The following is a 113,067-nucleotide window of genomic DNA, read 5'->3' as shown; positions in this document are numbered from 1 at the left end:
GCGGCCAGGGCGGCTTCCTTCTGCACGCCGAGGATGCCCTGAATCAGCACGTTGCCCTTGCGGTCGGCCTTCTGCGCGTGGATCACAGTCACGTCCGGGCGCACGCTGGGTACGGCGGCCAGCACTTCACCGGTGAACGGGCAGGTGACGGTCTTGATCAGCGGGTTGACCTTGGGCAGGTCCGAGCCGGCGTAGGCGCGCAGCACGGCGAACGGCAGGCCCGAGGCGCCGGCGACGTAGGCGTTGGCCAGGTCGGCGTGGCTGTGTTCCTCGATTTCCAGCGGCTTGGGCCACTGTTTTTCGACGGCATCACGCATGCGGTGCAGGGAGCCGACGCCGGGGTTGCCACCCCAGGAGAAAATCAGTTTTTTCGCGCAACCAGAGCCGATCAACAGGTCATACACCAGGTCGGGCGTCATGCGGATCAGGGTCAGATCCTGCTTGCCCTGACGAATGATTTCATGAGAGGCCGCAGTCGGGATCAGGTGGGTGAAGCCTTCGAGGGCGATGCTGTCGCCGTCATTGACGAAGCGCTGGATCGCTTCGCTCAGGGGGATGATTTCAGCCATGTCGGTATCTCGTGTTGAGTCAGGGATGCAGGGCATCCGATGGACCAAACAGTACGCCGCCCGGCGGGCCAGAACAATTCGATTACCGCCTCAGCGTTCGATAATCGAACACAATTGTAACTTTTCCCCGGGCCTGCACCTTAAAGTCTCGCAGGCCTGCCGGCTAACGCGCGGCAGGCCGTACGGCGGTTACAGCAGCGTCCAGGTGTAATTGAAGATCAGGCGGTTCTCGTTGATGTCGGTGCGGTAATTGGAGCGCGCGACGGCATTGCGCACGCGCACGCCGAGCCCCCTGAGCGCGCCATTCTGCACCTCGTAGCCCAGGTCCAGGTCGCGCTCCCACTCCTTGCCCTCATAACGCGGGCCGCCGCGATTGGTGGCCTGCGCGTCAACGTTGTCGCCCTGGATATAGCGCACCCCGGCCACCAGGCCCGGCACGCCGAGCCCGGCGAAGTTGTAGTCATAACGCAGCTGCCAGGAACGCTCGTCGGCGCTGGCGAACTCGAACGTCGGCACCTCGTTGCCCAGTGGCGTGACGTTGTTGAACACGCGCGGGAAGGCATCGTCGCCAAACATCGCCTGGTAGCCGACGTACAGAGTGTGCCCACCATGGCGAACGGAGAGCAGCGCAAACGCCGCCTGGTTGTCGATGTCGCCCAGCAGTTGTTTCCCATCCTCCTTCGAATCGTAGAAGCCGAGGCTGGCGCCCAGTACCCAGTTGCCCACCGGCTCGCTGTGCTTGAGGCTGTAAAAGCGCTGATTGTAGATATCCTCCAGCTGCGCATACCAGGCACCCAGCGAGGTGCGCGTGTCGTTGAAGGCGTAGTCGGCACCGGCATAGTTGAAGCGGTCGGTCTCGGCATTGCCGCCCAGCCGCGGCACATGGCCGAGCTTGGCGCGCATCGGCCCGTCGCCAGCCTCGTTGAGCAGACTGCCGGAGCGGAACTGGCCGGCCTGCAGGATCAGCCCGGGTATCTCCTGGGAAACGAGGCTGGCGCCCTGGTAGGTCGGCGGCAGCAGCCGAATGTCGCTGAAGGTCAGCACCGGCAGGTTGGGCGTCAGTTCGCCGACCTTCAATTCGGTTTCCGACAGGCGCATTTTCAGCGCCGCGCCGATCCGGCCATAGTCATCCGCAGCCCTGCCATCGCCGTGGGTGGGAAGCAAGCCGGTGTTGACGCGATCGGGACTGCTGTCGAGCTTGATGCCCAACTGGCCGAGCACATCGACACCAAAGCCGACCGGCCCCGGGGTATAGCCCGAGTTCACCTTGAGGATAAAGCCCTGCGCCCACTCCTCGGCCTTCGACTGCCGGCTCGCGCCAACGATGTCGGAAAAATCCCGGCTGAAATAATAATTGCGCGCCTGCAGGGTCGCCGTGGTGTCTTCGACGAGCCCGCCTTGCCGAGCCTGGGCGATGCCCGCGACCCCCGCCGCTACCGTGGCCACGGCCAGCCCTGTCACTGTTTTCAGATTCTTGTTGTGCTTCATGGGTCCGCTCATTGTTTTTATTGGAAAGCTTGTCCGTCTCGGCCCGTCCTGGAACCGGCCGCCTCACGTGCTGCTGCAGCGCTACCCGCGCGCCCATCCCTACCTCTTGTCGAGCCGTGTGTCGTTCAGGCGGGAGTATTTGCCCGGCACTCCCCGCTCGCCTTGGCAACCTGTGGCGCAACCGTAACCGGCAGCGCGGAGCGCCGGGCCGTCAGCAGCAGATGTGCGCCGATGCCAAACACCAGCCCCCAGAACGCGGCGGACAGGCCGAGAAACGACATGCCCGACGCGGTGACCAGGAAGGTGATCAAAGCGGCCTCGCGATCAGCCGCTGCCGACATCGCGCCGGCCAGCGCGCCACCGATCGCCGCCAGCAGGGCCAGACCGGCCAGTGCGGCGATCAGCGCGGCGGGAAATGCGGTAAAGAACGACACCAGAGTCGCGCCGAAAATACCCAACACCAGGTAAAACACACCGCCCACCACACCGGCGACATAACGCCGGGCCGGGTCTTCGTGGGCTTCCTTACCGGTACAGATGGCGGCGGTGATGGCGGCCAGGTTCAGCCCGTGACAGAAGAACGGCGCCAGCAGCAGCGAGCCCAGGGCACTGCTGCTGATCAACGGGCTGACCGGCGTCGGGTAGCCCGCGCTGCGCAGCACGACCATGCCCGGCACGAACTGCCCGGTCAGCGCCACCACCACCAGCGGCAAAGCCACGTTGAGGATCACCTGCCAACTGAATTCGGGGCTGATCCATACCGGCGTGGTCAGACCGATCATCAGCGCCTCGCTGCGCAATTCGCCGGCGCCCAATGTGCTCAGCACGCCCACCACCAGTACGGCGAGGACCGTATAACGTGGCGACAGCCGCTTGAAGATCAGGTAGGTCGCCAGCATGGTCAGCACCAGCCAGGGCTGTTCTTGCATCGACACGAACAGATCGGTGCCGAAGCGAAACAGAATGCCGGCCAGCATCGCGGCGGAGATCGCCGCCGGCAGCTTGCCGATCAGCCGGTCGAAGGCGCCGGACAAGCCGACCAGCAGAATGATCAGGCTGGACACCAGATAGGCGCCTACCACTTCATTGAGGCTGATACCCGGCAACAGGGTAACCAGCAGCGCCGAACCGGGCGCCGACCAGGCAATCACGATCGGCACCTTGTAGCGCAGGCTCAGCACGATGCCGAGCACCCCGCTACCGATGGAAATGGTCCATACCCAGGACGACAGCACGTCATGGGGTAGGTCAGCAGCCTTGGCTGCCTGGAAAATGATCACCAGAGGACCGGCGTAGGAAATCACCGTCGCAATGAAACCGGCAACCACAGCGGAGACCGAGCAGTCCTTCAGTAGCGCTTTCATAGTGCCTCGCAAGTCAGGCCTGGCCATCCGTGGCGGTGCCCGGATCGCTCTTGTTGTAGAGGTGACGCGGTGGAACGGTGGAACGGAGCCGGTGAAGGTGGTGGATGAAAAGAGCGTCATCCACCCTACGAAGCCTGGCGCTTGTGTAGGGTGGATGGCGCTTTACCATCCTCCTTGTTGATCAGCGAAAATCGCCTGGGGATCAGGCCTCCTGCAGGGCGCGCGGACGGTTGCTGCGCTGTTCCGCCGACGGCGCCACTGCTGTTTGCAGCTGGAAGTCAAAGTCCACCTCGGCGAAACGCCCCTGCACACCGCGCGCACGGGCGGCCTCGGCATCCTCGATGAAACGAATGTCGCCGACCAGACCATCACGGGTCGCGTAGGCAAAGTCGTCCCACAGGTACTGGTCACCGGCCAGGTTGATCTGCGTGGTCAGGTGACGATGGCCCGGCGCGGAAATGAAGAAGTGGATATGCGCCGGACGCTGGCCATGGCGACCGAGCAGGTCGAGGCATTCCTGGGTCGGGCCCTGCGGGTCGCAACCGTAGCCGGACGGCACGATGCTGCGGGCGCGATAGCGACCTTCGGCGTCGGTGATAATGCGGCGGCGCAGGTTGTACTCAGACTGGCTCTTGTCGAAGTAGGAATAGTTGCCCTGGGTGTTGGCGTGCCAGAGATCGACAGTGGCCCCCGCAACCGGCTTGCCATCGGCGTCGGTGACCTGGCCCTGCAGGAACATCACCGTGGCGACGCCGTCTTCGCTGCCGTCATCCATGCGCGCCTCGCCCTCGGTGATCGGTGCGCCGGCGACATACAGCGGGCCTTCGATGGTGCGCGGAGTGCCGCCAACCAGGCCGTCCCGTTCGTCCTTGGCGTCCTGCAGCAGGTCGAGGTAATGCTCCAGTCCCAGGCCAGCCACCAGCAGGCCCGCCTCGTTACGGCCACCGAGACGATTGAGGTAATCCACCGCCTTCCAGAATTCGTCCTGGGTGATTTCCAGGTCTTCGATAAGCTTTGCGCTGTCCACCAGAATGCGGTTGATCACCGTCTTCAGACGGCTGCTGCCGTTGTCATTCTTGAAACCGCTGGCTTCCTTGAAGAAGTTTTGGATGTGCTCGGAGTGGGAGATTTTTACAGTCATGGCTCAGGCCTCATTGTTGTAATTGTTGTCGCGGGGTTAATTGGCCGGGCATGCCCGGCCTGGAACACACATCAACTGTCGTCATCGCGAATCGAGGACGGATGGCGGCACAGCGGGTTGACTTCGATGTCCATGTAGGGAAACAGCGGCAGCCGCATCAGGGTGTCGTGTAGCGCCTGCACGCTGGGCACATCGAACACGCTGTAGTTGGCGTACTGGCCGGCGATGCGCCACAGGTGACGCCAAGTGCCTTCGCGCATCAGGCCCTGGGCCAGTTCCTTCTCATCGGCCTTGAGCCTGGCGGCCTTGGCCGGGTCCATGTCCACCGGCAGTTTTACGGTCATCTTTACGTGGAACAGCATGTGCGAAACCTCCTGTCAGCTGCGGCGGAAGAACGCCAGGCGCTCTTCATCGAGGGTCAGACCAAGGCCCGGCGTGCGCGGCACTTCCAGCTGGAAGTCGCGGTAGACCGGCGCCTCGGTGACGATTTCTTCGGTGAGCAGCAGCGGGCCGAACAGCTCAGTGCCCCAGGTCAGCGCGTTCAGGGTGACGAAGGCATGGGCCGAGGCCAGGGTGCCGATGGCGCCTTCCAGCATGGTGCCGCCATACAGCGCGATGCCGGCCGCCTCGGCGATCTGCGCAGTGCGCAGCACGGCGCGCGGACCACCGTTCTTGGCGATCTTCAGGGCGAAGACACTGGCAGCACCGTCCGCCGCGAGGCTGAAGGCGTCTGCCACGCTCTCGATGGATTCATCGGCCATGATCGGCACCGGACTGCGCTGATTCAGGCGCACCTGGCCGGCGCGGTTGATGCGCGCGATGGGCTGTTCGATCAGGTCGATGCCGTTGTCGCCCAGCACCTGACAGGCGCGGATCGCCTGGGATTCATCCCAGTACTGATTGACATCGACGCGCACGCTGGCGCGATCCCCCAGGGCTTTCTTGATGGCGATGACGTGCTTGAGGTCCGCGCTCACCTCGTTGGCACCGATCTTCAGCTTGAAGATGCGGTGGCGGCGGATATCGAGCATCTGCTCGGCTTCGGCGATGTCCTTGGCGGTGTCGCCTGAGGCCAGGGTCCAAGCCACTTCCAGGCTGTCGCGCACACGTCCGCCAAGCAGCTCGCTGGCCGGCAGCCCGAGGCGCTTGCCCTGGGCATCGAGCAGCGCGCTTTCCAGGCCGGACTTGGCGAAGGTGTTGCCCTTGGCGGCCTGGTCCAGGCGCAGCATGGCGGCGTTGATATTGCTCGCCTCCTGGCCAATCAACAGGGGCGCAAGATGGCTGTCGATGTTGGTCTTGATGCTCTCCGGGCTTTCATTGCCGTAGGCCAGGCCACCAATGGTGGTGGATTCGCCGATACCTTCAATGTCATCGCTGCAACGCACGCGGATGATCACCAGCGTCTGCTTCTGCATCGTGTGCATGGCCAGCTTGTGCGGGCGGATGGTCGGCAGATCGACGATGACGGCTTCGATGCTTTCGATCAGGGTGTGGCGCATATCGGTTCCCCGAGTTCTGGTTCAGTGATCAGGCTTTCGCCGCCGACAGACCGGCTGGTGCGAGGGTGCTGCTGCGCTGGCCGGAGACGGCGAAGATGGCCATGGCCAGCGCGGCGATCACGCCCGGAATGGCAAAGGCCATGAAGTTCAGTTGCAGCGGCAGGTTGATGCCCATCAGCGCCCCGCCCAGCAGCGGACCGACGATGGCGCCGTTGCGGCCGATGCCGGACGCCCAGCCAAGGCCGGTGGAGCGGATCGACAGGCCGTAGAACTGCGCGGCGCTGGCGTAGAGCAGAATCTGCGTACCGATGGTGGTCGCCCCGGCGATGGTGATCAGCGCATAGAGCACCGGCATCGGCGTCTTGATGCCCAGCAAGGCGATGGACACCGCCGCCAGGGCGAAGAACACCACCACCACCTTGGCTAGATTGAAGCGATCACCCAGCCAGCCGCCGAGAATCGCGCCAAACATGCCGCCGAAATTCAGCGCCAGCAGGAAGGACAGGCTCGATCCCAGGCTGTAGCCGGCGTTGGCCATCAGCTTCGGCAGCCAGGAACCCAGCGCGTAAACCATCAGCAGACAGCAGAAGAACGCCACCCAGATCGACAGGGTGCGAACCCCGCGGCCCTGGCGAAACAGCTCCAGCACCGACGCGCTCTTGCCCTTCACTTCGGTCATCACCAGTTCGTCGCCGGCGTTGAGCTCACGGCTCGGATCGATACGCTTGAGGAGCGTGCGAGCCTGTTCGGTACGGCCTTGGCGCACCAGAAAACCCACCGACTCCGGCAACTTCCAGAGGACCACCGGCAGCAACAACAACGGTACGGCGGCGGCGAAGAACATCGCTTCCCAGCCAAAGCGCGGCAACATGTAGATGCCCAGCCCGGCGGAGAACATGCCGCCCAGCGAATAACCGCTGAACATGATCGCCACCAGGGTGCTGCGCAGTTTTTTCGGCGCGTATTCGTTCATCAGCGCAACGACGTTAGGCATCAGGCCACCGCAGCCGAGACCGGCAAGGAAACGGAAGATGCCGAATTCCGTCGGTGAACTGGCAAAGCCGTTGAGCACGGTCGCCACGCTGAACAGCAGGAAGCAGATGGCGATGCCTTTCTTGCGGCCGATGCGGTCGGCCAAGGTGCCGAAGACCAGGGCGCCGAACATCATGCCGAACAGCGCGTAACTGCCCAGCGCGCCGGCTTGCAGCGGGGTCAGGCCCCACTCCTGCATGATGACCGGCAGGACCACGCCGTAGATGAACAGGTCATAGCCGTCGAAAATCAGCAGCAGTGCACAGAGGCACATGACCAGCCAGTGGAACTGGCTGAAGCGGGCGTTATCGATGATGTCGTGAACATCTACTTTTCGCATGGCAAGAATCTCTATTGTTTTTGTAGTCAGGATTCGCCGCAGCAAGCCATTCAGCGCGCGGCGGTTTCTTGCGTAGTGCTTGTCCGGTCGGGGCCGGCGTTGGCGGTTAGCCGAGATCACCGCCCCCCACTGGCAAAGTCACGCCGGTGATGTAACTGGCCTCGTCGGACGCCAGGAACAGGATCGCGCCAGCCTGCTCGTCGATGGTTCCGTAGCGTTTCATCAGCGTTGAATCCACGGTCTGCTCGACGATCTGCTGGTACCACAACTTCTCTTGCTCGCTCTGCTCGGCACCGTTGCGCGGAATGCGCCGCGGCGGTGCTTCGGTGCCGCCGGGTGCCGTGGCGTTGACGCGAATGCCGCGCTGGGCGTTCTCGAACGCGAGGCAGGCGGTCAGCGCATTCACTCCGCCTTTGGCCGCGCCGTAGGGCACGCGATTGACACTGCGGGTCGCAATCGAGGAAACGTTGACGATGGCACCCGCGCCCTGAACCAGCATGTGCGGCAACGCGGCATGACAGCACCACAGCGTGGGAAACAGCGAGCGGCGCACTTCGGCTTCGATCTCATGTTCCAGGTAATGCTCGAACGGCTTGGCCCAGATGGTGCCGCCGACGTTATTGACGAGGATGTCGAGGCGACCGAAACGCTCCTTCGCCATAGCCATCACGCGGTGGCAGTCGGCAAACTGCTCCAGATCGGCGGTCAGGGTGAGCACCTCGACACCCTTGGCCCCCAGCTCATCCGCCAGTTCGTGGACCAGCTCGGAGCGATCGACCAGCACCAGGCGGCCGCCCTCTTCCCCCATGCGCTCGGCAACGCGACGGCCGATGCCCTGGGCAGCCCCGGTGATCACCGCGACCTTGTTTTCGAAACGCTTGTTCATCTACCTGTCCTCAATGTGGTCGAAGCGGCGCACAAACCCCAAGATCGGGCTGTGTCCGCCCTTAGGCACTGGCGGCAAATTTTTCGTAGTAGAAATTCGCCGGCTGCAGACCTTGTTCACGGATGAACTGGCTGACCGCCTCGACCATCGGCGGCGGACCGCACAGGTAGACGTCCACCTCGCCATCGTTGAGGTGCCTGGGTTCGATGTGCTGGGTGACATAGCCCTTGAGTGGGTACTGGCTATCGGGGCTGGCCACGCAGGCGCTGTAGGTGAAATTGGGAATACGTGCGGCAAACGCCTCGAGTTTGTCCAGTTCCACCAGGTCGTGATCGTGGGTCACCCCGTAGATCAGGTGCAGAGGATGCGCGCTGCCCTGCTCGGCAATCTTTTCCAGCATGGCGGTAAAAGGCGCCAGACCCGTGCCACCGGCCAGCAACAGCAACGGGCGCTTGATGTCGCGCAGGTAGAAACTGCCCAACGGGCCAACCAGGGTCAGGCTGTCGCCGCATTTCGCCAGGCCGGTAAGAAAGCTGCTCATCAGCCCACCCGGCACGTTGCGAATCAGAAAGCTCACTTCGCCATCGCGGGGCATCGAGCTGAACGAGTAGGCGCGGGTCTGGTCGCTGCCCGGCACCTTGAGGTTGACGTACTGTCCGGGAAGGAAGGCCAGCCGGGTCAGCGAATCGCCCTTGATCGACAGCGCGATGGTGCTTGCCGACAGCTGGCGCACCTGGCTGATGGCCGCCTCGTAGCAGGCCTGCTCGGTTTTACATACTTGGGATGAGGCCGGCACGCGAACCACACAGTCGCTCTCGGCACGCATCTGGCAGGTCAGCACGTAGCCCTGTTCGGCCTCGTCTTCGCTTAGCGCGTCCTCAATATACTCATCGCCCAGGTCATACCTGCCCGCTTCGGCAAAGCACTTGCAGGCCCCGCATGCGCCGTCGCGGCAATCCAGCGGGATGTTGATGCCTTGGCGATAGGCGGCATCGGCGACAGTTTCGCCAGGATTCGCTTCGATGAAGCGGGTGATTCCGTCTTCGAAATTCAATGCAATCTGGTGAGTCATGGTCGGGCCTTCACACGTGGTACACATCGATCAAATGGCGGATGTAGTCGTTCTTCAGCACCACCTTCTTGGCCTTGATCAGTGGGCTTTCGCCGCGCACATCGAGGGTGTAGAAACTGGTGCCGTAGTAGTGATCGACCGTCTTGTAGCGGAAACTCATGGTGTGCCAGTTGAAGCGCAGCGTGCAGAAGCCCTCTCCCTGCTCGATCATCTCCAGGTTGCTGATGTTGTGCGAGGTGCGGGTATCGGGAATGGTCGCGCTGGAGCGTTCGGTACGGATGCGGAAGACCCGGTCTTCAAGGCCGCTGCGATTGCCGTACCAGATCAGCGAGATTTCCTGCTGCGGGTCTTCGGTGAGCTGGTCGCGGTCATCCCAGGCCGGCATCCAGAAGGTGGCATCGCTCGCATACAACTCCAGCCAGCTGTCCCAGTCCTTGTCATCCAGGTAGCGTGCTTCGCGGTAGAGAAAATCACGCGCGGCTTCGTAGGACATGCTCATTGCGCACCCTCCACGTGAATCAGTTGATCCTGTTCACCTTGGGCGGCTTTCATCATTTCCTGCTGCCAGTAGTGATGCTGCAGCACGAACAGGCCTTCATCCTCGGTGCGTGCGCCGCTCATCAGCGGGTGCAGGCCGATGCCCCTGGCGCTCTCGTCAGCACCGTCGATCCAGTGCTTGGCACCACGGGACATGTCGTTCCACTCCATCGCCTGGGCGGCGAAGCCCTGCTGGCAGGCGCGGAATTCTTCCAGGTCATCCGGCGTGGCCATGCCGCTGGCATTGAAGAAATCTTCGTATTGACGGATGCGGCGGGCGCGCGCTTCGGCGCATTCGCCCTTGGGCGCGATGCAGTAGATGGTCACTTCGGTCTTGTCCACCGAAAGCGGCTTGGCGATGCGCAGCTGCGAGCCAAACTGGTCCATCAGGTACAGGTTCGGGTACAGGCAAAGGTTGCGTGAATGTTCGATCATCCAATCGGCACGGGCCTGACCGTGCTCGGCGATCAGCTCGTTGCGACGGGCATAGAGCGGGCGATCTTCTGGGTTGTCCCAGCGGGTCCAGAGCAGCAAATGGCCGTTCTCGAAGGAATAGAAGCCGCCGCCTTTCTTGCCCCAGCCACCGGCGCTCATGGCGCGGATGTCGTCGCCCGCGTCCTTGAGCTTGCGCTGTTGCTGGGTAGCCGCGTAGTTCCAGTGAACGGCGGTGACGTGATAGCCGTCGGCGCCGTTTTCGGCCTGCAGTTTCCAGTTGCCTTCGTAGACGTAGGTCGAGGAGCCGCGCAAGACTTCGATCCCATCAGGCGACTGATCGACCACCATGTCGATGATCTTTCTCGACTCTCCCAGGAACTCTTCCAGCGGGGCGACATCTTCACGCAGGCTGCCGAACAGAAAGCCGCGATAGGACTCGAAGCGGGCGACCTTCTTCAGGTCGTGGGAGCCGTCGCAGTCAAAGCTGTCCGGGTAGCCGGCTTCCTTGGGGTCCTTGACCTTGAGCAGCTTGCCGGAGTTGTTGAAGGTCCAGCCATGGAAGGGGCAGGTATAGGTGGCCTTGTTGCCACTCTTGAAGCGGCACAGCGTGGCGCCGCGATGGCTGCAGGCATTGATGAAGGCATTCAGCTCGCCGTCTTTATTGCGCGCAATGAAGATCGGCTGACGACCCATCTGGGTGGTGTAGTAGTCGTTCTTCTCAGGAATCTGGCTCTCATGGGCAAGATAAATCCAGTTGCCCTCGAAGATGTGCTTCATCTCCAGATCGAACAGCTGGGGATTCGTGAACATCTCGCGCTTGCAGCGAAAGATGCCCTTCTCTTTGTCTTCTTCAAGCAGCGAACCAAGGTAGTCGATTCCCAGGGACATGGCCGGGGCCTCCATTGTTATTGTTCAAGGCAGGACCAAGGCTATCTCCGTGACTCCGGCTCCAATATCCACTTTGCGCAGCATCGCTATCCATTTTTTGCAAATGCGCCCGTGGGCTAAACCGCGCGGAAATAACACGGAAAAAAGCCCGCCGGGGCCGAAACGAACGGCAGCAGGCGGGCTTCATGCTGGAATGAAAAATTGGCTAAGCCGGATCTAGCCGCGAGTTAGCGGCCGTGGAAAACCCTAGTGGCTTTGACGCCGGAAAGTCTCGGAAGGCAGCTCGCCAAAGCGAGCCTTGTAGTTCTCGGAAAATCTGCTCAGGTGCATGAAGCCGTAATCCAGCGCGATCTCCGTCACGCTGCGCACATGGCAGGACGGGTCGCTCAGGCAGGCATGCACGCGGTCCAGCTTGCGATCACGCACATACTGTTTGGGCGTGCAGTTCAGGTGGCGCTCGAACAGCGCATACAGCGAACGCTGGCTGACCTGCGCCAGGGCGGCCAGCTGCTCGATGCTGGGCTCGTTCTTGAGATGCTCGTCGATGTACTGGATCAGCAGCTCGAACGGCACGGCATGCTGGGGCGGCGCATCGCGGCGGATATTGTTGGGCACCTTGGTCAGCAGCTTGTTGGCCACGATGCGCGTGTAGTGATGCTGGGTTTGCAGCCCGCTTTCATCCGACTCGGATTCCAGGCAAATCAGGTCCACCAGCCGCATGAAATCCTGGAGATGCTCCAGCCGCTGCAGCGTGCGGGTGAAGCGCACACCTTCCTTGGGCAGGCTCCAGCGCTGCTCCTCGCAGCAGGCTTCCAGCAGGCGGGTGGGCAGTTTGATGATCAGTTTTTCACAATCGTCGGCATAGGTCAGATCGACGGGATCGTCCGGGTTGATCATCAGTAGATCGCCGGGCTGCAATTGCTGCTCAACGCCACGGTCAAACCACAGGCTACGGCCCTTGAGCTGAACCTGCAGGTGATAGACGCTTTGCAATGCTGGGGAGGTAATCTGCGCCTGGCCGCCATAGCGGATCCGGCACAGGTCCAGGCTGGCAAACTTGCGATGACTAAGACTGGCTGCGGAGTGCCGATTCTTAGGCATGTGTATGCAATGAATGCCGAGATGCTGATTGACATAATCCGAGACGGCATAAGGGTCTGCACGCTCGAACACGGCGCTTTTTTCATGCAGGAGCATTGTGTATACCTGTTTCTTATAGTTGTTTTGAAGGTCTTACGGCCCTCTATATCGCTAGATAGCGACATACCGAGTCTAGGCAGGCAGGCGCTCGGGATCACGCAGGGCATACTAAAGAACGAGCCCTGCTTGAACAGCATGTATCGCTCAGGAAAACAAGCAACTGTCTCCAGGCGAAAATGGGCGATTACCGCCCGAAAGACTCAACCCAAGGTCGCGAAAAGCTGCTCGCTCAACTCCCGGCTGGTGGTCAACATGATTGGCAGGTATCGCTGCTCAAGCTCGGCAAGAGGTACGCGCCCGGCGTGCGTACTGACGTTCATGGCCGCCAGTACGTGACCGCTGGAATCGCGCACGGGCACAGCCAAAGAGCGCAGGCCTTGCTCCAATTCCTGATCGACAATGCACCAGCCCTGAGCACGGATCTGCTGCAAGCATTCCCAGAGCTGTTCGGGTGTGTGCAACGTGCGACTGGTCTTGGGCTGAAGTTCGGCGGTGGCCAGATAATCCTGCAGGCTGGCGTCATCCATGGCCGCCAACATGATCCGCCCCATCGACGTGCAATAGGCCGGCAAACGGCTGCCCACACTCAAGTCGATGGAAATCAACCGCTGAGGCACCGCCGAGCGTGCGATATACAACACCTGTTCGCCCTCCAGCGTGGCCAGGCTGCAGGCCTCGTGCAATTGCTCGGTCAGGCGATCCAGGTAAGGCTGGGCGGAAACGGCCAACGGCGTGGATGACAAATAGGCATGGCCCAGGGTCAGCACCTTCGGCAGCAGTGAGTAGGTACGCCCATCCGAGCTCGCATAGCCCAGTTGGATGAGGGTGTACAGGCAGCGACGTACCGCAGCACGCGGAATACCGGTGCGATGACTGATCTGGGCAATGGTCAGATGACGCTTGCGCTCCTGGAACGCCGTGATCACTGCCAGCCCCCGGGCGAGCGAACTCATGAAGTTAGGGTCGCCCGCAAACTCTTCAATACGTTTTGCCGGGGACACATAAGGCGGAGGTGCCAGGAACGTGGTGGTCTGACGTTCTTCAGTCATCGATGACTCCGTTTTAGACGGCACGATTGCGGCCGATTATCGAAATGATGCCCGATAATCGCAACAAACACACCGGACGGCCAAGAAGATCTCGTCCGACGGACAATTCACGCGGTGACGCAGTAAAAGGAAAAACAGTGAGGAAACCCCGCCAAAATTCTAGCGAGGGTTTTTTCAGAACAAAAAAAGGGTATTCGGGAAATCCTGTTGTTAGAGGACTTCCCGAACACCGCTAGCTGAAATGGGTGGTCGTGTTGATGGACGCCCTACTGGGCGCCCTGGATGGCCTTGAGAACGGCCTCGATGGAAACGCCGTGGTCGTAGATCGGGATGCTGTACATGACCCGCTCCATGGGGCGTGCGTAGCCAACGAAAGGTGACTCCCGCTTCGGCTTGGGCATGCTCACCTTGTGCTCCAGGCTGAACAGCGTCTTGGCCCGGAACATCTCGAACGACATGCCCCTGGCGTCCCTGTTCAGGTCGCGCATCTGCCGGTTGATCGACTCGGTGAAGGCGTTGGTGTTGCGCTGGGCTGGGCCGAAGTACGAGAAGATCTCCCGCTCCCAGTTCGTCATCGAGGTAATCAGCGGCTTCCAGTGGGACTTGTGCCCCTCTGGAATCGCGTTCAGCCACTCCTGGTAGCGCGCCCTTGCCTCAGCCTCGGTTGTGGCCTCCCAGATGTCGAAGAACGCCTCCTTGAGCTTGTAGGCCATGCCCAGCTCGGGGAACTGATCCAACCAGGTATGGATGATCAGCTCCTGCATCGGGTTCAGGTCACGGCGCCGCATCAGCATCATCTTCCGGTCGCCCTTGAGCTGTCGGCGCTGGTGCTGGGTCAGCTCCTTCTTGAGCCCCTTGCGCAGCGTCTCCATCGCCTCGTTGGCCATGCGCTGGATGTGGAACCGATCCACCACGATGGCGGCCTTGGGGAACAACTGCGAGGCCACGTCGCGGTAGGGCTTCCACATGTCCTGGCAGACGATCTGGACGTTCTCCCGGCCTTGCATGTTGGCCAGGTAGTTGTAAAGCACCGGATACTGCCGCGACTCCAGAATGTCGAGGATGGTGCCCCGCTCGATGTCGGTCAGCACACAGCGGAACTGCCGGTTCAGGTACAGCTCGTCGATGCCGAGAACGCGCGGTAGGGTTGGCCTGTAGCCGATGGCCTTCATGTCGCAGTGCGACTTGATCACAGCCCGCACTACCGACTCATCGAACCCGATGTCCTGGGCAACCTTGGCGTTGGTGCCGCTCAGCGAGCGCTTGATGATGTAGTCGTAGCATCGCCGGGTCATCCGGTGATCCTCCGCCATCTCGTAGATGGGCGGTGTGAACGTGCTGTTGCATGACTTGCACTGGAACCGGCGCCGGATCACCCACAGCGACACGCGCTTGCCGTGCATCGGCACGTCGCGGAACTTCACCTGCTTCTTGCCGAAGCGCACCAGCTGGCCGACCGTACCGCAGGTGTGGCAGGCGTCGGGGTCTGGGTACTCCACCTGGAAGTGGTAGTCGTGCTCATCCTCTTGAAAGCCCAGGACTTGGGCCTTCAAGGGGTGCAGTAGGCTGTTTGGGGGAGTCATGCGACGATTCCTTTTGCTGCGCACTGCTCCGGGAGCAGGCCGCCATTCTTCTGGCGGAAGTAGCCAATCAACTCCGGCATCAGGCGCTCGATCCTGCGCGCGGAGCGGCTCGCCTCCTGGAAGTGCTCGAAGGCGCTGAGCCAGACGGGGTAGTTCATCGCCTTCACGCCGGCGGCGATACCGCTGTCCCAGCGGTAGACACACCAGATGGCGTGATGCACCAGGTGGCAGACCTCCTGAGCTTCGTAGAAGCCGAGCACGAACTCGTCCTCTTTCGCCTTCGGCAGCCACTCGCCCTCCAGCTCGATGCGCGCCACCAGGCCGACAGCCTCTGCGAACTGGTCGGACTCGATCTTCTTGTACGAGCAGCCGAACTTGGACTTGAGGGCGCTCCAGCAGGTCACTGCGGCCTTGGCCTGCTTCTCCTTCGGCAGCGCCTCGACGCGGGCTTTCACCAGCGCCTTGATGGCGTCCTGCTGGTCGATGGAGAGGCCGTTGGGCAGGGCCTTGGGGGCGCGCTTCTCTTTGGCGGGGGAAGGAACCTCAGCCACACCTTCCAGGACATCGAGCACCCAGTGACGGAACTCTTTGGCAACCTTGGTACGGGCGAACATAGCCAGCAGATGCGCGCCGCGCAGGGAGAAGATGCGAACCTGCTGGACGCCGCCTTTGGTGGGCATCTCGATCAGGGCGGTCATCTTGTCGCTGAACTCTTCGGCGTTGCTGCGGTAGAGCTTGGCAATCGACAGCTCTGGGTTCTTGTACTCCAAGGCCAAACCGATCTGGTTTGCCCTTACCCACGGATTGCCGTTGCGATCAACGATGTCGAATTGGGTGTTGTTGAAGGTGAGCGATTGCATGGCAGTTTCCCTCTGAAGGCTTGACCTCCGCGCCCAAACGCCAATTTGGGTGAGCGGAACCGTGCGGGTTGGCGTACCGGTCAGAGGGCCGGCGGGTCTTTCGACCCCCACGCACGGCCCGCCCATAACGGGTGCAGCCATGCCGCGGGCACAAAAAAACCGCTCGAAAACGGCGGTTGTGTCCGCCTCTGAATCCGGGACGCCAATCCCAGGCCGCTGGACTTACAGCGACGGGAGGAAGGTATCCCGACCAAGGCGGTGTGTCAACAAGATTTCCCGTATGCAAAAACGATTTGTAGCCCCCTACGGGTGAGGCTCAATCAACAACCTTTCCCGAATACCCGGTTAATGTAGGCGATGTTGGTTTCTGCGATGTAGTAGTACGCCACGATGGTGGTGAAGGCGAAGAAGAACAGGGCGACGGCAACGAAGATGTTACCGAAGCCGGGCATGATGTTTTCCATCGCGGTCTGTACGTAGCCCGGACCTGCAGCCACCCCGGCGATACCGGTGAACATCGCGCTGCCATCAGGCGCCTGGACGTTGTACTGACCGGTGATCAGCAGCATGAAGGCGGTGGCGGAGCAGACGAACAGGGTGTCGATATAGACCGAGAAACCCTGCACCAGGCCTTGCTTGACCGGGTGGCTGACCGCAGCAGCAGACGAAGCGTGCGGGCCAGTACCCTGACCGGCTTCGTTGGAGTAAACGCCGCGTTTGACCCCCCACATGATCGCCATACCGATGATGGCGCCGAAACCGGCATCCAGACCGAAGGCGCTGCGCAGAATCAGTGATATCACTTCCGGCAGTTTCTCTATGTTCAGCAGAACGATGACGCAGGCCACCAGGATGTAGCCCAGTGCCATAAACGGCACCACGAACTCGGCGAAGCGGGCAATGCGCTTCACACCACCGAAAATGATCAGGCCCAGCATGATGGCCAGAATGGCGGCGGTGGTGTTCGGGTGGATACCCAGTGCGGTTTCTACGCTGGAGGCGATGGAGTTGGCCTGTACGCCTGGCAGCAACAGGCCGCAGGCGAACACGGTAACGATTGCGAACAGCCAGGCGTACCACTTCAGACCCAGGCCGCGCTCGATGTAGAAGGCCGGGCCGCCGCGGTATTCACCGTTGAGCTTTTCCTTGTACACCTGACCGAGGGTGGACTCGACGAATGCCGAGCTGGCGCCGAGGAAGGCGACCATCCACATCCAGAACACGGCACCCGGACCACCGAAGGTGATCGCAGTGGCCACACCAGCAATGTTGCCGGTACCGACGCGACCGGCGAGGGTCATGGTCAGGGCCTGGAAGGAGGTGATGCCATGCTCATCGGTCTTGCCGGTGAACATCAGGCGAATCATTTCTTTGAAGTGGCGAACCTGGAGGAAGCGGCCGCGCAGGGAGAAGTAGAGACCAACGCCGAGACATAGAAAGATCAGCGCCGGGCTCCAGATCAGACCGTTTAGGGTCGAGACCAGTTCGTTCATGCAATGCTCCTGGGCATGCGGCCGCTTTTTGGGCGGTGCCGAGGCCCGTTGTTTGTTATTGGAAGAGAACCGACGCTAACGGGCGTCGGCCTCGGCCGTGCGCAGTTCGCTGGTGAGCGGCCCGCGCATGCGGCGCGAAGAGCATGACAAAGACTGTCGAACTTGCAATCTCTTGAAATCACATTTTGTTACGCTCAGGCGACATTTTACGCCTGCAGGTCGCCCCAGAGTTGTTGGGCAACGCTCAAGGCCACCACGGGGGCCGTTTCCGTGCGCAGGACGCGTGGGCCCAGACGGGCGGAGTGGAAGCCTGCGGCCTTGGCCTGGTCGACTTCGGCATCGCTCAAACCGCCTTCAGGGCCGATGAGAAAGGCCAGGCTATTCGGTTTGTCGTGGCTTTGCAGGGGGGCTGCAACCGGGTGCAGCACCAGCTTCAGATCGGCTTCGATCTGCTGCAACCAGGTGTCCAGCTCCTGCGGCGGGTTGATCACCGGCAATACCGAGCGGCCACACTGCTCGCAGGCGCTGATCGCCACCTGACGCCAATGGGTCATGCGCTTGTCGGCGCGCTCGTCCTTCAGGCGTACCTCGCAGCGCGCGGAGACGATCGGGGTGATTTCGCTGGCGCCCAGCTCGGTGGCTTTCTGGATCGCCCAGTCCATGCGCTCGCCACGCGACAGGCCCTGGCCCAGATGGATGCGCAGCGGCGATTCGCTCAGCCCGGCGATAGACTCGCGCAGCTCGACACGCACACTTTTCTTGCCCACCTCGATCAGCTCACCGAGGTATTCGTGGCCGCTGCCGTCGAACAGCTGCACGGCATCGCCCACCGCATGGCGCAGCACGCGGCCAATGTAATGGGCCTGCGCTTCGGGCAAGTCGTGTTGACCGAGGGAGAGCGGGGCATCGATAAAGAAGCGGGACAGGCGCATGACGTATCAACCTTGAGCAGAGGCGCGAATTCTAGCTGTAGGGTGCGCTGTGCGCACCGCTCCTGAGTCAGCCCGGATCGCGATGATCGGGGTAACGGTTGTCCACTGCCACGCTGATTGACTCTCGGGTGGCGATATCGATGCCCTCGCTGGCCACCTCGGCGAGGAAATCGATCTCCTCGGGTGTGATGACATAGGGCGGCAGGAAATACACCACGCTACCCAGTGGGCGCAGCAGCGCGCCGCGCTCCAGTGCGTGCTGGTAGACGTGCAGGCCGCGCCGCTCCTGCCAGGGGTAGGCTGCCTTGCTGGCCTTGTCCTGCACCATCTCGATGGCCAGAGCCATGCCGGTCTGGCGCACTTCGGCGACATGCGGGTGATCGGCCAGGTGCGCAGTGGCGCTGGCCATACGCGCCGCCAGGGCCTTGTTGCGTTCGATCACATCGTCGTCACGGAAGATGTCCAGCGTCGCCAGCGCGGCGGCGCAGGCCAGCGGGTTGCCGGTGTAGGTGTGCGAGTGGAGAAAGGCGCGCAGCGTGGCGTAGTCGTCGTAGAAGGCGCTGTACACCTGATCGGTGGTCAGCACCGCAGCCATCGGCAGGTAACCACCGGTCAGTGCCTTGGATAGCACCAGAAAGTCCGGGGTGATGCCGGCCTGTTCGCAGGCGAACATCGTGCCGGTGCGGCCGAAGCCGACAGCAATCTCGTCATGGATCAGGTGCACGCCATAGCGGTCGCAGGCCTCGCGCAAAAGCTTGAGGTAGATCGGGTGGTACATGCGCATGCCGCCGGCCCCCTGGATCAGCGGCTCGACGATCACTGCTGCGACCTCATGATGATGCTCGGCCAGGGTCTGTTGCATATGGGCGAACATGAGGCGCGAGTGTTCCTCCCAGCTCACGCCTTCGGGACGCAGGTAGCAGTCCGGGCTGGGCACCTTGATAGTGTCGAGCAGCAGGGGCTTGTAGGTGTCGGTGAACAGCGACACGTCGCCCACCGACATCGCTGCGACCGTTTCGCCGTGATAGCTGTTGCTCAGGGTGATGAAGCGCTTCTTGCTTGCCTGGCCGCTGTTGAGCCAGTAGTGAAAGCTCATCTTCAGCGCCACTTCGATGCCTGAGGAACCGTTGTCGGCGTAGAACACCTTGGTCAGGCCGGCCGGGGTGATCTGCACCAGGCGCTCGGACAGCTCGATGACCGGTTGGTGGGTAAAACCGGCGAGCATCACGTGCTCGAGACTATCCAACTGATCGCGAATGCGCGCGTTGATGCGCGGGTTGGCGTGGCCGAAGACATTGACCCACCAGGAGCTGACCGCGTCCAGGTAGCGCTTGCCGTCGAAGTCCTCCAGCCATACGCCTGAGGCCTTGCGAATCGCCACCAGTGGCAGGCGCTCGTGATCCTTCATCTGGGTGCAGGGGTGCCACAACACGTCGAGGTCGCGTTGCATCCAGTGGTCGTTCAGGCTCATGCGAAATCTCCCAGGGTTCGGCGGCACAGCCTACCAGAAGCCACCAGTGAGGCGTGCTCGCTGCCGCTGGTCTGGTGCCATGCACCGTCCGTTCTGCTGCCGATGAACTCTGCAACGAGCGCGTTGAACTAAACTGGTCAGCGCAAGGAAGTCGAAATGAAACATCGCATTTCTCGATATTTCATAGCGAAATTTTCCGCTTTAAATCAATATATTTGTCGTTAGTCTTGCTCGGATCTGGATTAGGGAAGCCACCATGCAATGGCGCAATACCTCTGCTCGTTATGGCCTGGTCAGCGTGCTGCTGCACTGGTCGGTCGCGCTGGTCGTCTTTGGCCTGTTTGGCCTCGGCTTCTGGATGGTGGGGCTCAGCTACTACGACCCGTGGCGCCAGAGTGCACCTGACCTGCACAAGAGCATCGGCATCCTGTTGTTCGCCGTCATGCTTCTGCGCGTGCTGTGGCGTTTGCTCAACCCGGCGCCCGCGCCGCTTGCCAGCCATGGCCGGCTCACGCGCCTGGCTTCCAAGCTGGGTCATGGCGTCCTCTATCTTGGCCTTTTCGGTGTGATGATTTCCGGTTACCTGATTTCCACCGCCGATGGCCGTGGCATCGAGGTGTTTGGCCTGTTCAGTGTGCCGGCCACCCTGACCGGTATCACGCAACAGGAAGACATTGCCGGAGCCATTCACGAATACCTGGCCTGGGGCCTGGTGATTTTCGCTGGCCTGCATGGCATGGCTGCACTCAAGCATCATTTCATCGACCGCGACAGCACCCTGCTGCGGATGTTCGGGCGCTGAAGCATTCAAATCGGGCCAAGGCCCATCTAGATCGACAACCTCGCAAGGAGAACACCCCATGTTGAAGAACGCTCTCGCTGCACTGGTTCTGGGCTCGGCCCTGATGGGCGGCCAGGCCATGGCCGCCGACTACGCCATCGACAAGCAAGGCCAGCATGCCTTCGTCAACTTCAAGATCAGCCACCTGGGCTACAGCTGGCTGTACGGCACCTTCAAGGATTTCGACGGTACGTTCAGCTATGACGCTGCCAACCCCGAGGCGAGCAAGGTCAACGTGACCCTGAAGACCGCCAGCGTCGACACCAACCATGCCGAACGTGACAAGCACATCCGCAGCGCCGACTTCCTCAATGCGAGCAAGCACGCTACTGCCACCTTCGAATCCACTTCGGTCAAGTCCACTGGCGAAGGCACTGCCGACGTGACCGGCAACCTGACCCTGAACGGCGTGACCAAGCCGGTGGTGATCGCTGCCAAGTTCATTGGCGAAGGCAAGGATCCGTGGGGTGGCTACCGCGCTGGCTTCGAAGGCAGCACTACCCTGACGCTGAAGGACTTCGACATTTCCATGGATCTCGGCCCGGCTTCGCAAACCGTCGAGCTGATCATTTCCGTAGAAGGCATTCGTCAGTAAAGAAGACGGCCGCTTGCGGCCAGCTGATTCGCCCGTAGGGCGGGAGAGGGCTATTTAGCCGTTTATCCTAACTCTGTCGGCAGCAACAAAAACGCCACCCCATGGGGTGGCGTTTTCGTTAGCGCGGCAGCTTACTCTTCGCGGTTACGCGTCAGCAGCGCCGGCTTCTCGCTGCGTGGACGAGTGCTGTTGCTCAACTCGTCGAGCTGCTCGGCGCTGGGGAAACGATCCAGGCGAGAGCCCTTGTGCACGATGATCGGCTGCTTTTCGCGCGGGTTGCGCACGGCCGCTTCGGCGCGTGGCAGCTCGTCGCGATCCAGCGAGGTGATGCGACCGTCCGCCGGTCGGCCGCGGCCACCGCCACCGCCGTTACGGCCCTGACCACCCTGGCCACGATTCTTAGCGGGGGGGGCGCCAGCGTTGCTGCGGGGCTGCCTGTTGTTGCTGTTGGCTCTCTGGCCTTGGCCCTGAGCAGCGCCATTGCCAGCCGACCCACCGCCTGAACGACGGCCGCGACCTTGCGGCTTGTTCTGCACCGGTACGTAATCGGCACGGTTGCCAAAATTATCGATTTCGTCGTCGAGGAACTCTTCCGGGTCGCGGTCCGGAGGCAAGGGTGGAATGGCCGGGGCGGCGCCACGGCTCTGGTTGCGCGGTTGCTGACCACGGCGATTCTGACCCTGACCCTGACCCTGACCCTGCTGCTGCGGCTTGGCTTTCTGCTCCTTGCCGCTGTCCTTGCCCTTGTCTCGACGACCACCGTTGTTGCGCTCGCGCTGGGGCTTGTCGGCGCCTTCGGCTTTGGCCTTTTTCGGCCCGGCATTGCGCGGCTGACGTGGTTCGCGCACTTCCGGACGTTCCGCTTCCACGGTGCTGGCATCGAATCCCAGCAGATCGCCATCGGGGATCTTTTGCTTGGTCATCCGCTCGATGCTCTTGAGCAGCTTCTCTTCGTCCGGCGCCACCAGCGAGATCGCCTCGCCGCTACGCCCGGCGCGGCCGGTGCGGCCGATGCGGTGCACGTAATCTTCCTCGACGTTGGGCAACTCGAAGTTGACCACGTGCGGCAGTTGGTCGATATCCAGGCCGCGGGCGGCGATATCGGTGGCCACCAGGATGCGCACCTGGTTCGCCTTGAAGTCGGCCAGGGCCTTGGTGCGCGCGTTCTGGCTCTTGTTGCCGTGGATCGCGACGGCCGGCAGGCCGTGCTTATCGAGGTATTCGGCGAGGCGGTTGGCGCCGTGCTTGGTGCGAGTGAACACCAGCACCTGTTCCCAGGCGCCCTGGGTGATCAGGTGGGCGAGCAGGGCGCGCTTGTGGCTGGAGGCCAGGTGGAACACGCGCTGTTCGATGCGCTCGACCGTGGTGTTCGGCGGCGTCACCTCGATGCGCTCGGGGTTGCGCAGCAGCTTGCCGGCCAGGTCGGTGATGTCCTTGGAGAAGGTCGCCGAGAACAGCAGGTTCTGGCGCTGCGCCGGCAGCTTGGCCAGCACCTTCTTCACGTCGTGGATGAAGCCCATGTCGAGCATGCGGTCGGCTTCGTCGAGGACGAGAATTTCCACGTGCGACAGGTCGATGGCCTTCTGGTTGGCCAGGTCGAGCAGGCGCCCGGGGCAGGCCACGAGCACGTCCACGCCCTTGGCCAGGGCCTGGACCTGCGGGTTCATGCCAACGCCGCCGAAGATGCAGGCGCTGACAAATTTCAAATCGCGGGCATAGACCTTGAAGCTGTCATGCACCTGGGCGGCCAGTTCGCGGGTGGGTGTCAGCACCAGCACGCGCGGTTGTTTCGGGCCGTGACGTTGTTCGCGATCCGGATGACCGCCCGGAAACAGGCGTTCGAGGATCGGCAGGGCGAAACCGCCCGTCTTACCTGTACCCGTCTGGGCCGCCACCATGAGATCGCGACCTTGCAACACGGCGGGAATGGCCCGCTGTTGCACCGGAGTGGGCTGGGTGTAGCCGGCGGCTTCGACCGCACGGACTAAAGCCTCGGAGAGACCGAGGGAGGCAAAGGACATGAGCAATCCTGTACTAAGTGAGGGCGTGGCCCTGGGGGTGTAGAGCCTGGCTTGAATCACACGTGGGGGGCGTGATCCCGTCCGGTACTGCTGGCTTCTGGGAGCTAGCATCCGGGCGCAAGCCTGGCGGGAAGCCCCGAGTATAACAGAGCTGAGGCCTTGCGCAGCTACCAGCCTGTCGGTTGGTTCACGGCCTGAGTCGATCGGGGTTGGCGTAGCGCTGCTGCAGCTGGGCATAGGCAGGTTCGCGCTTGAAGCGGCGCAGTTCGTCAGCGAAGTCCCTGGCCAGGCTAGCCAGGGCAGGGTCGTGACGCAGCGCGAGGTATAGACGGTCGTGGCCGACCGCCTTGCGGTTGTAGTCGACCTGCTGTTGCAAGCCCATCTGGGTGGTCAGATAGAGGCCGGCGCGACGGTCATTGATGACCAGATCGACGCGGTGGCGGATCAGCTTGCCCAGATTGGCCTCGTGAGTCGGAGCCTCTTCGCGACTGAACAAGGGTGAGTTGCGGAAGGTTTCGTCGTTGTACCAGTAGCCTGGCGAGATGCCGATCACCAGGTCGCGCAGGTCTTTCAGGCTCTCATAGGGGTAGGGGCGGTTACGTGCGTAGAACAGCACGAGTTCGACGTCACTCAGCGGCTCTTCGACGAAGAGCATGCTCGTTTCGCGCTCGGGCAGATGGAAAATATCCAGAATGCCGTCTGCATTGCCTAGTTCCAGCTCCAGCAGGCAGCGCTTCCACGGCAGGAACTGCAGGTCCAGCTTTACCCCCAGGCGCTGCAGCACCTCGCGGGTGATCTCGTAGTCGAGGCCAGCGGCCTGGCCGTCTTCCTCGTAGACGTAGGGCGCCCAGGCATCCGTGACCAGGCGCAGCGTTTCGCCGCGGGCGGCGAAGGCGCAACAGCACAGTAAAAGAGTGGCGATAATCTGGCGCTGGAATAATGGCATCGCGCCAGATTAGCGATTTTGCGGGTGCCGTGAAAGTGCGTCTTGCGCAGCTTCAGTCGACTACCCGATAGCAGGGCTCATAGGCACTGCCGCCCGGCAGCTTCATGCGGTGCTGCTCGACGAAGGCCTGCAGCAGGCGATCCAGCGGGCGCATGATGGTGGTTTCACCGCGAATCTCGTAGGGGCCGTGCTCCTCGATCAGGCGGATGCCGTTCTCCTTGACGTTGCCCGCGACGATGCCGGAGAACGCACGGCGCAGGTTGGCGGCCAGGTGATGCAACGGCTGCTCGCGGGTGAGGTTGAGGCTGGCCATGGCTTCGTGGGTCGGCTCGAACGGGTGCTGGAAGCTTTCGTCGATCTTCAGCAGCCAGTTGAAGTGGAAGGCGTCGTTGCGCTCGCGGCGGAACTGGCGCACGGCCTTGATGCCGACGGCCATCTCGCGGGCGACTTCGGCCGGGTCGTTGACGATCATGCGGTAGCGCTGCTGTGCGGCCTCACCGAGGGTCGCTCCAATGAAGTCATGCAGCTGCTGCAGATACGGCCCGGCGCTCTTCGGGCCGGTAAGGATGACCGGGAAGGGCAGGTCCTGGTTGTCCGGGTGGGTGAGGATACCCAGCAGGTAGAGGAACTCTTCGGCAGTGCCGGCGCCGCCCGGGAAGATGATGATGCCGTGGCCGACGCGGACGAAGGCTTCCAGGCGCTTCTCGATGTCCGGCAGGATCACCAGCTCGTTGACGATCGGATTCGGCGCTTCGGCGGCAATGATGCCGGGTTCGGTCAGGCCCAGGTAGCGGCCTTTGAGGTTGCGCTGCTTGGCGTGGCTGATGGTGGCACCCTTCATCGGCCCCTTCATCACACCCGGGCCGCAGCCGGTGCAGATGTCCAGGCCGCGTAGACCGAGCTCGTGGCCGACCTTCTTGGTGTACTTGTATTCCTCGGTGCTGATCGAGTGGCCGCCCCAGCACACCACCATCTTCGGCTCCACGCCGCTGCGCAGGGTCTGGGCGTTGCGCAGCAGGTGGAAAACGTAATCGGTGATGCCTTCGGAGCTGTCCAGGTCGATGCGTTTGTTCTCCAGCTCACTCTGCGTGTAGACGATGTCGCGCAGGGCGCTGAACAGCATCTCGCGGGTGCTGGCGATCATCTCGCCATCGACGAAGGCGTCGGCCGGCGCGTTGATCAGCTCCAGGCGGATGCCGCGATCCTGCTGGTGAATCTTCACTTCGAAGTCCGGGTAGGCCTCGAGGATGGTCTTGGCGTTGTCGCTGTGCGAGCCGGTGTTGAGGATCGCCAGTGCGCACTGGCGAAACAGGCGATAAACGCTACCGGAGCCGGTTTCGCGCAGTTGCTGAACTTCGCGCTGCGAGAGGGTTTCCAGGCTGCCCTTGGGGCTGACTGAGGCGTTGATCTTGGTGCGTTTGAGCATGAGGGGCGATCCTTCGGCGGCAAGGCGGGAGGGAGGGCGAAGCGAGCAGGCTGCCCAGGGTGGGCAGCCTGTGAGTAAGCGGCCTGCTAACGCGGCAGCTTGAGATTGTTCCAGATGGCCAGGCTGGGGCCAGCCAGGTTCATGCTGTAGAAGTGCAGACCGGGCGCGCCGCCTTGCAGCAGGCGTTCGCACATCTCGGTGATGACCTGTTCGCCGAAGACGCGAATGCTGTCGGCGTCGTCGCCGTAGGCTTCCAGTTGCTTGCGTACCCAGCGTGGGATTTCCGCACCGCAGGCGTCGGAGAAGCGCGCCAGCTTGCTGTAGTTGGTGATCGGCATGATGCCCGGCACCACCGGAATGTCCACGCCCAGTTTCTGCACGCGCTCGACGAAGTAGAAGTAGCTGTCGGCGTTGAAGAAGTATTGGGTGATGGCGCTGTCTGCGCCGGCCTTGGCCTTGCGCACGAAGTTGGCGATGTCGTCCTCGAAGTTGCGCGCTTGCGGATGCATCTCCGGGTAGGCGGCGATTTCGATATGGAAGTGGTCACCGGTTTCAGTGCGAATGAACTCGACCAGTTCATTGGCGTAGCGCAGCTCGCCGCTGGCCATGCCCATGCCGGATGGCAGGTCACCACGCAGGGCAACGATGCGCTTGATGCCGGCATTCTTGTACAGGTTCAGCAGCTCGCGCAGTTCGGCCTTGCTGTCACCGACGCAGGACAGGTGCGGGGCGGTGGGCACCTTGATCTCGCCATCGAGCTGCAGCACGGTGTTGAGGGTGCGGTCGCGGGTCGAACCGCCGGCGCCGTAAGTGCAGGAGAAGAAATCGGGGTTGTAGGTCGCCAGCTGGCGCGCCACGTCCATCAGTTTTTCATGCCCGGCTTCGGTCTTGGTGGGGAAGAACTCGAAGCTGTAGCGGCGTTCTTGGCTCATAGGGTTTCTAGCCTTGGAGACGTAGGGTGGATGGCGTTTTTCCATCCACCTTGCGGGAAGTCGGCGGTGGATAAGCCAGGGGCTTACCCACCCTACGCATTAGTAGCGGTAAGCGTCCGGCTTGAACGGGCCTTCCACGGTCACGCCGATGTACTCGGCCTGCTGCTTGGTTAGCTGGGTGACCACGCCGCCGAAGCCCTTGACCATTTCCAGCGCCACTTCTTCGTCGAGCTTCTTCGGCAGTACTTCGACGGTCAGGCGCTCGGCCTTCTTCTCGGCGGAGAGATCGGCGAACTTCTGCTCGAACAGGAAGATCTGGGCCAGCACCTGGTTGGCGAACGAGCCGTCCATGATCCGGCTCGGGTGACCAGTGGCGTTGCCCAGGTTCACCAGACGGCCTTCGGCCAGCAGGATCAGGTAGTCGTCGTTGGTCGGATCGAAGGTACCGGCACCGGTGCGGTGGATCTTGTGCACCTGCGGCTTGACCTCTTCCCACGCCCAGTTCTTGCGCATGAAGGCGGTGTCGATCTCGTTGTCGAAGTGACCGATGTTGCACACCACGGCGCGCTTCTTCAGGGCCTTGAGCATGCCGGCGTCGCACACATTGACGTTGCCGGTGGTGGTGACGATCAGGTCGATCTTGCCCAGCAGAGCAGCGTCGACGCTGGCCTCGGTGCCGTCGTTGATGCCGTTCTTGTACGGCGAAACCAGCTCGAAGCCGTCCATGCAGGCCTGCATCGCGCAGATCGGATCGATCTCGGAAACCTTGACGATCATGCCTTCCTGACGCAGCGACTGCGCCGAACCCTTGCCCACGTCACCGTAGCCGATGACCAGCGCCTGCTTGCCCGACAGCAGGTGGTCGGTGCCGCGCTTGATCGCGTCGTTCAAGCTGTGGCGGCAGCCGTATTTGTTGTCATTCTTGCTCTTGGTCACCGCGTCGTTGACGTTGATCGCTGGGACTTTCAGGGTGCCGGCCTTGAGCATGTCGAGCAGACGGTGCACACCGGTGGTGGTCTCTTCGGTGACGCCGTGGATGCGCTCGAGCATCTGCGGGTATTTCTTGTGCAGGATCTCGGTCAGGTCACCGCCGTCGTCGAGCACCATGTTGGCGTCCCACGGCTTGCCGTCCTTGAGGATGGTCTGCTCGATGCACCACTCGTACTCTTCTTCGGTTTCACCTTTCCAGGCGAACACCGGAATGCCGGCAGCGGCGATGGCGGCAGCGGCCTGATCCTGGGTGGAGAAGATGTTGCAGGAGGACCAGCGTACTTCGGCGCCCAGGGCGGTGAGCGTCTCGATCAGAACGCCGGTCTGGATGGTCATGTGGATGCAGCCGAGGATCTTCGCGCCTTTCAGCGGTTGGCTGGCGGCGTACTTGCGGCGCAGGCCCATCAGTGCCGGCATCTCGGACTCGGCGATGATCAGCTCTTTGCGGCCCCAATCGGCCAGGGAAATGTCGGCGACTTTGAAATCGTTAAAAGCAGCGCTCATGAAAGCTCTCCATTCGTTGTCTGCGAATGGGCGCCGTTGATGCGTATGGTTAACGCCCCATCCGAGCCTGACAGGTTGCCCTGCTGCAGCGCCCCTCGGACAGGTGGCGGGAGCGACCGGAGCTGTGCCGGTCGTTTGAAACTGGCGGATTATAGCTGCGTGCGGCGTGCAGCCCAAGGCTTTCCGTCGCCCCGTCGGTATCGCCAGTGGTAGCCTTGGCAGGTCTAGTCGCAACGGATCGGCCATGGCCAACCACAAAATCGAAATTCGCCGTCGCAACGTCAAGAAGATTCTCCTGGCCGCTGAAAAGGTCTTCGCCGAGAAAGGCTACGGCGGCACTGCCATGGCCGATATCGCCGAGCAGGCCGAATTGCCGCGTTCGAACCTGCACTATTACTTCAGCACCAAGGACGAGCTGTATCGCGCCGTGCTGCTCGATCTGCTCGAAGTGTGGAAGCAGGATGCCCAGTGCTTCGAGGTATTCGATGACCCGCGCGTGGTATTGAGCAGCTACATTCGCGCCAAGATGAACCACTCGCGCAGTCGGCCGTATGGCTCAAAGGTTTGGGCCAACGAGATTATCCATGGCGCGCCGGTGCTCGGTGTCACCCTCGACGAGGGCCTGTACGACTGGGCGAAGATGAAGGAGGCGAAGATCCGTCAGTGGGTCGAGGGCAAGCGCATCCTGGCTGTCGAGCCGTCGGCGCTGCTCTACATGATCTGGGCCTCGACCCAGCATTACGCCGACTTCAGCCATCAGGTGGCGGTGCTCAACGAGCACCAGGCGCTCTCCGAGCCGCAATTCGAGCGCGCGGTGCAGACGGTGACCAGTGTGATCTTGCGTGGGATCGGGCTGGAGCCGTAATCGCAGTCGCTGCCTGTCGCGGCTAAAGCCCCTCCCACGGTCTTTGTCTTTGCTCACCCCATCGGCTAAAGCAGTGCGTCGCTCTGCCCCTCCAACAAGAGCACTACTATCCCGTGGGAGGGGCTTTAGCCGCGAACTGTTTTAGCCGCGAGCTATTTTCAACTGGCCACGCGGTACGGATTGCGCGGGTCGTGGTTCCAGTCGAGGAAGGGTTTGCCAGTGTCCTGAGTCACCATCTCGATGCAGTCCTGCACCGGGCAGGTGATCTGGCACAGGTTGCAGCCCACGCACTCTGCGTCGATCACCTCGTATTTATGCGTGCCGTCGGCCTGGGGCAGGCTGGCGATGGCCTGGTGCGAGGTGTCTTCGCAGGCGATATGGCAGCGGCCGCAGCCAATGCAGGCGTCCTGGTCGATCCTGGCGATCACCTGGTAGTTGATGTCCAGGTACTTCCAGTCGGTGGTATTGCCCACCGCGCGCCCGGAGAAATCTTGCAGGCTGGCGTAGCCCTGGCTGTCCATCCAGCGCGACAGGCCGTCTTTCATCTCCTCGACGATGCGAAAGCCATGCAGCATGGCCGCCGTACACACCTGCACCGCACCGCAACCCAGTGCGACGAACTCCGCCGCGTCGCGCCAGCTACCAATGCCACCGATACCGCAGATCGGCAGGCCACGGGTTTCCGGATCGCGGGCGATCTCGGCAACCATGTTCAATGCAATGGGTTTGACCGCTGAACCGCAGTAGCCGCCGTGGGTGCTCTGCGTGCCGACGATGGGGAGAGCGACCATGCGCTCCAGGTCGATGCTGGTGATCGAGTTGATGGTGTTGATCAGCGACACCGCATCGGCGCCGCCACGATGTGCGGCGCGCGCCGAGGTGCGAATGTCGGTGATGTTCGGCGTCAGCTTGACGATCACTGGCAGCGAGCAATAGGTCTTGCACCAGCGGGTGACCATCTCCACGTATTCCGGCACCTGGCCGACCGCCGCGCCCATGCCGCGCTCGGGCATGCCGTGGGGGCAGCCGAAGTTCAGCTCGATACCGTCGCAGCCGGTGGCTTCCACAAGTGGCAGGATGGTTTTCCAGGATTCCTCGACACAGGGCACCATCAGGGAAACGATCAGCGCGCGGTCCGGCCAGTCCTTCTTCACCTGGGTGATTTCGCGCAGGTTGATTTCCAGCGAGCGGTCGGTGATCAGTTCGATGTTATTGATCCCGAGTACGCTTCTGTCAGCCCCAAAGTGCGCCGAGTAGCGTGACGACACGTTGACCGCTGCCGGGTCTTCGCCGAGCGTCTTCCAGACCACGCCGCCCCAGCCGGCCTCGAAGGCGCGGACCACGTTGTAGGCCTTGTCGGTGGGCGGCGCGCTGGCCAGCCAGAAGGGGTTGGGGGCCTTGATTCCGGCAAATTCGATGGATAGATCGGCCATTTATGCGGCCTCCACATTGAGCATCAGGTGAGAGTGGATGGCCTCGGCGGCCAGCTTGCCGTGCTGCACGGCTTGTACGGTGAGGTCCTGGCCCAGGGCGGTGCAGTCGCCGCCGGCATACACGCCGGGCACGCTGGTTTGCAGCTGGGCGTCGACCCAGATGCGTTCGCCTTCGCGCTTCAGTTCGCGGGCCAGCGGGTCGTTCAGGGCTTGGCCGTCAAAGGCCTGGCCGATGGCGGTGAAGATGGCGTCAGCGGCCAGCTCGAAGGTTTGTCCGGTGCTTTGCAGGCGGCCGTTCTCCAGACGCGTGCGGGCGAAGCGCATGCCGCGCACCTGACCCTGATCGTTCAACAGCACCGCGTCCGGCTGTGCCCAAGTCAGCAGGCGTACCTGATTGGCCTTGGCGATGTCCTGTTCGTGTGCGGTGGCGCCCATTTCCTCGAAGCCCCGGCGATAGACCAGGTTGACGTCGCGGGCACCGAGTTTGCTCATTTGCACCGCCATGTCGATGGCGGTGTTGCCGGCGCCGAGGACGATGCAGCGCTCGGCCACCGGCAGTTGCGTCAGGTCATCGCTCTGCCGTAGCTCGCGGATGTAATCGGTGGCGGCGAGCAGGCCCGGCGCCTCTTCGCCCGGCAGGCCGAGGCGCTTGCTGGCCGCCAGGCCGATGCCGAGAAACACGGCGTCGAACTGCTGGTGCAGCTCGCTGAGGCTGAGGTCGTCGCCCAGTTTGTGGCCGTGGCGGATCTCGATGCCGCCGATTTGCAACAGGAACTCCACTTCGCGTTGGGCGAAGTCGTCGACCAGCTTGTACTTGGCGATGCCGTATTCATTGAGGCCACCGGCTTTCTCGCGTGCCTCGAAGATCACCACCTCATGACCGTGCATGGCCAGGCGATGGGCGCAGGACAGGCCCGCCGGCCCTGCGCCGACCACGGCAATGCGCTTGCCGCTGGCCGGGGCGCGCTGGAACGGGTGCTCGCTGAACTGCGCGTTGTCGATGGCATAGCGCTGCAAAGGGCCGATCAGCACGGGCGCGCATTCCTGCGCGTTGTTACGCACGCAGGCTTGCTGGCACAGAATCTCGGTGGGGCAGACGCGGGCGCAGCTGCCGCCGAGGATATTCGCCGAGAGAATCTTCTCGGCCGCGCCCTGAACGTTCTCGTGGCTGATATTGCGGATGAACGAGGGGATGTCGATCTCGCTGGGGCAGGCGTTAACACAGGGCGCGTCGTAGCAATATAGGCAGCGAGCACTTTCCAGTGCGGCCTGGCGAGCGGTGAGCGGTGGGGCCAGATCGCTGAAACGATCGGCCAGTTCGGCCGCCCCGGCATCCGGTCGCGGCAAATGGCTGAGGGTGTCTATCACGGTTATTGCCTCACGGTTTTGTGGCTTTTATTCGGCAGTTAACAGCGGATAAGCGGCCATCCTGCCTCTGCGGGCCGGTGTGGCGGAATGGGTTGCGGCGGCGGCCGGGGCCGTGTGGGAGGGGCTTTAGCCGCGATTGGCTCGGGCCTCAACATCTTTCGCGGCTAAAGCGGTACGCCGCCCGGCCCCTCCCACGGCCCCAGATTCTGTCTCAGCGCTCGACTGCAACCGGCCGGCTGTGCTCGGCGCGTTTGCTCAGCAGGTCGAACACCGCCGGGTAGGCCGGGCGCTCGACATAACGGCCGGCGCCGCGTTCGGCGCGCAGGTCGCCATCGACCCAGACCAGCTTGCCGGCGCTGATGGTGTGGCTGGGCACGCCACGCACGGTCTTGCCTTCGAAGATGTTGAAGTCAACCTGCTGGTGATGGGTCTTGGCCGAGATAGTGCGTGTGCCTTGCGGGTCCCACAGGACCAGGTCGGCATCGGCGCCAACCTGCAGCGCGCCCTTGCGCGGGTAGAGATTGAAGATCTTCGCGGTGTTGGTGCTGGTCAGCGCGACGAAGTCAGTCATCGACAGCTTGCCGCTGTTGACGCCTTCATCCCAGAGCACCGCCATACGGTCCTCGATGCCTGCCGTGCCATTGGGGATCTTGCTGAAGTCATCGCGCCCTGCGGCTTTCTGCTCGGCGCAAAAGCAGCAGTGGTCGGTGGCGGTGGTGTGCAGGTTGCCCGACTGCAGGCCACGCCACAGCGCCTCCTGATGCCCACGCGGGCGAAACGGCGGGCTCATCACGTAGCCTGCGGCGGTTTGCCAGTCAGGGTGGCGATACACGCTGTCGTCCAGCAGCAGATGGCCGGCGAGTACCTCGCCGTACACCGGCTGACCCTTGGCGCGGGCATAGGTGATTTCGTCCAGGGCTTCCTGGGTCGAAACGTGCACCAGATACAGCGGCGTACCCAGCGTCTCGGCGATGCGGATGGCACGGCTGGCGGCTTCGCCTTCGACTTGGGAAGGCCGCGACAGCGGGTGCGCTTCCGGCCCGGTTAGGCCCTGAGCCAGGAGTTTCTGTTGCAGGTGATAGACCAGCTCGCCGTTTTCCGCATGCACGGTGGGCACTGCGCCCAGTTCGAGGCAGCGCTCGAAGCTGGCCACCAGGGTGTCGTCGGCGGCCATGATGGCGTTCTTGTAGGCCATGAAATGCTTGAAGCTGTTGACTCCGAACTTTGCCACCAGCTCGCCCATCTCGCGGCTGACCTCGTCGCTCCACCAGGTGATGGCGACGTGGAAACCGTAGTCGGACGCGGACTTCTCCGCCCAACCGCGCCAGGTGTGGAAGGCTTCGAGCAAGGATTGCTGCGGATTGGGAATCACGAAGTCGATGATCGAGGTGGTGCCGCCGGCCAGGCCTGCGGCGGTGCCGCTGAAGAAGTCCTCGCTGGCCACCGTGCCCATGAAGGGCAATTGCATGTGGGTGTGCGGGTCGATGCCGCCGGGCATCAGGTACTGGCCGCTGCCGTCGAGCACCTGGCAGCCGGCCGGGGCGTCGAGATCGTTACCGATGGCCTGGATCAGGCCGTCTGCGCAGAGCACATCGGCGCGGTAGCTTTGCTCATGGGTGACCAGGGTGGCGCCACGGATCAACAGCGACATGGTGGGTTCCTCGCAGGCTGGCCGATGCATGTCGGCTCTTGGCTTTCTGGCGCTGACGAGGGTAAGTGTCTATTCCTGTCAGCTGTGACAGGAATTGAATCTAGTTGCAGTAATCGGATTGGGCAAGATTATTTTTTGATCAATTATTTTATGTTTAAGATATTGAAAAATAACAATAAAAACTAAAAATCACCAAAATGGGGAGGGCTCTCACCATTTTGACGCACTTGACAGAATGCCAATATGGTCAAGATTTCTCATGGAAAATCAGCCGCTTGTGCCCTGGCATGGCGCGGCCTTGGGCGGCGAAAAAAAATCGCTTGCACCAGTTTGAATCCTGACTGACAGGACAAGCCGTCACGAGTCTGTCGATGGCGTCTGCTGGCGACGCCTGTGGCTTCAGATAAAACGTTTTCAGATCAGATGCTTAATGTGTTCAAGCAGGCAGGATGCAGGCCCAGCCGGGGAATGCGGCACGCTTATTGAGTGGCGCTGCCCCCGTGCTGGCCGGCTACTGAACTCCGGCCATCGAATTAGCCCGATGCGCTAACAATCAGAAAAATACTGGAGAGGCCCATGCAACAGAGCAGATCGGAAGTGACCGAGCGGGAGGGCTTGTATGAGCTGAACGCTGGCAGCGACGTACTCGACAGCCCGCGCTACAACCATGACATCGCCCCGACCAAGGTGCATCAGCGCACCTGGAACAAGTGGCACATCACCGCGCTGTGGGTCGGCATGTCGATCTGTGTGCCCACCTACACCCTGGGCGGTGTGCTCACCGCCTACTTCGGCCTGTCGGTAGGCGAGGCGCTGCTGGCGATCTTGCTGGCCAACGTCGTGGTGTTGATTCCGCTGACCCTCAACGCCTTTGCCGGCACCAAGTACGGTATCCCCTTTCCGGTATTGCTGCGTTCCTCGTTCGGCATACTCGGTTCCAACGTGCCCTGCCTGATCCGCGCCGTGGTGGCCTGCGGCTGGTTCGGCATTCAGACCATGTTCGGCGGCCTGGCGATCCACCTGCTGCTGGGTTCGATCTTCGAGGGCTGGAAGGCGCTCGGTGGCACCGGCGAGGTGATCGGTTTCATGGTCTTCTGGGCACTTAACCTGTGGATCGTGCTGCGCGGCGCCGAGTCGATCAAATTGCTGGAAACCTTGTCCGCGCCGCTGCTGGTGCTGGTTGGTGCCGGTCTGTTGGTGTGGGCGTTGCCCAACGTGTCGATGAGCGAGTTGCTGGCGCAGCCGGCCAATCGCCCCGAGGGTGCCAGCGTCACCGGTTACTTTCTCGCCGGGCTGACCGCCATGGTCGGCTTCTGGGCCACTCTGTCGCTGAACATCCCTGACTTCAGCCGCTACGCGAAAAGTCAGAAGGACCAGATTCTCGGGCAGATCTTCGGTCTGCCGCTAACCATGTTCCTCTTCGCTGCGCTCGGTGTGGTGATGACCGCCGCCTCGGAAGGTCTGGTGGGGCAGACGGTGGCCGATCCGGTCAGCCTGATCGGCCATATCCAGAGCCCCGGCTGGGTCGCCCTGGCCATGGCGCTGATCATCGTTGCCACACTGTCGACCAATACGGCGGCGAATATCGTTTCGCCGACCAATGATTTCCAGAACATCGCACCCAAGCTGATCGATCGCACCAAGGCGGTGATTCTAACCGGTCTGATCGGCCTGGGTCTGATGGGCCATGAGCTGCTGAAAAAGCTGGGGCTGCTGGTCTCCGAACTGAGCCTGGAGAGCGTGTATTCCAACTGGCTGCTGGGTTACTCCAGCCTGCTCGGGCCGATTGCCGGGATCATGGTGGTCGACTACTTCCTGATCAAGAAACAGCAACTCGACCTGGCCGGGCTGTACCGCGATGACGTCTACCCGGCGTGGAACTGGATCGGTTTCGCCGCCTTCGCCGTGCCGGTGGCGCTGACTCTGCTGTCGCTCGGTAGCAGCGCCTTCAGCTGGTTCTACGACTACGGCTGGTTTACCGGCTCTTTCCTGGGCGGCCTGATCTACTTCGGCTTGTGCAGCCTGCGTAGCGCAAGGCCGGTGGTGGCCAAGGCACCGGTGTAGGAGCGGGCTTGCCCGCGAAGCGATCCAGCAGACGCGTCCCGCGTCACAGACAACCAGAGAGGCCGAGGAAATGACCATGAACACTGCCACCGAGGTTCTGCAATCCAGCCAGCCGCACGTCAACGGCGAGCGCCTGTGGCAATCGCTGATGGAACTGGCGCAGCTCGGCGCCACCGTCAAGGGCGGGGTCTGTCGCCTGGCCTTGACCGACCTCGACCGCCAGGCGCGTGACCTGTTCGTGCGCTGGTGCGAGGAGGCTGGCTGCACCGTCACTGTCGATGGCGTCGGCAACATCTTCGCTCGCCGCCCCGGACGCAACGCTGCGCTGGCGCCGGTGATGACCGGCAGCCATATCGATACCCAGCCCACCGGCGGCAAGTTCGACGGCTGCTTCGGCGTGCTGGCCGGCGTCGAGGTGCTACGCACCCTCAATGACCTGGGCGTGCAGACCGAAGCGCCGCTGGAAGTGGTGGTGTGGACCAACGAGGAAGGCTCGCGCTTCGCCCCGTGCATGATGGGCTCCGGGGTGTTCGCCGAGAAGTTCACTCTTGAAGAAACCCTGGCCAAGCGCGACGCCGAGGGCATCAGTGTCGGCGAGGCGCTGAATGCCATCGGCTACGCCGGGCCACGGGCGGTGACCGGCCATGCGGTGGGCGCCTATTTCGAGGCGCATATCGAGCAGGGGCCGATTCTCGAAGATCAGGGCAAGACCATCGGCGTGGTGCTCGGTGCGCTCGGGCAGAAGTGGTTCGACCTCACTCTCAAGGGCGTCGAAGCCCACGCCGGGCCGACGCCGATGCACCTGCGCAAGGACGCTCTGGTCGGCGCTGCGGCCGTGGTCGCAGCGGTCAATCGGGTAGCGCTGGAGCATCAACCGCATGCCTGCGGCACGGTCGGTTGCCTGCAGGCCTACCCCGGTTCGCGCAATGTGATTCCCGGTGAGGTGCGCATGACCCTGGACTTCCGCCATCTGCAGCCGGAACGCCTGGATTCGATGATCGAGGCGGTGCGTGGAGTGATCGAGGCGACCTGTGCCAAGCACGGCCTGAGTTTCGAACTGACGCCGACCGCGGACTTCCCGCCGCTGTATTTCGACCAGGGTTGCGTCGAGGCGGTGCGCGGTGCGGCCGCCGGGTTGGGCTTGTCGCATATGGATATCGTCAGTGGTGCCGGCCATGACGCGATCTTCCTCGCCGAGCTGGGCCCGGCCGGGATGATTTTCGTGCCGTGCGAGGGAGGCATCAGCCACAACGAAATCGAGAATGCCGCACCGACGGATCTGGCTGCCGGCTGCGCGGTGTTGCTGCGCGCCATGCTCGCGGCCTCCGTGGCGCTGGCAGAGGGCAAGCTGGCGGCATGATTGGCCGAATCGCCATCGACTTGGGCGGTGGCAGTCATGGACGCCCGTGCCTGCTCGGGACAAGCTGCGCATTCCATTACCAAGCTGCGGAGCCTCCATGACCCTCGCCTACTGGTGCGTACTGATCGCCATCTTTCTGCCCTACCTGGGTACTGCCACCGCCAAGTTCCTTGGCCCCGGCTACGGACCGCGCGCCAATCAGGATCCGCGCGCGTTCCTGAGTACCCTGGAGGGCTGGCGCAAGCGCGCCAACAACGCCCAGCTCAACGGCTTCGAGGTAACCCCGGCGTTCGCTGCCGCGGTGATCATCGCCCACCAGGCCGGTGGTGCCGAGCAGGGGCTGCTCGACCAACTGGCCGTGGCATTCATCGTCAGCCGTGTGCTGTATTTCATCTGCTATCTGGCTGGCTGGGGGCCTGTGCGCTCGCTGGTGTGGTTCGCCGGGATGGGGCTGATCGCGGCGCTGTTCGTGGTGTCCGCCTAGTCGATATCTGCAACTGGTTGTGACGATGAGCTAGAAAGGCGCGCGACCGATTAGTCATCGCACTGTTCTGGTGCATTTTTGAGGTCAATTAGCCTGTAGGGCGGCTGGCCACATTCTTGCTTGCTCCCGATTATTTGGTGGGATTTCCCGCCGTCTGCCAGGGAGCCTCTCATGTCCGCCACCGCCTTTTTCGACCGCCTGCTCTGTGCCATCGGCCTGCGCACGCTGAATCAGCAATTTCTGTTTTCCTATGCGCTGATGTTTCTGCTCGCTGTGGTCGCTTCGGTGGCGCTGTACCTGAGCATGTCGGTATCGCCGGAGACCATCAATGTCGCCGGCGCGCAGCGCATGCTCAGCCAGAAGATGACCAAGGAGGCGCTGTTGCTGCGTGAAGGCGTCCTGCCTGCAACGACGCTGGAAGCTACCATGGCGCAGTTCGACGCCGCCCATCGCGACCTGCTGAGTGGCAACGCGGCGCGCAATATCAGTGCCATCGCCGAGCCCAGCGTCCAGGCGCAGATGAACAAGGTCGGTGGTCTCTGGCAGGGCTTTCGTACGCAATTGCAGCGTGTGGTTGCGGGCGATGCGGCAGTCGACCTCAAGGCCCTGGAGCAGCAGTCGGTCGAGTTGCTGCGCGAGATGAACCAGGTCGTCGGCTTGATGGCCGCGCACGCTGAAGGCAGCCAGCGCCGCCAGATGTGGCTGGCGTTCGGTTGCGTGCTGGGCATTCTGGCGCTGGTGGTGCTGGGCCGTCAGTTCGGCCTGCGCCCGCTGATGCACAACCTCAATGCGGTGGAGGGGGCGCTGACCCGGGTCGGCTCCGGCGACTTCACGCGTAGCCTGGACGGTCGTCAGGGTGACAACGAGATCGGCCGCATCTTCGCCGGCTACAACCGCATGCAGGAGCAGGTGCGTGGCTTGCTGGCGGAGGTCAAGCGCAGCGGCGAGCGTACCGGCGAGCATGTCGGCAATGTGGTCGGCGCCGCCCAGTCGGCGGGCGATGGTGTGCGGCGCCAGTACGAGGATCTCGATCAGGTCGCCACCGCGATGAACGAGATGAGCGCCACCGTGGCGGAGGTGGCGCGTCACGCTGCCCATGCAGCCGAGTCGGCACGCAGTGCCGATGATTGTGCGCAGAGCGGCAAGCAGGTGGTGCAGCGTAGTGCGGCGCAGATCGCCGAACTGGTGGAACAGCTGCAGCGCAGTGGCGAGCAGGTACAGCGCCTGGAGGCCGAAACCGGTGGTGTCGGCAAGGTGCTCGAAGTGATCACCGGCATCGCCGAGCAGACCAATTTGCTGGCGCTCAACGCGGCCATCGAGGCGGCGCGCGCCGGTGAGGCAGGGCGTGGCTTCGCCGTGGTCGCCGACGAGGTGCGCACCCTGGCCAGTCGCACCCAGCAATCGACTGGTGAAATCCAGGCGATCATCCAGCGTTTACAGGGCGGTGCGCGTGATGCGGTTCTGGCGATGCAGCGCAGCGCGGCCCTGGCCGACGGCAACCTTCAGCACATTCGTCAGGCCAGTGAGGCCCTGGAGACCATCGTCGGGGCGGTGGATGGCATCAATGCCCTGAATGCGCAGATCGCCACGGCCGCAGAACAGCAGAGCCAGGTGGCGCAGGAGATCGATCAGCGGGTAACGCACATCTCCAGCCTGGCCGAGCGCAGCCAGGGCGAGACCGAGAGCGTGGTGCAGGTCAGTGCGCAGATTCAGGGCGAGGTGCAGCAGCTCAACAGCCAACTGGGGCGCTTCCGTACCTGAACCCTGGCTGACCAACGCGTACAAACGACAGCTGTTGTGACAAGAGGTCGCTTGGCCCGGCCGGGGTGAGCCGCGATACTGTCGGCCCCTTGTCGCCTGGAAGTCGTGTCGATGACCTTGAAGAAACTCCTGCTGCTCACCTGCATCTGCCTGACCCTGGCTGCTTGTGGTGGGGTCGACCCCAACTCGCCGTTGGGCAAGCGCCAAGCCGCGTTCAAGGAGATGCTCAAGGTCAGCGAAGACCTCGGTGGGATGTTGCGCAATCGTATTCCCTACGACGAAGCCGCATTCATCAGCGGCGCAGCCAAGCTCGAGCGTCTGTCGCACGAGCCCTGGCAGCACTTTCCACAGGTACGTGACGACGAGCGCAGCAAGGCCAATCCCGAGGTCTGGCAGCGCCAGGAGCAATTCCAGAAGATGGCGCGTGGTCTGGAGCAGGCCACCGCCGCACTGGTGCAGGTGACGACCGCGCCGCCGCTACGCCGCTCCGAGCTGGAGCCGGCAGTGCAGGCCATCGAGGACAGTTGCGAGGCCTGCCACAAGGCGTTTCGCGCTTACTGATCGGCGCGCGCTTCGGCCTCGGCCTGCTCCAGTTCGGCGCGCGCCTCGGCCAACTTGGCCTGACGCTTGGCGATCTTTTCCTGATCGCCCTTGCCCATGGCTTCGCGCAGATCCATCTCACGCTCTTGCACTTCCTCACGGGCCTCCTTGACGCTGGCCAGGCGATCACTGTGCAGGGTGGCGTCGTCGCAATTCATTTCCACATTGCCCAGCGCCCTTTGCAATCCATCCAGTTGCTGCGTGTTGCCGTTCTTGCGCGCGGCCTCGATCTTTTCTTCGATGACCTGGCGCTTGGCCGCACAGCCACCGTCGCCGTCTGCAGCGAGGATGGGCGTGGCATTGAGATTGGCGGCCAGCAACAGGCCGAGCAAGGCGGTTTGACGAATCATGGTCTGTCCTCGTGTAGGTCTACTTCGAAGTGACCCTGGTTGCTGCGCGAGGTTCGACCCGATTGAGCCATCTGCTGATTTGGGTCAATCGCGCGGTGAATTTTCCTGCGGCAGGAAACCGACGGTGCCGGCCTCCTGCAGTTGCGCGCCCAGGCGCTGAACCTCCGGGTGGCTGAAGAACGCCAACAGGCGCTCGGCGCTGTTCTGGCTCACGCCGGGTTGCTGCATCCACTCGGCGTGGCTGCGAGCCACTAGCGTGGCCCAGTCATCCTTCGAGCCGAGTTGAAAACCGGCTGGTGCACCGAGCGCCTGCAGCCATTGCTGCAGTGAGCGCTGCTGGGCCTGGGCGAAGGCCTGCTGCAGCTGCGAGGCGCGCCGTGGGCCGATACCCGGCAGCTGTTGCAGGTGTTCGCTATCGAGTGCCAGCCAATCGAGCAGACCCACCAGTTTCTGCCCCGCCAGTAGCGTGCTCCAGGTGCCTGGTCCCACGCCGGGCAGGTTCAGCCCCTGTTTGCCTGCGAGCCAGTTCAGGCGTGCCTGGAACTGTTGCTGACATTCGCTACTGAGTCGCCAGCAACTCATGGCGTGGTATCGATTGGGATCGGGAGCGTGCACTATTGCACGCTCCGGGCTGCGCCAGATCACCTGGTCGAGGCGTGGAATGGTCAGGCCGGCCAGGCGTATCGCCACCTGATCGCCGGGGCGAATGTCCAGTTCTTCCCAGGTTTGCAGCGAGCCGAGAGCGACCCGGCTGATGCGCCGCTCGTCGAGGTCGACCGGCTGCAAACGCAGGATCGGCGTGATACGTCCAGTACGGCCGATACTGAAATCCACCGCCTGCACCACGGCCAGCGCCTGGCTGGCCGGGTATTTCCAGGCAATCGCCCAGTGCGGCGCTTCTGCCTGCCAGCGCGCTCCGGATGGCCGCGTGCCCTGACGCAGGACCACACCGTCGCTGGCGAACGATAGCGGCGCATTAAGCCAGTGCTGGCGCCAGCCGCGGGCATCCGCCGTGCTATTGAGTGGCTGGGTGTAATGCAGGCTGTCGCTGAAGCCTAGATTTTGCAGGGCTTTCAGGCGCTCGGGCATGTTCTCAGGGCCGTTCGGCCAGTCCCAGACGAACAGGCCAATGGCGTTGGTTTCCTGCTCATCGAGTGACTGTCGCGCCATCAAGCCTGCCACCTTGCCGCGTGCTCCGGCGCCACCGTCGCGGCTCTGAACATGGTCGTCCAGGCGCCAGTAAAGCTCGCCTTGCAGCACGGCATCTAATGGCTGTTTCAGGTGCTTGGGAATGGCTGGTAGCTGTCTGGCGCGCGCTGTCCAGTCCTGTCCATGGCGTCCATCGCCGCGGCTGATGGCTTGTTTCAGGATGCCGCCCTGGTAGACCAGAGTAACTGCGACACCATCGACCTTGGGCTGAATCCACAGGCTGTCGCGGCTGGCGACCCATTCGGCTACCGCCGCATCGTTCAGCTTGCGCAGGCCGGTTTGTGCCACGGGGTGAGCGAGCTTGCCCGTACTGCCGGCCAACGGTTCCGGCAGGTCAACGAGCGCGTTCGGGAAGCACTGATGCCAGGATTGCAGGCGCTCACGGGCTTGATCGTAAAGTTCATCGGCGATCAGCGAGCGACCATGATTGTGGTAGGCATCATCCCACTCGGCGATCTGCTGGCTAAGGACAGAGAGTTCGCTCTTGGCGCGGTTGGCCGGCCAGTCGGGGCAGGGGGCTGCCTGTGCGGTCAATGGAAAAAGGAGCAGCGCGATCCAGCGTGTCATGGCAAGCGTCCGTGCTTGGGATTGAATTCTCAGCCTAGACGATTTCGCGACGCCTGTCGGGTGAAGGGTGCTTTCACCTACTCCAGCATAGAAAAAGCCCTGCGCAGGCAGAGCGTGTGAAAACGCACTGACGCCAGAAAAATCCAACGCCCCGACTGGTTTGGGGCGTTGGTGTTTTTGATGCTTGGAAATGGAAAGCGGGATTTACCCCAACAGTTCGATCAACCGACGGGCACCCATCACATTGATGGCACGCTTCAGGTTGTAGGCGTTGACTGCCAGGGCCATTTCCGTCCGAGCGCCCTGCAGTTGTCGGAGCAGGAAGCGACCATTACCCAAAATCCATTGCTTCAGGTTGCCAAAGGGATGTTCGACGATGGAGCGGCGCCTGACCATCATCTCTGGATGCACCTGCATCCGCTGATGCATGCGCTCGAATGCGGCCTCATGGACATGCCGAGTCACGTGTCGACGTTTAGCCTTGGTGCAGCGTGATTTCAATGGACAAGCCGTGCAGTCGCCGCGTAAAGCATAAATGCGCTGTAGGCCGTTTACCTGCTTGAGCGGTAACCATTGGCCTGCAGGGCATTGGTACTGGTCGTTTTCTACGTCGTAGCTGAAGGCGCTGCGATCGAATAGCGGCGTGTCGTCGCCCTTGTTATTTATGCCCCGATTCTCCGGCACATAGGCCGTAATCCCAGCATCATCACACGCTTGAAACTGCTCACCATTGGAGTAGCCCGCATCGGCTGTAACCGTCAGCTCTTCCTGCGCCAGGATCGCCTGGGCAGCCTTGGCCATAGGCTCCAGTTGTTGGTTATCGCTGCCGTCCTGAGTGACAGCATGATGCACGATCAGCCCATGCTCGCCATCCACCGCGTTTTGCACGTTATAAGCCACGCGAGCCCCCTGGTGGGTACGCATCATGCGCGCCTCGCTCTCACCCATGACGAACTGCTCCAGCCCCTGTACCTCCATCAACGCCTGGGCTGTCAGGTTATCGGCATGTTGGCTCTCCAGCTGCTGCAGCGCAGCCTTGACCGCACTGCGATCAACCACTTCAGCGGCCTCACTGCGGTCAGCCTCGTCCAGTTAGGCCAGATAACGGCTTATCTGCGCCTCCAGCTTGGCTTGTTGGCGCTTGAGCTTCGTCAGGCTCAGATGCTTGCGTTGCGACGCTACCGCCTGAAACTTGCTGCCATCGATGGCCACGAGTTGCCCGCTGATCAGCCCCACCTGGCGACAGAACTGGACGAATGTGCGGCAGGTCGCCTGAAAAGCAGCGCTGTTGTCCTTGCGAAAATCAGCAATGGTCTTGAAATCCGGTGCCAATCGGCCCAGCAGCCACATCACCTCGACATTGCGTTGGCACTCGGCTTCCAGGCGCCGGGAGGAGCGGATGCGCTGGAAGTAACCGTACTGATAAAGCTTGAGTAGATCCGCTGGATCATAGCCAGGACGTCCAGTCTTGAGTGGTTCGGCCTTGCTGAAACCCAGAGCCTGCAAATCCAGGCGGGCGACATAGGCCTCGATCACCCGTACCAGGTGATCCTCCGGCACCAGCTCCTCCAATGTGGGAGGAAACAGGCTGCTTTGCTGACGACCTTCGCCCTGGATGTAGCCCATAAACGACAATGCCCCCATCGAATGATGGAGGCATTGTCTTCAGCTTGCTCTCAGACTGCTAGGTTTTCACACAGTCTGGCAGGGCAGGGCTTCTCTTGTCGTCGCTGAGCCTTACAGGCCTGCGGCGGCGCGCAGGTCGGCGGCCTTGTCGGTGCGCTCCCAGGTGAAGGTGGTGAAGCTGTCTTCGCCGACGGTCTTGGACTGCGGCGTGCGGCCGAAGTGGCCGTAGGCAGCGGTGTCCTGGTACATCGGGTGCAGCAGGTCGAGCATCTTGGTGATGGCGTAGGGGCGCAGGTCGAACACGTCACGCACCAGTTTGATGATCTTGTCTTCGGCGATCTTGTGGGTGCCGAAGGTATTGATCGAGATGGAGGTCGGCTGGGCCACGCCGATAGCGTAGGACACCTGGATCTCGCAGCGCTCGGCCAGGCCGGCGGCGACGATGTTCTTGGCCACGTAGCGGCCGGCGTAGGCGGCGCTGCGGTCGACCTTGGATGGGTCCTTGCCGGAGAAGGCGCCGCCGCCGTGACGGGCCATGCCGCCGTAGCTGTCGACGATGATCTTGCGTCCGGTCAGGCCGCAGTCGCCCACCGGGCCGCCGATCACGAAGTTGCCGGTCGGGTTGATGTGGAACTGGGTGTCCTTGTGCAGCAGTTCGGCGGGCAGGGCGTGCTTGATGATCAACTCCATCACGCCTTCGCGCAGGTCGGCCAGCGAGACGTCCGGGCTGTGCTGGGTGGATAGCACCACGGCGTCGATGCCGACCACTTTGCCGTTCTCGTAGCGGCAGGTGACCTGGGACTTGGCATCCGGGCGCAGCCAGGTCAGCAGACCGGACTTGCGCGCTTCGGCCTGGCGCTCGACCAGGGCGTGGGAGAAGCGGATCGGTGCCGGCATCAGCACGTCGGTTTCGTTGCTGGCGTAGCCGAACATCAGGCCCTGGTCGCCAGCGCCCTGATCTTCCGGCTTGGCGCGGTCGACGCCCTGGTTGATGTCCGGGGACTGCTTGCCAATGATGTTGAGCACACCGCAGGTGGCGCCGTCGAAGCCGACGTCGCTGCTGGTGTAGCCGATATCGCAGATCACGTCGCGGACGATCTGCTCCAGGTCGACCCAGGCGCTGGTGGTCACTTCGCCGGCGACGATGGCCACACCGGTCTTGACCAGGGTTTCCACAGCCACGCGGGCGTGCTTGTCCTGGGTGATGATGGCGTCGAGCACCGCATCGGAGATCTGGTCGGCGATCTTGTCCGGATGCCCTTCGGACACGGACTCGGAGGTAAACAGGGAATACTCGCTCATCTATCGGTTCCTTTCTTGCCGGAGGCTGAAGGCGCTGTGCGCATCGGGTTTGGCAAAGTGCCGTAATTGAATCTGAAAGCCGTTTTTCAGGCCTATGTAGAGGCTTTCGCCGGGCGTCAGGCCGGCGGCCGTCGCCCAGCGCGCCAGGTCTTCCTGTTCGAAGCCGAGCCATAGATCGCCGCAGGCTTCGCGTGCCCAGCTCTGGTCGTGGCTGCACAGCTCGCTGAGCAGCAGGCTGCCGCCGGGTGCGACCAGGGCGGCCAGTTTGCGAAAGGCCTCGGCCGGCGTGGCGAAGTGGTGCAGTACCATGTTCAGTACCACGCAGTCGGCAGGCTGCTCTTCATCCTGTAGCGCATCGGCCAGTTTCAGCTCGACGTTGTCCAGGCCCTCGGCGGCGCAGCGCTGGCGCGCCAGTTCGAGCATCGCCGGGCTGTTGTCCAGCGCCGTGACCTGGGCGAAACGACGCGCCAGCTCGGGCAGGAAGGCACCATCGCCAGGCCCGATTTCCAGCGCCGTGGCGTCCGGCGCGAAATGCAGGGCGTCGAGCAGCGCCAGCAGGCTGTCGCGGTACTGCGGCAAACCGGCGATCAGATCCTGCTGGGCCTGGAAGCTGGTGGCCATGCGCGCGAAGAAGTCGCGGCTGATGGTGGCGCGTTGCTGGTGCACGGCGGCGATGCGCGCCTGCACCTCGCCCGCCAGCGGCAGTGCGTCGATCTCTTCCAGCAGCGCCGCATGCAGGCGGCCGCCCGGTAGCGCACGGCGGTAGAAGATCGCGTTGCCTTCGCGGCGGGTGGCCACCAGGCCGGCCTGGGCCAGGACCTTGAGGTGATGGCTCATGCCCGACTGGCCGATGGCGAAGATCTGCGCCAGTTCCAGCACGCCGAACGAATCGTTGCTCAGAGTGCGCAGCACGTTCAGGCGCAGCGGATCGCCGCCGGCCTTGCACAGGGCGGCGAGCTCGTCGCAGGGGTCGAAATCCAACTGGGGTGCGCGCAGGGTCATGGGGGCGCAGTCTAGTCGGTCATTTTTCATACAGCAATACCAATATCAAAAAGTTTTGATATTGGTATTGAGGCTAGCCTGGCGCCTGGCTCAGTTGCAGAAAAGCGGCGGGGGCCGGGCTCAGGCTGGTGCCGAGTCGCCATAGCACATGCAGTTCACGCTCGATCTGCAGGTCCTGCACCGCCAAGCGCTGCAGTTCGCCGCTGGCCAGTTCACGTTCGACCACCCGCTGCGACAGCCAGGCGATGCCTTGGCCGTCGGCGAGCAGGCGCTTGAGCGCTTCGGTGCTGCCGATGGCCATGCCGGCCTGTGGCTCCAGTTCGTGGTCGCGATAGGCCTGCTCGATACTGGCGCGAGCGCCGGATCCGGGTTCGCGCATATACAGCGGGTACGCCTGCAGGTCGCGGGCCTCAAGGCGCTCGGCCCTGGCCAGCGGGTGCAGCGGCGATGCCACCGGAAGCAGGGCATCGCGCGCCAGCAGGCGATGCGCGTAGTCGGCCTGGGCGAACGAGCCTTCGACGAAGCCCAGGCTGATGCGGCCCTCGTCCAGTTGCCGGGTCACGACGTCGGTGTTGCTGACTCCCAGGCTGACGAATATCTGTGGATGCAGGGCGCGAAAACGGGTGAGCAGGGGCGGCAGCAGGTAGGCGCCGAGCGTGGCGCTGGCGCCCAGATGCAGCTCGCCCTGCTCCAGTTGGGCGAAGTCACGCAGGTCGCGTTCGGCGGCGCGCTCCAGGGCGAAGATGCGTCGCGCGTAGTCATGCAGGCGCAGGCCGCCTTCGGTCAGTCGCACGCCGCGTGGCTGGCGATCGAACAGGCGCAGGTCGAGGCTAGCTTCGAGATCGCGAATTTCCCGCGTCACGGCAGGCTGGCTGATGTGCAGGTGTTCGGCGCCGGCGCTGATGCTGCCGGCGTCTGCCACGGCAAGGAAGACCTTTAGATGATGAAGGTTCATGACTTTGTATAAGTGAAAGGTATGGATTGAATGCTGAATATGTATTTTTCATATGGCAAGCCAATTCTTACCCTTGCGCCATCACTCATGTCACGGGACTACCCGACTCATGCCACGCCCCTTCAGTCGTCTACCCGAGCCCCTGGCTTTCATTCGTCATTTCACTCCCAGCTGGTTCGCCGTGACCATGGGCACCGGTGTGCTGGCGCTGGTGATCGCTTATCTGCCCTGGCAACTGCCTGGATTGCTGATGCTCGCCGAGGGGCTGTGGTTTGTCGCGGTCAGTCTGTTCGCGCTGTTCAGCCTGCTGTTTCTGCTGCGCCTGACGCTGTTTCGCGAAACCATCTGGCCGATGCTGCTGCACCCGGTGCAGTCGATGTTCCTTGGCGCCATTCCCATGGGCCTGGCGGTGCTGATCAAGGGCTTGCTGCTGTTCGGCGTGCCGCGCTGGGGCGAGGGGATTTACGCGCTGGCCCATGCGCTGTGGTGGCTGGATGCAGCGCTGGCGCTGCTTGGCGCGTTGCTGGTGCCCTATCTGATGTTCACCCGCCAGCACCATGCACTGGAAAAACTCACCGCGGTGTGGCTGCTACCTATCGTTGCACCGGAGGTCGCCGCCAGCACGGCAGGCGCGCTGGCGCCGCATCTGGCGGCCGAGGCGGCGCAACAGTTATTGGTGGCCGGCTTCGTGCTCTGGGGATTGTCGCTGTCGCTGGCGTTTTCGCTGATCACGCTGGTGCTGCTGCGCCTGGCCCTGCACAAACTGCCGGATACCGATTTTGCCGCCACCAGCTGGCTACCGCTGGGGCCGCTGGCCACCGGTTGCCTGGGGTTGCTGAGCATGGGGCATGCGGCGCCGCTGGCCTTTGCCGGTACGCCGCTGGTGGGCGCCGCCGAGCTGGCGCGGGATCTCGGCCTGATCGGCGGCCTGGCGCTGTGGGGCGCGGGCTTGTGGTGGCTGGTGATCGCCACGCTGTTCACTCGCCACTACATCCGCGACAACATGCCGTTCAACCTCGGCTGGTGGGGGTTTACCTTTCCGCTGGGGGTATTCGCCCTGGCCACCTTCGAGCTGCAGGCGGTGACCGGCTTGAGCTTTTTTGCCTTCATCGGTCTGCTGCTGGCGGTGCAACTGGCGGCAGTCTGGACGCTGGTGTTCAGTCGCACGCTCGCCGGCGTCTGGCATGGCGAGTTGTTTCAGGCGCCTTGTCTGGGTGGGCCGGGCAGCCCGGCGGTGAGCGTTTTGAGCGAACAGGCGGGCTGATTTGGTCTCTACGACCATCTGTCATTGCCCCATGGGGGCCGGCTGGGCGAAAATAGGCGTCTTTTTTCGCCCCCTTCATTCAGAAGCAGCCCCCGTAGGAGATTCAGCGATGCCCAGCCGTCGTGAGCGAGCCAATGCCATTCGTGCCCTGAGCATGGATGCCGTGCAGAAAGCCAACAGCGGCCACCCCGGTGCCCCCATGGGTATGGCGGACATCGCCGAAGTGCTGTGGCGCGACTACCTCAAGCACAACCCGAGCAACCCGAACTTCGCCGATCGTGACCGCTTCGTGCTGTCCAACGGCCATGGTTCGATGCTGATCTATTCGCTGCTGCACCTGACCGGCTACGACCTGTCCATCGACGACCTGAAGAACTTCCGTCAGCTGCACAGCAAGACCCCGGGTCACCCGGAGTACGGTTACACCCCGGGCGTCGAGACCACCACCGGCCCGCTCGGCCAGGGCATTGCCAACGCCGTCGGTTTCGCCATCGCCGAGAAGGTGCTGGGCGCGCAGTTCAACCGTGAAGGCCACCAGATCGTCGATCACAACACCTACGTGTTCCTCGGCGACGGCTGCATGATGGAAGGCATTTCCCACGAAGTCTGCTCGCTGGCCGGCACCCTGGGCCTGGGCAAACTGATCGCCTTCTATGACGACAACGGCATCTCCATCGACGGCGAGGTCGAGGGCTGGTTCACCGACGACACGCCCAAGCGCTTCGAAGCCTACGGCTGGCAGGTGATCCGCAATGTCGACGGCCATGATGCCGAAGAAATCAAGATGGCCATCGAGACCGCGCGCAAGACTACGGATCAGCCGACCCTGATCTGCTGCAAGACCACCATCGGCTTCGGTTCGCCGAACAAGCAGGGCAAGGAAGAGTGCCACGGCGCACCGCTGGGCAATGATGAAATCGCCCTGACCCGCGCCGCCCTGGGCTGGAACCATGGCCCGTTCGAAATCCCCGCCGAGATCTACGCCGAGTGGGATGCCAAAGAAGCCGGCGCTGCCGCCGAAGCCGCCTGGAACGAAAAGTTCGCCGCTTACGCCGCTGCCCATCCCGAGCTGGCTGCCGAGTTCAAGCGCCGCATGGCCGGTGAGCTGCCGGGCGATTTTGCCGAGAAGGCCAGCGCCTATATCCAAGAAGTCGCCGCCAAGGGCGAGACCATCGCCAGCCGCAAGGCCAGCCAGAACGCGCTGAATGCCTTCGGCCCGCTGCTGCCGGAATTCCTTGGCGGTTCGGCCGACCTGGCCGGCTCCAACCTGACCCTGTGGAAGGGCTGCAAGGGCGTCTCCGCCGAAGATGCCTCCGGCAACTACATATTCTACGGTGTGCGTGAGTTCGGCATGAGCGCGATCATGAACGGTATCGCCCTGCACGGCGGTTTCGTGCCGTACGGCGCGACCTTCCTGATCTTCATGGAATACGCGCGCAACGCCGTGCGCATGTCCGCGCTGATGAAGCAGCGTGTGCTGTACGTGTTCACCCACGACTCCATCGGTCTCGGCGAAGACGGCCCGACCCACCAGCCGATCGAGCAACTGGCCAGCCTGCGTGGCACGCCGAACCTCGACACCTGGCGCCCGGCCGATGCCGTGGAGTCCGCCGTGGCCTGGAAGTACGCCATCGAGCGCGCCGACGGCCCGAGCGCCCTGGTGTTCAGCCGCCAGAACCTGCCGCATCAGCCGCGTGATGCCCAGCAGCTTAGTGATATTGAACGTGGCGGTTACGTACTCAAGGACAGCGTCGGCGAGCCGGAACTGATCCTGATCGCCACCGGTTCGGAAGTCGGGCTGGCCGTTGCCGCCTACGACAAACTGACCGCCGACGGGCGCAAGGTGCGCGTGGTCTCCATGCCGTCGACCAGCGTGTTCGACCAGCAGGACGCCGCCTACAAGCAGGCCGTGCTGCCGCTGCAGGTCGGTGCGCGCATCGCCATCGAGGCCGCGCATGCCGACTTCTGGTACAAGTACGTGGGCCTGGAAGGTCGCATCATCGGCATGACCAGCTTCGGCGAGTCGGCCCCGGCTCCGGCCCTGTTCGAGCACTTCGGCTTCACCGTCGACAACATCGTCGCCACTGCCGAAGAACTGCTGGACGCCTGACCCTTCCGTAGGAGCGAGCTCTGCTCGCGAAGCTGTTTGCCTCGCGCAGGGTTCGCGAGCAGAGCTCGCTCCTACCGGGTTCCTTTTGCCTTGCGAGCGCCTATGTCACGACAACGCCCCTATCGTGTCGCCCTCAACGGTTATGGCCGCATCGGCCGTTGCGTGCTGCGCGCGCTGCACGAGCGTGGCGATTCGGCGAGTCTGGAAATCGTCGCGCTGAATGACCTGGCCGACCAGGCCAGCATCGAATACCTGACCCGCTTCGACTCCACCCACGGGCGCTTTCCCGGCGAGGTGAAGGTCGATGGCGACTGCCTGCATATAAACGGCGATTGCGTGAAGGTGCTGCGCCAGAGCGAGCCCGAGGCCATCGACTGGGCCGCGCTGGATATCGACCTGCTGCTGGAGTGTTCCGGGCAGTACGTCACCCGCGATCAGGCGCAGCGTTTCATCGACGCTGGCGCTCCGCGGGTGTTGCTGTCGCAGCCGATGGCCAGCGAGGCGGATATCGACGCCACTGTCGTCTTTGGCGTCAATCAGCAGTGCCTGAGCGGTGCCGAGCGCCTGGTGTCGAATGCGTCCTGTACCACCAACTGCGGTGTGCCGCTGTTGAAATTGCTCGATGAGGTGGTGGGTCTGGAGTACGTCTCCATTACCACCATCCACTCGGCAATGAATGACCAGCCAGTGATCGATGCCTATCACCACGAAGACCTGCGCCGCACGCGCTCGGCCTTCCAGTCGGTGATCCCGGTGTCCACCGGCCTGGCGCGCGGTATCGAGCGCCTGCTGCCGGAGCTGGCCGGGCGTATTCAGGCCAAGGCCATCCGGGTGCCGACGGTCAACGTCTCGTGCCTGGACATCACCCTGCAGACGGCGCGCGATACTTCGGCAGAAGAGATCAACCGCGTGCTGCGTCAGGCGGCGGAGAGTGGCCCGCTCAGGGGGCTGCTGGCCTACACCGAATTGCCGCACGCCAGCTGCGACTTCAACCACGACCCGCACTCGGCCATCGTCGACGGCAGCCAGACCCGCGTGTCCGGCCCGCGCCTGGTCAACCTGCTGGCCTGGTTCGACAACGAGTGGGGGTTTGCCAACCGCATGCTCGATGTCGCCGAACATTTTCTCCTACAAGCCAATCAAGCCAATCCACAAGTGAGCGAGCTAGAGCGAGACAAGGCAAAAACAGGCGAAGAAGCGCAGTTTACGAGGTGTAAATGAGCATTCTGAGCCTGTTTTTAACGCAGTATCGCCGACGCGCAGCCGCTTGTGGTTTGGCGTAACCAGCCCCCGTGAAGGACTGATTTATGACCGTTCTGAAGATGACCGACCTCGACCTCGCTGGTAAGCGCGTGTTGATCCGCGAAGACCTCAACGTCCCGGTGAAGGACGGTGTGGTCAAGAGCGACGCGCGTATCCTCGCCTCCTTGCCGACCATCAAGCTGGCGCTGGAGAAGGGCGCTGCCGTGCTGGTCTGCTCGCACCTGGGTCGCCCGGAAGAGGGCATCTACAGCGAGGAAGACAGCCTGGCGCCGGTCGCCGCCTACCTGAGCAAGGCGCTCGGTCGTGACGTGCCGCTGGTCAAGGACTACCTTGGCGGTGTCGAGGTCAAGCCCGGCGAGCTGGTGCTGCTGGAGAACGTGCGCTTCAACAAGGGTGAAAAGAAGAACACCGACGAGCTGGCCCAGCAGTACGCTGCCCTGTGCGACGTGTTCGTGATGGACGCCTTCGGAACCGCTCACCGCGCCCAGGGCTCGACCCATGGCGTGGCCAAGTTCGCCAAGGTCGCCTGCGCCGGCCCGCTGCTGGCTGCCGAGCTGGATGCCCTGGGCAAGGCGCTGGACAAGCCGGCCCGGCCGATGCTGGCCATCGTCGCCGGCTCCAAGGTGTCGACCAAGCTCGACGTGCTTAATTCCCTGGCCGATATCTGCGACTCGCTGATCGTCGGCGGCGGCATCGCCAACACCTTCCTCGCCGCTGCCGGCCTGCCGGTGGGCAAGTCGCTGTACGAGGCCGATCTGGTCGACACCGCCAAGGCCATCGCGGCCAAGGTCAGTGTGCCGCTGCCGGTGGACGTGGTGGTGGCCAAGGCCTTTGCCGAAGATGCCGAAGCAACCGTGAAAGCCGTTAGTGAAGTGGCCGAGGACGATATGATCCTGGATATCGGCCCGCAGACCGCGGCGATGTTCGCCGAAATGCTCAAGGCCTCGCAGACCATCCTGTGGAACGGCCCGGTCGGCGTGTTCGAGTTCGACCAGTTCGGCAACGGCACCAAGGCCCTGGCCCTGGCCATCGCTGAAAGCCCTGCGTTCTCCATCGCCGGCGGCGGCGATACCCTGGCGGCCATCGACAAGTACGGCGTGGCGGACAAGATTTCCTACATTTCCACCGGTGGTGGCGCCTTCCTCGAGTTTGTCGAAGGCAAGGTGCTGCCAGCGGTTGAGGTGCTGGAGCAGCGCGCACAGTGATCGCCAGCTAGGGTGAAGGGAGTCACCCTACGCCGCGGCCGATAAAACCCTGACGTGAACGGGTGGTCTGTAGAAAACCGGATCATCGTACAAGGAATCATGTCATGGACAAGTTAGCCGCTTTGAGCGTGGTTGGTATGTTGCTGGCCGGTTGTGCCGGCGCAGGAAGGGAGGCGGCCTGCGAGGTATTCAGCCCGGCGCAGATCGAAACCCCGACCACTCAGGATGATCAGCGTGTCGAGCAAAGCAGTGGTCAACCCACTGGCGCGGCACCGGAACAGCGTTGCTGACGAGGAGAAGCAATGAGCGGAATCAGACTGGCGGGGCTTGCTGTCGCCGCCACGCTGCTGGCGGCCTGCAGCAGTCAGCCGGCGGCGCCGGAGCAATGGAATCGCTGGGTATGCGACAGCCAGACCGAAGTGCTGTGGCGCTTCGCCAACGGCAGCGTCGACCAGGTGGATGTGCGCCTGGGTGGTGACGACATCGTCTATCGTCTGACTCAGGAGCCAGCTGCATCCGGCGCGCTGTACAGCGATGGGCGTCTGTCCTTCCACACCAAGGGTGAGGAAGGTCTGGTCTACTGGACCGCAACAGATGACCTTATAGGCCGTGGTTGCAAGGCTCCGTAACATCCTCGGCGACGCCGAGACGAGAGCTGCGGGCATGCCCCAGCTTCACGAAACTTGAACAACGCCTGCCCCTGCGGCAGGCTTGCACGATTAACGACCTCCAAACCGGGAGACAGAAACACCATGGCACTTATCAGCATGCGCCAGATGCTCGACCACGCCGCCGAATTCGGCTACGGCGTGCCGGCCTTCAACGTCAACAACCTCGAGCAGATGCGCGCCATCATGGAAGCCGCCGACAAGACCGATTCGCCGGTCATCGTCCAGGCCTCCGCTGGTGCCCGCAAGTACGCCGGTGCGCCGTTCCTGCGCCACCTGATCCTGGCTGCCATCGAAGAATTCCCGCACATTCCGGTGTGCATGCACCAGGACCACGGCACCAGCCCTGACGTGTGCCAGCGCTCCATCCAGCTGGGCTTTTCCTCGGTGATGATGGACGGCTCGCTGAAAGAAGACGGCAAGACCCCGGCCGATTACGACTACAACGTCCGCGTGACTCAGCAGACCGTGGCCTTCGCCCACGCCTGCGGCGTGTCCGTGGAAGGCGAGCTGGGTTGCCTGGGCAGCCTGGAAACCGGCATGGCCGGTGAAGAAGACGGCGTCGGCGCCGAGGGCGTGCTCGATCACAGCCAACTGCTGACCGACCCGGAGGAAGCCGCTGACTTCGTCAAGGCTACCCAGGTCGACGCCCTGGCCATCGCCATCGGCACCAGCCACGGCGCTTACAAGTTCACCAAGCCGCCAACCGGCGACGTGCTCTCCATCGAGCGCATCAAGGAAATCCACAAGCGCATCCCCAACACCCACCTGGTGATGCACGGTTCCTCCTCCGTTCCGCAGGAATGGCTGAAGGTGATCAACGAATTCGGCGGTGACATCAAGGAAACCTACGGTGTGCCGGTCGAGGAAATCGTCGAAGGCATCAAGCACGGCGTGCGCAAGGTCAATATCGACACCGACCTGCGTCTGGCTTCCACCGGTGCGATCCGCCGCATGATGGCCGAGCACCCGAGCGAGTTCGACCCGCGCAAGTTCTTCGCCAAGACCATCGTCGCCATGCGCGACATCTGCATCGCCCGCTACGAAGCCTTCGGCACCGCTGGCAATGCCTCCAAGATCAAGCCGATCTCCCTGGAGGGCATGTACCAGCGCTATGCCAGCGGCGAGCTGAACGCCAAGGTCAACTGAGTCTGATGCGTGACCAGGAGCCCCGCCATGTGCGGGGCTTCTGCTTTTTATGGACGGGGCTCGGCGTGAGCAACGCGGCGAGAGGTAAAACCCTGTAAAACTCCCGCAGCGTGAGGGCAGGCGGGGTGCGCCATAATTCGTGGACTGTCGTTCCGGGAAACTGCCACCCATGTCCAGCAAGCCACGTCTGTTGCTCGCTTTTCTCCTCGCCGTGTTGCTGGCCTCGCTGCTTGCCTCGATCTTCCAGACCCAGACCAATCTGGCTGCCCTGCAGGCCATCGGTGCACCGGTGCCGCTGAGTGTGCGCCTTGGCACCACCGCACTCGACCTGCTCGGGTTTACCCCGACGTTCATCCTGCTCAGCGCCCTGGGCTTTGTCTTTGCCTTACCGCTGGCCGCCTGGCTGGCGCGCCGCATGCCGGCGCTACGGTGGCTAATTTTCGTGCTGGCGGGCGCGGCAGCGATCTGGACGGCGCTGGCGCTGGCCAATGTGCTGGCACCGATGCCGACGCTGATCGCCGCCGACCGCAGCCCGTTCGGCACGCTCGGGCTGATGGCCTGCGGCAGCGTCGGTGCGCTGCTGTTCGGCCTGCTCGGTCGGCGGGTGCGCTACCGGGCGCAGCCAACTTCTTCCGATTCTCTGTGACAAGGCGTTGCCCATGTTGAGAAGTACCCGCGCGCTGATGCTTTGCGGCCTGTTCGTCAGTACGCCGCTGCTGGCCCTGGATTACCGCATCGAAACCTTCAGCGAAGGGCTGGAGAATCCCTGGGCCGTGGCCTTCCTGCCGGACGGACGCATGCTGGTCACCGAGCGTGTCGGGCGCCTGCGCATGATCGAAGCCGACGGCAGTGTCGATCCCAAGCCGGTGGCGGGCCTGCCCGAGGTCTTCATCGCTGCCCAGGCCGGACTGATGGAAGTGGCGCTGGACCCGGACTACAGCGACAACCGCTGGCTTTACCTGACTTACGCGCACGGCTCGCTGGAGGCCAACAACACGCGTCTGGCGCGTGCCCGCCTGGTGGATGACGAACTGCACGACTTCGAAGTGCTGTTCACCGCCCAGCCGCTCAAGGCCGGCGCCGCGCATTACGGTGGGCGCATCGCCTTTCTCGCCGACAAGACCCTGGTGCTGACCCTGGGCGACGGTTTCGACTGGCGTGAAGAGGCGCAGAACCCGGCCAACCACCTGGGCAAGATCGTGCGTCTGAACCGTGACGGTAGCGTACCGCAGGACAACCCGCTGCTCGGCCAGGACGGCGCGGCGCCGGAAATCTACAGCCTCGGCCACCGCAACGTGCAGGGCATCTTCTTCGATGTCGAGCACAATCGCCTGTACAGCCACGAGCACGGCCCACGCGGGGGTGATGAACTCAACCTGATCGAGGCCGGCAAAAACTATGGCTGGCCGCTGGCGACCTTCGGTATCGACTACACCGGTGCGCGCGTCAGCCCCTACACCGAGCTGCCGGGGCTGACCGCGCCACTGCTGCACTGGACACCCTCGGTAGCACCGTCGAGCCTGACCCTGTATCGCGGCGAGTTGTTCCCCGAGTGGCAGGACGACCTGTTCGCGGCCACCCTGGCCGAGCGCAGCGTACGCCGCATCCGTGTGCGCGACGGCATGCTGGCCGGTGAGGAAATCCTCTTCGAAGAGTTGGGCGAGCGGATTCGCGATGTGCGCAGTGGGCCGGATGGTGCGCTCTATCTGCTCACCGATAACCCAGAGGGGCGTCTGCTGCGTGTGGTGCCCAGCGAGTAATGCCGCATCCGTTACACTGACGGTCCAGATGAATGTGGGATCGTAGCGTTGAAGTATCTACAGGGTTATCCGGTCGCCTTGCAGCAGCAGGTTCGTCAGCTGATCACCGATGATCGGCTCGGTGACTACTTGGCGCAGCGCTATCCGGGCCGGCATGAAGTGCAGAGCGACAAGGCGCTGTATGGCTACGTGATGGCGCTCAAGCAGGAACACCTGAAGAACGCGCCGGCTATCGACAAGGTGCTCTACGACAATCGACTCGATCTCACCCACCGCGCGCTGGGCCTGCATACGGCGGTCTCGCGGGTGCAGGGCGGCAAGCTCAAGGCGAAGAAGGAAATTCGCGTTGCCTCGCTGTTTCGCGACGCCGCGCCGGCCTTCTTGCAGATGATCGTGGTGCACGAACTGGCACACCTGAAAGAGAGCGAGCACAACAAGGCCTTCTACAAGCTGTGCGACCACATGTTGCCGGGCTATGCGCAGATCGAATTCGACCTGCGCATGTACCTGACCTGGCGCGAGATGACGGCGGCCAACTGAGCAGCCGATGCGCTGACCTGTGAGCTCAGCCGTGCAGGAGCAGGTTGAGCTGGTCGACTACTTCTGCCCAGTCGGCATCTTCGAGAATTTCTTCGCGCAGCAGCGCGGCCTGCGCCGGTGTCCAGAACGGAGCATCGGACAGTTTGCAGGCATCCGGCAGCGGCGAATGGGTGCTGATGAAGGCGTTGATGCTGGCGGCATCGTCAGGCAGGCCGAGCTGCTTGAACAGGGCTGGCAGGCTGTGGATTGGATTTTCCATGGTACTGGCTCTCGCTAGACGTGTTGTTCATCGCTAATTACCAAGCTTAGCCCAGATAGTTCCGCTTACGTGGCTGCCAGCACCTCGAAAATCTGCTGGCGACTCCCTACTGGCAGGCTTATCTCGTCGCCAGGCTTCTTGCCGAGCAGCAATTTCCCGAGCGGTGCGGTATTGCCGAGCACCTGGATGGTCTGGTCGGCCAGTTGTAGTTTCATGCTGGCGCCTGGTGGGCCGAGGAACAGCCATTGTTCGTGGCCATCCTCGGCCGCAAGCTGCACCAGCACGCCGAGCTCGATACCCTGATTGATATCGAAGGGGCGCGGGCGCAGCTGACGCCAGGTGATCAGGGTCTGGCGCAGTTCTTCGACGCGGCGCGCCTGACCGCTGGCCAGGTAGGCGGCCTCCAGGCCCAGGGTGTCGTACTTGTTCTCGGCGACGTTCTCTTCATGGGTGGCCGCTTCGTGGGCGCTGAGGGCGGCGAGGCTGGCCTGTTCGAGGTCGGTCTGCAGATGGCTGAGTACGTCTTGCAGCAGCAGATTCTTGTCCATGGTGTGCTATCGGGTTCGAGTTGATGAAGAGACGACGGCCTGACGCCGATCAGGTAGGGCTTCCTGGGCGGCCTAGGGTCTGTTGCCGTTTCGCGCACGGTCGCGTCGAAACGGCAACAGACCCTAGTGTAGGAGCCCCGCCCCGGGGCGAAGCTTGCAAGTGCGTGTTGCCCTGATTCGCGGCGGGGCGCCGCTCCTACGCATTGGCTGCGTTGATACTTAACTGACGGGCACTAGGCTGCGCCCCCTGTTCAAAGGTATTGGGTGGCCAGTTGCACGCGGTTGCGACCTTCGGCCTTGGCCCGGTACATGGCGGCATCGGCCAGGCGAATCAGCATGCTGGCATCGTCGGCGCCGCGGCTCAGGGCGATGCCGATGCTGGCGCCGACGCGTACGGTACGATCTTCCAGGTACATTGGCGTGTCCAGCCCTTCCAGCAGACGTTTGGCCAGGTCGTGCGCATCTTCGGCCGATTGCACGCTCTCGCAGATCACCACGAACTCGTCACCGCCGAGGCGCGCAGGCAGATCGGTATCGCGCACGTATTGCCGCAGGCGCTGCGCCACTTCGGCCAGTGCCAGGTCGCCGTAGCCGTGGCCGTGCTGGTCGTTGATCGGTTTGAAACCGTCAAGGTCGATCAGCATCACGGCGAGCAGTTCGTTGCGGCGCTGGCTGCGCGCCAGTGCCTGCTCCAGGTGTTGTTGTAGGGCGGTACGGTTGGGCAGGCCGGTCAGTGGATCCTGCAGGGCCAGCTCACTGAGGCGCTGATTGGCCTGTTCCAGGGCCTGGGTGCGTTCGGTGACGCGCTTGGCGAGGATCTGCTCGTTGAGCTGCAGCGCGGCTTCGCGTTGGCGCTTGAGCTCGATGAGGCGCGCCGCCAGGGCGAAGGACAGCAGGATCATCTCCAGCCCCGAGCCGATCTGCATGGCGTACAGGGTAATGAAGTTCGACGGAATCAGGGCGAAGTTGCGTAGCGCCAGCAGCACCGCGCCGGTCAGCAGCATCAGCCAGGCCAGGGCGAACAGGCGAGCACCGGGCACCCGGTAGCCAATGCAGACGAAGCTGGTGACCAGCAGCGTCAGGGTGGCGATCAGGCCGGTCAGCGACATCAGCTGCAGCGCGCGCTGCAGTGGCAGCAGGACACTGGCCAAGACGGCTGCACCGATGGCGATGGACAGCATCAGCAGGCCCTTGTCCCAGCGTGGCAGCCACTGGCGGGTGTCGAGAAAGCTGCGCGCAAACACCACCGACAGCAGCGCCGCCGTCGTCAGGCTGACCGGCAGTATGCGGTTGCTCCAAGGCGCCGCTTCGGACCACAGATACTGCGCGCCAAGACCATTGAGCGACAGCACGCTGAGGGCGAAGGCGAACATGAACAGCACGTAGTTGAGGAAAGGCCGCTCGCGCAGGGCGAGAAACAGCAGCAGGTTGTACAGCCCCAGGGCGATCAGCACGCCAAAGTAGATGGCATGCGCCAGGTAGCCGTTCTGGCTGTGCTGCTCGAAATCGCGCGAAGACATCAGCGCACCGCTGAGGGTCATGCTGCCGCGCGAGTCGACGCGCAGGTACAGCGTGCGCTGCTCGCCGGGTTGCAGCGCGATCTCGAATACCGGGTTGCGATGGCCGACGCTGCGCTGCGCGTAGGGCACGGTGTCGCCGCTGCGCGACTCGCGCACGCCATCGGCGCCGATGTCGTATAGACGCACCTCGTCCAGCGAGGCGTAATTCAGTTCCAGGCGCCAGACGCGTGTTTGCTGGGCATCCGATTGCAGCGCCAGGCGCAGCCAGATCACCCCCGACACATAGCCGAAGCTGAGGTCACGGCGATTCAGCGAGGGCTGGAAAGGGGCATCGACAGCGCGAACGTCGTCCAGGCTCAGGGCGCTCTGGGGATCGGCGAGAAAGTCGACCAGGCCGTAGAGATCCTGTGCTGCGCTGCTGTCACCCAGACGTGTGCTGGCGAGGGTAATCTGGCTGGCCAAAAGCAGACTGCACACCAGCAGCAGACCCGGCAACGAGACCAGGTAGGCGAGGGTGGTGTGTCGGTTGGCTGGCATGGGCAAGGCCTGGGAGCTAGGCGTCGTCAGATAGTGGGGGAAAGCCCCATGAGCCTGCTAGTGGCGATCCTTCTGCAGATGCGCGGCCAAGGTGCGCAGTGGCGCCAACTGGCGGCAGATCAGCGCCAGTTGCGTCTGCACCAGACGTTGGCGTTCGTCGGCGTCGTCGGCAATCTGCTCCAGGCTTTGCGCCAGTGCCTGTTCTTCATCGCTGTGGATGGCCAGCGGCTGCTCGCCGCGCAGGCCGGTGGCGATTTCATCGAGGCTGCTGGCCAGCGCTTCGGCCTGTTCCAGCAATTGTGCCTGGGCCGCCTGCGGCAACTGCTCGCCACGATGGGCGCCGAGCCCGGAGAGATAGCTGAGCAGGGTGTGCGACAGCACCAGAAAGCGAAAGCCGAGGTCGGCGTCCTTACGGAAGTGGCCAGGCTCCATCAGCATGTTGCCGAGGGTGGTGGACAGTGCCGCGTCGGCGTTGTGCGCGTTGCGTCGGGCCAGGCGGTAGCCGAGGTCGTCACGCTTGCCGTGTGCGTACTGGGCGATGATCTGCCGCAGGTAGGCGCTGTTGCAGCTCAGTGTGTTCGCTAGCATGCGCCCCAGGCGTCGACCCTGCCAGTCCGGCAGGATCAGGAACACCGCCAGCCCGGCCAGCATGCCGCCGAGCAGGGTGTCGACCAGGCGCGGCAGGAACAGGCCGTAGCCGTCGCCGATCTGGTTGAAGCAGAACAGCACCAGCAGGGTGATCGCCGCCGTGGCCAGGGTGTAGCGCGTGCTGCGTGTGGCGAAGAAGGCGACGCCAGCGACCACGGCGAACAGGGCCTGGATGCGTGGGTCGGGAAACAGTTCGATCAATGCCCAGCCCAACCCCAAGCCGATCAGGGTTCCGACGATGCGCTGCACCAGCTTGAGACGCGTGGCGCCGTAGTTCGGCTGACAGACGAACAGGGTGGTCAGCAGAATCCAGTAGCCCTGGGTCGGATGAATCAGGTGCAGCAGGCCGTAACCGGCGGCCAGAGCTATGGACAGGCGCAGTGCGTGGCGAAACAGCAGCGAGGTGGGGGTCAGTTGCTGGCCGATGCGCTCGATCACCTCGCGCAACGAATGGGGTTCGCGATCGAGCAGGCTGCTGTCCTGCTCATCGGCCAGGGCGTCGGGGTTGCTGGCGTTACCGAGTAGCAGGTCGAGGCTGGCGAGGTTGCCGGCCAATGCACCGAGCGAGCGCAGCAGGCGGCGCCAGGCCGGGTTGCTTTGCAGGTGCAGGTGATCGAGCGAGGCATGCAGATCTTCCAGGGCCTGGCTGCATAGTTCGCGGTATTCGAACGGCTGGCGCAACTCGATGGCGCTGCCCAGGCGCTGGCAGGCTTCGCCGTGCAGGCGCAGCAGGCGCTGGCAGCGAAACAGCACATCGCTGTGGAAGAAGGCTTCGGCCAGTTCGTTGTAAGGGTAGTGCGACGAGCTGGCGCGTTCGTGAATGTCCTGGGCGAGGAAGTACAGCTTCAGGTAGCGATTGACCTTCGGCGCCGGCCGACCGCCACCGACCCGGTGCAGAATGATCTCCTTGGCCGCGTTGAGTGCGGAGACGACGCGGCCATTCTGTTGGGCCAACTGCAGGCGGCGTTGCTCCACATCCAGCTGGCGCACCGGTTCGAACAGCGCTGCCTTGAGCTTGAGGTACTTGCCCAGTTCGCGAAACAGCCGGGCCAGGGCGAGCTGTACCGGCTGATGGGCGAACAGCGCGTGCCAGATCACCGATAGCAGGCCGTACCAGGCGGCTCCAGCCACCAGCAGCAGCGGCTCCAGCCACAGGCCGGCGACGCCGCCGCGCTGCTCGACGCCGATCATGCTGTACACCGCGAGGATCAGGGTGCCGGAACCCAGGGTGGCGAAGCGCTCACCGAGTGCGCCGAGCATGGTCAGGCAAAAGGCGGAAAAGGCCAGGGCGATGACGAACAGCCAGGGATAGGGGAAGAGGAATTCCACCGCATAGGCCGCCGCGCTGAAGCAGGCCAGGGTGACCAGCACCGCCCCGAGGCGGCCTTGCCAGCTGTCGTCGGTCTCGGTCAGGGCGCTGGCGATGATGCCGAGAAACAGTGGGATCAGCCCATGCATCCAGCCCTGCCACCAGCACAGCGCCAGGGCTCCGGCCAGGGCGATGAATACCCGCAGGCTGGCGCTGAACTTGTCCAGTGCCCAGAGGCGGCGCAGTGATTGGCGAAGGCGAGGTCGGGGCATAGGTCGTCTGGTCGAAAAAGATCTGAGCAGCCTACCGGAACTGGCCAGCCACTGGGTATCTGTCTGCCGGCAATCTGTTTGGCCTGGCGCCTTTCGCAATTTCGTCGTCCGTCTCGCGGATAAATCTGCTCCTGCAGCGAGCAGTACATCCCCTGTAGCACATCCGCCAGCCCTGTCGGGGACCCGCTGGAGCATGGACTATGCTCAATAAAGGCCCTCCGCCACCTGTCCGGTATCACCGGGGCCTGGGAGTCGAACGTGTTGCCTGGCTGGTTGCGTCTATGTCTGTGTGCTCTGATCCTCTGCGGTTCGGTGGGGGCGAGTGCGGTGCCGGGCGCGGTGGTGCGCTTGCAGGTGGATGGGGTGATCGGCCCGGCCAGTGCCGACTACCTGGTGCGCGGTCTGGCCAAGGCGGTGGACGAGGGCGCGCAACTGGTACTGATCGAGATCGACACGCCCGGCGGCCTGGATAGCTCCATGCGCGCGATCATCAAGGCGATCCTTGCCAGCCCGATCCCGGTGGCCAGTTACGTCGCCCCAGGCGGTGCGCGGGCGGCCAGCGCCGGCACCTACATCCTCTACGCCAGCCATGTCGCTGCCATGGCGCCGGGGACCAACCTCGGCGCCGCCACGCCGGTGGCCATCGGCATGCCGGGCTCGCCGAGCAAACCAGAGGGGGCTGACAAGGGTGAGACGGACAAGCCCGCGCAAGGCGAAAAGGGCTCGGCCGATGCCATGATCGCCAAGCAGGTCAACGATGCGGCCGCCTACATTCGTGGTCTGGCGAATATGCGCGGACGCAATGCCGAGTGGGCCGAGCAGGCGGTGCGCGAAGCCGTCAGTCTGTCCGCCGAGGAGGCGCTGGAGCAGAAGGTGATCGACTTTCTGGCCAGGGACCTGAGCGACCTGCTGCGCCAGCTGGACGGCAAGTCCCTGCAAGCCGCAGGCGTCGAAGTCACCCTGGCCACCGCCGGTGCGCCGCTGATCAGCCATGCGCCGGACTGGCGCACCCGGCTGCTGGCGGTGATCACCAACCCCAGCGTGGCGCTGATCCTGATGATGATCGGCGTCTACGGCCTGTTCTTCGAGTTTTCCAACCCGGGCAGCGGCATCGGCGGCGTGCTCGGTGGCATCAGTCTGATCCTCGCCCTCTACGCCCTGCAGTTGCTGCCGGTGAACTACGCCGGGGTGGCGCTGATCCTGCTCGGCATCGACGTGCCGGGCTTCGGCATCCCGCTGGCGCTGATCGTTACCCTGGCGCTGACCAGCGCCGGGCTGATCCTGGCCATCCTCGGCATGGCGTTGAAGGCCAGGCGGCGCCAGCAGGTGGCCGGCGACAGCGGCCTGGTCGGCAGCCTAGTGGCGGTCGCCGCGGTGCAGGCCGAGGATCCTTGTCAGAACCGGCGCTGGTGCCGGTTCTGCAGCGAGCCACGGCGGGTATCTGCCAGGTCTTCGAACAGGCGCTCGAACGCGCCGTGGTCAGCGTTACAGTGGTGATGACCAACCTGGACTGCGCCTGAGCAATCCGGCGCTGGTTTTTGTTCGCTTGATTCTGGACTGATCGGTTTTTAATGGAGGTGATATGCGGGAGTTGTTCGAGCTGTGTGGCGCCGATCCTGAGCGGGTGTTTTCGCCCTACTGCTGGCGCGTACGTCTGGCGCTGGCGCACAAGGGGCTGGACTGGCAGAGCCGGCCGACACGTTTCACTGACAAGGATTTGATCGCTCTTTCCGGACAGAAGCTGGTACCGGTGCTGATCGACGAAGGTGAAACGGTGCATGACAGCCTGGCGATCTTCGCCCACCTCGATCAGCGTTATCCACAACGTCCCTTGCTCGGCCGACCGCGAGTATTTCCGCAGTAGCCGGGAGAAGGCGCTGGGCATGAGCCTGGAGGCATTCGCCGATCCACAGGACGGTGAGCGGTTGTTCCGTGAAGGCGTGGCACCGCTGGAAATGTGGCTGCGTGATCAGCCCTTCCTCGAGGGCCAGGCCCCTGGCGGCTGCGACTACCTGCTGGCTGGCATGTTGTTCTGGGCCTGGTGCCTGGGCGCGCAACCCTGGGCCGAGGATTCTGCGCTGGGCGTCTGGTTCACGCGTATCCTGCAGACGTATGAAACGACTCACGGCCTGGTCAAGCGGGCCGCGATCCACCTGGAGGAAAACCCATGATCGACCTGTACTACTGGACCACACCGAACGGCCACAAGGTCAGCATCTTTCTCGAGGAAGCCGGGCTGGACTACCGCATCGTCCCCGTGCATATCGGCAAGGGCGAGCAGTTCGCACCCGAGTTTCTCAAGATCGCACCGAACAACCGCATTCCGGCCATCGTCGATCATGCCCCGGCCGATGGCGGTGAGCCCATCGCCCTGTTCGAGTCCGGGGCGATTCTCGAGTACCTGGCCGACAAGAGCGGGCAATTCCTGCCGCGCGAGACACGCGCGCGTTTCACCGTGTTGCAGTGGCTGTACTGGCAGGTGGGCGGCGTTGGCCCGATGGCAGGGCAGAACCATCACTTCGTGCGCTACGCGCCGGAGCCGATTCCGTATGCCATCGACCGCTACGTGAAGGAAACCGCGCGCCTCTACGGCGTGCTGGACCGCCAGCTGGCCGGGCGCGACTACGTGGCGGGCGATTATTCCATCGCCGACATGGCCATCTATCCCTGGGCCAAGCTGTGGAAGATGCAGCAACAGAAACTGGAGGACTTCCCCAACATGGCTGCCTGGCTCGAACGCATTGATGCACGCCCCGCGGTGCAGCGTGCCTACGCGCTGGTAGAACAGGTGAACGCCGATCCGCAGGCCTTGCTCACCGCAGAGGCGCGGCGCCTGCTGTTCGGGCAGTGACGGACGGACGAAATTTATCGTGGAATTTCCTGTGAGCTGGCTCATGCTTTCCTAGACTTCAGACTGTTGGCTCGCAATGGTTGGAGATGGTTATGCGAATCGGCATACCCAAGGAAATCAAGAACCACGAGTACCGAGTCGGCCCACGCCACAGTCGGTGGCCGAGCTGACGGCGCTCGGTCATGAGGTGTGGGTCGAAACCCATGCCGGTGCGGCCATCGGTTTTGCCGACGAGGATTACCTGGAGGCCGGCGCGCAGATCGCCAAGAGTTCGTCCGAGGTGTTCCAGCAGGGGCAGTTGATCGCCAAGGTCAAGGAGCCCCTGGCGGTGGAGCGCGCCAGGTTGCGAGCCGACCACACGCTGTTTACCTGCCTGCACCTGGCGCCGGATCGGGCGCAGACCGAAGAGCTGATGGTCAGCGGCGCCACCTGTATCGCCTACGAGACGGTGACCGATGCGCAGGGCCGCCTGCCTTTGTTGGTGCCGATGTCACGGTGTTGGACAAGAGCGTCGATGCGTTGCGCCGGCTCGATGCCCTGTACGGCAATCGCATCACCACGTTCTACTCCACTCGCGCGGCGGTGCGCGAGCAGGTGTTGGCGGCCGATCTGGTGATTGGCGGGGTGCTGATTCCCGGTGCGGCCACGCCCAAGCTGATCACTGCGGACATGGTGCGGCAGATGAAGGCCGGCGCAGTGTTGGTGGATGTCGCCATCGACCAGGGCGGATGCGCCGAGACTTCCCGCGCCACTACCCATGCCGAGCCCACTTATGTGGTCGATGATGTGGTGCACTATTGCGTGGCCAACATGCCCGGCGCGGTGGCGCGTACCTCGACCCTGGCGCTGAACAACGCGACCCTGCCGTTCGTCGTGGCGCTCGCCCAGAAGGGCACACACCGCGCCTTGCAGGATGATGCGCATCTGCTGAACGGGCTCAACGTGGCCAGGGGTGTGATCACCTGCGGCAGCGTGGCCGAGGCCCACGGCTTGCCCTTTCAATCGGCCGCCGGAGTGCTGGAACATCTGTCATAGCGTATCGCGGGGCCGCCTGGACCACGCTACGGAGGAAAAAGACCATGTCCAGCCGTCGTCATCTCCTCTTCGCCGCTGGCGGCGCGTTGCTGGTCAGCCCGGCACTGGCGCTGGCCGAGCGGTTGCTGACGCCGCGCCAGACGCTGGGCCCCTTCTACCCCGACCAACTGCTGCTGGATCGTGACAACGACCTGGTGCGGGTCGACGGTCAGGCCGCAGAGGCGCGCGGGATTCGCGTGCAACTGCACGGTTCGATCCTCGATGCGGGCGGCCGGCCACTGGCTGGGGCGCTGGTGGAAATCTGGCAAGTGGATGCCAACGGTATCTATTTGCACAGTCGCGGCGGTGACCGCCAGAGGCTCGACCCCGGGTTCCAGGGGTATGGCCGTTTCACCACGGCGGCCGATGGGCGCTACCGTTTTCGCACCATTCGCCCGGTGCCCTATCCCGGCCGTACCCCGCATATCCATCTGGCGGTGACCCTGCCCGGCATACCGCGTTTCGCCACGCAGTGTTATGTCCACGGCGAGCTGCTCAATCAGCGCGATGGCCTGCTCAACGCCATCCGCGACCCACGCTTGCGCGAACTGCTGGTCGTGCCCTTCGTACCGGTGAGCGGGCAGAGCGACGAGCAGATCGCCCGCTTCGATGTGGGGCTCGGCATCACCCCGAGCTTCTGAATGGCGGATTACAACGGCCAGATCCACAGCAGCATGGGCACACTGATCAGCGCTACGAGGATTTCCAGTGGCAGGCCCAGGCGCCAGTAGTCGCCAAAGCGGAAACCGCCAGGGCTGAGGATCAGGGTGTTGTTCTGGTGGCCAATGGGCGTGAGGAACGAGCAGGAGGCGCCGATGGCCACGGCCATCAACAGCGAGTCCGGGCTGACGCCGAGCTGGCTGGCGGCGCTTAGCGCGATGGGGCATACACCGCCGCCGTCGCCGCGTTGTTCATGACGTCCGCCAGGGTCATGGTCACCACCAGCAACAGGGTGATGATGGCGTTGCCCTGTGCCAGATTCTCCATCGGCAGGCGTGCCAGCAGATCGGCTGCGCCCGTGGCGGACATCGTACCGGCCACCGGCATCAATAGTCACGCAGCGGCGTCGTGCCTGTGATTGCAGCTTTGCATCTGCTGTCAAGGCAGAGTCTGCGCCGCGTCGGCAGTTCCCGCTGCACCGTTAAATGGGGCGCAATATTTAAGCCTCAGACGTATTGCGCGGCGGCGTAGCCCGACGCCCAGGCCCACTGGAAGTTAAAGCCGCCCAGGTGGCCGGTGACGTCGAGCACTTCGCCGATGAAATACAACCCCGGTACCTTGAGCGACTCCAGGGTCTTGGATGACACCTCGTCGGTATTCACCCCGCCCAGGGTCACTTCCGCCGTGCGGTAGCCTTCGGTGCCAGCCGGCACCAATTGCCAGTCGGACAGGCGCTCGGCAATCGTCTTGAGCTCGCCGGGCGTGTACTGCTTGAGCGGCTTGTTGCTGAACCAGCTGTCGACCAGCAGGGTCGCCATCTTCTTGGTGAACAGCTCGGCCAGCAGGGTTTTCAGCTCACTGTTGCCACGTTCGCGCTGCTGGGTGGCCAGCCATTCGGGCAGGTCGATATGTGGCAGCAGGTCGATATGTACGGTATCGCCCGGCTGCCAGTAGGACGAGATCTGCAGGATCGCCGGGCCGGACAGGCCGCGGTGGGTGAAGAGGATGTTCTCGACGAAACTCTGGCCATTGCAGCTCACCCGGCAGTCCTCCACCGAGGTTCCGGAAAGCTCCGTGCACAGCGTCTTGAGCTGCGGCTCGGTGATGGTGAAAGGCACCAGCCCGGCGCGGGTCGGCAGCAATTCGTGACCGAATTGCCTGGCTACCTGATAGCCGAAGCCGGTGGCGCCGAGGGTCGGGATCGACAGCCCGCCAGTGGCGATCACCAGCGACTGGCAGGCCACTTCGCCGAGGTCGCTTTGCAGCAGGAAGCCGCCTGCGGTTTTTTCGATGCTGTGTACTGCCGTGTCCAGGCGGATCTGTGCCCCGGCCTCGGCACATTCGGCCAGCAGCAATTCGAGGATGTCGCTGGACTTGTTATCGCAGAACAGCTGGCCAAGCTTCTTCTCGTGGTAGGGCACGCCGTGCTTGGCCACCAGGCCGATGAAGTCCCACTGGGTGAAGCGCGCCAGGGCAGACTTGCAGAAGTGCGGGTTGCCGGAAAGGAAGTTGCTCGGCTCGCAGTACAGGTTGGTGAAGTTGCAGCGCCCACCACCGGACATGAGGATCTTCTTGCCGGCCTTGTTGGCATGGTCGAGCACCAGCACGCGGCGGCCACGGGCTGCGGCGGTGGCTGCGCACATCAGGCCGGCGGCGCCTGCGCCGATGATCAGTACGTCGGTTTGCAACACGAAATGTCCTCAGGTGAATCGCTGACGCAGCGAGCGCTGCGCGAAAACCGCTGAAGTTTACCCGAACGCTCTGGGCCGACGCTTCTGTCGCCGTGCGGCAGGCAAGCGTATAACGCCCACCTGACTGTCTCAGATATGAGACAGTGACGAGCGGCGTTGTGCCTGCTATCACTAGAATTGATCATTTCGGATGGACCGCCACCAATGCCCGCAGTGCGTGCCTGGCTATTGCTCTTGCTGCTGTCGCCGGCACTGGCCTCGGCCGAGCTGTTGCGCCTGGTGGCCGACCCCTGGCCGCCGTTCAACGATCAACGGTTGCTCGGCAAAGGTCTGGCCAGTGATCTGGTGGAGCAGGCGCTCGCCCGTGCCGGCTACACCACCAGCTACGTGGAGGCGCCCTGGGAGCGCGCGGTGCTGGGGCTCAAGCGTGGCGATTACGATGTACTGATCAACGCCTGGTACAGCGCCGATCGCAGCGAGTATGGCTATTTCTCCCAGCCCTATCTGGTCAACCGTATCCGCTTCATGCGGCGCAAAGGGAGCGACATTCAGTTCGAGACCCTGGCCGATCTCTACCCGCACAACATCGCGGTGGTTAGGGGCTATGCCTATTCCAGGGAATTCGATAGCGATCCGCAGTTGCTCAAGGTTGGTGTCGGCAGTTTCGAAATCGCCGCGCGGATGCTGCATGCCGGGCGCGTGCAGCTGGCGCTGGAAGATGAGCTGGTCGCGCGCCACCTGCTCGCTAACAAGCTGAGTGCCATCCGCGATGAACTGGAGTTCCTGCCGCTGCCCTTGAGCGAGAACGGCCTGCATATCCTGGTGCGGCGAAGTCTGGCCCAGCATCGCGACATTGCCAGGCGTTTCGATGCGGCGATTCAGGCCATGAGCGACGACGGCAGCTATGCCGCGACGCTGCAGCGCCACAGCCCCTGATCAGGCCAGTACGGTGCGGGCACGACCCTGTTGCTTGGCCCGGTACAGGCGAATGTCGGCTTCATGCAGCAGGCTTTCCAGGTCCTCGGGTTCACCCTGATAGAGGCCCGCGCTGAACGATAGCGCGGGCGCGCCGACGGCGTAATGCAGGCCGGCGCACTGTCGGCGCAGTTTATCCAGTGCCTGAGCCACATGATCCGCGCCATGCAGGGTCAGCAGGGCAAATTCCTCACCGCCCAGGCGGCCCAGCAGCATGTCGGGGCAGGCATTGCTTATGGCCCGGGCGAACACCACCAGAGCGCTGTCGCCGCTGGCGTGACCGAAGCCATCGTTGATCTGCTTGAAGTGGTCGAGATCGAGCATCGCCACGCTGACCTGGCGATTTTCCCGTTGCGCCTTCTGCAGTATCTGCATGCCTTGTTCGTAGAAGGCGCGGCGGTTGTTCAGGCCGGTCAGGGCATCGAACTGCGCGGCCTTCTTCAGTGCGCGCAACAGGTCGCGTCGCTCCAGGGTCGACATTACCCGGCAGTTTAGCTCTTCAGGGCAGAAGGGTTTGCGCAGGAAGTCGTCGGCGCCGTGCTTGATGAACTGCGCACTGAGCGAGCCCTTGGGGTCGGCGGACACGCCGATGATGATCAGGTCATTGAGGCGCAGCTTCTGGCGCAGCAGCTTGACCAGCTCGAAGCCGCTGACGCCTGGCATGGCGTGATCGAGTACCAGCAGGTCGAGATCCGGGTGTTGATTGAGCTGGCGCAGGGTTTCCTTGCCGTCACTGGCCTCGATGATCTGGTAGTGGTGCGGCTCGAGGATGTGGCGAATGTAGTGACGCTGCGCCGCAGAGTCGTCGGCGATGAGAATCTTGATATGGCTGTTGTGATCGAGCCGGTGCAGCAGGCGGAAGGCGTACTCGTAGGAATGCTGGCTTTCCTTGAGCACGTAATCGACCACGCCCTTCATCAGCAGCTCGTCGCGGCGCTGCTCGTTGTAGCTGCCGCTGAGCACGATGCACGGCAGGTGGTAGCGCATCACCAGATCGACGCTTTCGCCGTCCGGTGCGTCCGGCAGGTGCAGGTCGACGATGGCCGCGAAGAACAGCGCCGCAGAGGTCTCCAGCATGACTTCCGCTTCTGCCAGTGAGGCACAGAAGATCGGTTCCAGATCGGTTTCCTGGCGGAACAGATGCTCGAGGATCTTCAGTACCAGTGGGCTGTCTTCAATGACCAGAATATTGCGCATGGGTAACTCCGGCCCAGGCCTTTTGATGCTTTATATCAGCCTAAGAGCCTGTTCGCGATCTTGCGAGCCAGAGCGAGCACGGTCGATCTGAGTCGGCTCTCACAATAACCGCACACGCAGCGTTCTGCCCTTGATTTTGCCTTCGCTCAGGCGTTTCAGGGCCTGGCGCGCCACATCGCGTTGCACGGCAACCAGGGCCTGGTAATCGAACAGGGCGATCTTGCCGACCTGATCGCCCGGGATGCCGGCATCGCCGGTCAGGGCGCCGAGGATGTCGCCGGGGCGTAGCTTGTCCTTGCGTCCGGCGCCGATGCACAGGGTGTGCATCGGCGGCAGCAGCGGCTCACCCGTCGCCTTGGCTGCAGGCAGCGGGTACCAGGCCAGTTCCTTGCCTTGCAGGGTTTCGATGGCCTGGGCACGACCGGCTTCGGCCGGGGCCACCAGGCTCAGTGCTAGGCCTTTCTCGCCAGCGCGACCACTACGGCCGATGCGGTGGATATGCACCTCGGCATCACGCGACAGCTCGACGTTGATCACCATTTCCAGCCCGGCGATATCCAGGCCGCGCGCTGCGACGTCGGTGGCCACCAGCACGCTGAGGCTGCGATTGGCGAACAGCGCGAGAATTTGATCGCGATCACGCTGTTCCAGATCGCCATGCAGCGCGGCGGCGGAAATCTTCTCGGCTTCCAGTTGCGCGGCCAGTTCGTCGCATTGTTGGCGCGTGGCGCAGAAGGCCACCGTCGGTTGCTTGCGGAAATGCCGCAGCAGGGTGCTGACCGCCTCCATACGTTGGCTCGGCGCTATTTCGTAGAAGCGCTGCTCGATCTGCCCGTCGTCGTGCTGCGCCTCCACTTCGACCCGCTCCGGGCTACGCAAGAAACGTGCGGCAAGCTGCTCGATGGCGGGCGGATAGGTGGCGGAGAACAGCAGAGTCTGACGGCGTGCCGGGGTCTGCTCGATGATGTCGGCGATGCTGTCGATAAAACCCATGTCGAGCATGCGGTCGGCTTCGTCGAGTACCAGGGTATTGAGCCCATCGACTTTCAGCGTACCTTTGCGCAGGTGCTCCTGCACCCGTCCCGGCGTGCCGACGATCACGTGCGCACCATGCTCGAGCGAGCCGATCTGCGGGCCGAAGGGCACGCCGCCGCACAGGGTAAGCACCTTGATGTTGTCGGCAGCACGGGCCAGGCGGCGGAGTTCCTTGGCCACCTGATCGGCCAGTTCGCGCGTCGGGCACAGCACCATGGCCTGGCAGCCGAAGTAGCGCGGGTTGAGCGGGTGCAGCAGGCCGATGCCGAAGGCAGCGGTCTTGCCGCTGCCGGTCTTGGCCTGGGCGATCAGATCGCGGCCCTTGAGCATCAGCGGCAGGCTGGCGGCTTGGATCGGCGTCATCTCGGCATAGCCGATGGCGGCGAGATTGGCCTGCATGGCGGCGGAAAGGGGCAGGCTGGCGAAAGCAGTAGCGGTCACGGCAAGACTCGGGGGTGAAGAAACAGGCCGGCAGTGTAGCAGGCCCGCTCATTCGTCCGCTGAAACCTCGATATTGCGCCCGCTACGGCCATCTTTCGTGTCCAGTTGCAGGAAGATCGCCGCTGCCAGCATCGACAGCAGGCCAACGCACAGATAGGTCGCCTGGAACGCCTCCAGCACATGCCCGCTGTCGCCCAGTTCACGGCTGAAGCCGCTGAGCAGCGCCGCCGCCGAGGCCACGCCAAGGCCCATCGCCAACTGCACCACCACCGACAGCAGGCTGTTGCCGCTGCTGGCTTCGCGGTCATCCAGATCGATCAGCGTTACCGTGTTCATCGCGGTGAACTGCAGCGAGTTGCAGGCGCCGATCAGGCTGAGCTGGATGATCAGTTGCAGCGTCGAGGTGTCGCCGTCGACCAGGGCCAGGCTGGCGATCAGGGCGCCGAGCAGCAGGGTATTGCCGGTCAGGATATTGCGGTAGCCAAGGCGTTCGATCAGCGGCCTGGCCAGCGGTTTGGCCGCCATGGCGGCCAGTGCCAGAGGGATCAGGCTCATGCCGGCCTGGGCGGGCGAATAGCCCATCGCCAGTTGCAGCAGTAGCGGCGTGAGAAAGGGCAGTGCGCCGCTGCCAAGGCGAGCGAACAGGTTGCCGATGATGCCCACGGCGAAGCTGCGGGTGTGGAACGGCGACGGGGCGAACAAGGGCTGCTCGATGCGCCCGGCGCGCAGCCAGTAGGCGGCCAGGCAGGCCATGCCGCCGAGCAACAGCAGCACCACGCGCATGGTCGGCAGGTGCAGTTCGCCGAGCCCCTCCAGGGCTACGGTGATCAGCAGCATGGCGGCGCCGAACAGCAGAAAGCCGACGCTATCGAAGCGGCTGCGCTCAGGGCCGCGCAGATCGGGCATATGGCGCCATACAGCCCAGCAGCCGAGTAGTCCCACCGGCAGGTTGATCAGGAAAATCCAGTGCCAGCTGGCCACCTCCACCAGCCAGCCGCCCAGGCTCGGGCCGATCAGCGGGCCGAGCAAGCCGGGCAGGGTGATGAAGCTCATGATCCGCACCAGTTCCGAACGCGGATAGGCGCGCAGCACCACCAGGCGCCCGACCGGCATCATCAGTGCGCCGCCCAGGCCCTGGATGACCCGTGCGCCGATCAGCATGCTCAGCGACTCCGACAGTGCGCAGAGCAGCGAGCCGAGGCTGAACAGGGCGATGGCGCCGAAGAAGATGCGCCGCGTGCCGAAGCGGTCGGCGATCCAGCCCGACGCCGGGATCAGCAGGGCCACGGTGAGCATGTAGGCGATTACCACCGACTGCATGCGCAGTGGATCTTCGTTCAGATCGCCCGCCATGGCTGGCAGCGCCGTATTGAGGATGGTGCCGTCCAGCGTCTGCATGAAGAAGGCGATGGCCACTATCCATGGCAGCAGGCGGGCGGTGCGTGGGTCGAGTTGGTTGAGCGTGGGTTGCATGAGGCGTCCGGCAGTCAGTGGCGGCTGTCACCGCTCCGCCATTATTGCGCAAGTGCTCCCGTTCGACGGCACTGGCGCGAATAAATTCGCTCCGGCCTGCAAGCGGTATTCAGCCGGCTCGGTATGGCTCGGGGCTCCGACGATAGGCGCGGATTGATCCGCGACGGGGCGCGCAGCCCTTCGAACTCAGGCTACCGAGACTTCTCGCTGCGGTTGCCCGCGTACCGGGCGCTCGCCGGCGACGAAGTAGGGCGCGGTGCTGCGCGGCAATGGCTGGCGCCCGCGAATCCGATCCGCGATCTTCTCGGCGATCATGATGGTGGTGGCGTTGAGGTTGCCGGTGATGATCTCCGGCATGATCGACGCATCCACTACGCGCAAGCCCTGCAAGCCGTGCACGCGGCCCTGACCATCGACCACCGCCATGTCGTCCTCACCCATCTTGCACGAGCAGGAGGGGTGGAAAGCCGTTTCCGCATGCTCGCGAATGAAGGCATCCAGCTCGGCGTCGCTCTGTACATGCGCGCCAGGGCTGATTTCACGCCCACGGTAAGGGTCGAGTGCCGGCTGCGCCATGATCTCGCGGGTGATGCGGATGGCGTCGCGAAATTCCTGCCAGTCCTGCTCATGGCTCATGTAGTTGAACAGGATGCTCGGGTGCTGGCGCGGGTCCTTGGATTTGAGCTGGATGCGCCCGCGGCTAGGCGAGCGCATCGAGCCGACGTGGGCCTGGAAACCATGCTCGTTCACGGCGTTGCTGCCGTTGTAGTTGATCGCCACCGGGAGGAAATGGAACTGGATGTTGGGCCAGGCGAACTCCGGGCGCGTGCGGATGAAACCGCCGGCCTCGAACTGGTTGCTGGCGCCGATGCCGTTGCCGGCGAACAGCCATTGCGCGCCGATGCCCGGCTGATTGAGCAGCTTGAGCGCCGGGTACAGCGACACCGGCTGGGTGCAGGCGTACTGCAGGTACATCTCCAGGTGATCCTGCAGGTTCTGGCCGACGCCAGGCAGTTCATGCACCAGCGCGATGTCCAGCTCGCGCAGTAGCGCGGCAGGGCCGACGCCGGAGCGCTGGAGGATCTGCGGTGAGGCGATGGCGCCGGCGCACAGCAGTACCTCGCGACGGGCGCGGGCTTCAGTGGCGTTGTTAGAGTTGCCGATCAGGTAGCTCACGCCGCTGGCGCGCTTGCCGTCGAACAGGATGCGGTCGGTGGTGGCGTGGGTGACGATGGTCAGGTTGGGACGCGCCCTTGCCTGGTCCAGATAGCCGCGCGCGGTGCTGGCGCGGCGGCCTTGCGGGGTCACGGTGCGGTCCATCGGGCCGAAGCCTTCCTGCTGATAGCCGTTGAGGTCATCGGTACGCGGGTAACCTGCCTGTACGCCGGCGTCGACCATGGCGTGGAATAGCGGGTTGTTGCCGGCCTTGGGCGTGGTCACGCTGACCGGGCCGTCACCGCCGTGGTAATCGTTGGGGCCGATGTCGCGGCTTTCCGCCTTGCGGAAGTACGGCAGGCAGTCGAGATAGGTCCAGTCTTCCAGACCGGGCCGCTTGGCCCAGTGGTCGAAGTCCAGGGCGTTGCCGCGGATGTAGCACATGCCGTTGATCAGCGATGAGCCGCCCAGGCCCTTGCCGCGTCCGCATTCCATGCGGCGGTTGTTCATATGCGGCTCTGGGTCGGTCTCGTAGGCCCAGTTGTAGCGCCGGCCCTGCAGCGGGAAGGCCAGGGCGGCGGGCATTTGGGTACGAAAGTCGAAGCGGTAGTCGGGGCCGCCGGCTTCCAGCAGCAGTACGCTGACGTCTGCGTCTTCGGTCAGCCGGGTGGCCAGGACGTTACCGGCCGAACCGGCGCCGATGATGATGTAGTCGAATTCCTGGGTCATGGCTACTCCTGTTGCCCGGCTGCGATCCGGGAAAACGCGGTGACTGGTCCCGGATTGCATCCGGCTACGGGGCGGCGACTTTTTTGTAGGAGCGGATTTATCCGCGATGCTTTTCGCGGCTGAAGCGGTGCGCCGCCCGGCCGCTCCGACAACACTGGATTCAGAACACCGAGACGTAATCGCCCATTTCCAGCTGCACCGACTTGATGCGGGTGTAGTGGCCGAGGGTGACCAGGCCGTTCTCGCGGCCGACACCGGACTGCTTGTAGCCGCCCACCGGCATCTCGGCTGGCGACTCGCCCCAGGTGTTGATCCAGCAGATACCGGCTTCCAGCTTGTGGATCACCCGGTGCGCGCGGTTCAGATCACGGGTCACCACGCCGGCAGCCAGGCCGTAGTCGGTGTCGTTGGCGCGGCGGATCACTTCCTCTTCGCTGTCGTAGATGAGGATGCTCATCACCGGGCCGAAGATTTCCTCGCGCACGATGGTCATGGCATCCGTGCAATCGGTGAACACGGTGGGGGCGACGTAGGCGCCCTTGGCATAGTCGCCATCACTGACGCGTGTGCCGCCGATCAGCAGGCGTGCACCCTCGCTGCGGCCCTTCTCGATGTAGCTGAGCACGCTTTCCATGTGCGCGTAGCTCACCAGCGGGCCGAAATTGGTGGCATCGCTGAGCGGATCGCCGAGGCGGATGCGCTTGACGCGCTCCAGCACCTTGGCCTCGAAGCGCGCCTGCAGCATGCGTGGCACGAACACGCGGGTGCCGTTGGTGCACACCTGGCCGGAGCTGTAGAAGTTGGCCATCACCGCGATGTCGGCGGCGCGGTCCAGGTCGGCGTCCTCGAAGACGATCAGCGGCGACTTGCCGCCCAGTTCCATGGTCACTTCCTTGAGGCTGGAGCTGGAGGCGCTGGCCATGACCTTCTTACCGGTGATGGTGCCGCCGGTGAAGGACACCTTCTCGATACCCGGATGCTCGGTCAGCCACTGGCCGACTTCGCGACCGCTGCCGGTGAGCACGTTGAATACGCCTGCTGGCAGGCCGGCCTCGGTGTAGATCTCGGCCAGTTTCAGTGCGGTGAGCGAGGTCACTTCGCTGGGTTTGAAGATCATCGCGTTGCCGGCGGCCAGGGCCGGGGCGGATTTCCACAGGGCGATCTGGATCGGGTAGTTCCAGGCGCCGATGCCGGCAACCACGCCCAGCGGTTCGCGACGGGTATAGACGAAGGAGGTCTCGCGCAGCGGGATCTGCTCGCCTTCGATGGCCGGGATCAGGCCTGCGTAGTACTCCAGCACGTCGGCGCCGGTAACGATGTCGACGTAGCGGGTTTCCGACAGTGGCTTGCCGGTGTCGAGGGTTTCCAGCTCGGCCAGCTCGTCGTTGCGCTCACGCAGGATGTCCACCGCCTTGCGCAGGATGCGCGAGCGCTGCATGGCGGTCATCGCCGCCCACACCTTTTGCCCCTCGGCGGCGCTGGCCACCGCGCGGTCCACGTCTGCCTGGCTGGCGCATTGCACCTTGGCCAGCACCTCGCCGGTGGCCGGGTTGATGCTGTCGAAGGTTTCTCCACTGCTGGCGGCGACGTACTGGCCACTGATGTAGAGCTGCTGTTCGGCGAAACGGGGCATGGGCTGTCCTCTGCACTTGGCAATCTGCTTGGAGAACAGCCTATTTTATTTAAATTGAACGATCAATCAATAAAAACGACAAGGCGCAGCCAAACGCGACATGGCGGGCGCCACTTGTCCTTGGCGCCGCTTTGGCTGTGTGCAATTTCCGTTCGGGACGTTTGGGGATGCGGGGGAGGCTGGTGCGCACGGCCAAGGTGGCCCCGCGACACCCTACGAGGCGTTGCCCGAAGCCCGTAGATTGGCCAGGGTGGGCTGTAGGGTGGGCTTCAGCCCACCAAACTCAAAAATGGACGGCCGCCCCCGATGCGCCTTCGCGACAGGCTAGCGAGCTTTGTTCAACTGCAGGTCTAGGTAGTCATAGGCGATGCGGCGCGCCTGCTCGGTGTCGAAGGCTTCGCCGGAAAGCGCGCCGCGCAGCCACAGGCCGTCGATCAGCGAAGCCAGGCCGCGGGCGGCGAAGCGCGCCTGATCCTGCGGCAGCGCGCGATGAAACTGGCCACACAGGTTGGAATAGAGACGGTGGTCGTTGACCCGCTGCAGGCGGCGCAGGGCCGGCTGGTGCATGCTGCTGGCCCAGAATGCCAGCCAGGTCTTCATCGCCGGGCCGTTGACCTGGCTGTCGTCGAAGTTGCCGTCGATCATCGCGCGCAGGTGGGCGCGTGGGCTGTCGTCGCTCAGCGCCTGGCGTCGTTCGGCCACGGCATCGCGCAGTGCCTGCATCAGGTGGCGCATGGTGGCTTCGAGCAGGCCGTTCTTGTCGTTGAAGTAGTGGCTGATGATGCCATTGGAGACCCCGGCCAGGCGGGCGATATAGGCGATGCTGGCATCGGCCATACCAACCTGGTCGACGGCTTCCAGGGTGGCGGCAATCAACTGCGAACGACGAATGGGCTGCATGCCGACCTTGGGCATGGGGCTCTCCATGAGGGACAGGAGGGCGCAGTCTAGGCGGATTTTGATTGATCGATCAATTACAGGGCGAGGCAAGCAGAAACGACAAAGCGGGCCGAAGCCTAATAGCAGTCAGTTAAGGCTGTACGCGTTTGGCTCCCCGCTCCCGTTTACGGGGGGAGGGGCTGGGGGAGAGGGCCGAAATACCGCGAAACGGCCATTTACCCCTCTCCCTAACCCTCTCCCCAGAGGGGCGAGGGGACGACTGATCGTAGCCAGTCGGGCGCTTAACTGATCGGCATTAGGCCGCAGCCCGCTTTGTGCTGTTACGCGGCGAAGCTTATTTCAACCACTCGGCGACGCGCTCCGGGTTGGCGGCGATCCAGTCCTTGGCGGCCTGGTCCGGCTTGGCGCCTTCGCGAATGGCCAGCATCACCGAACCGACTTCTTCGCCGCTCCAGGAAATCTTGCTGAGGAAGGCGGCAGCGTCGGCGGCTTTTTCTTTCAGTGCCGGGTTGGCCACGGTGTCGACACGCTCGTCGTCGCCGAAGACTTTCTTCGGATCTTCGAGGAAGCGCAGTTTCCACTTGGCGAACATCCAGTGCGGAATCCAGCCGGTGACTACGATCGGCTTCTGCGCCTTCTCGGCGCGGGTCAGGGCGGTGGCCATGGCCGGGCCCGAGCTCGGCATCAGCTTGATGCTGGTCAGGTTGTATGCCTTGATGGCGTCTTCGGTGCGGCGCATCACGCCGGCACCGGCGTCGATGCCGGTGATCTTGCCGTCGAAGTCCTTGGCGTATTTCTCCAGATCCTCGATGGTCTTGGCTTCGACGTAGTCCGGCACGATCAGGCCGATCTTGGCGCCGGAGTAGTTGGTACCGAGGATTTCCACCTTGTCCTTGAGCTTCTCGAAGTACTCGCCATGAGTGGCCGGCAGCCAGGCGGAGAGGGTGGCATCGAGGTCGCCACGGGCCACGCCCTGCCACATGATGGCGGGTTCGACCGGCTTCAGTTCGACCGTGTAGCCGAGTTTGCTTTGCAGGATCTCACCGGCGACGTGGGTGACGGCGACGCTGTCGTCCCAGCCGTTGACGTAGCCGATCTTCAAGGTGGGCTTGTCGGCGGCCAGGGCGCTGCCCATGCCGATGGCCAGGGCGGCAGCGCCGAGGCAGAGGTGCTTGATTACGCGCATGTTTGTTGTGCTCCATCAGTGAGTGGCAGTTGCAAGATCGTTGACTGGCTCGTTCTCATTGCGGGCCTTGCGAATCCGTGTTGCGCAGCAGATTGCCGGTTCGCGGGCAAAGCCTCCCCGTCACGGCCAGAAAGCAGCCGCTAGTGGTTTACGAGGAGGTTTCCGGGCTCGAACCCTGAGGTTCGAGCCCGAATCGGGTCGCGGCCTGTTACAGCCCCACGTGTTTCTTCACGGCGGCAACGCCGTCCTGACCGTCAAAGGTGGTCACGCCGCTCAGCCACTGATCGAGGATCGCTGGGTTGGCCTTGATCCACTCCTTGGCGACGTTCTGCGGGTTTTCCTTTTCCAGGACCTTTTCCATCAGTTGGCTTTCGATATCGACGGTGAACTGCAGGTTGTTCAGCAGCTTGCCGACGTTCTCGCAGCGCGCCTCGTAATCCGGCGGCACAACGGTGTAAACCTTGGCAGCGCCGTAATCGGGGCCGAACACGTCGTCACCGCCGGACAGGTAGGTGATGTCGTGCTGGGTATTCATCGGGTGCGGCGCCCAGCCGAGGAAGACCACCGGCTCTTTCTTCTTGATGGCGCGCGATACCTGCACCAGCATGCCGGCTTCGCTGGACTCGACCATGCGGAAGTCGCCGAGGTCGAACTGGTTGTTCTTGATCATGCCGTCGATCAGCAGATTGCCGTCGTTACCCGGCTCGATGCCATAGATCTTGCCGCCCAGCTGATCCTTAAACTTGGCGATGTCCTGGAAGCTCTTCAGGCCGGCTTCGGCCGCGTAGGTCGGCACGGCCAGGGTGTACTTGGCACCCTCGAGGTTGGCCTTGGGCAGTACCTTGACGCCATCGTCCTTGAGGAATGGCTCGATCACCGAGTCCATCGACGGTGCCCAATAGCCGAGGAACACATCGACCTGGCCGCTCTTCACGCCGGTGAAGGCGATGGGTACCGAGGCCATGATCTTGCGTGGCTGATAGCCCAGACCTTCGACCAGGGTCATGGCCACACCCGTGGTGGCGGCGATGTCGGCCCAGCCAATCTCGGCAAAACGCACCTGCTTGCAGCTCGCCGGCTCCGCGGCCATGGCGCCCTGCATCAGTGCGCAGGACAGCAGGCCGATGGCGGCAGTGGTTTTGATCATTTTCATCTGCGGTTCCCTGTGAAGTGAAAAAATGTTTACTGGCGCTGCAGCTTGCCGCTGAACCAGGCAAAGATGCCGCCGCGGGCGGTCTGCTTGGTGCCGAAGCTTTCAGTGATGCGGTCGAGAATGATCGCCAGCAGCACCACGGCCATGCCGCTTTCGAAGCCTAGCCCGATGTCCAGGCGCTGGATACTCGCCAGTACATCGTTACCCAGGCCACCGGCGCCGACCATTGAGGCGATGATCACCATCGACAGGGCCATCATGATGGTCTGGTTGACCCCGGCCATGATCGACGGCATGGCGTTGGGCAGTTGTACCTTGAACAGCAGCTGGCGGCTGGTGCAGCCGAAGGACTGGCCGGCCTCGACGATTTCCTTGTTCACTTGGCGAATGCCCAGGCTGGTCAAGCGCACCGCCGGCGGCATGGCGAAGATCACCGTGGCGATGATCCCGGGCACCCGGCCGAGGCCGAAGAGCATGGCCGCCGGAATCAGGTAGACGAACGCCGGCATGGTCTGCATGAAGTCGAGGATCGGCCGGATGATGGTCGCCACGCGCTCGCTCTTGGCGGCCCAGATGCCCAGCGGGATACCCAGCAGCAGGCTGATCAACGTCGAGGAGAAGGTCAGGCCGAGGGTGACCACGGTCTGTTCCCAGAACCCGGTCATGACGATCAGGATGAAAGCCACGGCGGTGAACACCGCGAAGCGTGCGCCGATGCGCCATAGGCCGAGGGCGACAAAGATGGCGATCAGCAGCCAGGCCGGTGGCAGCATGAGCAAGGCTTCGATGCCTTCGGAGAATCCGCTGACCAGTTTGCCGATGCTGTCGAATGCACCGCTGTAGTTGTCCAGCAGGTGCTGGACGACGTCGTTGACCCAGCTACCCAGGTCGAGTTTCTTGTCACTCATTGGATTCCCCCTGTAGTCGGGTCAGCAGACGGCCCTTGCTGATGGCGCCGCAGTAATGGCCGTCGGCGTCCACCACAGGGATCGGACCTTCGTTGTCCACCAGGCGGGTGATCACATCTTCCAGCGGCATGTCCTCGGGTACCGGCACCACCTGCTTGAGCGCATCCGCTTCGAGTGGTTGGGGTTCGTCGCCATCGACCATCAGGGCGATCTTCTCCAGGCTGATGGAACCCTGGAAGTTGTTCTGCTCGTCGACGATGAAGGCGTAGTGCTTGTCCCGCGCCTGCAGATCCTTGCAGATCATTGCTGCATCCGGCGCCTTGCCGTTGTAGACGTAGGTCGGCACGCTGTCGGCCTTGAGCTGGCCGGCGGTGAGGTAACGGCTGGTGTCGACGGTGTCGAAGAAGTTGCGCACGTACTCGTTGGCTGGCTTTTCGATCAGTTCCTGCGGGGTGCCGACCTGGATCAGCTTGCCGCCTTCCATGATGCCGATGCGGGTACCGATGCGCATGGCCTCTTCGATATCGTGGGAGACGAAGATGATGGTGCGGCGATGGGTCTTCTGCAGCTCCAGCAATACGTCCTGCATTTCGCGGCGCTTGAGCGGGTCGAGGGCGGAGAAGGCCTCGTCCATGATGATCATCGACGGGTTGACCGTCAGCGCACGGGCCAGGCCGACGCGTTGCTGCATGCCGCCGGAGAGTTCGTGCGGGTACTTGTGGGCGAAGGTGTCCAGGCCGACCTGCTTGAGCACTTCCATGGCGCGCTTCTCGCGCTCCTTGCGGCCGGTGCCGGCCACTTCCAGGCCGAAGGCGGCGTTATCCAGCACGCTGCGCGAAGGCATCAGGGCGAAGGACTGGAAGACCATGCTCATGTCGCGCCGGCGCAGGTCGATCAGTTGCGATTGCGGCAGCTTGGCCACGTTCTGGCCATCGATGTAGACGTCACCGGCGCTGGGTTCGACCAGGCGGTTGATCAGGCGGATCAGGGTGGATTTGCCGGAGCCGGACAGTCCCATGAGCACGAAGATTTCGCCCTCTTCGACACTGAACGACACATCGCTGACGCCGATCACGGCGCCTTTCTCGGCCAGAATCCTCTCCTTGCTCCAGCCTTCCTTGAGCAGGTCGATGGCTTCTTGTGGGTTGGGGCCGAAAACCTTGTACAGGTGTTCGACCACGATCTTTCCAGACTGCATGGGACGTTTCCCCTTCAATCGGCATCCAGTTCGCGTTGGCACGGCTGGGTACGCATCGTAGAAGCGTAGATCAGCTGTGTCAGGCCTCTGATACCTGTGTGGGTGTTTGCTGAGTTTCGAGGTTGGCGAACGTTTCGCGGCGGGCGTCTAGTGTGGCACTCAGGCACGCTGCAGCGCACGCGGCTGGTGGCAAAAATTGCCCGCTGCGTCGTTGCAATCTGTTGATGAGTGACCACTGTCTTGCCCTGCTGCAAACCGCTTTCCAAACCCTCTGGCAGTGTTTCGAAGCCCATTCCCTTGGGGATTCATGCGTCGTCCTGGCGCATGCGTACATCCGAAATTTCTTGTTGGGCTGGCGCCCTATCGATGGGGCCCAGCGCTTGTATGTTCTTCGGTCCGGGGCGGTGAGCCCCAGTCTGCCGTTCCCCTCGGGAAGCGGCAGCGACGTTATCGGTTGACTCAACGATATAGTCTTGGGGTCTGCGCAATTATCGGTTTGCGACCCTGACGTATTGGGCGACGACATGGTCCGTCACACCCCGTGTTTTTCAATGTTCTCGCCGTTTTCCGGGCTCCTGAAAGCACTGTGTGATGCCGTTTCGAATAGCGCTCGATATGAGTATCGAGAAGCGCTTTCGATAGCGTGCTTTAAAAACCTTAACAGACTTTTTCGTCCCTTGGCCAAGGCTGAAAGCCGCGCCGGTGCTGGTTTTCAGTCTTTCAAGCGAGGCGCAGGCGGCGTAGCGCGGGGGCTGTGGCGATGTTGAAAAAAATTTACAGACAGAGGTGGAGGCGTGCCGAAAAGCGCTGAAAAATCCAAAGGCGGCGCAATGTGACCGGTCGGTCATGGCTGGCCAGGCTTGCGAGCCTGGCCGTGATTCTCGACACGACAAGGGAAAACCCTTTCGAGCCATGTGGCGGTCTCTGCTTTCTGCCATTTTTATTGATTTTTCTCGGCTATTTCGTCGAATTTATCAGGCATTTTTTGCTTGCGATACGTCGAAAACCTTGCTGATGGGACCGCCTTGATAGCGAGTCACACCTTCCAGCCAGGACGCAACCATCTGCGGGTTGTCTTCGATCCACTGCTTGGCCACGCGGCGGCGATTGGTATTGCCTTCCAGCACGGCGCTCATCAAATGGTTTTCTGCGCTGATGGTGAAGGTCATATTGCGGAAAAGCCGAGCCAGGTTGGGACACTGCTCGCTCAACCCGCCGCGCGCCACTGTGTCGACCTGTGCCGCACCGTAATCGGGGCCGAAATGATCGTCACCACCGGCATGTCGAGAAAAGACCCCGATACGGACGGTTCACCGCAGCGTGATTGGATATGCATGAGTTGGTTGGAGAGCATGGCGCGCTGGCGAAAGTTGGATCATCGCGAACCTGTTGCGGATTCGTCAGGAGTTTCTTCCCCATGTGCTCCTGGCGGCTGGCACACCAGCGAGCGGTGACCTTTGCTGGTGCAGCGATTCTGGCAAAGCCGCCGCTTCGCGAGCTTTTGGTGCGACGCTTGCGGACATCGATTTCCTCAGGTGTGACCGAGTGATCGCTGTTGTTACCGTTCGTCCGTTACTGACAGCCAGAGACGCCGTAGCAGGCCGCTCAGTCTGTGCTACCGAAATGCTCAAAGCCTTGCGCAAAGAAGCTTTGAGAGCGTTTCGCAAACCCTGAAAACAGGGGCAAGGAGTCTGTCTGGCACGCCATGCATTGACGGTTCAGTTTTTATTGAACGCTTGATCAATTTAGGCATGACCTTTGCCTAGAGATGCATAGCCGCCCGGTTTTCAAACCTGGCCAGGATAAAACAGAGGCCCACTTCTAATTGGGCTCACACCGTGCTTAGCGTGAGAGGGTTCCATCAATGTCGCAGTTCAGCCAAGGGGCGCAACCCCAGAATCGTGCCGCCCAGTCCATCGGCTTCCTGCTCCTGGACAACTTCACCCTGATTTCCCTGGCTTCGGCGGTAGAGCCCCTGCGCATGGCCAACCAGCTTTCCGGCAAGGAGCTGTTTCGCTGGCATACCCTGACTCATGATGGCCTGCCGGTCTGCGCCAGCGATGGCTTGCAGATCACCCCGGACGCCGCCATGCAAAGTGCTCCGGCGTTGGATGCGGTGATCGTCTGTGGTGGCGTGGATATTCAACACAGCGTCAAGCGTGAACATGTCAGCTGGCTGCAGTTGCAGGCGCGCCAGGGCCGCCTGCTCGGTGCGGTGTGCACCGGCAGTTGGGCGCTGGCCAAGGCCGGGCTGCTCGACGGCTACGATTGCAGCGTGCATTGGGAGTGCCTGGCCTCGATGCAGGAAGCCTTCCCGCGTGCGGCCATCACCACTCGCCTGTTTTCCATCGACCGCAATCGCCACACTTCCTCTGGCGGCACCGCGCCGATGGACATGATGCTGCACCTGATCGGCCAGCAGCATGGCCGCGAACTGGCGGCCGGTATTTCCGAAATGTTCATCTACGAACGTATCCGTAACGAGCAGGATCACCAGCGTGTGCCGCTCAAGCACATGCTTGGCAGCAACCAGCCCAAGCTGCAGGAAATCGTCGCGCTGATGGAGGCCAACCTTGAGGAGCCGATCGACCTCGACGAACTGGCCTGCTTCGTCGACATCTCCCGTCGTCAACTCGAGCGCCTGTTCCAGAAGTACCTGCACTGCTCGCCGTCGCGCTACTACCTCAAGCTGCGCCTGATCCGCGCACGCCAGCTGCTCAAGCAGACCAGCATGTCGATCATCGAGGTGGCCTCGGTCTGCGGTTTCGTCTCCACCCCGCATTTCTCCAAGTGCTACCGCGAGTACTTCGGCATTCCGCCGCGCGACGAGCGTGCTGGTCAGCAGGGCAACAACCTGGTGATGTTGCTGCCGATCCCCGAGCATCAGGTCAATTCCAGCGCGGTGCTGGCGCTCAACCGTGCCCAGGGCGAGTCGACCTTCGCCAGCGTACGCATCTGAATCGAGCGGCAATGAAAACGGGGCGCCAGTGGCGCCCCGTGTGTTTTGAGTAGGGTCGTTTTTGGTGGGCTAAAGCCCACCCTACGTCTGAAGCGGATCGCCGCCCGGCTCGCCCTAGGCGGTGCGTTGTAGTCAGGGTGTAGGGTGGGCTTTAGCCCACCAATTTATGCACGAACCACTCTGGCATGGCGTTGAGGCCCGAGTTGGTGAGGTCGGCCTTTAGGGTGCTGCAACGTCCTGCAGAGTAGACCGAAGACGTGTATATCAAGCCGGCTTCGGCACCAGCGCCGGCAGCAGATGGCGGCTGATGGCTTCGCGCACATTCGGTAGCAGGGTGGCGCTGCCGCCGAGCAGTTCCTCCACCAGATGACGCAAGGCTACGGCGCGTTCGGCGCTGAGGCCGCTGACGGCCAGTTCGCAGGCCTGCTCGGGCGTGACGCCGGGCGGAATGCTCAGGCCTAGCGCGATCAGGCGTTCACGGAAGTCTTCCTGGTCGATCAGATCGGCATGCATCATGGTCGTGGCTCCTTGTGGCGAGGCAGGCGCTGCGCAGTTGGTCTTCAACCCTCGGTCAGCGCAGAACCCCTTCTTCGATCAATAGTTTGAAGATAGCCTCTGCACCTTCCTGTGGCGAGACATCCTTGAGCACCTGGCCGCCGCCACCACTGGCTTTGGCCGTCGCGGCCTTCATCCGTTCCGCGCCGGTCTTGGCCTTGATCACCTTCAGGCGTTTCGGCCGCGGCTTGGCCGGCTGCAGACTGGCTTGTGCCAGCAGCGGATCGTCTATCACGGTGACTTCGTGGACGTCGATCTGACCACGGCGAGCCGGGCCGAAGGCGCTCTGGCGTGCGTTCGGAGCGGCGTTGTCGACGCTGGCGACGCACGGCAAGCGTACTCTGAGGCGGCGCCGCTGTCCGCGCGGCAGCGCCTGCAGTACTTGGGCGACGCCGTTTTCGACCTTCTCCACTTCGGCGAGGCCGACCACAATGGGCCAACCCAGGCGTTCGGCCAGCAGGAACGGCAGCATGCCGGAGCCTTCGCCAGTTTCCGCCTGGCTGCCGGTGAGTACCAACTGCGTGCGACTGCCTTGCAGGTAGTCCACCAGCAGCGGCAGGGCATCGGCGCCTTCCGGTTGTTCCAGCACGTCGAGTTGTTCCAGACCCATGCCCAGGTAGCCACGCAGGGCTTCGGCCTGCGGGTCGCCGGCGTGCAGCAGTTGCAGGTTCTGGCCAGCCAGGCGCAGGCCCAGCTCCACCGCGCGGGCGTCCTGCTCGGCGCGGCGCGGGCGACCCGAGGTCGGGTGGGCACCGACCGAGACCAGGGCGACGATATTCAGATCAGTCATGGTGGCAACCTCGAACCGTGGTAGCGGCTTTAGCCGCGATCTGGCCAAGCACGCAATCTGTCGCGGCTGAAGCCCCTCCCACGAGGGAGCATTCGTGAAAGTTAGGCCGCATCACGTTTTCCTTCCTGGCGCCAGGCGGCGACGCGCTCGATCAGCGCTTGCAGGATCGCCGCCGAGTCGCCGATCACCGAGAGGTCGGCGCGTTTGATCATGTCGCAGCCAGGATCCATGTTCACCGCCACCACCTTGTCGCAGGCGCCGATGCCCTGCAGGTGCTGGATGGCGCCGGAAATACCGACGGCCAGGTAGACGCGAGCGGTGACCCAGGTACCGGTGGCGCCAACCTGGCGGTTACGCGGCATGAAACCGTCGTCCACCGCCACGCGCGAGGCGCCTTCGGTGGCGCCGAGGGCGACGGCGGCCTGGTGGAACAATTCCCAGTTTTTCACGCCATTGCCGCCGGAAAGAATGAATTCGGCCTCGGCCATGGGAATCTGCGCCGGGTCCACGGCCACCGGCCCCAGGTCCTCGATGCGCGGCAGGCTGTGGGCGACCTTTTCGGCCAGTTCCAGCGAGCGGGCTTCATGACGGGTTTCGCTGACCGGCTCGGCGCATTCGGCCGTGGCCAGAATCAGGCGTGGCAGCGCGCGTTGGATATCCTGCTGGCCACTGCCGGCACGGCCGATGGCCTGTTCGCCGGCAACCTGCCAGACGCGCGTTGCAGGACGCTCGCCGAGCTTGGCGGCCAGGCGACGGCCCAGTTCGCCGCCACCGGTGCGGCTGTCTGGCAGCAGCCAGTGGCGTGGAGCCAGTTGGCTCTCCACGGCGCTCAGCGCCAGTACGCGGGCTTCCGGGGCATAGCCATCGAAGGTGTCACCACCGATGCGCAGCAAGCGGTCGACGCCGGCCGTGTCGAAGGCGCTTTCCTTGTCCTCGCCGAACACCACGGCAACCACGGCGCCACTGTCGCCGGCCAGCTTGCGAGCCAGGCCGAGCAGGTCCTTGTCATGGCTGGAGAGACGTCCGCCAACCATGTCCGGCACCACGCAGATGTGGAAGGCTGGTTGCTCGACGACGTGCAGTGGCAATTGCACCTCGACGCTGGCGCTGCTGCGTTTGCCGGCAGTGCCTTGCTGGGCACCGCTGCGGTCGATGCGCTTGAGCCCGGCCGGGCCGACGAAGCCGGCGGCGATGGCATGCGGGTTCTTGCGGATGATGCCGTTGGGCCCCATCCAGCTGGTTTCGGACTTCTGCATCGACGCATGCAACGGGTGCAGGCGGTTGCGGGCGATCCACTCGGCGCGTGGGTCGCGGCGGATGATGTCGCTCATGCTGCGATCTCCTGGTCAGGCACGGACGGTTCCCTCGCCCCCTTGGGGGAGAGGGTTAGGGAGAGGGGGAAGCAGGCGACGTTGTGGTGGCCGGACATGCCATCTCCCCCGGCCCCTCTCCCGCAAGCGGGAGAGGGGAGGCAAGCGGTTAGCGGCTTCATCACTGCACCTCCGCCAGTTCACGCTTGGCGAGTGGCTTTTTTGCCGCCACCTCGGTGGCTTCGATCAGCACTTCGGCGACCAGCTCGGCGATGTCCTTGATCTCCGGGCGCGGTGCGACCACGCCTTCGAGCATCGCGGTGCATTGCGGGCAACCGACGGCCACCAACTCGGTGCCGGTTGACTGGATGTCGACCATGCGCATGTCGGGGATGCGTTGCTTGCCGGGGATGTCGGTGATCGGGGCGCCGCCACCGCCGCCGCAGCAGCGCGAGCGGAAGCCCGAACGTTCCATCTCCTTGACCTCGATGCCGATGGCCTTGAGCACGGCGCGGGGCGCTTCGTACTCGCCGTTGTAGCGGCCGAGGTAGCAGGGGTCGTGGTAGGTGACGCGGGCGGCCTTGCTCTGGCCGAGATTCAGCGAGCCCTTGCGCACCAGCTCTTCGATGAAGGTGCTGTGGTGCAGCACCTGATAGTTGCCGCCGAGTGCGCCGTACTCGTTCTTCAGCACGTGGAAGCTGTGCGGGTCGCAGCTGACGATGCGCTTGAAACCGTACTTGGCCAGGGTGGCGATATTGCGCTTGGCCAGGTTCTGGAAGGTCGCCTCGTCGCCCAGGCGGCGGGCCACGTCGCCACTGTCGCGCTCTTCCAGGCCGAGTACGGCGAAGTCGACGTCGGCAGCCTTGAGGATCTTTACGAAGGCCCTCAGCGTTCTCTGATTGCGCATGTCGAAGGCGCCATCACCGACCCAGAACAGCACGTCGGTCTCTTTCTTGTCCGCCAGCAACGGCAGGCTCAGGTCGGCGGCCCAGTTCAGGCGTCCGCCGGGGTTGAAGCCGCCAGGGTTGTCGGTGGCGATCAGGTTGTCCAGCACCTCGGCGCCCTTGTTTGGGGTCGCCCCCTTCTCGAGGGTCAGGTGGCGGCGCATATCGACGATGGCGTCGACGTGCTCGATCATCATCGGGCATTCCTCGACGCAGGCGCGGCAGGTGGTGCACGACCACAAGGTGTCGGCATCGACCAGCGCCTTGCCTTCGAGAGCAACGATTGGCAGGTGTGGGCCGCCGCTGTGTTCGCCCAGCGGTTTGCCAGGGTAGGGAGAACCAGCGAACTTGGCGTCGTTGCCGCCGGCCAGACCAATGACCATGTCCTGGATCAGCTTCTTCGGGTTCAGCGGCTGGCCGGCGGCGAAGGCCGGGCACATGGCCTCGCACTTGCCGCACTGCACGCAGGCGTCGAAGCCGAGCAGCTGGTTCCAGGTGAAGTCGGTGGGCTTTTCCACGCCCAGCGGCGCTTTCGGGTTGTCGAGGTCGAGGGCTTTCAGGCCGGTGGAGCGACCGCCACCGAAGCGCTCGGCACGGCGGTGCCAGGCCAGGTGCAGGGCGCCAGCGAAGGCGTGCTTCATCGGCCCGCCCCAGGTCATGCCGAAGAACAGCTCGGACACACCCCAAGCCACGCCAACGGCGAGGATCGCCGCCAGCACCCAGCCGCCGAAGTCGGCGGGCAGGATGCCGGCCACCGGCAGCGTGGCGATGAAGAAGCTCGCTGCGAACATCAGCAGGCTTTTCGGCAGGCGCATCCACGGGCCTTTCGACAGGCGCGAGGGCGGATTCAGGCGGCGCTTGGCGACGAACAGGGCGCCGACGAACATCAGCAGCGTGGCCGCCAGCAGGGCGAAGCCAAGGATACGGTTGTGCAGGGCGAAACCGTGCACGACGATGGCCAGCACTGCCGCCAGCACGAAGCCACCGGCGGTGGCCACGTGGGTCTTGGACATGTACTTGTCGCGCTCGACCACATGGTGCAGATCCACCAGGTAGCGACGCGGCATCTTCAGCAGGCCGCCGATCCAGTCGACCTTGGCTGGTCGGCCACGACGCCACATGAAGAAGCGCTTGGCCGCCCCGATGACCGCGAGGGCCAGGGCGGCGAAGAGCAGGAGGGGGAGGATGGTGTTCAACATTTCGTGGTCTCCTTCGCGGAACCGGAAAACAACACGGTTCAGTCCCCTCGCCCCTGCGGGGAGAGGGTTAGGGAGAGGGGGAGCAGGGACCGAAAGTCACCGCCCAACGGACCCTCTCCCCCCGCCCTCTCCCGCAAGCGGGAGAGGGGGCCGTTCGCGTCGTGGCTAAAAATCCTTGCACAACCGCAAGGCGTCATAGATCGCCGCGTGGGTGTTGCGCTGGGCCACGCAGTCGCCGATGCGGAACAGCAGGTAACCATCGCCCGGCTCGCTCAGACACGGCTGCGGCTTGATCGCGAACAGTGCGTCGACGTCGATCTGACCTTTGTTGCGCGAGCCTTCCTTGAGGGCGTAGTACAGCGATTCGTCCGGACGCACGCCGTTCTCCACCACCACCTGGTCGACCACGCGCTCTTCCTTGGCACCGGTGTATTCGTTCTCCAGCACGGCGACCAGCTTGTCGCCTTCGCGGTAGACCTTCTCCAGCATCAGGTCGCCGGTCATGATCACTTCTTTCGGATACAGGCTGCGGTAGTAGGTCGGGAAGCTGGTGCCGCCGATGGCCACGCCCGGCTTGATGTCGTCGGTGACGATCTCCACCTGCGAGCCTTTGTCCGCCAGGTAGTCGGCGACCGACATGCCGGTGAACTCGCAGATGGTGTCGTACACCAGTACGTTCTTGCCGGGTTCGACCTTGCCCGAGAGCACGTCCCAGCTGCTCACCACCAGGCCTTCGTCGGCGCCCCAGTGCTCGTTTTGTTCGAGGAACGGATGGCCGCCGTTGGCCAGTACGATGACGTCTGGGCGCAGGTCGAGGAGGGTCGCCTCGTCGGCCGCGGTGCCCAGGCGCAGGTCGATGCCCAGGCGTGCCAGTTCCAGCTGGTACCAGCGGGTGATGCCGGCGATCTGGTCGCGTTGCGGAGCGCGGGCGGCGATGGTGATCTGCCCGCCGAGGCTGTCCTGCTTCTCGAACAGGGTCACGTCGTGGCCACGCTCGGCCGCGACACGTGCCGCCTCCATGCCGGCCGGGCCACCGCCGACGACCACCACCTTGCGTTTCACACCGGTGGTTTTCTCGATGATGTGTGGTACGCCCATGTATTCACGGCTGGTGGCGGCGTTCTGGATGCACAGCACGTCCAGCCCCTGATACTGGCGGTCGATGCAGTAGTTGGCGCCGACGCACTGCTTGATCTGGTCGATCTGGCCCATCTTGATCTTGGCGATCAGGTGCGGGTCGGCCATGTGCGCGCGGGTCATACCGACCATGTCGACGTAGCCGCCTTCGAGGATGCGCGTGGCCTGGTTCGGGTCCTTGATGTTCTGTGCGTGCAGCACCGGCACCTTGACCACTTCCTTGATGCCGGCCGCCAGGTGCAGGAAGGGCTCCGGCGGGAAACTCATGTTGGGGATGACGTTGGCCAGGGTGTTGTGTGTGTCGCAGCCCGAGCCGACGACGCCGATGAAGTCGAGCATGCCGGTGGCGTCGTAGTAGGCGGCGATCTGCTTCATGTCTTCATGGGACAGGCCGTCCGGGTGGAATTCGTCGCCGCAGATGCGCATGCCGACGCAGAAGTCGTCACCGACCTCGGCGCGCACGGCCTTGAGCACTTCCAGGCCGAACTTCATGCGGCCCTCGAAAGTGCCGCCCCACTCGTCGGTACGCTTGTTCACGCGCGGCGACCAGAACTGGTCGATCATGTGCTGATGCACGGCGGACAGCTCGACGCCATCCAGGCCGCCTTCCTTGGCCCGGCGTGCAGCCTGCGCGTAGTTGCCGATGACGCGCCAGATTTCCTCGACCTCGATGGTCTTGCAGGTGGCGCGGTGTACCGGCTCACGGATGCCGGACGGCGACATCAGGGTCGGCCAGTGGTAGCCGTCCCAACGCGAGCGGCGGCCCATGTGGGTAATCTGGATCATGATCTTGGCGCCATGCTTGTGCATGGCGTCAGCGAGATTCTGGAAGTGCGGGATGATGCGGTCGGTGGACAGGTTCACCGAACTCCACCACTGCTGCGGGCTGTCGATGGCCACCACCGACGAACCACCGCAGATCGCCAGACCGATGCCGCCCTTGGCCTTCTCCTCGTAGTACTTCACGTAGCGCTCGGTGGTCATGCCGCCGTCGGTGGCGTAGACCTCGGCGTGCGCAGTGGAGAGCACGCGGTTGCGGATGGTCAGCTTGCCGATCTGGATCGGCTGGAACATTGCTTCGAAGGCCATTACGGCATCCTCACGGTAAGCGCTCTAGCGTTGTGGGTGGCGCTGGCCGCTCCCACGCATTTCTTATGGGTGACTCAGAGTGGCCGGGTGACGAACAGGCCGTCGTCATGGCCGTCTTCGGCGCCGCTGTATTCCTGCACGGTGACGGTGCGGATCGGGCTGCCCTTGGCGGCCAGGATCTGGTCGATGGCACCGGAGAACCAGCCGGTGAACATGTAATCCACCTTGCGATTCACCTTGCCGTACACGTAGACGAAGGCCGAGTGCTTGAGCTTGACCTCGGCATGGCCGGTTTCCAGGTCGAGCTTCTGCGTTTCGAACAGTCCCCAGCCGCGCTGCGACAGGCGCTTCATGTAGTGCTCGAATACCGCCGCGCCGGAAATGCCGTGGCACTCGGCTTCCTTCTCACACCAGTGCCAGGCGGATTTGTAGCCGGCCTTGTAGAGGATCTCGGCGTACTTGTCGGCGCCGAGCACTTCCTCGATGCCCATGTGGTTGTTGACGAAGAAGTGGCGCGGCACATAGAGCATCGGCAGGGCGTCGGTGGTCCAGACGCCGGTTTCGTCGTCGACTTCGATGGGCATTTCGGGGGCGTGGGTGGCCATGTGTGTTCAGCTCCAGAATTCGTTGGTTTTTGCCCTCTCCCCAACCCTCTCCCGCAAGCGGGAGAGGGGGCTGTCCGTGCATGCACAGCTTCAAGTGCATGCCGGCCGCTTTGCTCCCCTCTCCCATTTATGGGAGAGGGGCCGGGGGAGAGGGCGTGGTTGGAAAGGCTTACTCGCCCCAGACGTCCTTCAATACGCGCACCCAGTTCTCGCCCATGACCTTGCGTACCACGCGCTCGGGCATGCCGCGCTTGAGCAGGGTCTCGGTGAGGTTGGGGAACTCGCCGACGGTGCGGATGCCTAGCGGGTTGACGATCTTGCCGAAGTTGGTCAGGCGGCGGGCGTAGCCCTTGTCGTGGGTCAGCCACTCGAAGAAGTCCTTGCCGTGGCCCTGGGTGAAATCGGTGCCGATGCCGATGGCGTCTTCGCCGACGATGTTCATCACGTACTCGATCGCCTCGGCGTAATCGTCGATGGTCGAGTCGATGCCCTTGGCCAGGAACGGCGCGAACATGGTCACGCCGACGAAACCGCCGTGGTCGGCGATGAACTTCAGCTCGGCATCGGACTTGTTGCGCGGATGTTCTTTCAGGCCCGAGGGCAGGCAGTGGGAATAGCAGACCGGCTTTTTCGATTCGAGGATGACTTCCTCACTGGTCTTGGAGCCGACGTGGGACAGGTCGCACATGATGCCGACACGGTTCATCTCGGCGACGATCTCGCGGCCGAAGCCGGACAGGCCTCCGTCGCGCTCGTAGCAGCCGGTACCGACCAGGTTCTGGGTGTTGTAGCACAGCTGCACGATACCCACGCCGAGCTGCTTGAACACCTCGACGTAACCGATCTGATCTTCGAACGCATGGGCGTTCTGGAAGCCGTAAAGGATGCCAGTCTTGCCCTGCTCCTTGGCCTTGCGGATGTCGGCGGTGGTGCGCACCGGGATGACCAGGTCGCTGTTCTCGCGGATCAGGTTATTGCTGGCGACGATGTTGTTCACCGTGGCCTGGAACCCTTCCCATACGGACACGGTGCAGTTGGCCGCAGTCAGGCCACCCTTGCGCATGTCCTCGAACAACTCGCGGTTCCACTTGGCGATGATCAGACCGTCGATGACGATGCTGTCGGCGTGCAATTCGGCTGGGCTCATCAGGCTTGTCCCCTAAACAGATGCGCCGAGTCGGTCGTCGGCGCTTTGGGGAGAGCTTATCCCTGGGGGGCAGGGCGACCCGGTGCAAAAACGACTGGGGGTTTGCCGAAAGCGTCAAATGGAGGTCGTGAACGGATACGTCACGAGCCGGGGGTCATTTCGGTTTGTACGCGCAATACCCCGGTCGTGGACCGACCTTGGGGTGATGACGACAGGTGTCCGGGCGCTTGTCGTAGACGGTGCACAGCCGCGTCTTGCGATCGAGGAACAGGCAGTCGTTATTGGACATGCGGATCAGGGTGAAGATGCCCGACTTCTGGTTGAAGCGCTCGACGATGCCGTCCTTCTGCAGACGCTTGGCGATGTTCTTCGGCGGTTCGCTGCGCTCAAACTCGTCCACCAGCTCCAGGCGGATCAGGTCATTCAGGCGCACCTCAACAGGCATGGTGCAGCAGGTGGACATGCAGCTATGGCACATGTCTGCCGTGTATTTGGCCCAGGTTTCCAGGCGGTCGATCTCTGCAGCGGCTATCAGGCGGGTTTTTATCATGATGCTCGGGTAGGCCTGTCTTGTGCGGCGGACTGTTCGCTTCGCTCCCGAGTCCGCCCTACGGTCACGGGGCGGCGATGATAGCGGGCGCGGGGAGTTTGTGAAGCACCGGCTGGCGGCTGATCGCTTTGCGTTGTGCCTGTGAACGGCTTGGCAGTCGTCTCTCTGGGTGTGGGTCGGCGCGGCTCCTATACTGTGGCTCGTCTCGGGCGGCCAGCAGGAACGTGAGGCGACTTCTTTCTCAGGATTGGGACATAACGCATGCAATGGATTTTCATGCTGGTCGGTTTGGTGCTCGGCGTGGGCGTCAGCGAATCGGTCACGGGTGCGCTTCTTGGCGGTCTGATCGGCCTCAGCCTGGGCCAGGCGCTGCGTCTGCAAGGGCTGGAGACGCGTAATGCGCAACTGACTGCGCAGCTCAAGGACTTCGCCGAGCGCTTTGATCGCGGAACTCGTGCCATCCACGAGCGCCTGGTCAAGGTCGAGCAGGGCGAGCGAAGCGAACCTGAGCCGGTTCCCGCGTCTGCTGACCCTGTCGCCAGTTCCGTGCCCGAGGCCCAGCCCGAGCCGGTCGTTGCTGAAGAGCCCGAGCTGGACTGGACACTTGATCCGCTGCCTGAAATCGAAACATCGCAGCCTGTCGCAGAACCTGCGCCACTGGCTGCTCAGGTCGCTCACCAGCCGCAACCGGCAGCGCAGCAAAGCCCCTGGCGCGAGCAAGCGCCGCGTGAACCGAACCTGATCGAGCGTGGCATCGCCGCGGCCAAGGCTTGGCTGTTCGGCGGCAACACCGTGCTGCGAGTCGGCGTGGTACTGCTGTTTCTCGGCCTGGCCTTCCTCCTGCGCTACGCCACCGAAGGTGTCGAGGTACCGGTAGAGTTGCGTTACATGGGTGTTGCGGCCAGCGCCCTGGCGTTGCTTGGCCTGGGCTGGTGGTTGCGCCGACGCAATCGCAACTACGCCCTGGTGCTGCAGGGCACCGGCATCGCCGTGCTGTACCTGACGGTGTTCGCCGCGATGCGCCTGCATCCACTGCTCGATCCGGGCATGGCGCTCGGCCTGCTGGTGGCGGTGACGCTGTTCTCGGCGATTCTCGCCGTGCAGCAGAATGCCCTCGGCCTGGCGGCTGCAGCGGCGCTGGGTGGTTTCGCCGCGCCGATTCTCACATCCACCGGCAGCGGCAACCATGTCGCGCTGTTCTCCTATTTCGCTCTGCTCAACGCCGGCATCTTTGCCATCGCCTGGTTCAAGGCTTGGCGTCTGCTCAACCTGATCGGCTTCGTCGGCACCTTCGGTATCGGTTTCGCCTGGGGCCTGCGTTCCTACACGCCCGACCTGTTGTGGAGCACCGAACCGTTCCTGCTGCTGTTCTTCCTGATGTACGTGGCCATCGGTTTGCTGTTCGCCCGCTGCACCCTGCGTGACGCGGCGGATGCGCCCGAGGCACGTGATGAATTGCTGCGCTGGTCGCTACGGCGTGGCGATTACGTCGATGCCACCACGCTGTTTGGTCCGCCGCTGGTGGGGTTCGGCCTGCAGGTGGCGCTGGTGCGGCATATCGAGTTCGCCGCTGCCTTCAGCGCGCTCGGCATGGGGCTGTTCTATTTACTGTTGGCGCGCGTGCTCAAGGCGCGTGCCGGCGAACGCGCGTTGCTGCTGGTGGAAACCTGCCTGGCGCTCGGCGTGGTATTCGCCAGCCTGGCCATACCGCTTGGCCTGGATGCGCGCTGGACGGCGGCCGCCTGGGCCGTGGAAGGCGCCGGCATTTATTGGCTTGGTCTGCGTCAGGGACGGCCACTAGCGCGTGCCTTCGCCCTGTTGCTGCAGGTGGGCGCGGCGCTGGCCTTCGTCAGTGGGCTGGATTTCGGCTACGACAGCCTGCTCGACGGCTCGCCGCTGGGTGCGCTTATGCTCGGTGCGGCGCTGCTGTTCAGCTATTGGCAGTCGCGCTCGATGCCTGGCGCGGCCAACGCCTGGGAACTCCGACTGCTGCCCTGGTTGGGCCTGGCCGGGCTGGCGTTTCTCTACCTGATCGCACCGCTGCTGTTCGAGGCCCCCGGTACCGCCATCGCCTGGGCGCTGGCCGGCCTGGCGACGCTGTTCGTCGGCCTGCGCATCGCCGCGCCGAGCTTCGTCTACAGCGCATTCACCGTGCAGTTGCTCGGCGGGCTGCTGTTCCTCGGGCAGATGGCGCTGGATTCGCTGGTTGGCCGCAGCGGCTTGAGCGCTGGTTGGTTTGGCTTGCTGGCGGCGTCGATGGTCGGTCTGGGGCTGATCGCCGGCATGCTGCTGGCCGCGCGTGATCCGCAGATTCGAGAGAATCGCCGCCTACTCGGCGCCCTGTCGCTGGTGATGCTGGTGGGCCTGGTATTTATCAACCTGGCGGTGCTGTTCGTCCTGCCCTGGGTGGCGGCTGCCGCTGTGTGGGGCGGCACGGGCCTGCTGATTCTGTGGCTGGCGCTGTATCTGCAGCAGCGCGCGGCGTTCCTGTTCAGCTTGGCGCTGCAGGTCTTCGCTGGCCTGGCCTTCCTTGCCGCTGGGCCGTTGCTGCTGTCGGGTATCAGTGGCGAGGGCTTGTCGCCGCTGGCGCACACCGGCTTCTGGACGCCCGCTGTGCTCGGCCTGGCCGCGCAGATTGGCGCCTGGTGCCTGCAGGGGCTGGCGCGTAGCGGCCGTAATACGGGCATCGATGGCCTCAGTCTGCAGCGCCTGGGCCAGCTGTTGCTGGCCTGGGGGGCGGCCTGGTGGGCCCTGGCTTTGGCCAGTGAGGTGCTGCGCTTCGTGAGCGACGACATGCAGGCCAGCATGTTGCTGGTACTGGCTGCGCTGTCGGCGCTGCTCTGGATGCTGCTGGCGTTACGCACCCGCTGGCGCGAGTTGGCGGTGCTATGCAGCCTGCTGGCACCGGTGGCAGGCCTGATTCTGGCCTATGCCTGGCATCCGCTGTATCACCCAGCGGCGAACTATGGCTGGCTGGGTTGGATCGCTGTGCTCGCCGCGCATCTGTTGATGCTGAGGCGTTTGAGCGCGCTGCTACCGAACACCGCCGCCAGCGTCGCTCATGTACTCGGTTGCTGGTTGTTGCTTGGCGTGCTGGCGTTGGAGCTGCGTTATCTGCTGCTGAGTCTGTCCGAGCACTACAACGCCTGGCGCTGGTTGGGCTGGGCGTTGATACCTACTGCCTATCTGTGGGCCATGGCCCAGTCGCGTCGCCTGCCCTGGCCGGTGGCCAGTTTCGACCGTGAGTACCGGCTTTGGGCGGCGGCGCTGCTGGCAGCATTGATGCTCGCCTGGTTCTGGCTGGCCAATGCCAATAGCGCCGGTGATAGCGATCCGCTGCCTTATCTGCCGCTGTTCAATCCACTGGAGTTGGGTTTGCTGCTGTGTCTGGGCGCGCTGTTTGTCTGGGCACGTGATGCGCTGCCGCGTTTCGGCCTGGCACCGGTGCGAGTGCTGCCGGTGGTGCAGGGCGTCGCAGGTGTTTCGCTGTTTGCCCTGCTGACGGTGACGGTGATGCGTACCGCGCACCACTGGGGTGGTGTGCCCTGGCAGACGTCAGCGTTGTTCGATTCGATGCTGGTGCAGGCCGGGCTGTCCATCGTCTGGACCCTGATCGCCCTGGCGCTGATGCTCTTTGGGCATCTACGCGTACGCCGCGAGCTGTGGCTGTTAGGTGCTGCGCTGATCGCCCTGGTGGTAGCCAAGTTGTTCTTCGTCGAGCTGGGCAACCGTGGTGGCCTGGAGCGCATCGTCTCGTTCATCGGGGTCGGTGTGCTGTTGCTGGTGGTGGGCTATTTCGCCCCGCTGCCGCCGCGCAAGGCCGAAAAGTCGGCTGCTGAGGAACAGGAGTCTGCCGTATGAAACTCATCCGTTGGGGCCTGCTCCTGGGGTTGTCGCTGAGTGCACTTAGTCAGGCCAGTGAGACACCTCAGGACTATCGGCACAGCGCTGCCCTGCAACTCGCTGGTGAGGGCCCCTGGTATCGCCTTGAGCTGCCCTTCGCTGCTCACCTCGCCGCCGGACATGGTGATTTGCGCGATCTACGCGTATTCGACAGCAATGATCAGATGCAGGCCTACGCGTTGATTCCGGGGCATAGCGAGACCGTGCAGCAGGAACAGGAGCATGGTGTGCGCTGGTTTCCGTTGCGGGGCCGCGCCGATGCCCAGGAAATGCCTGCGCTGCGCGTCGAGCGCAGCACCACTGGCACGCTGATCGAACTTCGCGGCGATGCACCGGCCAAAAGCGAGCAGCAACTGCGCGGCTGGTTGCTCGATGCCAGCGCCATCGATGCGCCGCTGGTGCGTCTGAATCTGGACTGGAGCGGGGCAGAGGAAGGATTTCAGCGTTTCAGCATCGAGGCCAGTGACGATCTGCAGCACTGGCGTAGTTGGGGAGACGGGCAGGTGGCGCGTCTGAGCTTCGCCGATGAGCGTATCGATCAGCGTCAGGTCGAACTGCCTGGGCAGCGTGCCCGTTATCTGCGTCTGCTGTGGCGCAATCCTGCCCAGGCCCCGCAACTGCAGGCCGTTACCCTGCGCAGTCAACGGCAGGCTCATCAGGCTGCGCCGCTGGTATGGTCCGAGCCCATGTCGGCGCAGACCAGCGCTGAGGGGCTGTACCAGTGGCAGTTACCGCTGGCCCTGCCTCTGGAACGGCTGCGTATCGCGCTGGAGCAGAGCAATACCCTGGCGCCACTGCGTATCGAGGCGCGTAGCAGCGATCAGGGCACCTGGCGTCCTCTGGTCAGCGGGGTGCTCTATCGCTTGCCCGAATCCGGGCGCGAAGTTGTCAACGATGCATTGGCCCTGCCCGGTTGGCCGCTGCAACAACTGCGTGCGCAAGTCGATGCCCGTGGCGGCGGCTTGGGTGTGGAAACGCCACGCTTGCAGGTCGCGCTGCGTGCCACGCAACTGGTGTTTCTCGCCCGTGGCGAGCCGCCTTATCGGCTGGCGTTGGGTAGCTCGAGCGCGCAGTCGGCAGCCTTGCCACTGCACACCCTGATCCCCGGTTATCAGGCGGAGCGACTTGTCAGTCTTGGCCGTGCCGAGTTGACCGAGGCGTTTGCCTCTGCGCTCGAGCCACAAGCCGGCTCCGGCCAGGACTGGCAGCGCTGGGGACTCTGGGTTGTACTGTTAGTGGGCGTTGTGTTGCTGGCCGCGATGGCCGCCAGTGTGCTGCGCCGCCCGCCGGACGTCTGAGAGGTATGGACCAATAAAGCCCAGCTGCGGCAGGGCTTTTGCCGTATCTAGGCACCCCGCGCCACTCCAGCATTGAAGGTCAGGAAGGCCCTTGTGTATTTCGATTCGCGTCATCTTCCAGTCGTCTTGTGTCGCGTGTGTACGTGATTCAAGTGCTGCCTCGCCGGGAATGCGGCGGCGTCGCTGATGCAGGCCTGCATGGCTTCGGGCTGGAGTTTCTCGGCACCGGTAATGGTGACGCTGCTGGTGTGTCTGGGGGGGATCCTGCTGGCGCACTGGGTGACCCGCCAGCGCGACTTTCCCGGAGGTGAGAGTTTCATACTGCTGCATCTGGCCAGCCTCTGCTGGATGGTTACTGCAGCGCTGGAAATGACCTTCCTCAGCGCCACCTCAGTGAACTCAAGCTGGCTGAAGCACTGGCGCTGAGCGAGGAGCGCCTGCGCACCATCTCCAGCCTGCATGAACAACTGCGCGAACAGGCCCTGTGTGATCCGCTGACCGGGTTGTACAACCGTCGTTATCTGGATGAGTTCTTCGAGCGCGAGCTGGCCAGGGCATAGCGCGAGAACCTGCCACTGGCGATGGCCCTGATCGATCTCGATCACTTCAAGTGCCTCAACGACGAATGTGGCCACCTGGTCGGCGACGACGTACTCAAGGCCGTCGCGCAGCACCTGCTGGACAACCTGCGCAGCACCGATGCGGTGTTTCGTATCGGCGGCGAAGAGTTTCTGCTGATATTGCCGGGCGCCGATCCGCGCGAGGCCAGCGAGCGCCTGCAGAGCATCTGCGCGCAACTGGCGACTCGCGATGTCGCCACCCGTGGCGGCGACCAGCGCGTGACCCTGTCTGCCGGCCTGGCCCATTGGCCTGAGCAGGGGCAGGCACTCGACGAGCTGCTGCAGGCTGCCGACGCTGCGCTGTACCAGGCCAAACGCGACGGGCGCAATCGTGTTTGCTGGCTGCTGGCAGGCGCCGATCTCAGCCATCCATCCCGGCAGGCAGCATTGCGCGGCGACTCGGGTTAAACTGCGCGCGATTTTTCCCCTTTCCGGAGCCGTCCATGTCCCGCGTCACCCTGAGCCGCTACCTGATCGAGCAGACTCGCAGCCACAACACCCCGGCCGACCTGCGTTTCCTTATCGAAGTCGTGGCGCGGGCCTGCAAGGCGATCAGCCATCAGGTGTCCAAGGGCGCCCTCGGCGGCGTGCTGGGCAGCCTGGACAGCGAAAACGTGCAGGGCGAAGTGCAGAAGAAGCTCGACGTGATCTCCAACGAAATCCTCCTCGAAGCCAACGAGTGGGGCGGCCACCTGGCCGGCATGGCCTCCGAGGAAATGGACAACGCCTACCAGATCCCCGGCAAGTACCCCAAAGGTGCCTACCTGCTGGTGTTCGACCCGCTGGACGGCTCCAGCAATATCGACGTCAACGTCTCGGTCGGCACCATCTTCTCGGTGCTGCGCTGCCCCGAGCGCAACGGTGAAACCGGCGACCTGGGCGAGGACGCCTTCCTCCAGCCGGGCACCCAGCAGGTCGCTGCCGGCTACGCCATCTACGGCCCGCAGACCATGCTGATGCTGACCCTGGGCGATGGCGTGAAGGGCTTCACCCTGGATCGTGAACTCGGCAGCTTCGTGCTCACCCACGACAACATCAAGGTGCCAGAGTCGACCAAGGAATTCGCCATCAACATGTCCAACCAGCGCCACTGGGAAGCCCCGGTGCAGCGTTACGTCTCCGAGCTGCTGGCCGGTGAAACCGGGCCGCTGGGGCGTAACTACAACATGCGCTGGATCGCCTCGATGGTGGCCGACGTGCACCGTATTCTCACTCGCGGTGGTGTGTTCATGTACCCGCGTGATGCCCGTGAGCCGGACAAACCGGGCAAGCTGCGCCTGATGTACGAGGCCAACCCGATGTCGATGATCATCGAGCAGGCTGGTGGCGCTGCGACCGACGGTAACCAGCGCATTCTCGATATCCAGCCCACTTCCCTGCACCAGCGCGTGCCGGTATTCCTCGGTTCCAAGGAAGAAGTGCTGCGTATCACCGCCTACCACCGCAACTGATGAGCGCCTGGCAACCGCTGCTCGACTGGTGGTTCGCTGCCGAAGTCGCCGCAGCACGCCAGGGGTTGTGGTTCGGCAAGCGCGACAGCCAGGACCGTGAGGCAGAGGCGCGGTTCGGCGCCCTGGTCGAGCGGGCGCTGGCTGGCGATCTCAAGGATTGGCTGGATGACCCGCAGGCTTGGCTGGCACAGCTGATCCTGCTCGATCAGCTGCCGCGCATGATCTTTCGCGATACGCCTCGGGCCTTTGCCGGCGACAGCCGGGCTCGCCCATTGCTGCAGGAAGGGCTTGAGCGTGGCTGGGATCGTAGGCTGACGCCGATCCAGCGGGTGTTTGCCTATCTGATCTTCGAGCACGCCGAAGATCTGCCCTTGCAGGACCGCGCGGTCGAGCTGTTTGCTGATCTGCTGAACGAAGCCGCTGTCGATGAGCGGCCATTGTTCGCCGATTTCCTCGATTTTGCCGAGCGTCATCAGCGGGTGATTGTCCGTTTCGGTCGCTTTCCTCATCGCAATGCGATTCTCGGTCGCGCCTCCACTGACGAAGAGCAAGCCTTCCTGCGGGAACCCGGCTCGCGTTTCTGAACTCCAAGCGGGCAAGTCGTCGCCGGCTATGCCAAGCTTGCTGGCACCTTCCCATCAGGAGCTTCATCCATGTCGATGCGTATCGTCGCGTTGCTCGCCTGTTGCCTGCTCGCTGCCTGCAGCAAGGTCAATCAGGAAAACTACTCCAAGCTCAAGGCCGGTATGAGCAAGCAGGAAGTGGAAAGCCTGCTCGGCGCGCCCGGTGAGTGTGCCGGCGCACTGGGGATGACCAGTTGCACCTGGGGCGACGACAAGGCCTATATCAGTGTCCAGTACGCCGGGGACAAGGTCATGCTGTTCTCCGGCAAGGGACTCAAGTAAACAGGAGCTTCCATGCGTTCGATCCTAATCGCCAGCGCCATTCTCGCCCTGGCCGGCTGCGCCAATTCCGGTACCGGCAGCATCCCCAAACCGCCACCGCAGACCATGCAGGTCGACCTGCAGCGCTACCAGGGCACCTGGTACGAGCTGGCGCGCCTGCCGATGTTCTTCCAGCGCAACTGCGTGCAGTCCGAAGCGCATTACGGTCTGCGTGACGATGGCCGCATCGACGTGACCAACCGCTGCCGTGACAAGGACGGTGAGTGGATCGAGGCCAAGGGCGTCGCCGAGTCTCAGGTCGAGGGGCGCACCGACAAGCTGTGGGTACGCTTCGATAACTGGGCCAGCAAGCTGCTGCCGATCAAGGGCGACTATTGGGTGATCTACCACGACGAGGACTATCGCGTGGCGCTGGTCGGTCACCCGGAGCACAAGTACCTGTGGCTGCTCGCGCGCACCCCTGAGGTGGATCAGGAAACCCGCGATAAATTGCTCAGCGTCGCGCGTGAGCAGGGTTACGTCACCTCGGACCTGATCTGGCGTCAGGCCGATTGATACACCCATAGCTGGCTTGCCTCGGCTACGTAACGGGGTGCGTTAGGCCCGCTCCCCTGTAGGAGCGAGCTTGCTCGCGATCAGATCGGCTGGCGAACATCGAGGGATCGCCGGCAAGCCGGCTCCTACGTAGGCGGGGGCCGGGCTACGCTTTCACTCCCAGTCCAGGCGCGCCAGCTTCCATTCGCTGCCGTCGAGCCACCATTCCAGCTTCACCGAATAGTGCCGCGCGCTGTCGGGGATCAACCCCTCGGCGCCACTCAGGCCTACCTGAGCTTCGGTATAGCCCTTGCTGCTGATCGCAGCATCGATCCAGCTGTTCTTGCCCAGTGCGATGACCTTGATGTTCTTGTGGCGCAGGAACAGCAGGGTCATGGTGCGCTTGGCCCATTCACGGTCCAGCTCCTGGCGGGCGAGGAAGTCGCCATGCAACTGCTCCAGCACTGCAGCGGTGCTCTTGGCCTCGATGTTGTCCTGCAACTGCTGAACGGCCGCCTCCAGCGCCGCCTGCGGGACGTCCTTGCCGCCGCAGCCGCCCAGCAGCAGGGCGAAAAACAGCGCCAGGGGCCAGGCCAGAAAGCGTATCGACATGCTGAAACTCCTTTTTCATGGTTATGATGCCGGGCAGAGTGGAACACGGCAGTTGTAGCCCAGCCAACAGGAGCCAACCATGCAGACTTTGTACCCGGAGATTAAACCCTACGCTCGCCATGAACTGGCGGTCGAGCAACCGCACGTGCTGTACATCGACGAGAGCGGCTCTGCGGATGGGTTGCCGGTGTTGTTCATCCATGGCGGCCCCGGCGCCGGCTGCGATTCTGCCAGCCGCCGTTACTTCGATCCCGCCCTGTACCGCATCGTCACCTTCGACCAGCGCGGCTGTGGTCGTTCGACGCCGCACGCGAGTCTGGAGAACAACACCACCCAGGCGCTGATCGCCGATATCGAGCGTATTCGCGAGCATCTGGGCATCGACAAGTTCGTGCTGTTCGGTGGCTCCTGGGGCTCGACCCTGGCGTTGGCCTATGCACAGGCGCATCCGCAGTGCGTGCATGGACTGATCCTGCGCGGCATCTTCCTGTGTCGGCCGCAGGAGTTCAGCTGGTTCTATCAGGAAGGCGCCAGCCGCCTGTTCCCCGATTACTGGGAGGATTACGTGGCGCCCATCCCGGTCGAGGAGCGCGGCGACCTGATGCAGGCCTTCTACAAGCGCCTGACGGGTACCGACCAGATCGCCCAGATGCATGCGGCCAAGGCCTGGTCGACCTGGGAGGGGCGCACTGCCACCCTGCGTCCGAACACTCAGGTGGTCGAGCGCTTCAGCGAGGCGCATCGGGCGCTGTCCATCGCCCGTATCGAGTGCCACTACTTCGTCAACGACGCCTTCCTCGAGCCTAACCAGCTGCTCCGTGACATGCCGAAGATCGCGCATCTGCCGGGCATCATTGTGCATGGCCGATACGACGTTATCTGCCCGTTGGACAATGCCTGGGCGTTGCATCAGGCCTGGCCCAACAGCGAGCTGCAGATCATCCGTGACGCCGGCCACTCGGCGGCCGAGCCGGGTATCACCGATGCGCTGATCCGCGCTGCCGAACAGATGGCCCGGCGCCTGCTCGACCTGCCGCCGGAGGATGCATGAAGCTGCTGATCCAGCGCGTCAGCGGTGCACGGGTGGAGGTCGCAGGTGAGGTGGTTGGCAGCATCGATCAGGGCCTGCTGGCGCTGGTCGGCATCGAGCCGCAGGACGATCAGGCCAGCCTGGCCCGCGCCCTGCACAAGTTGCTGAACTATCGGGTGTTTAGCGATGACGCTGGCAAGATGAATCGCTCGCTGACGGATGTGCAGGGTGGTCTGCTGCTGGTTTCGCAATTCACCCTGGCCGCCGATACCAGGAGCGGCATGCGCCCGAGCTTTTCCAGTGCTGCCTCACCGGTTCAGGGCGCTGCACTGTTCGACGGTCTGGTCGAACTGGCCAGAGCCCAGCATCCGCAGGTCGCCACCGGCCGTTTTGGCGCGGATATGCAGGTGCATCTGGTCAACGATGGGCCGGTGACCTTCCTGCTCGAGGTATAGCGGTAGCTTGTGGGAGCGAGCTCTGCTCGCGAATGCTGGCGACTCGAACGCTTCGCGAGCAGAGCTCGCTCCTACAGGTTGATCGTTCGTGTTTAGAACAATCTGGCCAGCAATGCCGGCACCGCCGTCTCCACCCGCAAGATGCGTTCGCCCAACTGCACAGGTTGCAGGCCTGCGGCTTCGCGCAGCAGATCGACTTCGTAGGGAATCCAGCCACCTTCCGGGCCGATGGCCAGGGTCACGGCCTCCTGCACTGCACGCGGGCAGGTCGGGTAATCACCGGGGTGGCCGGTCAGGCCAAGTGTGCCGGCTGCCAGGGCTGGTAGGCGATCCTCGACGAAGGGCTTGAAGCGTTTCTCGATGCTCACTTCGGGCAGCACCGTGTCGCGCGCCTGTTCCAGGCCGAGGATCAGCTGTTCGCGAATGGCCTCGGCCTCGAGAAACGGTGTCTGCCAGAAACTCTTCTCCACCCGGTAGCTGTTGACCAATACCAGGCGCGCCACGCCCATGGCGCTGACCGTCTGCAGCACGCGCTTGAGCATCTTCGGGCGGGGCAGGGCGAGGATCAGGGTCAGCGGTAGCTTGGCCGGTGGCGGCTGGTCGAGACTGACATGCAGTTCGGCATGCTCGGCATCCAGGGCGATCAGTCGACCTTCGCCCATCAGCCCGCCAAGATGACCGACGCGCAGGCGATCACCGGTCTCGGCGCGATGCACGTCATGTAGATGTTTCAGGCGCCTGCCACTGAGGCGTACCCGCTCGCCACCGACGAAGTCGGCGTCCTCCAGTAGCAGCAGGTTCACGGCAGTGGTGCGGGAGGTTGGTCTTCGGGCTTGGCTTCTTCTTCGCTCTGTTCCTGGTCGCGCTTGCGCTTGACCAGCGCGCCAGCCAGTACACCGGCTTCGAACAGTAGCCACATCGGCACGGCCAACAGGGTCTGCGAGAACACGTCCGGCGGCGTCAGCACCATGCCGACCACGAAGCAACCGACTATCACATAGGGTCGGCTCTTGCGCAGGGTGGCGACATCGACAATGCCGACCCAGATAACCAGGAAGGTAGCGATAGGGATTTCGAAGGCCACGCCAAAGGCGAAGAACAGCGTCAGGACGAAATCCAGGTACTGGCCGATGTCGGTCATCATCGCCACGCCTTCCGGGGTCACGCTGGCGAAGAAGCCGAACATGATCGGGAACACCACGAAGTAGGCGAAGGCCATGCCTGCATAGAACAGGAAAATACTCGAAATCAGCAGCGGCACCGCGATGCGCCGCTCATGGGTGTACAGCCCCGGTGCGATGAAGCCCCAGATCTGGTGCAGGATCACCGGCATGCCGAGAAACAACGCACACATCAGGGTCAGCTTGAAGGGCGTCAGGAACGGCGAGGCGACCCCTGTGGCGATCATCGTCGCGCCTTCTGGCAGATAGGCGCGTAACGGCGCAGCGACCAGGGCGTAGATATCCTGAGCGAAGTAGAACAGGCCGGCGAAGATCAGCACGATGATCACTACACAGCGCAACAGGCGAGTACGCAGCTCGGCCAGGTGCGAGACCAGAGGCATTTCCTGGTCGGCTTGTGGATTATTGCTCATGGCTGGGGATTCTTGTCCTGAACGCTCGGGGCCGTGTCGGCAGTCGGTTTGGCGCTGTTCTCAACTGGCGGATCGTCGCTTTTGCCGGTGCCGAGAATGTCCTGCTTCATCGCCTGCATTTCCCGCTCGAGTTCGAGAATCCGCTCGTTATGCAACTGGCGGCGAATCTCGTCGGCGCCTATCTCGCGCTCTACCTCGGCCTTGATCGAGTTGAAGCTGCGCTTGATCCGGCCGATCCACAGGCTGGCCGTACGCACGGCGCCTGGCAGGCGCTCAGGGCCGAGCACCACCAGGGCCACCAGACCGACCAGCAGCAGTTCGGTAAAACCGATGTCGAACATGGCTTAGTCTTTCTTCGCTGGCTCTTCGACCTTGCGTGCCTGGGCGTCGATGGTCTGGCCCTTGGGCTCTTCGACTGCCGGTTTCTCGGCTTCGCCATTGTCCATCGATTTACGGAAGCCCTTGATCGCGTCGCCCAGGTCCGAGCCCAGGCTCTTCAGGCGCTTGGTGCCGAACAACATGACCACGATGAGCAGGATGATCAGGAGTTGCCAGATGCTGATACCGCCAAAACCCATGATATGTACTCCGTAATGAAGGTTTATTCGGATTGCGGTCGCGCGGCTTTTTCCGCGTGGCCGGAGAGGCCGAAACGACGATCCAGTTCGTCCAGCACGGCCTGCGGATGCTGGCCGAGAGCGGCAAGCATGACCAGGCTGTGGAACCACAGATCGGCAGTTTCGTAGATCAGGTCCTGACAGTCACCGCTGACGGCGGCGTCCTTGGCGGCGAGGATGGTTTCCACCGATTCCTCGCCGACCTTTTCCAGAATCTTGTTCAGGCCCTTGTGATACAGGCTGGCGACGTAGGAGCTGTCGGGTGCCGCACCCTTACGCGCTTCCAGTACGTCGGCCAGGCGGCTCAGGGTGTCACTCATGGCTATGTCCTGCATAGATGGCGTGCGGGTCTTTCAAAACGGCATCGACGGTTTTCCAGGCGCCGTTCTCGTACACGCGGTAGAAGCAGCTCTCACGCCCGGTGTGGCAGGCGATGCCGCCCAGTTGCTCGACCATCAGTACGATGACATCGGCGTCGCAGTCCAGGCGCAGTTCGTGCAGTTTCTGCACATGGCCGGACTCTTCGCCCTTGCGCCACAGCTTGCCGCGCGAGCGCGACCAGTAGATGGCGCGATTCTCGGCGGCGGTGAGCGCAAGGGATTCGCGGTTCATCCAGGCCATCATCAGGATGCGGCCACTCTGGTAGTCCTGGGCGATGGCCGGCACCAGGCCGTCTTCGTTCCAGTGGATTTCGTCGAGCCAATCGTTCATCGGTATTCCGTATCTGTTGCGTCGGGCCTCGGCCCGTGAATTCCTCAAGTGTGCCAGTGCCGCAGCCAACTGGCTATCGGCGCAGTATCAGATAGAGCCCGCCGCCGACCATCAGCCAGGCTGGCCAGGTGGCCAGCAGTGGTGCCAGGCCTTGCATGGCGCCGGCGCCGATCAGTGCCGCGCCAAGCAGGCGCAGTGGCCAGTGATCGCGCGGTGCAGTGGTCTGGACCTGTACCGGCTGCTGCAGACGCTCCAGGGTGTCGCGGGCGATCTGTGACAGGTGCGGTACCTGCTCGGCTTGTTGCTGCAGGTTGCGCAGCAGGTGCAACGGGCTGATGCGCTCGCGCATCCAGCGTTCGAGGAAGGGCTGCGCGGTGCTCCACAGATCCAGATCGGGGTAGAGCTGACGGCCGAGGCCTTCGATGTTGAGCAGGGTCTTCTGCAGCAGCACCAGCTGCGGCTGCACTTCCATGTTGAAGCGCCGGGCGGTCTGGAACAGGCGCAGCAGCAACTGGCCGAAGGAAATGTCCTTCAGCGGTTTCTCGAAGATCGGCTCGCACACGGTGCGAATCGCCGCCTCGAACTCGTTGACCTTGGTGTCGGCCGGTACCCAGCCCGAGTCGATGTGCAACTGCGCGACCTTGCGGTAGTCGCGCTTGAAGAAGGCGATCAGGTTGCGCGCCAGGTAGTCCTGGTCCTCGTCGGTGAGGCTGCCGATGATGCCGCAGTCGATGGCGATGTACTGCGGGCTCCACGGCGTGCGGGTGCTGACGAAGATGTTGCCGGGGTGCATGTCGGCGTGGAAGAAGCTGTCGCGGAACACCTGGGTAAAGAAAATCTCCACGCCGCGCTCGGCCAAAAGTTTCATGTCGGTGCGCTGGTCGGCCAGGGTCGCCAGGTCGGTCACCGGGATGCCGTAGATGCGCTCCATTACCAGCACCTGGTGGCGGCACAGGTCCCAGTACACCTGCGGTACGTAGAGCAGTGGCGAGCCGTCGAAGTTGCGCCGCAGCTGGCTGGCGTTGGCTGCTTCGCGCAGCAGATCAAGTTCATCGAAGATGGTTTTTTCGTAGTCGCTGACCACTTCCACCGGGCGCAGGCGGCGGGCATCGGCCGAGGCTTTCTCGGCGATACGGGCGATCAGGAACAGCCAGGCCAGATCCTGGCGAATCACCGGCTTGAGGCCAGGGCGCACCACCTTGACCACCACCTGCTCGCCGCTTTTCAGCTGCGCGGCATGCACCTGAGCCACCGAGGCCGAGGCCAGGGGCTGGCTGTCGAAGCGGGCGAACAGCTCGCTCACCGGGGCGCCAAGCTGGGCTTCGATCAGGGCGATGGCCTGATCTTCCGGGAAGGGCGGTACCTGATCCTGCAGGCGCGCCAGCTCATCGGCGATATCCGGCGGCAGCAGGTCGCGGCGGGTGGACAGCAGTTGGCCGAACTTGATGAAGATCGGCCCCAGGTCTTCCAGCGCCAGACGCAGGCGTGCGCCGCGCGACAGCTCCAGCGGCTTGCGCGGCAGCCAGCGCCAGGGCAGCAGGCAGGACAGCGCGCGCAGCCAGAATGGCAGCGGTAGCTCGAAGAGCATCTCGTCCAGTTGATAGCGGATGACTACGCGCTGGATGCGCAACAGGCGGCGAACGGCAAGCAGCTTCATGCGTCGGACTTATTGGCAGAAGTGAGGCGCTCGATGCGTGCTTCCAGGCGGTCGAGGGCGAGTTTGAGTTGATCCAGCTCGGCGAAACGCGCATCGGCTTCGCGCTGGCCCACCAGGGTGCGTGATTCTTCGGCCAGGTAGTCGGCCAGATTCTGCTTGAGGCTGGCGGCGCCGTGGCTGGCGAGATTGACCCGGCTGCGCAGGTGACCGGCGAGCAGGGTAGTGGCCACCGGGCCGAGCCAGCGCGAGATTTCGTATTCCCAGTCCAGCTCCAGATCCTGGAGGATGCCGGCGAGTTGCAGCAGCACCGCGCTGTCGCCATCGAGCGACACTTCCGGGCGGTGCAGGATGGCGGTTTTCTCGCGGCTCAGGGCCAGGCGCACCAGGCTGGCGGCAGGTGCGGTGAGCGTGCAGTCGGCGGGTGCATGCCACTGTGCGGCGAGTTGCAGGCCATCACCACTGGGCAGGATGAACAGCTCCAGTGCCGGGTTCTGGCACTGCATGGCGATGACCTTGCCACTCAGTGCCTGCAGACGCGGCAACGCCGTGCCATCGAGGCGCAGGGCGCGGTTGAGGCCCGCCTCGACGCCCGCCAGCAAGCCCGTGATGAGCATTAAGGCTTGATGCCGCGATGCAGGGCGACGATGCCGCCAGTCATGTTGTGGTAGGTGACGCGCTCGAAGCCGGCGTCGACCATCATCGCCTTGAGGGTTTCCTGATCCGGGTGCATGCGGATCGACTCGGCCAGGTAGCGGTAGCTTTCCGAGTCATTGGTGATCAACTTGCCGGCCAGCGGCATGAAGCTGAATGAGTAGGTGTCGTAGACCTTGGCCAGCAGCGGGTTGCCAGGCTTGGAGAACTCCAGCACCAGCAGGCGACCGCCGGGTTTGAGCACGCGCAGCATCGAGCGCAGGGCGTCTTCCTTGTGGGTGACGTTGCGCAGGCCGAAGGCGATGGTGACCACGTCGAAGTGGTTGTCGGGGAACGGCAGCTTCTCGGCATCGGCCTGGACGAACTGCACGTTGCCGGCCACGCCTTTGTCCAGCAGGCGGTCGCGACCGACCTTGAGCATCGAGTCGTTGATGTCGGCCAGCACCACTTGCCCGGTCGGACCGACGATGCTGGAAAACTTGCGGGTCAGGTCACCGGTGCCGCCAGCGATGTCCAGCACGCGGTTGCCGGTGCGCACGCCGGACAGTTCGATGGTGAAGCGCTTCCACAGACGATGCAGGCCACCGGACAGCACGTCGTTCATCAGGTCGTACTTGGCCGCCACCGAGTGAAAGACTTCGGCCACTTTTTCCGCCTTCTGGCTTTCCGGCACATCCTGGAAACCGAAGTGGGTGGTGGGTTCCTGCTCCTGGGCCTTGCGTGGATCGCTCATGTCGCTCTCACCGGGTAGAAAACCGCACCATTCTAAAGGCGCCTGGCGCCTTTGTCTTGCCTGGGTGCCCGCTCGCCCGATGGGCTGGTAGAGTGATGTGACCTCATGCCGCAGCCGTGCGGCACGCCGCCAGTTCAAGGAGTTGCCATGTCCCGTATTCGTGTCGAACGATCCCATTCCCTCGGTCGCGAGGCCGCCCGCGAGAAGGCCGAACGACTGGCCGAGCGCCTGGCCAGCGAGTACGACGTGCGCTATCGCTGGAACGGCGACACCCTGGAGTTCAAGCGCAGCGGTGCCGACGGCAGTATCGCGGTGGGTGAAGACACTGTGCGTGTGGAGCTCAAGCTCGGGCTGTTGCTGTCGCCCATGGGCGGCATGATCCAGCGCGAGATCGAGCAGGTGCTGGACAAATCGCTGGCCTGAGAGCAGCGGCAAGCCAGTAGGGTGCGCTGTGCCCGCCGCCATTGGGTCGCATTGAACATGCATGCTGTCGCCTGTTCCTAGTATGCGATTTCTAATTTTTCTCCTTAGGGTGTACCCAAGCCTGCATTCCGTGGGCGTTTCCGCTAACTGTCAAAGCGCGTGAGGTGCACCATGTCGAAAGTTGCCGTGAAGAAAAAAGTAGAAGCCGTGGTCGAAGACAAAGCCGGTCTGTTCGACGACGTGAAGGGCTATGCCCGCAAGATCTACCTCGCTGGCCTGGGCGCTTACGCCAAGGCGGGTGTCGAGGGGGCCGAATACTTCAAAGAGCTGGTCAAGGCCGGTGAAGGCGTCGAAAGCAAAGGCAAGAAGCTGGTCGACGAGCAGGTAGAAGCCGCCAACAGCCAGATCGAATCGGTCAAGCAGTCGGTCAATAGCAATGTCACCAGTGTTAAAGGCAAGGTCGAAGTTCAGCTCGACAAGATCGAGAAGGCTTTCGATACTCGTGTGGCTTCCGCTCTGAACCGTATCGGCATTCCGTCCAAGCAGGATGTTGAAGCACTCTCTGCTAAGCTGGATGAGCTGAGCGCGTTGCTCGAGCATGTCGCGCGTACCAAATAAGGAGATCAGGATGGCTGTTAAGAAGAAAACCGAGAAACAGACCAGCTCCTGGATCGGCGAGGTCGAGAAATACTCGCGTCAGATCTGGTTGGCAGGCTTGGGCGCTTATTCCAAGGTCAGCAAGGACGGCACCAAGCTGTTCGACGCGCTGGTCAAGGACGGCGAGAAGGCTGAAAAGCAGGCCAAGAGCGAAGTCGACAAACAGGTTGGCGCGGTGAAAGCCGGCGTTGGTTCCAAGGTCGGCTCCGCCAAGTCCAAGGTCGATGAGGTCAAGGACAAGGCAATTGGCAAGTGGAGCGAGCTGGAAGAGGCGTTCGACAAGCGTCTGAACAATGCCATCTCGCGTCTGGGCGTACCCAGCCGCAACGAGGTCAAGGCATTGAATGACAAGGTCGACAGCCTGACCAAGCAGCTGGAGAAAATCACTGGCGTATCGGCCAAGTCGGTCGCCAAGCCTGCTGCCAAAGCTGCGCCCAAACCTGCCGCGAAGGCTGCCGCCAAGCCTGCTGCGAAGCCGGCCGCCAAGGCCGCTGCCAAACCGGCTGCCGCGAAACCTACAGCCGCCAAGCCGGCAGCTAAACCTGCGGCGAAACCGGCAGCCAAGGCCGCAGCGAAACCCGCTGCCAAGCCTGCAGCTAAGCCTGCTACAGCGAAGAAGCCGGCTGCGAAGAAACCGGCAGCACCCAAGGCAGTTGCGCCGAAACCGGCTGCACCGGCTCCGGCCGCCGCTGCAACGCCGGCCGCTGCACCGGCTCCGGCTGCCACCCCGGCAACTCCAGCCACCCCGTCCTGAGTTTCTCGGGACTGAAAACGCCCGGCCTAGTGCCGGGCGTTTTCGTTGTGCGCCAGGCATGGCGCGTAGCGCCGTGACTGGCGCTGTTCGGTTCACTGTGGTGGTGGACTGGACGACTTGGAGGTGAAAGTCCTCTACACACCCGGCAAGGGGAAGTGTTAGCCAGAGGCAAGGG

General features: G+C 63.4%; 104 protein-coding genes, 3 pseudogenes and 1 riboswitch (1 of these 108 only partly in view). Of the genes and pseudogenes, 39 read left to right on the top strand and 68 right to left on the bottom strand.

Annotated features, from left to right (window positions below):
• From PSOLE_RS00525 to PSOLE_RS00440, 18 genes are all read right to left on the bottom strand, one after another.
• Positions 1-569, bottom strand: the 5' portion of a protein-coding gene (locus PSOLE_RS00525) for a CoA transferase subunit A (RefSeq protein ID WP_084344035.1). 283 nt of this gene lie to the left of the window's left edge; the window shows 569 of its 852 coding nt (coding positions 1-569); its start codon is at positions 567-569; its stop codon lies beyond the left edge, outside the window.
• Between the two features lie 189 nt (positions 570-758).
• Positions 759-2,057, bottom strand: coding sequence for an OprD family porin (locus tag PSOLE_RS00520; RefSeq protein ID WP_084344036.1), 1,299 nt, complete (start codon positions 2,055-2,057; stop codon positions 759-761).
• Positions 2,058-2,182: 125 nt separating this feature from the next.
• Positions 2,183-3,421: a benzoate/H(+) symporter BenE family transporter gene (locus tag PSOLE_RS00515; RefSeq protein WP_084344037.1), complete on the bottom strand. Its 1,239-nt coding sequence runs from the start codon at positions 3,419-3,421 to the stop codon at positions 2,183-2,185.
• A gap of 202 nt (positions 3,422-3,623) precedes the next feature.
• On the bottom strand, positions 3,624-4,562 hold the full coding sequence (gene catA / locus PSOLE_RS00510) for a catechol 1,2-dioxygenase (protein WP_084344038.1): 939 nt from the start codon (positions 4,560-4,562) through the stop codon (positions 3,624-3,626).
• A 71-nt stretch (positions 4,563-4,633) separates the two neighbouring features.
• The gene (gene catC / locus PSOLE_RS00505; protein WP_084344039.1) at positions 4,634-4,924 is read right to left on the bottom strand and encodes a muconolactone Delta-isomerase; all 291 of its coding nucleotides are present in this window, start codon (positions 4,922-4,924) and stop codon (positions 4,634-4,636) included.
• Between the two features lie 15 nt (positions 4,925-4,939).
• A complete protein-coding gene (locus PSOLE_RS00500) occupies positions 4,940-6,061 on the bottom strand; it encodes a muconate cycloisomerase family protein (RefSeq protein ID WP_084344040.1) in 1,122 nt (373 codons plus the stop codon).
• A gap of 28 nt (positions 6,062-6,089) precedes the next feature.
• Positions 6,090-7,433, bottom strand: coding sequence for an MFS transporter (locus PSOLE_RS00495; protein ID WP_084344041.1), 1,344 nt, complete (start codon positions 7,431-7,433; stop codon positions 6,090-6,092).
• Positions 7,434-7,539: 106 nt separating this feature from the next.
• A complete protein-coding gene (locus PSOLE_RS00490) occupies positions 7,540-8,319 on the bottom strand; it encodes a 1,6-dihydroxycyclohexa-2,4-diene-1-carboxylate dehydrogenase (protein WP_084344042.1) in 780 nt (259 codons plus the stop codon).
• Between the two features lie 61 nt (positions 8,320-8,380).
• Positions 8,381-9,391, bottom strand: coding sequence for a benzoate 1,2-dioxygenase electron transfer component BenC (gene benC, locus PSOLE_RS00485; RefSeq protein WP_084344043.1), 1,011 nt, complete (start codon positions 9,389-9,391; stop codon positions 8,381-8,383).
• Between the two features lie 10 nt (positions 9,392-9,401).
• Positions 9,402-9,890, bottom strand: coding sequence for a benzoate 1,2-dioxygenase small subunit (gene benB, locus PSOLE_RS00480; protein WP_084344044.1), 489 nt, complete (start codon positions 9,888-9,890; stop codon positions 9,402-9,404).
• On the bottom strand, positions 9,887-11,251 hold the full coding sequence (benA, locus tag PSOLE_RS00475; RefSeq protein ID WP_084344049.1) for a benzoate 1,2-dioxygenase large subunit: 1,365 nt from the start codon (positions 11,249-11,251) through the stop codon (positions 9,887-9,889). The genes benB and benA overlap by 4 nt, the downstream gene beginning before the upstream one ends.
• Positions 11,252-11,497: 246 nt before the next feature.
• On the bottom strand, positions 11,498-12,448 hold the full coding sequence (locus PSOLE_RS00470) for an AraC family transcriptional regulator (protein WP_084344045.1): 951 nt from the start codon (positions 12,446-12,448) through the stop codon (positions 11,498-11,500).
• Positions 12,449-12,651: 203 nt separating this feature from the next.
• Positions 12,652-13,500: an IclR family transcriptional regulator gene (locus tag PSOLE_RS00465; protein ID WP_084344046.1), complete on the bottom strand. Its 849-nt coding sequence runs from the start codon at positions 13,498-13,500 to the stop codon at positions 12,652-12,654.
• A gap of 266 nt (positions 13,501-13,766) precedes the next feature.
• Positions 13,767-15,083, bottom strand: a complete 1,317-nt coding sequence (locus tag PSOLE_RS00460) for an ISL3 family transposase (RefSeq protein ID WP_031761058.1) — start codon at positions 15,081-15,083, stop codon at positions 13,767-13,769.
• The gene (locus tag PSOLE_RS24330; RefSeq protein ID WP_049885561.1) at positions 15,080-15,943 is read right to left on the bottom strand and encodes a BRO-N domain-containing protein; all 864 of its coding nucleotides are present in this window, start codon (positions 15,941-15,943) and stop codon (positions 15,080-15,082) included. The genes PSOLE_RS00460 and PSOLE_RS24330 overlap by 4 nt, the downstream gene beginning before the upstream one ends.
• A gap of 320 nt (positions 15,944-16,263) precedes the next feature.
• The gene (locus tag PSOLE_RS00450) at positions 16,264-17,436 is read right to left on the bottom strand and encodes an alanine/glycine:cation symporter family protein (protein ID WP_244597240.1); all 1,173 of its coding nucleotides are present in this window, start codon (positions 17,434-17,436) and stop codon (positions 16,264-16,266) included.
• Between the two features lie 206 nt (positions 17,437-17,642).
• A complete protein-coding gene (locus tag PSOLE_RS00445; RefSeq protein ID WP_074855194.1) occupies positions 17,643-18,368 on the bottom strand; it encodes a 16S rRNA (uracil(1498)-N(3))-methyltransferase in 726 nt (241 codons plus the stop codon).
• Positions 18,369-18,435: 67 nt separating this feature from the next.
• Positions 18,436-19,839, bottom strand: coding sequence for an adenosylmethionine--8-amino-7-oxononanoate transaminase (locus PSOLE_RS00440; protein ID WP_074855195.1), 1,404 nt, complete (start codon positions 19,837-19,839; stop codon positions 18,436-18,438).
• A gap of 256 nt (positions 19,840-20,095) precedes the next feature.
• On the opposite strand from PSOLE_RS00440, the gene PSOLE_RS00435 reads away from it, so the two are divergent.
• Together PSOLE_RS00435 and PSOLE_RS00430 are read left to right on the top strand one after the other, a co-directional pair.
• Positions 20,096-20,641 carry a cytochrome b gene (locus tag PSOLE_RS00435; RefSeq protein WP_003458810.1) on the top strand — a complete coding sequence of 182 codons (546 nt, stop codon included), beginning with the start codon at positions 20,096-20,098 and terminating at the stop codon, positions 20,639-20,641.
• 58 nt (positions 20,642-20,699) lie between these two features.
• The gene (locus PSOLE_RS00430; protein WP_074855196.1) at positions 20,700-21,275 is read left to right on the top strand and encodes a YceI family protein; all 576 of its coding nucleotides are present in this window, start codon (positions 20,700-20,702) and stop codon (positions 21,273-21,275) included.
• Between the two features lie 131 nt (positions 21,276-21,406).
• Here PSOLE_RS00430 and PSOLE_RS00425 read toward each other — a convergent pair whose 3' ends face one another.
• The 5 genes from PSOLE_RS00425 to ahcY form a co-directional block, all read right to left on the bottom strand.
• The gene (locus tag PSOLE_RS00425) at positions 21,407-23,296 is read right to left on the bottom strand and encodes a DEAD/DEAH box helicase (protein ID WP_074855197.1); all 1,890 of its coding nucleotides are present in this window, start codon (positions 23,294-23,296) and stop codon (positions 21,407-21,409) included.
• Between the two features lie 187 nt (positions 23,297-23,483).
• Positions 23,484-24,242 (bottom strand): substrate-binding periplasmic protein, encoded by a 759-nt coding sequence (locus PSOLE_RS00420; RefSeq protein ID WP_074855198.1) that lies wholly within the window; start codon positions 24,240-24,242, stop codon positions 23,484-23,486.
• A gap of 52 nt (positions 24,243-24,294) precedes the next feature.
• A complete protein-coding gene (ppnN, locus tag PSOLE_RS00415; RefSeq protein WP_017678447.1) occupies positions 24,295-25,668 on the bottom strand; it encodes a nucleotide 5'-monophosphate nucleosidase PpnN in 1,374 nt (457 codons plus the stop codon).
• Positions 25,669-25,754: 86 nt separating this feature from the next.
• Positions 25,755-26,600 (bottom strand): methylenetetrahydrofolate reductase [NAD(P)H], encoded by an 846-nt coding sequence (metF, locus tag PSOLE_RS00410; RefSeq protein ID WP_017678448.1) that lies wholly within the window; start codon positions 26,598-26,600, stop codon positions 25,755-25,757.
• Positions 26,601-26,699: 99 nt separating this feature from the next.
• Entirely contained in the window at positions 26,700-28,094 is a 1,395-nt protein-coding gene (gene ahcY, locus PSOLE_RS00405) for an adenosylhomocysteinase (protein WP_074855199.1), read from the bottom strand.
• A gap of 21 nt (positions 28,095-28,115) precedes the next feature.
• Positions 28,116-28,197, bottom strand: a riboswitch (S-adenosyl-L-homocysteine riboswitch).
• Positions 28,198-28,338: 141 nt separating this feature from the next.
• Between ahcY and PSOLE_RS00400 the strand changes: the two genes are divergently transcribed.
• A complete protein-coding gene (locus tag PSOLE_RS00400; RefSeq protein ID WP_003458822.1) occupies positions 28,339-28,959 on the top strand; it encodes a TetR/AcrR family transcriptional regulator in 621 nt (206 codons plus the stop codon).
• Between the two features lie 158 nt (positions 28,960-29,117).
• Here PSOLE_RS00400 and preA read toward each other — a convergent pair whose 3' ends face one another.
• The 3 genes from preA to hydA all read right to left on the bottom strand — a co-directional run bounded on the left by preA (position 29,118) and on the right by hydA (position 33,411).
• The gene (gene preA / locus PSOLE_RS00395) at positions 29,118-30,392 is read right to left on the bottom strand and encodes an NAD-dependent dihydropyrimidine dehydrogenase subunit PreA (protein ID WP_003458824.1); all 1,275 of its coding nucleotides are present in this window, start codon (positions 30,390-30,392) and stop codon (positions 29,118-29,120) included.
• On the bottom strand, positions 30,393-31,760 hold the full coding sequence (locus PSOLE_RS00390) for an NAD(P)-dependent oxidoreductase (protein ID WP_074855200.1): 1,368 nt from the start codon (positions 31,758-31,760) through the stop codon (positions 30,393-30,395).
• A gap of 211 nt (positions 31,761-31,971) precedes the next feature.
• Positions 31,972-33,411 (bottom strand): dihydropyrimidinase, encoded by a 1,440-nt coding sequence (hydA, locus tag PSOLE_RS00385; RefSeq protein ID WP_003458828.1) that lies wholly within the window; start codon positions 33,409-33,411, stop codon positions 31,972-31,974.
• Between the two features lie 576 nt (positions 33,412-33,987).
• Between hydA and PSOLE_RS00380 the strand changes: the two genes are divergently transcribed.
• The 5 genes from PSOLE_RS00380 to PSOLE_RS00360 all read left to right on the top strand — a co-directional run bounded on the left by PSOLE_RS00380 (position 33,988) and on the right by PSOLE_RS00360 (position 39,641).
• Positions 33,988-35,475, top strand: coding sequence for an NCS1 family nucleobase:cation symporter-1 (locus PSOLE_RS00380; RefSeq protein WP_074855201.1), 1,488 nt, complete (start codon positions 33,988-33,990; stop codon positions 35,473-35,475).
• Positions 35,476-35,551: 76 nt separating this feature from the next.
• Entirely contained in the window at positions 35,552-36,835 is a 1,284-nt protein-coding gene (locus tag PSOLE_RS00375) for a Zn-dependent hydrolase (RefSeq protein ID WP_003458831.1), read from the top strand.
• 97 nt (positions 36,836-36,932) lie between these two features.
• Positions 36,933-37,319 carry an MAPEG family protein gene (locus PSOLE_RS00370; RefSeq protein ID WP_003458833.1) on the top strand — a complete coding sequence of 129 codons (387 nt, stop codon included), beginning with the start codon at positions 36,933-36,935 and terminating at the stop codon, positions 37,317-37,319.
• A 171-nt stretch (positions 37,320-37,490) separates the two neighbouring features.
• Entirely contained in the window at positions 37,491-39,080 is a 1,590-nt protein-coding gene (locus tag PSOLE_RS00365; protein WP_003458836.1) for a methyl-accepting chemotaxis protein, read from the top strand.
• A gap of 111 nt (positions 39,081-39,191) precedes the next feature.
• Positions 39,192-39,641 (top strand): c-type cytochrome, encoded by a 450-nt coding sequence (locus PSOLE_RS00360; protein ID WP_003458838.1) that lies wholly within the window; start codon positions 39,192-39,194, stop codon positions 39,639-39,641.
• Here PSOLE_RS00360 and PSOLE_RS00355 read toward each other — a convergent pair.
• The 6 genes and pseudogenes from PSOLE_RS00355 to PSOLE_RS00330 form a co-directional block, all read right to left on the bottom strand.
• Positions 39,635-40,030: a DUF1090 domain-containing protein gene (locus PSOLE_RS00355; RefSeq protein ID WP_003458839.1), complete on the bottom strand. Its 396-nt coding sequence runs from the start codon at positions 40,028-40,030 to the stop codon at positions 39,635-39,637. The genes PSOLE_RS00360 and PSOLE_RS00355 overlap by 7 nt on opposite strands.
• Positions 40,031-40,114: 84 nt before the next feature.
• The gene (gene ligB, locus PSOLE_RS00350; RefSeq protein ID WP_074855202.1) at positions 40,115-41,806 is read right to left on the bottom strand and encodes an NAD-dependent DNA ligase LigB; all 1,692 of its coding nucleotides are present in this window, start codon (positions 41,804-41,806) and stop codon (positions 40,115-40,117) included.
• 204 nt (positions 41,807-42,010) lie between these two features.
• Positions 42,011-43,432: pseudogene (locus PSOLE_RS00345) on the bottom strand (IS1182 family transposase).
• Between the two features lie 111 nt (positions 43,433-43,543).
• The gene (gene metK / locus PSOLE_RS00340) at positions 43,544-44,734 is read right to left on the bottom strand and encodes a methionine adenosyltransferase (RefSeq protein WP_074855203.1); all 1,191 of its coding nucleotides are present in this window, start codon (positions 44,732-44,734) and stop codon (positions 43,544-43,546) included.
• A complete protein-coding gene (locus PSOLE_RS00335) occupies positions 44,735-45,736 on the bottom strand; it encodes an ArsR/SmtB family transcription factor (RefSeq protein WP_074855204.1) in 1,002 nt (333 codons plus the stop codon).
• 73 nt (positions 45,737-45,809) lie between these two features.
• Positions 45,810-46,691 (bottom strand): LysR family transcriptional regulator, encoded by an 882-nt coding sequence (locus PSOLE_RS00330; protein WP_074855205.1) that lies wholly within the window; start codon positions 46,689-46,691, stop codon positions 45,810-45,812.
• Positions 46,692-46,800: 109 nt separating this feature from the next.
• Between PSOLE_RS00330 and PSOLE_RS00325 the strand changes: the two genes are divergently transcribed.
• From PSOLE_RS00325 to PSOLE_RS00280, 10 genes are all read left to right on the top strand, one after another.
• Positions 46,801-47,955, top strand: coding sequence for a TDT family transporter (locus PSOLE_RS00325; protein WP_074855206.1), 1,155 nt, complete (start codon positions 46,801-46,803; stop codon positions 47,953-47,955).
• 109 nt (positions 47,956-48,064) lie between these two features.
• Entirely contained in the window at positions 48,065-50,065 is a 2,001-nt protein-coding gene (gene tkt, locus PSOLE_RS00320; RefSeq protein WP_074855207.1) for a transketolase, read from the top strand.
• Between the two features lie 102 nt (positions 50,066-50,167).
• Positions 50,168-51,286: an erythrose-4-phosphate dehydrogenase gene (epd, locus tag PSOLE_RS00315; RefSeq protein WP_074855208.1), complete on the top strand. Its 1,119-nt coding sequence runs from the start codon at positions 50,168-50,170 to the stop codon at positions 51,284-51,286.
• Between the two features lie 86 nt (positions 51,287-51,372).
• Positions 51,373-52,533, top strand: coding sequence for a phosphoglycerate kinase (locus PSOLE_RS00310; protein ID WP_074855209.1), 1,161 nt, complete (start codon positions 51,373-51,375; stop codon positions 52,531-52,533).
• 104 nt (positions 52,534-52,637) lie between these two features.
• On the top strand, positions 52,638-52,823 hold the full coding sequence (locus tag PSOLE_RS00305; RefSeq protein WP_074855210.1) for a hypothetical protein: 186 nt from the start codon (positions 52,638-52,640) through the stop codon (positions 52,821-52,823).
• Positions 52,824-52,835: 12 nt separating this feature from the next.
• Entirely contained in the window at positions 52,836-53,162 is a 327-nt protein-coding gene (locus tag PSOLE_RS00300; protein WP_074855211.1) for an MliC family protein, read from the top strand.
• 123 nt (positions 53,163-53,285) lie between these two features.
• A complete protein-coding gene (gene fba / locus PSOLE_RS00295; protein WP_074855212.1) occupies positions 53,286-54,350 on the top strand; it encodes a class II fructose-bisphosphate aldolase in 1,065 nt (354 codons plus the stop codon).
• 169 nt (positions 54,351-54,519) lie between these two features.
• Positions 54,520-54,996 (top strand): hypothetical protein, encoded by a 477-nt coding sequence (locus PSOLE_RS00290; protein ID WP_074855213.1) that lies wholly within the window; start codon positions 54,520-54,522, stop codon positions 54,994-54,996.
• 13 nt (positions 54,997-55,009) lie between these two features.
• The gene (locus tag PSOLE_RS00285; RefSeq protein ID WP_074855214.1) at positions 55,010-56,110 is read left to right on the top strand and encodes a PQQ-dependent sugar dehydrogenase; all 1,101 of its coding nucleotides are present in this window, start codon (positions 55,010-55,012) and stop codon (positions 56,108-56,110) included.
• Positions 56,111-56,149: 39 nt separating this feature from the next.
• Positions 56,150-56,650: a YgjP-like metallopeptidase domain-containing protein gene (locus tag PSOLE_RS00280; RefSeq protein WP_169713322.1), complete on the top strand. Its 501-nt coding sequence runs from the start codon at positions 56,150-56,152 to the stop codon at positions 56,648-56,650.
• A gap of 25 nt (positions 56,651-56,675) precedes the next feature.
• On the opposite strand, the gene PSOLE_RS00275 is transcribed toward PSOLE_RS00280, so the two are convergent.
• The 4 genes from PSOLE_RS00275 to yccS all read right to left on the bottom strand — a co-directional run bounded on the left by PSOLE_RS00275 (position 56,676) and on the right by yccS (position 61,743).
• Positions 56,676-56,909: a DUF2789 domain-containing protein gene (locus tag PSOLE_RS00275; protein ID WP_074855216.1), complete on the bottom strand. Its 234-nt coding sequence runs from the start codon at positions 56,907-56,909 to the stop codon at positions 56,676-56,678.
• Between the two features lie 65 nt (positions 56,910-56,974).
• Positions 56,975-57,457, bottom strand: coding sequence for a GreA/GreB family elongation factor (locus tag PSOLE_RS00270; RefSeq protein WP_003458873.1), 483 nt, complete (start codon positions 57,455-57,457; stop codon positions 56,975-56,977).
• A gap of 251 nt (positions 57,458-57,708) precedes the next feature.
• Positions 57,709-59,514: a diguanylate cyclase gene (locus tag PSOLE_RS00265; RefSeq protein ID WP_003458875.1), complete on the bottom strand. Its 1,806-nt coding sequence runs from the start codon at positions 59,512-59,514 to the stop codon at positions 57,709-57,711.
• A 57-nt stretch (positions 59,515-59,571) separates the two neighbouring features.
• Positions 59,572-61,743, bottom strand: coding sequence for a YccS family putative transporter (yccS, locus tag PSOLE_RS00260; RefSeq protein ID WP_074855217.1), 2,172 nt, complete (start codon positions 61,741-61,743; stop codon positions 59,572-59,574).
• Between the two features lie 261 nt (positions 61,744-62,004).
• Between yccS and PSOLE_RS00255 the strand changes: the two genes are divergently transcribed.
• The 6 genes and pseudogenes from PSOLE_RS00255 to PSOLE_RS00235 all read left to right on the top strand — a co-directional run bounded on the left by PSOLE_RS00255 (position 62,005) and on the right by PSOLE_RS00235 (position 66,309).
• Positions 62,005-63,240, top strand: coding sequence for an NfeD family protein (locus PSOLE_RS00255; protein ID WP_242408919.1), 1,236 nt, complete (start codon positions 62,005-62,007; stop codon positions 63,238-63,240).
• Between the two features lie 85 nt (positions 63,241-63,325).
• Positions 63,326-63,607 carry a glutathione S-transferase N-terminal domain-containing protein gene (locus PSOLE_RS24470; protein WP_003458880.1) on the top strand — a complete coding sequence of 94 codons (282 nt, stop codon included), beginning with the start codon at positions 63,326-63,328 and terminating at the stop codon, positions 63,605-63,607.
• The gene (locus PSOLE_RS24465; protein WP_003458882.1) at positions 63,522-63,914 is read left to right on the top strand and encodes a glutathione S-transferase family protein; all 393 of its coding nucleotides are present in this window, start codon (positions 63,522-63,524) and stop codon (positions 63,912-63,914) included. The genes PSOLE_RS24470 and PSOLE_RS24465 overlap by 86 nt, the downstream gene beginning before the upstream one ends.
• Positions 63,911-64,594, top strand: coding sequence for a glutathione S-transferase N-terminal domain-containing protein (locus tag PSOLE_RS00245; protein WP_003458883.1), 684 nt, complete (start codon positions 63,911-63,913; stop codon positions 64,592-64,594). Before PSOLE_RS24465 ends, PSOLE_RS00245 begins: the two co-directional genes overlap by 4 nt.
• Positions 64,595-64,686: 92 nt before the next feature.
• Positions 64,687-65,629, top strand: a pseudogene (locus tag PSOLE_RS00240) (alanine dehydrogenase).
• Positions 65,630-65,673: 44 nt separating this feature from the next.
• Positions 65,674-66,309, top strand: coding sequence for a dioxygenase family protein (locus PSOLE_RS00235; protein WP_074855218.1), 636 nt, complete (start codon positions 65,674-65,676; stop codon positions 66,307-66,309).
• 8 nt (positions 66,310-66,317) lie between these two features.
• Here PSOLE_RS00235 and PSOLE_RS25080 read toward each other — a convergent pair whose 3' ends face one another.
• The 3 genes from PSOLE_RS25080 to PSOLE_RS00225 form a co-directional block, all read right to left on the bottom strand.
• Positions 66,318-66,497 (bottom strand): anion permease, encoded by a 180-nt coding sequence (locus PSOLE_RS25080; protein WP_039964269.1) that lies wholly within the window; start codon positions 66,495-66,497, stop codon positions 66,318-66,320.
• Between the two features lie 41 nt (positions 66,498-66,538).
• Positions 66,539-66,697 carry a hypothetical protein gene (locus PSOLE_RS25075; RefSeq protein WP_371254501.1) on the bottom strand — a complete coding sequence of 53 codons (159 nt, stop codon included), beginning with the start codon at positions 66,695-66,697 and terminating at the stop codon, positions 66,539-66,541.
• 137 nt (positions 66,698-66,834) lie between these two features.
• Positions 66,835-68,019 carry a BaiN/RdsA family NAD(P)/FAD-dependent oxidoreductase gene (locus tag PSOLE_RS00225; RefSeq protein ID WP_003458894.1) on the bottom strand — a complete coding sequence of 395 codons (1,185 nt, stop codon included), beginning with the start codon at positions 68,017-68,019 and terminating at the stop codon, positions 66,835-66,837.
• Positions 68,020-68,223: 204 nt separating this feature from the next.
• On the opposite strand from PSOLE_RS00225, the gene PSOLE_RS00220 reads away from it, so the two are divergent.
• On the top strand, positions 68,224-68,955 hold the full coding sequence (locus PSOLE_RS00220; protein WP_003458895.1) for a substrate-binding periplasmic protein: 732 nt from the start codon (positions 68,224-68,226) through the stop codon (positions 68,953-68,955).
• Here the strand turns inward: PSOLE_RS00220 and PSOLE_RS00215 are convergent, their stop codons facing one another.
• From PSOLE_RS00215 to PSOLE_RS00165, 11 genes are all read right to left on the bottom strand, one after another.
• Positions 68,956-70,191 carry a GGDEF domain-containing response regulator gene (locus PSOLE_RS00215; protein WP_074855219.1) on the bottom strand — a complete coding sequence of 412 codons (1,236 nt, stop codon included), beginning with the start codon at positions 70,189-70,191 and terminating at the stop codon, positions 68,956-68,958.
• Positions 70,192-70,290: 99 nt separating this feature from the next.
• Entirely contained in the window at positions 70,291-71,667 is a 1,377-nt protein-coding gene (dbpA, locus tag PSOLE_RS00210) for an ATP-dependent RNA helicase DbpA (RefSeq protein WP_074855220.1), read from the bottom strand.
• Positions 71,668-71,715: 48 nt separating this feature from the next.
• Positions 71,716-73,140 (bottom strand): multidrug transporter subunit MdtD, encoded by a 1,425-nt coding sequence (gene mdtD, locus PSOLE_RS00205; RefSeq protein ID WP_074855221.1) that lies wholly within the window; start codon positions 73,138-73,140, stop codon positions 71,716-71,718.
• A gap of 186 nt (positions 73,141-73,326) precedes the next feature.
• Positions 73,327-75,024 (bottom strand): choline dehydrogenase, encoded by a 1,698-nt coding sequence (betA, locus tag PSOLE_RS00200; protein WP_074855222.1) that lies wholly within the window; start codon positions 75,022-75,024, stop codon positions 73,327-73,329.
• A gap of 160 nt (positions 75,025-75,184) precedes the next feature.
• On the bottom strand, positions 75,185-76,657 hold the full coding sequence (gene betB, locus PSOLE_RS00195; protein WP_074855223.1) for a betaine-aldehyde dehydrogenase: 1,473 nt from the start codon (positions 76,655-76,657) through the stop codon (positions 75,185-75,187).
• Between the two features lie 324 nt (positions 76,658-76,981).
• A complete protein-coding gene (gene betI, locus PSOLE_RS00190) occupies positions 76,982-77,572 on the bottom strand; it encodes a transcriptional regulator BetI (RefSeq protein WP_074855224.1) in 591 nt (196 codons plus the stop codon).
• Between the two features lie 319 nt (positions 77,573-77,891).
• A complete protein-coding gene (locus PSOLE_RS00185) occupies positions 77,892-78,743 on the bottom strand; it encodes a glycine betaine ABC transporter substrate-binding protein (RefSeq protein WP_074855225.1) in 852 nt (283 codons plus the stop codon).
• Positions 78,744-78,951: 208 nt separating this feature from the next.
• Complete coding sequence (locus PSOLE_RS00180) at positions 78,952-79,896, bottom strand: choline ABC transporter substrate-binding protein (protein WP_074855226.1); 945 nt, start codon at positions 79,894-79,896, stop codon at positions 78,952-78,954.
• 29 nt (positions 79,897-79,925) lie between these two features.
• The gene (locus tag PSOLE_RS00175) at positions 79,926-80,804 is read right to left on the bottom strand and encodes an ABC transporter permease (protein ID WP_003458908.1); all 879 of its coding nucleotides are present in this window, start codon (positions 80,802-80,804) and stop codon (positions 79,926-79,928) included.
• Positions 80,797-82,002 (bottom strand): quaternary amine ABC transporter ATP-binding protein, encoded by a 1,206-nt coding sequence (locus tag PSOLE_RS00170; RefSeq protein ID WP_074855227.1) that lies wholly within the window; start codon positions 82,000-82,002, stop codon positions 80,797-80,799. Before PSOLE_RS00170 ends, PSOLE_RS00175 begins: the two co-directional genes overlap by 8 nt.
• 974 nt (positions 82,003-82,976) lie before the next feature.
• Positions 82,977-83,303: a glycine betaine ABC transporter substrate-binding protein gene (locus PSOLE_RS00165; RefSeq protein WP_255311597.1), complete on the bottom strand. Its 327-nt coding sequence runs from the start codon at positions 83,301-83,303 to the stop codon at positions 82,977-82,979.
• Between the two features lie 563 nt (positions 83,304-83,866).
• On the opposite strand from PSOLE_RS00165, the gene gbdR reads away from it, so the two are divergent.
• On the top strand, positions 83,867-84,961 hold the full coding sequence (gbdR, locus tag PSOLE_RS00160) for a choline metabolism transcriptional regulator GbdR (protein WP_003458915.1): 1,095 nt from the start codon (positions 83,867-83,869) through the stop codon (positions 84,959-84,961).
• Between the two features lie 264 nt (positions 84,962-85,225).
• Here the strand turns inward: gbdR and PSOLE_RS00155 are convergent, their stop codons facing one another.
• The 8 genes from PSOLE_RS00155 to PSOLE_RS00120 all read right to left on the bottom strand — a co-directional run bounded on the left by PSOLE_RS00155 (position 85,226) and on the right by PSOLE_RS00120 (position 94,287).
• On the bottom strand, positions 85,226-85,477 hold the full coding sequence (locus PSOLE_RS00155) for a hypothetical protein (protein WP_003458918.1): 252 nt from the start codon (positions 85,475-85,477) through the stop codon (positions 85,226-85,228).
• 55 nt (positions 85,478-85,532) lie between these two features.
• Positions 85,533-86,306, bottom strand: a complete 774-nt coding sequence (gene etfB / locus PSOLE_RS00150; RefSeq protein WP_003458919.1) for an electron transfer flavoprotein subunit beta — start codon at positions 86,304-86,306, stop codon at positions 85,533-85,535.
• A gap of 101 nt (positions 86,307-86,407) precedes the next feature.
• The gene (gene etfA, locus PSOLE_RS00145; RefSeq protein ID WP_074855228.1) at positions 86,408-87,637 is read right to left on the bottom strand and encodes an electron transfer flavoprotein subunit alpha; all 1,230 of its coding nucleotides are present in this window, start codon (positions 87,635-87,637) and stop codon (positions 86,408-86,410) included.
• Positions 87,638-87,797: 160 nt separating this feature from the next.
• On the bottom strand, positions 87,798-89,759 hold the full coding sequence (dgcB, locus tag PSOLE_RS00140) for a dimethylglycine demethylation protein DgcB (RefSeq protein ID WP_074855229.1): 1,962 nt from the start codon (positions 89,757-89,759) through the stop codon (positions 87,798-87,800).
• A gap of 165 nt (positions 89,760-89,924) precedes the next feature.
• Complete coding sequence (gene dgcA, locus PSOLE_RS00135) at positions 89,925-91,985, bottom strand: dimethylglycine demethylation protein DgcA (protein ID WP_074855230.1); 2,061 nt, start codon at positions 91,983-91,985, stop codon at positions 89,925-89,927.
• Between the two features lie 74 nt (positions 91,986-92,059).
• Positions 92,060-92,590, bottom strand: coding sequence for a DUF5943 domain-containing protein (locus tag PSOLE_RS00130; RefSeq protein WP_074855231.1), 531 nt, complete (start codon positions 92,588-92,590; stop codon positions 92,060-92,062).
• Positions 92,591-92,759: 169 nt separating this feature from the next.
• Entirely contained in the window at positions 92,760-93,737 is a 978-nt protein-coding gene (locus tag PSOLE_RS00125) for a dipeptidase (protein WP_074855232.1), read from the bottom strand.
• Positions 93,738-93,891: 154 nt separating this feature from the next.
• A complete protein-coding gene (locus PSOLE_RS00120) occupies positions 93,892-94,287 on the bottom strand; it encodes a YkgJ family cysteine cluster protein (RefSeq protein WP_074855233.1) in 396 nt (131 codons plus the stop codon).
• 261 nt (positions 94,288-94,548) lie between these two features.
• On the opposite strand from PSOLE_RS00120, the gene PSOLE_RS00115 reads away from it, so the two are divergent.
• From PSOLE_RS00115 to PSOLE_RS00080, 8 genes and pseudogenes are all read left to right on the top strand, one after another.
• The gene (locus PSOLE_RS00115) at positions 94,549-98,148 is read left to right on the top strand and encodes a DUF2339 domain-containing protein (RefSeq protein ID WP_074855234.1); all 3,600 of its coding nucleotides are present in this window, start codon (positions 94,549-94,551) and stop codon (positions 98,146-98,148) included.
• Positions 98,145-99,488, top strand: coding sequence for a DUF3999 domain-containing protein (locus PSOLE_RS00110; RefSeq protein ID WP_074855235.1), 1,344 nt, complete (start codon positions 98,145-98,147; stop codon positions 99,486-99,488). The genes PSOLE_RS00115 and PSOLE_RS00110 overlap by 4 nt, the downstream gene beginning before the upstream one ends.
• A gap of 198 nt (positions 99,489-99,686) precedes the next feature.
• Positions 99,687-99,914 (top strand): histidine kinase N-terminal 7TM domain-containing protein, encoded by a 228-nt coding sequence (locus PSOLE_RS00105; RefSeq protein ID WP_158212576.1) that lies wholly within the window; start codon positions 99,687-99,689, stop codon positions 99,912-99,914.
• Positions 99,860-100,516: pseudogene (locus tag PSOLE_RS00100) on the top strand (GGDEF domain-containing protein); the annotation flags it as partial. The gene PSOLE_RS00105 and the pseudogene PSOLE_RS00100, both read left to right, overlap by 55 nt.
• A gap of 35 nt (positions 100,517-100,551) precedes the next feature.
• On the top strand, positions 100,552-101,559 hold the full coding sequence (locus tag PSOLE_RS00095) for a class 1 fructose-bisphosphatase (RefSeq protein WP_074855237.1): 1,008 nt from the start codon (positions 100,552-100,554) through the stop codon (positions 101,557-101,559).
• Entirely contained in the window at positions 101,559-102,143 is a 585-nt protein-coding gene (locus tag PSOLE_RS00090) for a DUF924 family protein (protein WP_074855238.1), read from the top strand. Before PSOLE_RS00095 ends, PSOLE_RS00090 begins: the two co-directional genes overlap by 1 nt.
• 69 nt (positions 102,144-102,212) lie before the next feature.
• Complete coding sequence (gene bamE, locus PSOLE_RS00085) at positions 102,213-102,464, top strand: outer membrane protein assembly factor BamE domain-containing protein (protein ID WP_024306606.1); 252 nt, start codon at positions 102,213-102,215, stop codon at positions 102,462-102,464.
• A gap of 12 nt (positions 102,465-102,476) precedes the next feature.
• Positions 102,477-103,019 (top strand): lipocalin family protein, encoded by a 543-nt coding sequence (locus PSOLE_RS00080; protein WP_003458961.1) that lies wholly within the window; start codon positions 102,477-102,479, stop codon positions 103,017-103,019.
• Between the two features lie 153 nt (positions 103,020-103,172).
• Here PSOLE_RS00080 and PSOLE_RS00075 read toward each other — a convergent pair whose 3' ends face one another.
• Positions 103,173-103,610, bottom strand: a complete 438-nt coding sequence (locus PSOLE_RS00075; protein ID WP_003458963.1) for a hypothetical protein — start codon at positions 103,608-103,610, stop codon at positions 103,173-103,175.
• A gap of 79 nt (positions 103,611-103,689) precedes the next feature.
• On the opposite strand from PSOLE_RS00075, the gene pip reads away from it, so the two are divergent.
• Together pip and dtd are read left to right on the top strand one after the other, a co-directional pair.
• Positions 103,690-104,661: a prolyl aminopeptidase gene (gene pip / locus PSOLE_RS00070; protein ID WP_074855239.1), complete on the top strand. Its 972-nt coding sequence runs from the start codon at positions 103,690-103,692 to the stop codon at positions 104,659-104,661.
• Entirely contained in the window at positions 104,658-105,095 is a 438-nt protein-coding gene (dtd, locus tag PSOLE_RS00065; protein WP_074855240.1) for a D-aminoacyl-tRNA deacylase, read from the top strand. The genes pip and dtd overlap by 4 nt, the downstream gene beginning before the upstream one ends.
• Before the next feature lie 92 nt (positions 105,096-105,187).
• Here dtd and PSOLE_RS00060 read toward each other — a convergent pair whose 3' ends face one another.
• The 9 genes from PSOLE_RS00060 to ubiE all read right to left on the bottom strand — a co-directional run bounded on the left by PSOLE_RS00060 (position 105,188) and on the right by ubiE (position 111,058).
• Entirely contained in the window at positions 105,188-105,898 is a 711-nt protein-coding gene (locus tag PSOLE_RS00060; RefSeq protein WP_074855241.1) for a 16S rRNA (uracil(1498)-N(3))-methyltransferase, read from the bottom strand.
• Complete coding sequence (gene tatC, locus PSOLE_RS00055) at positions 105,895-106,689, bottom strand: twin-arginine translocase subunit TatC (protein WP_074855242.1); 795 nt, start codon at positions 106,687-106,689, stop codon at positions 105,895-105,897. The genes PSOLE_RS00060 and tatC overlap by 4 nt, the downstream gene beginning before the upstream one ends.
• Complete coding sequence (gene tatB / locus PSOLE_RS00050) at positions 106,686-107,030, bottom strand: Sec-independent protein translocase protein TatB (RefSeq protein ID WP_074855243.1); 345 nt, start codon at positions 107,028-107,030, stop codon at positions 106,686-106,688. Before tatB ends, tatC begins: the two co-directional genes overlap by 4 nt.
• Positions 107,031-107,033: 3 nt before the next feature.
• The gene (gene tatA, locus PSOLE_RS00045) at positions 107,034-107,267 is read right to left on the bottom strand and encodes a twin-arginine translocase TatA/TatE family subunit (RefSeq protein WP_011920744.1); all 234 of its coding nucleotides are present in this window, start codon (positions 107,265-107,267) and stop codon (positions 107,034-107,036) included.
• Between the two features lie 23 nt (positions 107,268-107,290).
• On the bottom strand, positions 107,291-107,626 hold the full coding sequence (locus tag PSOLE_RS00040; protein ID WP_074855244.1) for a phosphoribosyl-ATP diphosphatase: 336 nt from the start codon (positions 107,624-107,626) through the stop codon (positions 107,291-107,293).
• A complete protein-coding gene (gene hisI / locus PSOLE_RS00035; RefSeq protein ID WP_074855245.1) occupies positions 107,619-108,017 on the bottom strand; it encodes a phosphoribosyl-AMP cyclohydrolase in 399 nt (132 codons plus the stop codon). Before hisI ends, PSOLE_RS00040 begins: the two co-directional genes overlap by 8 nt.
• A 73-nt stretch (positions 108,018-108,090) precedes the next feature.
• Positions 108,091-109,674, bottom strand: coding sequence for a ubiquinone biosynthesis regulatory protein kinase UbiB (gene ubiB / locus PSOLE_RS00030; RefSeq protein ID WP_074855246.1), 1,584 nt, complete (start codon positions 109,672-109,674; stop codon positions 108,091-108,093).
• The gene (locus tag PSOLE_RS00025; RefSeq protein ID WP_003458974.1) at positions 109,671-110,288 is read right to left on the bottom strand and encodes a ubiquinone biosynthesis accessory factor UbiJ; all 618 of its coding nucleotides are present in this window, start codon (positions 110,286-110,288) and stop codon (positions 109,671-109,673) included. Before PSOLE_RS00025 ends, ubiB begins: the two co-directional genes overlap by 4 nt.
• Positions 110,288-111,058 carry a bifunctional demethylmenaquinone methyltransferase/2-methoxy-6-polyprenyl-1,4-benzoquinol methylase UbiE gene (gene ubiE, locus PSOLE_RS00020; protein WP_017678521.1) on the bottom strand — a complete coding sequence of 257 codons (771 nt, stop codon included), beginning with the start codon at positions 111,056-111,058 and terminating at the stop codon, positions 110,288-110,290. The genes PSOLE_RS00025 and ubiE overlap by 1 nt, the downstream gene beginning before the upstream one ends.
• Before the next feature lie 147 nt (positions 111,059-111,205).
• On the opposite strand from ubiE, the gene PSOLE_RS00015 reads away from it, so the two are divergent.
• From PSOLE_RS00015 to PSOLE_RS00005, 3 genes are all read left to right on the top strand, one after another.
• The gene (locus PSOLE_RS00015; protein ID WP_017678522.1) at positions 111,206-111,481 is read left to right on the top strand and encodes a polyhydroxyalkanoic acid system family protein; all 276 of its coding nucleotides are present in this window, start codon (positions 111,206-111,208) and stop codon (positions 111,479-111,481) included.
• Between the two features lie 171 nt (positions 111,482-111,652).
• Positions 111,653-112,099 carry a phasin family protein gene (locus tag PSOLE_RS00010; RefSeq protein WP_017678523.1) on the top strand — a complete coding sequence of 149 codons (447 nt, stop codon included), beginning with the start codon at positions 111,653-111,655 and terminating at the stop codon, positions 112,097-112,099.
• Between the two features lie 10 nt (positions 112,100-112,109).
• Complete coding sequence (locus tag PSOLE_RS00005; protein WP_074855247.1) at positions 112,110-112,892, top strand: phasin family protein; 783 nt, start codon at positions 112,110-112,112, stop codon at positions 112,890-112,892.
• The last annotated feature ends 175 nt before the right edge of the window (positions 112,893-113,067 follow it).

Source organism: Pseudomonas oleovorans subsp. oleovorans (assembly GCF_002197815.1).
In the GTDB taxonomy this organism is placed as follows: domain Bacteria; phylum Pseudomonadota; class Gammaproteobacteria; order Pseudomonadales; family Pseudomonadaceae; genus Aquipseudomonas; species Aquipseudomonas oleovorans.
This window is presented reverse-complemented; position numbering and strand designations above follow the sequence as displayed.

Bases quoted from the DNA above. Each gene is read 5' to 3' on its own strand.
- PSOLE_RS24470 (WP_003458880.1), top strand. From the start codon at position 63,326: ATGCGGGAGTTGTTCGAGCTGTGTGGCGCCGATCCTGAGCGGGTGTTT.
- dgcA (WP_074855230.1), bottom strand. From the start codon at position 91,985: ATGGCCTTCGAAGCAATGTTCCAGCCGATCCAGATCGGCAAGCTGACC.
- PSOLE_RS00300 (WP_074855211.1), top strand. From the start codon at position 52,836: ATGAGCGGAATCAGACTGGCGGGGCTTGCTGTCGCCGCCACGCTGCTG.
- PSOLE_RS00080 (WP_003458961.1), top strand. From the start codon at position 102,477: ATGCGTTCGATCCTAATCGCCAGCGCCATTCTCGCCCTGGCCGGCTGC.
- benA (WP_084344049.1), bottom strand. From the start codon at position 11,251: ATGTCCCTGGGAATCGACTACCTTGGTTCGCTGCTTGAAGAAGACAAA.
- catC (WP_084344039.1), bottom strand. From the start codon at position 4,924: ATGCTGTTCCACGTAAAGATGACCGTAAAACTGCCGGTGGACATGGAC.
- PSOLE_RS00310 (WP_074855209.1), top strand. From the start codon at position 51,373: ATGACCGTTCTGAAGATGACCGACCTCGACCTCGCTGGTAAGCGCGTG.
- PSOLE_RS00400 (WP_003458822.1), top strand. From the start codon at position 28,339: ATGGCCAACCACAAAATCGAAATTCGCCGTCGCAACGTCAAGAAGATT.
- PSOLE_RS00495 (WP_084344041.1), bottom strand. From the start codon at position 7,433: ATGCGAAAAGTAGATGTTCACGACATCATCGATAACGCCCGCTTCAGC.
- PSOLE_RS00185 (WP_074855225.1), bottom strand. From the start codon at position 78,743: ATGCGCGTAATCAAGCACCTCTGCCTCGGCGCTGCCGCCCTGGCCATC.
- PSOLE_RS00215 (WP_074855219.1), bottom strand. From the start codon at position 70,191: ATGCGCAATATTCTGGTCATTGAAGACAGCCCACTGGTACTGAAGATC.
- ubiB (WP_074855246.1), bottom strand. From the start codon at position 109,674: ATGAAGCTGCTTGCCGTTCGCCGCCTGTTGCGCATCCAGCGCGTAGTC.
- PSOLE_RS00275 (WP_074855216.1), bottom strand. From the start codon at position 56,909: ATGGAAAATCCAATCCACAGCCTGCCAGCCCTGTTCAAGCAGCTCGGC.
- etfA (WP_074855228.1), bottom strand. From the start codon at position 87,637: ATGAGCGACATCATCCGCCGCGACCCACGCGCCGAGTGGATCGCCCGC.
- PSOLE_RS00460 (WP_031761058.1), bottom strand. From the start codon at position 15,083: ATGACTCCCCCAAACAGCCTACTGCACCCCTTGAAGGCCCAAGTCCTG.
- PSOLE_RS00075 (WP_003458963.1), bottom strand. From the start codon at position 103,610: ATGTCGATACGCTTTCTGGCCTGGCCCCTGGCGCTGTTTTTCGCCCTG.
- PSOLE_RS00110 (WP_074855235.1), top strand. From the start codon at position 98,145: ATGAAACTCATCCGTTGGGGCCTGCTCCTGGGGTTGTCGCTGAGTGCA.
- PSOLE_RS24330 (WP_049885561.1), bottom strand. From the start codon at position 15,943: ATGCAATCGCTCACCTTCAACAACACCCAATTCGACATCGTTGATCGC.
- betI (WP_074855224.1), bottom strand. From the start codon at position 77,572: ATGCCCAAGGTCGGCATGCAGCCCATTCGTCGTTCGCAGTTGATTGCC.
- pip (WP_074855239.1), top strand. From the start codon at position 103,690: ATGCAGACTTTGTACCCGGAGATTAAACCCTACGCTCGCCATGAACTG.
- bamE (WP_024306606.1), top strand. From the start codon at position 102,213: ATGTCGATGCGTATCGTCGCGTTGCTCGCCTGTTGCCTGCTCGCTGCC.
- PSOLE_RS25075 (WP_371254501.1), bottom strand. From the start codon at position 66,697: ATGTCCGCCACGGGCGCAGCCGATCTGCTGGCACGCCTGCCGATGGAG.
- PSOLE_RS00285 (WP_074855214.1), top strand. From the start codon at position 55,010: ATGTTGAGAAGTACCCGCGCGCTGATGCTTTGCGGCCTGTTCGTCAGT.
- PSOLE_RS00040 (WP_074855244.1), bottom strand. From the start codon at position 107,626: ATGAGTGACACCCTGAGCCGCCTGGCCGACGTACTGGAAGCGCGTAAG.
- PSOLE_RS00365 (WP_003458836.1), top strand. From the start codon at position 37,491: ATGTCCGCCACCGCCTTTTTCGACCGCCTGCTCTGTGCCATCGGCCTG.
- PSOLE_RS00445 (WP_074855194.1), bottom strand. From the start codon at position 18,368: ATGCGCCTGTCCCGCTTCTTTATCGATGCCCCGCTCTCCCTCGGTCAA.
- PSOLE_RS00115 (WP_074855234.1), top strand. From the start codon at position 94,549: ATGCAATGGATTTTCATGCTGGTCGGTTTGGTGCTCGGCGTGGGCGTC.
- PSOLE_RS00490 (WP_084344042.1), bottom strand. From the start codon at position 8,319: ATGAACAAGCGTTTCGAAAACAAGGTCGCGGTGATCACCGGGGCTGCC.
- tatB (WP_074855243.1), bottom strand. From the start codon at position 107,030: ATGTTCGACATCGGTTTTACCGAACTGCTGCTGGTCGGTCTGGTGGCC.
- PSOLE_RS00355 (WP_003458839.1), bottom strand. From the start codon at position 40,030: ATGATTCGTCAAACCGCCTTGCTCGGCCTGTTGCTGGCCGCCAATCTC.
- PSOLE_RS00380 (WP_074855201.1), top strand. From the start codon at position 33,988: ATGCAACAGAGCAGATCGGAAGTGACCGAGCGGGAGGGCTTGTATGAG.
- PSOLE_RS00090 (WP_074855238.1), top strand. From the start codon at position 101,559: ATGAGCGCCTGGCAACCGCTGCTCGACTGGTGGTTCGCTGCCGAAGTC.
- PSOLE_RS00235 (WP_074855218.1), top strand. From the start codon at position 65,674: ATGTCCAGCCGTCGTCATCTCCTCTTCGCCGCTGGCGGCGCGTTGCTG.
- PSOLE_RS00270 (WP_003458873.1), bottom strand. From the start codon at position 57,457: ATGGACAAGAATCTGCTGCTGCAAGACGTACTCAGCCATCTGCAGACC.
- PSOLE_RS00520 (WP_084344036.1), bottom strand. From the start codon at position 2,057: ATGAAGCACAACAAGAATCTGAAAACAGTGACAGGGCTGGCCGTGGCC.
- metF (WP_017678448.1), bottom strand. From the start codon at position 26,600: ATGAGCCAAGAACGCCGCTACAGCTTCGAGTTCTTCCCCACCAAGACC.
- fba (WP_074855212.1), top strand. From the start codon at position 53,286: ATGGCACTTATCAGCATGCGCCAGATGCTCGACCACGCCGCCGAATTC.
- PSOLE_RS00130 (WP_074855231.1), bottom strand. From the start codon at position 92,590: ATGGCCACCCACGCCCCCGAAATGCCCATCGAAGTCGACGACGAAACC.
- ahcY (WP_074855199.1), bottom strand. From the start codon at position 28,094: ATGAGCGCTGCTTTTAACGATTTCAAAGTCGCCGACATTTCCCTGGCC.
- betA (WP_074855222.1), bottom strand. From the start codon at position 75,024: ATGACCCAGGAATTCGACTACATCATCATCGGCGCCGGTTCGGCCGGT.
- PSOLE_RS00425 (WP_074855197.1), bottom strand. From the start codon at position 23,296: ATGTCCTTTGCCTCCCTCGGTCTCTCCGAGGCTTTAGTCCGTGCGGTC.
- PSOLE_RS00360 (WP_003458838.1), top strand. From the start codon at position 39,192: ATGACCTTGAAGAAACTCCTGCTGCTCACCTGCATCTGCCTGACCCTG.
- PSOLE_RS00105 (WP_158212576.1), top strand. From the start codon at position 99,687: ATGGCTTCGGGCTGGAGTTTCTCGGCACCGGTAATGGTGACGCTGCTG.
- PSOLE_RS00420 (WP_074855198.1), bottom strand. From the start codon at position 24,242: ATGCCATTATTCCAGCGCCAGATTATCGCCACTCTTTTACTGTGCTGT.
- PSOLE_RS00290 (WP_074855213.1), top strand. From the start codon at position 54,520: ATGTCCAGCAAGCCACGTCTGTTGCTCGCTTTTCTCCTCGCCGTGTTG.
- PSOLE_RS00375 (WP_003458831.1), top strand. From the start codon at position 35,552: ATGAACACTGCCACCGAGGTTCTGCAATCCAGCCAGCCGCACGTCAAC.
- dgcB (WP_074855229.1), bottom strand. From the start codon at position 89,759: ATGTTGAACACCATCCTCCCCCTCCTGCTCTTCGCCGCCCTGGCCCTC.
- PSOLE_RS00440 (WP_074855195.1), bottom strand. From the start codon at position 19,839: ATGAGCCTGAACGACCACTGGATGCAACGCGACCTCGACGTGTTGTGG.
- benC (WP_084344043.1), bottom strand. From the start codon at position 9,391: ATGACTCACCAGATTGCATTGAATTTCGAAGACGGAATCACCCGCTTC.
- PSOLE_RS00155 (WP_003458918.1), bottom strand. From the start codon at position 85,477: ATGATGCATGCCGATCTGATCGACCAGGAAGACTTCCGTGAACGCCTG.
- hydA (WP_003458828.1), bottom strand. From the start codon at position 33,411: ATGTCGCTGTTGATCCGTGGCGCCACCCTGGTCACCCATGAGCAAAGC.
- yccS (WP_074855217.1), bottom strand. From the start codon at position 61,743: ATGCCCCGACCTCGCCTTCGCCAATCACTGCGCCGCCTCTGGGCACTG.
- PSOLE_RS00435 (WP_003458810.1), top strand. From the start codon at position 20,096: ATGCAATGGCGCAATACCTCTGCTCGTTATGGCCTGGTCAGCGTGCTG.
- preA (WP_003458824.1), bottom strand. From the start codon at position 30,392: ATGGCCGATCTATCCATCGAATTTGCCGGAATCAAGGCCCCCAACCCC.
- PSOLE_RS00170 (WP_074855227.1), bottom strand. From the start codon at position 82,002: ATGCAGTCTGGAAAGATCGTGGTCGAACACCTGTACAAGGTTTTCGGC.
- PSOLE_RS00180 (WP_074855226.1), bottom strand. From the start codon at position 79,896: ATGAAAATGATCAAAACCACTGCCGCCATCGGCCTGCTGTCCTGCGCA.
- PSOLE_RS00265 (WP_003458875.1), bottom strand. From the start codon at position 59,514: ATGCCAGCCAACCGACACACCACCCTCGCCTACCTGGTCTCGTTGCCG.
- catA (WP_084344038.1), bottom strand. From the start codon at position 4,562: ATGACTGTAAAAATCTCCCACTCCGAGCACATCCAAAACTTCTTCAAG.
- PSOLE_RS00470 (WP_084344045.1), bottom strand. From the start codon at position 12,448: ATGCTCCTGCATGAAAAAAGCGCCGTGTTCGAGCGTGCAGACCCTTAT.
- PSOLE_RS25080 (WP_039964269.1), bottom strand. From the start codon at position 66,497: ATGGCCGTGGCCATCGGCGCCTCCTGCTCGTTCCTCACGCCCATTGGC.
- gbdR (WP_003458915.1), top strand. From the start codon at position 83,867: ATGTCGCAGTTCAGCCAAGGGGCGCAACCCCAGAATCGTGCCGCCCAG.
- PSOLE_RS00330 (WP_074855205.1), bottom strand. From the start codon at position 46,691: ATGAACCTTCATCATCTAAAGGTCTTCCTTGCCGTGGCAGACGCCGGC.
- PSOLE_RS00015 (WP_017678522.1), top strand. From the start codon at position 111,206: ATGTCCCGTATTCGTGTCGAACGATCCCATTCCCTCGGTCGCGAGGCC.
- PSOLE_RS00095 (WP_074855237.1), top strand. From the start codon at position 100,552: ATGTCCCGCGTCACCCTGAGCCGCTACCTGATCGAGCAGACTCGCAGC.
- PSOLE_RS00305 (WP_074855210.1), top strand. From the start codon at position 52,638: ATGGACAAGTTAGCCGCTTTGAGCGTGGTTGGTATGTTGCTGGCCGGT.
- ppnN (WP_017678447.1), bottom strand. From the start codon at position 25,668: ATGCTCAAACGCACCAAGATCAACGCCTCAGTCAGCCCCAAGGGCAGC.
- tkt (WP_074855207.1), top strand. From the start codon at position 48,065: ATGCCCAGCCGTCGTGAGCGAGCCAATGCCATTCGTGCCCTGAGCATG.
- metK (WP_074855203.1), bottom strand. From the start codon at position 44,734: ATGAGCGAGTATTCCCTGTTTACCTCCGAGTCCGTGTCCGAAGGGCAT.
- PSOLE_RS00325 (WP_074855206.1), top strand. From the start codon at position 46,801: ATGCCACGCCCCTTCAGTCGTCTACCCGAGCCCCTGGCTTTCATTCGT.
- PSOLE_RS00005 (WP_074855247.1), top strand. From the start codon at position 112,110: ATGGCTGTTAAGAAGAAAACCGAGAAACAGACCAGCTCCTGGATCGGC.
- mdtD (WP_074855221.1), bottom strand. From the start codon at position 73,140: ATGCAACCCACGCTCAACCAACTCGACCCACGCACCGCCCGCCTGCTG.
- PSOLE_RS00010 (WP_017678523.1), top strand. From the start codon at position 111,653: ATGTCGAAAGTTGCCGTGAAGAAAAAAGTAGAAGCCGTGGTCGAAGAC.
- PSOLE_RS00175 (WP_003458908.1), bottom strand. From the start codon at position 80,804: ATGAGTGACAAGAAACTCGACCTGGGTAGCTGGGTCAACGACGTCGTC.
- PSOLE_RS00125 (WP_074855232.1), bottom strand. From the start codon at position 93,737: ATGAGCCCAGCCGAATTGCACGCCGACAGCATCGTCATCGACGGTCTG.
- epd (WP_074855208.1), top strand. From the start codon at position 50,168: ATGTCACGACAACGCCCCTATCGTGTCGCCCTCAACGGTTATGGCCGC.
- PSOLE_RS00515 (WP_084344037.1), bottom strand. From the start codon at position 3,421: ATGAAAGCGCTACTGAAGGACTGCTCGGTCTCCGCTGTGGTTGCCGGT.
- tatA (WP_011920744.1), bottom strand. From the start codon at position 107,267: ATGGGTTTTGGCGGTATCAGCATCTGGCAACTCCTGATCATCCTGCTC.
- PSOLE_RS00025 (WP_003458974.1), bottom strand. From the start codon at position 110,288: ATGCTCATCACGGGCTTGCTGGCGGGCGTCGAGGCGGGCCTCAACCGC.
- PSOLE_RS00370 (WP_003458833.1), top strand. From the start codon at position 36,933: ATGACCCTCGCCTACTGGTGCGTACTGATCGCCATCTTTCTGCCCTAC.
- tatC (WP_074855242.1), bottom strand. From the start codon at position 106,689: ATGAGCAATAATCCACAAGCCGACCAGGAAATGCCTCTGGTCTCGCAC.
- PSOLE_RS00335 (WP_074855204.1), bottom strand. From the start codon at position 45,736: ATGACCCTGCGCGCACCCCAGTTGGATTTCGACCCCTGCGACGAGCTC.
- PSOLE_RS00430 (WP_074855196.1), top strand. From the start codon at position 20,700: ATGTTGAAGAACGCTCTCGCTGCACTGGTTCTGGGCTCGGCCCTGATG.
- PSOLE_RS00120 (WP_074855233.1), bottom strand. From the start codon at position 94,287: ATGATAAAAACCCGCCTGATAGCCGCTGCAGAGATCGACCGCCTGGAA.
- dtd (WP_074855240.1), top strand. From the start codon at position 104,658: ATGAAGCTGCTGATCCAGCGCGTCAGCGGTGCACGGGTGGAGGTCGCA.
- betB (WP_074855223.1), bottom strand. From the start codon at position 76,657: ATGCCCCGTTTCGCCGAACAGCAGCTCTACATCAGTGGCCAGTACGTC.
- PSOLE_RS00220 (WP_003458895.1), top strand. From the start codon at position 68,224: ATGCCCGCAGTGCGTGCCTGGCTATTGCTCTTGCTGCTGTCGCCGGCA.
- etfB (WP_003458919.1), bottom strand. From the start codon at position 86,306: ATGACTGATCTGAATATCGTCGCCCTGGTCTCGGTCGGTGCCCACCCG.
- benB (WP_084344044.1), bottom strand. From the start codon at position 9,890: ATGAGCATGTCCTACGAAGCCGCGCGTGATTTTCTCTACCGCGAAGCA.
- PSOLE_RS00500 (WP_084344040.1), bottom strand. From the start codon at position 6,061: ATGCGCCACACCCTGATCGAAAGCATCGAAGCCGTCATCGTCGATCTG.
- PSOLE_RS00465 (WP_084344046.1), bottom strand. From the start codon at position 13,500: ATGACTGAAGAACGTCAGACCACCACGTTCCTGGCACCTCCGCCTTAT.
- PSOLE_RS00245 (WP_003458883.1), top strand. From the start codon at position 63,911: ATGATCGACCTGTACTACTGGACCACACCGAACGGCCACAAGGTCAGC.
- PSOLE_RS24465 (WP_003458882.1), top strand. From the start codon at position 63,522: ATGACAGCCTGGCGATCTTCGCCCACCTCGATCAGCGTTATCCACAAC.
- PSOLE_RS00450 (WP_244597240.1), bottom strand. From the start codon at position 17,436: ATGAACGAACTGGTCTCGACCCTAAACGGTCTGATCTGGAGCCCGGCG.
- hisI (WP_074855245.1), bottom strand. From the start codon at position 108,017: ATGAACGATTGGCTCGACGAAATCCACTGGAACGAAGACGGCCTGGTG.
- ligB (WP_074855202.1), bottom strand. From the start codon at position 41,806: ATGACACGCTGGATCGCGCTGCTCCTTTTTCCATTGACCGCACAGGCA.
- ubiE (WP_017678521.1), bottom strand. From the start codon at position 111,058: ATGAGCGATCCACGCAAGGCCCAGGAGCAGGAACCCACCACCCACTTC.